Genomic DNA, 110,787 nt, shown 5'->3' on the forward strand with positions numbered 1-110,787 from the left:
CAGTACGGCGTACGAACCGATCTGCATCGCCGGGCGGAAGCGTGCCCGCATCGCGAGGATCCGCTCAATCCGGGCTATGCCGGCGGCCGGTTCCAGTTGTCGCTGGTCGGCCTCCCGCAGCAGGTCATAGACGGCGGCCGTCTGATCCAGCCGCAAACCCCCGCGCAACTGACGGGTGGGTTCCAGGGTGGCGGGCTGTCCCGGTTCCAAAGAGACCACGGTGTACGTCGGGAGCACGCTCACCCGCGCGTCGGGCGCCCCGTACACGGCGGCGACGCGCCGGAGCCAGCCCTCGATCCGGTTGACGGCCTCGCCGCAGGCGGTCAGGGCGCTGCCCAGGTAGAGCAGGAACTGCTGCAGCTCCCGCCGCTCGTGCTCGATGTCCGCCATGCAGGGCACGCTAGATCGCGGACCCCGGCCGGAAATCCTCCCGCGGGAGTGAGGTCACGGCGGGTGGGTAAGAGACGGGCGGGTACGGGCCGGGCGTGATTGCCACCGCGGCGCGCTCACCGGCGTACGTCAAGCGCAAGCGTGACCGAATCGCCTGCCCGGACCCACCGCCGCCGTTACTCTGGGCTTGCCTGGTTCGTCCCCTTGTGAGGTGCCCGTGTCGCAGCCAATTGAGGTGGACGTCGTCATCGTCGGCGGCGGTCTCGCCGGCCTTTCCGCTGCTCGACGGCTTGATCGAGCCGGCGTCGAGTGGCTGCTGGTCGAGGGGTCGGACCGCATCGGCGGGCGCGTCACCACCGACACCGTCGACGGATGGCACCTCGACCGGGGCTTTCAGATCCTGAACACGGCCTACCCGCGGGTGCCGGCCCTGGTCGACGTGGCCGCGCTGGACATGCGCTACTTCACGCCCGGTGTGCTGGTACGCCGCGGCGGGGAACTGCACCGGCTGGAAAACCCGGTTCGTGATCCGCTGGCCGCCGCGCAGGCGCTGACCTCCGGGGTGGGCACGCTCAGCGACCGCCTGAAGTTCGCCGCGCTGGCCACCCGCTGCGCGACGGCGCCGGCGGCCAAGCTGCTGGAAGCCCGCGAGACGACGACACAGGACTTCCTGCGTAAAGCGGGCATGTCGCACCGCATGATCGAGGAAGTGCTGCGGCCGTTCCTCTCCGGCGTCTTCGGCGACCGATCCCTGGACACGTCGAGCCACGTCTTCGCCATGATCCTGCGCTCGTTCGCGCGAGGCCGGATGGGCGTGCCGGCCGCGGGCATGGCGGCGTTCCCGGCGGCGATCGCGGGCCCACTGCCGTACCCCCAATTGCTGATCGGCGCCCGCACCCTGTCGATCGGCCCCGGCCTGGTCGTCACCGAAGGCGGCGAGATCCACTGCCGCGCCGTGATCGTGGCGACCGACCCGCCGTCGGCGGCCGCCCTGCTGCCGGGCCGGTTGCCGGTGCCGGACATGCACGGCCTGACAACGTTCTACTTCGGCGCCGACAGGGCCCCGCTGGACGAGCCGACACTGGTCCTGGACGGCGACCGCCGCGAGATCATCGCCAACACGGTGGTCGTCAGCAACGCGGCCCCCGAATACGCGCCCACCGGCAAAAGCCTGATCGCGGCCTCGGTGGTCGGCGTCTCGGCCCCGTCCAGCGCCTCCGAGGCGGTGATCAGGGTCGAGCTGGCCCGCCTCTACGGCACCCCGACCGACGACTGGGACCTGCTCGAGGTCGTCAGCATCCCCAACGCCCTGCCGTCGGCCCGGGTACCCCAGGCCAACCTGCGCAAGCCGGTCGACCTGGGCGACGGCCTGTTCGTGGCCGGCGACCACCGCGACAGCCCATCAATCCAGGGCGCCCTGGCCGGCGGCTGGCGCACGGCGGGCGCGGTCCTGTCCTGGCTGGGAGCGGGCGTAGGAGCCGCCCGATGATGCGGCGCTGCATAAGCTCGGGAGATCGCTGGCTGTGAACAGGGCCCACGGGTTAGGATCGCCGCCGGTAAGGGGCGGTAGCTCAGTGGGTTAGAGCAGGGGACTCATAATCCCTCGGTCGCGGGTTCGAGTCCCGCCCGCCCCACCGTACCTACTCCGGGGGCGACCCCCGGACCCCACGGTGTCGTGGTCACCCTTCGGGGGTCCGCCGCCGGGCGGTGCGTGGCTGAGCTCGGCCTGACGGCCACGCCGGAAAAGTCGTATCCCAACAGCGAAGGCCACGGACGGTGGCAGCAGCGCGCTGCTGATGGCGTCAACGACGTGGTCACGCCTCGCCGATTCCAGCGCCCACCACCCGTGGCACAGCACGCCGGAGGGCACCGAGCCGATCGCCTGCAATGCGGCGGTCAGATCGGTGCCGGCGGTGCGGGGGTCATCATGTTCGCGCCTTACCGGATCGCCGTGTGGTCTCAGATGGCCGACGGGGTGCCGTAGGCGTCACAACGGGCGGGCTTGCCGGCGGTGAGCAGGTCCACCTGGGCGACCGCTTTGCCCGACGGCGGAATCATGTCCGGGAAGGTGAAGCCGCCGCCGACTATCTTCTTCGCGGCGTCGTAGCAGACGACGGTGATGTGCGGATTCTTCAGCGGCTCGGCCTTCGGGTTGGTCACCTGCACCCGGGCGGTGTAGCCGTCACCGTACTCGGACTTGGCGATGGTCGCCTTGGCCGGGATCTCGGGAAACGGCTCGCTGTCGAACGCGCCGTTGTCCTCCACCAGCAGCGTCGCCTCGACCTTGGCCGCCTTCTTCCCGGAGACGTCGACCTGCGTCAGAACGGGTAGGACCTGGTCCGGGCGGGAGAAATACTCGACCTGCGACTCGCTCCCCAGGATCTCGCCGGCGGCGTCGGTGACGTTGAACTGCACAGTGACGGTCTGCCCGACCTTGGCGGAGGTGTTCTTCACCAAGGCGACGACGGACACGTATTCGTCGCGCTGGCCGAATCCGGTCTGCAGCAGCGACCCGGTCGGCTTGGCGGCGGCCTCCTGCGCCGGGGCGGCGGACTCGCCGGCCGACGAGGCCTGTTCGACCTTGTCGGGTTCACTGCTGCACGCAGCGAGCACCAGCATGCAGGAAGCGGCGACAGTGAGACTGCGGAAGTTGAGCATGGTGCGGTTCCTTCTGTTGCGGTGCGGCACCTCGGCGAAGGCCGCGGCGAGGTGCCGTGAGAGGCAGGCGAGCCCTCGGGCACTCCTGCGTGCGGGGACGGTAACAGCCGGTGCGCTGAGCCGGTATCGGCCGCCACGGAGATCGTGACACTGGTCGCCACCCGGCTGTCGTGTCAGTCGGTGGCTTTGGCGGCTGCCTCGATCTGGCCGGTTACCCCAGCCGGCGCCGCGACCACGGACAGATGGCAGCCCGGCGCGGCGCGCACTGCGTGGGCCGAGGCGGAACAACTGTTGGCAAGCTCGACTACCCGAGCGTCTCCAGCGTCCGGGAGTTGCTGCGCCGGCTCGACGGCTAGAGGGCGAAGCCCAGCGTGCGGAGGAGCTTGAGCACCAGGTGGTTCCTGGGGTCGACCAGGGCCAGTGGTGTCTGCTCCTTGTTGTTGTGGGCGTTGGGGTTCGCGCCGGCGTGCAGCAGCACCTGGGCGCATTGAGCGCCCCGGTCCAGGGCGTCGTCGATGTAGCGGACCAGGTTGAACATGGCGGTCTCGCCGTTGGAGTCAGTGGCGCCCACGTCGGCGCCGTTCTCCACCAGGGCGGCGGGCGTCGAACGACGTGCCGACGCCCCGTACGGCCCACATGAGCGCTGTGCGGTCGGCGTCGACGCGGGCGCCGGCCCGGACCAGCGGTGCGATGTTCGCGGAGGTGTCGAATCCCCGGTGGAACTGGGTGTCGACCGTCCACATCAGCGGGCGTTTCCGGTTGCGGTCTCCCAGGTTCGGGTCCGCTCCGTGGCCGAGCAGCAGGTCGATCGACTCTCCGCCCCGGCTGCTCGCGGCGAGGGTCAACGCGGTTTCACCCAGGGCGCCTTGCCGGTCGGCGGAGGCGCCCGCTCCCAGCAGCAGCTCCATGATGGGGATGGCGCTGCGCATCGAGGCCAACATCCGGGCGGTACGGCCGCCGGCGTCCCGCGCGTCGACGTCCGCGCCGGCCCCCAGCGCGGCCTTCACGGCGTCGAGGTCGGCGGCCTCGGCAGCGGTCAGCAGTTCGTTGTCGTGGGCGGACATGGGCGCCTCCTTCGCCGAGTCAGGGCTCTGGCCAGCGTGACGGATCGGCGGCCTCCGGTCGACGGACCTATCGCGCAGACGACAGGCGCATTCGGTCGCTGGGCTCGGACCGGCGGCGGTTCAGCGTGTGGTCCTGTGCGGGGCCGGCTCAGTTGAGCCGTCGAGCCAGCCGCGGAAGCCCAGATCGCAGAGGGCGTCGCGGTCGGCGTCGGAAAGGCCAGGGCCGCCCAGGTCGTATCGGCACTCGATGGCCGTGGACACCAGCCTCAGGTTTCCCCACTGCTTGACGCCCATCTCCGCCACACGGTTGTGTGCGGTCTCCGGGTCGGCGCTCACGTAGCTCCTGACCAGCATCAGCGCTAGGTGGGTGGCGCAGTCGCGGAACATCGGGGACAGACCGACAGTATCGGTCGTGATGGGTCCTGTTCCGCCGAGCGCGCCGGCCAGCCACGTCGAGTGCGGAGTGAACTCGGCCGGCGGCTCGCGCAGCGCGGCCCTCGCCGCGAGCGCCCGCGGGAGCAGCACCTCGTCGATGAACGGTTGGTCGTCGGCGGTGGCGTTGATTCCCCACCACACAACGATCTCGGCCAAGCTGGGTGCGCTCCGGCAGCCCCAGGGGAGCATCATCGGCTCGATCCGCCGTGGGCCGGCCTGGGACCTGAGGGTACGGACGAGCAAGGACTCGCCGGGGTCCGTATCGATCATCAGTCCGCTGGAAAGCGCCACCGATTCCACCCAGGGCTCGGTGGAAATCCGCAGGATCTCCGCGGCCGCCCTGGAGAACTGGTCGGAGAATCGTGCTCGAAAGCCGGTCTGGCGGACGCTCTGCCCGAACTCGAAGTCGAAAAGGTGGGCGAGGGTTTTCACCACGACGGGATACCGCGACGCCAGCGTCTTCGATCGTTTCCGGTTGCCCTCGAGCAGATTTTCGAGTTCGCCCGCTACCGCCTCGGAGGCCGCCCGGAGGTTCTCGGCCGACACCCGGGAACTTTCCAGCCAATAGACCTCGCGTCCTTTCGGCGGGCCGGAGCTGTGGCCGACGGCGTTGGGTGCGGCCAGGAGCGACTCCCGGTAGTACTTGATCGACGCCCTGGCCACCCGTTCCACTGTCTCGGGGCGCAGCGGGATGGACTCCAGGCTTCCCGCGCAGACGGTGAAGGCGATGTCGCGTTCCTGTGGTTCCAGTTCGTCCAAGTGGTCGACGATCGCGTCGATCAGCCGATTCTCGAGGCCGCGTTCCTTCTTCGAGGACAACTGAACGATCAGCTGGCACACGATGTTCCAGTAGGACGTTTTCGACTTGTCGACCATCAGCTCGATCAGCTGATCAGCGGTCAGAGTCTCCTTGTAGTGCTCCGCGGCGAAATACTCGAGGAAGGTTCGATGCGTGAAACCGTAGAGGCGATCGCCTCGCGGCGACTGCCCGATCTCCGTCAGAATCCAGGCACGATCGCGGCAGAATTCCAGAAACAGGCCGGCTGCGGTCCGCGCCTCTCGCTGGTTCCTGTACTGCCACCCGCTCAGGTACTCGGTGGCCACGCTGATCAGCGTCTCCTCCTGCACGCCGCCCTGCGCCCCGGCTCTGGAGAACACCCACGCGGCGATGTGCTGGACCATCCCGTCGACGTGCGCGTCGAACTCGAACACGGGCCGCAGCCGCCGCCGTCGATCCCAGGTGTCGAACAGGAGCCGCGAGCAGCTCACATAGATCTCGGGCCGGTTCCTGGGGATGAATCGCTGATGGCGGTAGAGATTGCAGATGAGAGCCAGTAGCAGGGGGTTCTCGCGCAGGTCCTCGATGTTGCTGCTTTCGGCGAGGAAGCTGGCCGTGAGCGTGCGGCGCTCGGACGACGTCAGGTCCTTGTGCAGATGAAGATCGAACCATTTGCGCGCGTACGAGCCGACCTGCTCGGCGGAGAAGGGGCCGATCGTGGCCACCTGAAACAGTTCCGAGCTCAGCGGTGCCTGCCGGTATCCGACGACACGGCTGGTGACCAGATTGCGGCATCGCGGATGCAGGCGGGCGAACGCGTCGACCGAGCGCGACACGGCCTCACGGTCCTGACGGTGAGTGATCTCGTCCAGGCCGTCCAGGATGAGGAGAACGCGCCCGCTGGAACAAAGAAAGCCGACCTCGGCGCGCGAGAGCGACACCTGGTACCTGTTGGCCAAAACCATCTTGGCCGCGCCGATGATGTCCACTCCGGTGGGCGAGAAGATCGGCTCGCGCAGTTCTCGCAGGACATTGGGGAAGGACAGGACTGGATTGTCCTTCGATCGTCTCTCTGTCGCACCAGGCAGGAGGTCGTTCGAGACGCGCTGTGCGATGTAGTGGGAGAGCGTCGTCTTCCCCGCCCCGGGGTTTCCCACGACTACTAGGCGCGCGGCGCTTTCGAGTAACTCCGCGATGTCCGTCGACGCGGGGAGGTCGGACTCTCTTCTGTCCAGGCCGTACGGTTTCGTCGGCTCCTGGGTAGGCCGGTCGAGGGTGATGCGAGGCACCACGTAGAGGTCGTCGATCGGTACTCGCGTCACTTCGAGGACACCGGGCGGGGTCAGGTGGCCGTGAACCTGGTCCACCGCCTCCCGGATCTGCGAGACCTTCCGCTCGATCGTCTGCAGATCCACGTGCTCTTCGTCGTTAAGCGTGTTCAGCGTCGCGAGCTGTTCGGCGATACGGGTCGTCTGTCGTTCCCGGATTCGCCGAAGGGCGGCCTCACGTTGATGTTGGGCCTCGTTGTTCTGATCCTTTTGTTTACCGGCCGGATCGGGTTTGATCGCCTCGACACACTCGATCGCCACTTCGTCGATCAAGCGGACGATCTTTGTCGAAGCCACCGTGGACGACGCGCGGGTGACGCCGTACGAGATCAATAGTTGACGGCATTCCTCGTTGAGGGTCGAGAGGATCGCCTGCCCCTCCCGGACGATGTGGAACGCCACCGCGTCGGTAGTCAGGTTACCGAGGTCTCTGCTGGTGAAGAAGCGAATGAGGGCGTCCCGGTCAGTGGCGGGCGCTTCGGAGTCGAGAAAGCGGGACAGGTCCACCCCTCGAAGCGCACGGTTCAGCGATTCGTCGAGCGCCTCGGCGCTCAAGGAAGGTGCCGGCTCCTGCGTGCGATCACGCCATTCCCGGTAAACCTCCAGGACGGAATCGGAGAAGACGTTCGCGAGATAACTGGAGATGATCCCGGCACTGATCGGGTCAAGCATCGAAATACATTATCAAGATTCACCAACCGATAGCCGGGCGGCGACCCAGCGGCGAGTGGGTCGAGCCACTGAGTGGCTCGGGATTCACTCGGATGGGGTCAGGTCCCGGGGCACGTGGTAGATGTTCTCGCCAGTACGGGGCCGGAGCCGGCCGGTACGGACCCGTTCGGCCAGGTCGGTGAGGCGGAGGCGGTCCGGTTCGACGATGAAGAAGACGGCGCCCGGGTACGGCTGGGCGATGGTGACCAGGGTGCCGCCCGGGCGTACCACCGTCGCCGATCTGGCGAGAATGTCGCCGCCGAGGACGTCGAAGACCACGTCCACCGGGCCCGCCTCCTCCAGGTCGGCGGTTTCCAGGAAGGTGTGGGCGCCCAGGCCGAGAGCGACCTCGCGGTGGGCCGGGCGGCCGGTGGCGATCACGTGGGCGCCCGCCTCGCGGGCCAGTTGGACGGCGAGCGAGCCGACGCTGCCGGCGGCGCCGTGGATGAGGACGGTCTGGCCGCATCGGAGGCGGCCGTGGTCGAACAGGCCCTGCCAGGCGGTCAGGCCCGAGATGGGCAGCGCCGCCGCCACCGTGTGGTCGATGTCGGCGGGAAGCGGAGCCAGGTTGCGGGCCTCGACCGCCACGTACTCGGCCAGGGTTCCGTTGCGGGCCCAGTCGGTCGGGCCGAACACGCGCTGGCCCACGGTCAGGCCGGTCGTTCCGGGGCCGAGCTCGGCCACCACGCCGGACACGTCGTGGCCGGGGATGCTCGGTGTCCGGTCGCGGCCGGCCCGGTCGGTCCAGGTCGCCGGCCAGTCGAGTTCGCCGGGGGTGAAGCCGGCGGCGTGGACGCGGACGATGACGTCGTTCTCGGCGGCGTGCGGGTACGGCATCTCGGTCAGGGCGAAGCCCGACTCGCGGTCCCGCACGGTGATTGCTCGCATGTCAGCTCTCCCAAGGTGAGTCGAGGACGCGCTCGACGGTCGTCGTGCGCCGGAAACCGGGGATGAAGTGTTCGAGGACGTCGGCGTTGACAGTGCCGTTGGCGGTCTCGGGGCGATCGCGGAGCCCTTCCACGTACGCCTGAAGAAACCCGTTCTTGAAGTCGCCGCGTGGGTGGGCGTCCAGAATGCCGTACACCTGGGAAGGGTCCAGGCCGTCGTATCCGAAACCGATCACATCGGTGAGGACGCCCAGCGCGGTCGCGGCAATCTCCGGCCCCATCCGGACGGGGATGCCGGGGGTGGTGTGCAGGGCGATCGCCGTCCACACCGTCTCGGCCGCCGGCGCCGGGAAGCCGCGCTCCAGCAGGAAGGCGCGGGCCTGGTCGGCGCCGTCCAGCTCGAAACGCTGGTCGCTGCCGGAGAGCAGGCCGGCGTCGTGGAACAGGGCCGACAGGTAGAGCAGCTCCGGGTCCGGATCGAGGCCGAGCCGGGCGGAGTGGATCAGGCCGAAGAGGAAGACCCGGCGCGAGTGGTGGTAGATGAGTGGGCTGGTCGTCTTCCCGATCAGTTCGGTCGCCTCGGCGACCGTCGCCGTCGGGGGGACTACCAGTCCCGCGATGACTTCTGGCATGACACCCATGCTGCTCGCCGGGCCCGGGGTGGCGCCGCCCTCGTCCGGCCGGGAACCACTTAAATGAAGACGTGCATCGGGTCGCGATCCTGGTCTACGACGGCGTGACGTTATTGGACGTCGCCGGTCCGGCCGAGGTGTTCAAGGAGGCGAACCGGTTCGGCGCCGACTACCGGATCACGCTGGTGTCGCCGGACGGCGCCGACGTGATGTCGAACCTGGGGTTCCGGGTGGCGGTCGACGGTGTACCGGGGTCAGCCGATACGTTCCTGGTGTCCGGTTCTGATTTGTATCCGCGGACTCCGGTACCGGCCGCCCTGGCCGAGGCGGCCCGCGGGCACGACGCGAAGAGGGTGGCCTCGATCTGCACCGGGGCGTTCATTCTGGCCGCGGCCGGGCTCCTCGACGGCAAACGCGCGACCACCCACTGGAAGGTGACGCACGAGCTCGCCGCCCGCTGCCCGGGCTGCCGGGTCGAGCCCGACGCGATCTACGTCCGCGACGGCGCCACCTACACGTCGGCCGGGGTGACCGCCGGCATCGACCTGGCTCTTGCCCTCCTCGAGGAGGACCATGGGCCCGCCGTGGCCCGTGGGGTGGCCCGCGCCCTGGTCGTCTACATGCAGCGGGCCGGCGGCCAGTCGCAGTTCTCGGCGCCGCTGCAAGGGCCGGCGCCGCGCTCGCCGGCCCTGCGCACGATCACCGATCGGGTCACCGCCGACCCGCGCGGCGACCATTCGCTCGACGCGCTGGCCAAACACCTCAACGTCAGTACCCGGCAGCTCACCCGGCTCTTCCGAGACGAGCTGTCGACGACACCGGCCCGGTACGTGGAGAACATCAGGTTCGACCTGGCCCGGGCGCTGCTCGACCAGGGCCTCACGGCGACACAGGCGGCGGCCCGGGCCGGCTTTCCCAGCTACGAAAGCCTGCGGCGGGTCTTCGCCCGGAAGATGTCCATCAGTCCGGCCGCCTACCAGCGCCGCTTCCGGACGACGGCGAAGTGAGCACGTTTGGAGAAGCCGCGGCGGGGCCGGTTTCTCTAACGTGGGGACATGATTACGAAGCTGAACGTCACCACCCTGTTCGTCCTCGACAAGGACGAGGCGCTGGAGTTCTACGTCGGCCTGCTCGGGCTCGAGAAGGGCAACGACGTCCAGCAGGGCGACTACCGCTGGCTGACCGTCCGCGTGCCGGGCGACGCCGGCACCGAGATCTCGCTGGAGCAGCCGGGCGCGCCGCTGCACGACGAGGCGACGGCCCGGCAACTCCGTGAGCTGATCGCCAAGGGCGCGCTCAACGGGCTGGTCCTCAACACCGACGACATTCACGGGTTGTACGAATCCCTGAAGGCCAGTGGCTTCACCGACTTCACCCAGGAGCCGGCCCAGCACTTCTACGGCACCGACATGGGCCTGCGCGATCCGTCCGGCAACGCCGTCCGCGTCCTTCAGCAGGGCTGAGCGCGCGCCACGGCCGCCATCAGCATCCGCCAGAAGGCGGGAACGTCAAGACCCACGGCGACGACGGCTTGGGGCGTACGGCCGCTGCGGTGATGAAGGTCGACCACTGTCGCCCCGCGGGTGTACGTCCCGGTCAGCTCGACGGCGACGGGCACGGCGACCGTGCGCAGGATCGCCGGGTCGGCGACGGCCGCGACGGCGATCGGGTCGTGCACCGGCGGATGGGCGAAGCCGAAGACGTCGCGGTAGGTGCTCGCGAAGAACGTCATCAGCTCCGCGCAGACCGTGCCGACCCGGGTGCCGAGGCCGCGGAACTCGGCGATGATCTCGTCGGTGGCCAGCGCCTGATGCGTGACGTTGAGGCCGATCATCGTGGCCGGGACGCCCGAGCGCAGCACGATGTCGGCCGCCTCGGGATCGGTGACGATGTTGAATTCGCCGTACGGGGTGGTGTTGCCCCGCCCGGTCGAACCACCCATGAAGACGATCCGGCGCAGGCCCGGCACGATCTCGGGGTGCTCGCGCAGCAGCAGCGCGACGTTGGTGAGCGGCCCGGTGGCGATCAGGGTGACCGGCTCGGCCGACCCGGCGATCAGCCGCCGGGTCAGTTCGACCGCGTGCACCGGCTCGGCCTCGGCGGTGGGCCCCTCCAGGTCGGGCCCGTCGAGTCCGGTAGCGCCGTGAATGTCGTCGGCCACGACCAGGTCGCCGGCCAGGGGCCGGTCGCAGCCGGCGGCGACCGGAACGCCGGACACGCCGGCCAGGGCGAGGATCCGCAGCGCGTTGCGGGTGGTCTTGTCGAGGGTCTGATTGCCGGCGACGGTGGTGACGCCGAGGAGCCGCAGCCGGGGGTCGCCGGCGGCCAGGAGCAGGGCCAGGGCGTCGTCGTGGCCGGGGTCGCAGTCGACGATCACCGGAGTTCTCACCCGGGTATTGTGCATCGATTTCGATGCGTGAACGCCCGGCCTGTTCGGCTACTCGTCGGCGGTTACCGGGGTGGCGGTGCAGCTCGCCTCGGCGCGGTCGACGATCAGGTCCTCCGGCGTGGGGTACTTGCGGTGCAGGGCGGCCAGGGCGTGGTCGTACGCGATCTGGTGGAACGGGGTCTCGCGCATCTTCACGACCGAGGAGCGGACGGCGGCCGCGAAGTCGTCCGGCCAGCGCACCGTGTGCAGCGCCTTGACGATGTTGGTGTCGCAGTCGACCAGGACGATCTGCACGAGCGGGTCGGCGTCGACGCCGGGCAGGCCGTCGCCCGGGTCGAACAGATGCGGGCTGTACGCCGTGAACGACCAGGTCAGCAGGGGACCCAGCCGGTAGAGCAGCAGGCCTGCCTGTTCGCCGTCGACCCACGCGAACTGGGTCGGCGGTGTCGAGACCGCCTGCACCTCCAACTCGTGCGGGTGGCTCAGGAAGAGCATCAGCTGGACGGGCTCGCCGGCGAACATGGACAGGGCTGCGCCTTCCGGCCAGCTGATGTCCGGGTCCAGTTGGCTGCCCACGTCGACGACCGCGTGCATGCCCCCAGCCTAGGCGGGAAGCCGGGCCCGCGGGTGCTGGTCGGCAGACGAGGCTGGTGTTACAGCTGAGCCATAGGGAGTGACCCGGATCACGGCATTGACATCCATCGAGTACCGTCGGTAAGCGCGAACGGAGGCGCGCATGACAGAGATCTACTCGCGACGGTCGTTTCTGGCCGGGGTGCTCACCGCCGGCATGGTGTCGGCCTCGGCCAGCTACCTGCTGACCCGCCGTGAGGAGGTCAAGCTGACGCTGGTCACCGGCGTCGACAGCACCGGCGGCCGGCGGCTGCTGGTGCAGATGTGGAACGACCTCAACCCGTACATCAAAATCGATCCGGTCGAGATCAACAGCTCGACCCGGGACCAGTACGAGAAATTCATCTCCAGCAACGCCGACATCTTCAACCTCGACGTCATCCACATCCCCAAGTTCGCTCGCGAACAGCGGATCGTGCCGATCACCCCGCGCAACGACATCTCGCTGCTGGCCCCGGTGCAGCGGCTCAGCGCGCGCGAGGACACCGGCGACTTCTGGGCCGTGCCGTTCAACACCGACGTCGGCGTGCTCTACCGGCGCGTCGCCGACAAGGCCGAGGCCGGGCCCGACCCGTCCCTGGCCCAGATCATGGCGGGCAGCTCGCGCGATTTCGTCGGCCAGCTCGACACGGTCGGCTCGCAGACCGACGAGGCCTTCGTGGTGAACGTGCTCGAGCAGGCGCTGGCGCAGGACGAGGCGATCCTCGACGAGACCGGACAGCTCTCCTTCAGCCTCGGGCAGTGGCGGTCGGCGCTCGGCCCGCTGGCCGCGGCGATCCGGGGCCGCCGGGTCGGCGTGGAAGCCGGCGAGGACGACACCAACCGCACCTTCCAGCGCAACGGTCTGCGCTACATGCGTAACTGGCCGGTCTACTTCCCGGCGATCGACCGGGCCGAGCGGACCAAGCCCAGCACCGGCGAGATCCGCCTCGGGCGCCTGCCGATCGGCATCATCGGCGGGCAGAGCCTGGCCGTCTCGGCCGACAGCGACCACCGCGACGAGGCCGTCGAGGCGATCCACTTCCTCACCGACGCGCACGCCCAGCTGCTGCTGGCCAAGTACGGCTTCGCGCCCACCGGCCTCGACGCGTACATCGACCCGGTCGTGACCGAGACGATGCCGCACCTGAAGGTCATCCGGAACGGGGTCGAGTCGTCCCGGCCGCGCCCGATGCACCACAACTACGCGGCGTTCGCCGAGACCTTCGCCGGGCACATCCATCGGTTCCTGTACGACGGTGAACAGCTCACCCAGCAGTTCATCACCGACATTCAGGGGACGCTGCGATGAGCGGCATCGAGGCGTGGCAGATCTGCATCGTGGTGACCGCGGCCATCGTCCTGATCGAGACGGGCGTCCACCTGGTGCGCGAGAAGGTGCCCGGTTTCAAGGTTCCGGGCTGGTGGCGTACGGCGTTGCTGGTGCTGCTGGTGGTGCTCACCGCTGTCGTCTTCGTGGCGGCGCTCGGCACGAGCCTGGCCGACCAACTGTCCAGTGTGGCCGCCGCGGTGGCCGCGATCTTCGCGCTCTGGCTGGCGTACCGCTCGTACGGCTCGAAATCGGATCCTTCGAACGGCGATACTTCGATAGCCGATAAAAAGCCCGAAGATCGCGATCATCCGACAGAATCGTAAGGTATGGGTGACTTACGGGTGGTGGTTTGCGGCGGATCGGCGGCCGCCGGTGTGCTCGGCCTGATCAAGACGGCGATGGAGCGCGGCTGGTCCGTCGACGTCACGGCGACACAGAACGCGCTCGAGTTCATCGACTCGGCCCAGGTCGCCCGGGTCAGCGGCAAACCCGTGCGCACCACGTACAAGTTCGCGCCGGACGGCACCCGGATCTCGCCGCCGGCCGACGCGCTGATCGTCGCTCCCGCGACCTTCAACACCATCAACAAACTGGCCCTGGGCATCGCCGACACGTACGCGCTGAGCTCGGTGGCCGACGTGATCGGCCGCGGCGTGCCGACAGTGGTGGTGCCCGCGGTCAACGAGGCGCTGGCCGCCCGCCGTCCCTTCCGCCGCTCCCTCGACGAACTGCGCGCCGAGGGCGTCCGCGTGCTGTTCGGCCCGGTCGACGGCTGGGTGCCCGGCAACACCGCCGACTTCCCCTGGATCAAGGCGCTCGACCTGGTCGAGGACGTCTTCGGCCTGAACACCGTCGACCGGCACGCCTCACCTGTCATATAAGCGCTAGGCCGCGGCCCCGGGCCGGGCCTAGCCTGAGACCGTGACGGACCTGCTCGAGCGCTCGAGCGAGCTCGCCGCGCTGGACCGCCTGCTTGCGGAGTCCGCCGCCGGTGGGCGCGTCGCCGTGGTCAGCGGCGAGGCCGGGGCCGGCAAATCCACCCTGGCCGCCGCGTTCGCCGAGGCGGCCGGCCCGCGCGCGCAGACCCTGTGGGGTGCGTGCGACCCGCTGCTCACCCCGCGCGCGCTCGGCCCCCTGCACGACATCGCCCGCCGCCTCGGCGGCACCCTGCGCGAGCGGATCGCCGCGGGCGCCCGGGCCGAGGTGTTCGACCTGCTGCTGGAAGCGCTCGACCGGCCGCCGCAGGCCGCCCGGCCCGTCGTCGTCCTGGAAGACCTGCACTGGGCCGACGAGGCGACACTCGACATGGTCGTGTTCCTCGGCCGGCGGCTCGCGCTGTGCCGGGCGCTGCTGCTCATCACATACCGGGAAGAGGAGATCGGCACCGACCACCGGTTGCGGGCCGTGCTGGCCGGGCTTCCGCCGGGCCTGGTCCGGCGGGTCACCCTGCCGCCGCTGACCCCGGCCGCGGTGGGGGAACTGGCCCGGCGGGCGGGACGGCCGGCCTCGGAGGTGTACGACGTGACGGGCGGCAACCCGTTGCTGGTGACCGAGGTGCTGGCCGCGCCCGCCCGGGACGTGCCGGCGACCGTACGGGACCTGGTCCTGTCCCGGGTCGCCGCCCTGTCGCCGGAGGCGCGCGAGGTGGCCCATCTGGTGTCGGTGGTGCCGTCGCAGTCCGGCGTCGTGGTCGACCGGCTCGACGCGGTGGAGGAATGCCTCGACCGCGGCGTCCTCACGGCCCGCGGCAACGGTGTCGCCTTCCGCCACGAACTCTTGCGGCGGGCGGTCGAGGAGTCGCTGTCCCCGGTACGCCGGTCCGCCCTGCACGCCGAGATCCTGGCCGGCCACGCGGGCAGCGCCGGCGTCGAACCGGCTCGCATGGTCCACCACGCCCACCACGCCGGCGACACGGCCGCGGTGCTGCACTGGGCCCCGATCGCGGCCCGCCGAGCGGCGTCACTCGGCGCCTACCGCCAGGCGGCCGCCCACTACCTGCAGGCCCTGCCCCTGCTGCCGTCGCCCGCACCGACTCTCGGGCCGGAGACGGCTCGGGAGCGGGCGGCGCTGCTGGAGGACTACTCCGTGGCGGCCTATCACGGTGGGCTCACGCCGGAGGCGCTTGAGGCGCGGCGGGAAGCGCTGGCGCTGCGGACCGCTCTCGGCGATGAGGTGCGGGTCGGGGAGAACCTGCGCTGGATCTCGCGGCTCAGCTGGTGGCTCGGGCGGCCCGGGGAGGCGCGCGACGCCGGGTTCCGGGCGGTCGAAGTTCTCGAGGCGCAGGCGGCCGGGCGGGAGCTGGCCGCGGCGTACAGCAATCTCTCGCAATTGTTCATGCTGCGCCACGAGGTGGAGCGGGCGATCGGCTGGGGCGTGCGCGCCACCGAACTGGCCCGCCGCCTCGGCGACCTGGACACCGAGGTGCACGCGCTGGTCAACATCGGCTCGGCGAAAACGCTGGCCGGCGACGTCGAGGGCATCGGCGAGCTGCGGCGCGCGCACGAGCTGGCGCTGGCGGCGGGCCTCGACGACCACGCCGGGCGGGCGCTGGTCAACCTGGCCAGCTTCGCCGTCGACGGCTACGAGCTGACGGTTGCCGGGGAGACGCTGGAGCGGATCATCCCGTTCCTGGTCGCCCGCGACCTGGACGGCTACGTGCGCCACCTGCTCGGTCACCGGGCCCGGCTGCACCTGGCCCGCGGTGACTGGGACGCCGCGTCCCGCGACGCCGAGCAGGCCCTGGACGGTCCGCCCCAGCCCGGCGGCGCGGTGGTGCCGGCCATGGTCGTGCAGGCGGTGCTGAAGGCGCGGCGCGGTTCGCCGGACGCGCTCGAGGCGGCCCAGGCGGCCGCCGATCACGGCTACCCGACGGGGGAGGCCCAGTTCCTGTGCCCGGCCGCGATCGCCCTGGCCGAGGCGCACTGGCTGGCCGGTGATGTCGAACGGGCGGCGATCGAGGCCAAGAAGGGGCTGGCCGTCGCCGAACGGTTCGGCCAGAAATGGTTCGTCGGCGAACTGGCCTTCTGGCTGTGGCGCTGCGGCGGGGAACGAACCCCCGGCGCGGCCACCCCCTTCCGCCTGCTCATCGACGGCGACTGGCGCGGCGCGGCGGCGTTCTGGCAGGAGCGCGATTGCCCGTACGCCCGAGCCGAGGCCCTGGCCCACGGTGACGAGGCCGCCGTGACCGAAGCCGTGCGGATCTTCGACCGGCTCGGCGCGACCGCCCGGTCCCGCGTGCTGCGCGCCGACCTGCGCGAGCGCGGCCGGCCCGTACCGCGCGGCCCCCGGCGCCCGTCCGGCACGGGCCTGACCGCTCGCCAGCACGAGGTCCTGGTCCTGCTGGCCGAGGGCCTGAGCAACGCCGACATCGCCGCCCGCCTGACCGTCTCCGCCAAAACCGTCGACCACCACGTCTCCGCGATCCTGGCCAAGCTCGGCGTCAGTTCCCGGGGCCGGGCCGCGGTGGTCGCCCGGGAACTCAACATAGGGAACTCTCCCCATGTGCCCGACCAGCGAAAACCCTAGCGTCGAAGGCATGACAGAACTCGTACTCGAAGGCCTCAAAGCCAAGCAGCAGAAGACCTGGGCCAGCGGCGACTACGGTGCCGTGGCGGCCCTCATCCATCCCATGGCGGAACAGCTCGTGCAGGCGGCCGACCTGTCGGCCGGGGCGCGCGTGCTCGACGTGGCCGCCGGAACCGGGAACGCGTCGATCGCCGCCGCGCGGTGCGGGGCCGACGTGCTGGCCACCGACTATGTCGGCGCCCTGCTCGACCGGGCCCGGGAACGGGCCGCGGCCGAGCATCTGCCGATCACCACCGAGGTGGCGGACGCGGAGAACCTGCCGTACCCGGACGGGCGTTTCGACGCCGTGTTCTCCGTGGTCGGCGCCATGTTCGCCCCCGACCAGGAGAAAGTGGCGGCCGAACTGACCCGGGTGTGCCGGCCGGGCGGGACGATCGCGATGGCGAACTGGACGCCGGACGGCTTCATCGGCGAGATGTTCCGCACCGTCGGCCGGCGGGTTCCGCCGCCACCCGGCATCCGCGGGCCGGTCGAGTGGGGCAGCGAGGCTCGGGTGCGCGAACTGTTCGGCGACCGGGCCGAGGTGACCGCCACCGTGGAGACGTTCGTGTTCCGGTTCGCCTCGCCGGAGGCTTTCACCGACTACTTCCGGCAGGTCTACGGACCCACGCTGAAGGCGTTCGAGGCGCTCGGCCCGGACGGCGGCAAGCCGCTGTACGACGATCTGGTCGCCCTGGTCGGCCGCTCGAACACCGCCACCGACGGCACCTGCAAGATCCCGTCGACGTACCTGCAGGTCGTGGCTCTACGTCGGTAGTTCGCCGAGCACTGTGGACGGCGCCGGGGGAAACTGCACCTCGGCCGTCCGCATGCCGGCCAGCGCGTTCAGGGCACCGGTCAGCGCCACGGCGCTGGCCGTCCCGAACTTCTCGAACTCGACCCGCATCAGCGGCGTGGCCAGCTTGGCCAGGCCGTGCATCTCCAGCTCCACCCGGTAGGTCACCTCGGCGCCGGCCGCCAACGGCCGTACAGTGACCGAATCGGTGCAGGTGGCGCCCTCGTTGCGCCCGTGGAAGAGCAGGTGGCCGGGCTCGGCCGCGACCAGTGTGTAGACCATCTCGGTGGTGAGCCCGAGGATCCGGCAGACCTGAAGCCAGGTCGCCCCCGGCCGGATCGGGCCGGCGTCCTGCCGGGTGGTGCGCTGCACGGCCGGATCCCAGGCAGCGGTGTGGCCGAAGTCGGTCAGATATCCGAGCACCGGACCGGCGGCGGCGGTCACGGCCAAGGTGCGCTCCACGACGATCATCGAACCCCCAGGGCGTCGGCGTGCGGCCTTCAGCGTAATGGCCGCTTCTGATCATCGCCCTGGGTTTGCCCCGCGCCTCAGTTGCGCGACGAACCTCTTCTGCCACGGCGTCTCGACCGCCCGCGGGTGATAGCCCTGCCGCACATAGGCGACAGCGTCGGCCGCGGGTACCCCGTCGAGCACGGCCATCCAGGCCAGAGCGGTTCCGGTGCGCCCGCGCCCACCACGGCAGGCGATCTCCACCCGGTCGCGGTCGCTGCGGTCAAGAGCTTCGGTCAAGACCGTTTCCGCGTACGCCCGGTCAGCCGGCAACCGAAAATCCGGCCACCGAATCCACCGGCTCTCCCACCCGAATTCGGGCGGCTCGTCCCCGAGCAGGTAGACCCCGAACGTCGGCGGATGCCCCGACGGCATGGCGTCCCGAAGCCCACGCCCCCGCACAAGCCGCCCACTGGGCAGCCGCAACACACCGGCCTCATCCGGCCGCCACAGTCGCTGAGTCACGCCCGAAGCGTAGACGGGCCACACAGCCTCACGAGCGCACGCCGCGGTACCGCGGTTGACGGTCGCGGGGCCGCGGTTACGAGCGCGGCGCCGCGTTTTGCGGATGCAGGGCCGCGTTACGGGCGTGGGCTGCGTTGCGGGCACTGGGCGAGCCGAGGTCGAGCAGGTCGGTCGTGGTGGGGGCGACCCCGGTGTATGTGCGCGGGGCCGCGGTTTACTGGCGCAGGGTCGCGGCGACGGCGGTGAGCCAGTGCCACACCGCCACCGCGCCCGGGTCGGGGTGGCCGAGGACGCGGTCGCCGAGGTAGCTGGAGCGGCCGAGCCGGGCGCGGACCTCGGGGTGGCGGCGGCGCCGACCTTGGCCGCCTCGACCGCGGACTCCAGGGCGGCCGGCCAGTCGTAGCCGGCCTCGAGCCTTTCGGCGAAGGCGTCGGCGGCGGGCTGGAGGGCGTCGACCAGGTGTTGGCCGGCTGGCGGTGGCGAGGGTCTCCATCACCCGCCGGGCCTGTTCCGGCCGGATCCATCCGGAGGGCGCGACGAGCTGCACCAGGTCGCCCGGACGAAGGACAGCTGATCGCAGCGACATCGGGACAGGGTATCCAGTCGTGTCTCCGGTGGCCGTCGGCTAAGGTGGCGGCCATGCAGACCTTCAGTGAGCGACGCCGGCGTTCCGACGACCGCCGCTGATCTCTGCATTTCTCCCGGCGGGTCGAGCCCGCCGGAGCGCCTTACTGGGGCCGGTCGACCCGTCATCGCCGTACGTCGATGGGTCTGATCATGAATCTGGAATCTCTCCTGGCCGGGCGGCTCGCCGCGGCCTTCGAAGCCGTGGCCGGGCGGCCGGTCGATCCGGTGGTGCGGGCGTCGCAGCATGCCGACTTCCAGTCCGGCGCCGCCCTGGGTCTGGCCAAGGACCTCGGGAAACCGCCACGGGACATCGCCACTGCCGTACTGAACGAAGTTGACCTGTCCGGTTTGGCGAAGGCGGAGCTGTCGGGGCCGGGCTTCCTCAACCTCACGGTCGACGACGAGGTGCTGACGGGCGAGCCGCCGCACATTCCGCGGGATCCGAACCCCGAGCGGATCGTGATCGACTACTCCGGGCCCAACGTGGCCAAGGAACTGCACGTCGGGCACCTGCGGTCGACGATCATCGGGGACGCGCTGGCCCGGATGCTCGAGGCGACCGGCCACGACGTCGTCCGGGTCAACCATCTCGGCGACTGGGGCACCCAGTTCGGCATGCTGATCGAATACCTGGCGGGAAACGATCATGGGCAGGCGTCGCTGGGCGACCTCACCGAGTTCTACCGGCGGGCGCGGGTCCGGTTCGACGGCGACGACGGCTTCCGGACCCGGGCCCGGCTGCGGGTCGTCGCCCTGCAGAGCGGCGACCCCACCTCCCGGGCTCTCTGGCAGCGTCTCGTCGCGCAGTCGACGACGTCCTTCATGGACTCCTACGGCCGGCTCGGCATCGGGCTGGCGCCGGGGGATTTCGTCGGGGAGAGCTTCTACCAGCCGATGCTCGCCGACGTCGTGGACGAGCTCACCGCCAAGGGCCTGCTGGTCGAGAGCGAGGGCGCCCTCTGTGCCTTCCCGCCCGGCGAGACCGGACGCGATGGCGAGCCACTTCCGCTGATCGTGCGCAAGAGCGACGGCGGGTTCGGCTACGCGGCCACCGATCTCGCCGCGCTCCGGTTCCGGGCGCAAGAGCTCAAGGCGACCCGATTGCTGTACGTCGTGGGCACCCCGCAAAAGCAGCATTTCCGGATGGTCTTCGCGGTCGCGCGGGCGGCCGGCTGGCTGACCGGCACCGAGACCGAACACATCGACTTCGGCTCGATCCTCGGCCCCGACGGCCGGATGCTCAAGACCCGCTCCGGCGACACGATCAAACTGAGCGACCTGCTCGACGAGGCGGCCACCCGCGCCACCAGCCCCGCCATCGGCGTCGGCGCCGTCAAATACGCCGACCTGGCCGGCGACCGGCGCAGCGACTACGTCTTCGACTGGGACCGCATGCTGGCCGCCACCGGCAACACCGGCCCCTACCTGCAGTACGCCGTCACCCGGATCCGGTCGCTTCTGGCCAAGGCCACCACCGCCCCCGGCCCCGTCCGGCTCACCGACCCGGCCGAGCGGCGGCTGGCCCTGACCCTGCTCGCCTTCGAGCCGGCCGTCACCGCCGCGGCCCGGAAACGGGAACCGCACCGGCTGGCCGCCTACCTGCACGACCTGGCCGTAGCCTTCACCACCTTCTACGAGAAGTGCCCCATCCTGAAGTCCGAAGCCGCCGTACGCGCAAGCCGCCTGACCCTCTCCGACCGGACCGGCCAGACCTTGACCCTGGGACTGGATCTCCTGGGCATCGAGGTGCCGGACGTCATGTGATCTGGCCCGGACAGTTGTGTCGAATAACGTCATCGGTCTATGAATCCTCGCGAGCGCGATCGATACTGACGGCGGCCGGCACAGGGGGGTACGTGGCATACAGCTGTACCGAGCGTCACCGCCGTGCGGCCGCTGTAGTAGTGGTCCTCGCGGCGGTTGTCGGTGTCTGCTGGCCGGATCACGGCTTCACCCGGGGGCGGGCGACCAAGCCACGTCAGAAGCAGTATCTGGCTTGTCCGCACTTCCCGTACTGTCGCAGCAGGCCGGTCGAACGCCCGAGGGGATCGCTGAGCCGCGCACCGCGATGCCGCGAACACGGGTTGGGCATGACGGTCCCTGTCATCTGGAAGCCGCGTTGAACGACTTCGGGCTCGGCAAAGAGAGCATCAACGGTCTCGGCCCAGGCGCCTACCTGGTGAACGTCCTGCCGAGCACCGTCCTGGTCGCCGGTGCTTTCGCGATTCTCTCATCGCGGATCTACCCGTGGAGCAGCCCGATTCGCGGGGTGCGCCCCGGCGTCGAGTCGGTTGTGGCTACTGTTCGCGAGTCGCCCGTCACCGCCCTGGTGATCTTCGCGTCGTCGGTCCTGTTCGTCACTGTCGTCCTGCGGCCGTTCCAGATCTCGGCGGTCCAATGGCTTGAGGGGTACTGGCGGGATCGTTCGATCCTGCGGATCGCTCATGAGTTCGCTGTCGAGCGACACCAGCGCCGCCGAGGGCTCAACCTCGTCCGGCTGCAGGCCATCCCCGAGGAGGAGCCGAGACTCCCGCGCTTCGACGTCGTAGCCGCGCAGCAGCGAGCACGTGTCAGACACCGACGCCGGCAGGAGGCCGCGATGGAGGTGATCTCGCAGCAATACCCGGACCAGGCCGAGGACGTGATGCCGACCCTGCTCGGCAACGTTCTGCGGCGTGCCGAGACCGGAGCAGGCGAACGTTACGGGCTCAGTACTGTGCACACCTTTCCGCGCTTGTACCCGTACCTCTCTCCACGCCTGGCCCAGGAGAACGAGACCCAGCTGAACGTGCTCGACGCGAGTGCCACCCTGGCGATCGTCATCGGCGCACTGGCCGCGCTCTCGTCACCGTTCCTGATCCGCTTCGACGCCTGGAGTGCTGTTCCCGTCGCCTTGCTGCTGGTGGCTGGTGTCAGCTACCGGGGCGCCCGGATCGCCGCACAACGTCATGGCGTCGTTCTGGCGGCGGCCTTCGACCTTCATCGTTTCGACATGCTCTCCGCCATGCATCGGCGGCTTCCGCGGGATGCGAGGGAGGAGCTTGCCGAGAACGCGGCGCTCACGAGCGTTCTCGAAGGCGAGCCTGCGATACGGCAGCGTCCGTGGAAGTACGCTCACCCGGCACCGAGTGAGGGACCGGGCACCGCGCGCTAACGGTCTCGCACGCGCACCGATCCACCGATACCCGCCACGTGTACCACCACGGCGATGCCCCGATCCGCGGTTCGCGCCCGCGCTTGCCATTCCGCCTCGATCTCGCTCAAGCGCTGAGCCTGCTCATGGCTGCGCGGGTCGTCGAAGTCCTCGGCGGTGTCCAAGAAGCCATCGAGTCGAATCTTCCGGCTGGCCGCGGTGCGGCCGGCCACCACTGGCCAATGGCTCGGGAATGCCAGATCGACGTGACCGGCGGCCGAGCTGACAACCACCTCGAGCGGCCCGGTCCGTGGCGTGCCGGCCGAACGCAGGTCGATCACCACTCGGCAGAGGAGAGCCGTGACATCCAACCGCTCCGGTGCCTCAGCATCGAGGTCGTAGATGAGGTGACGATTGAGTAGCAGGCCCGAGGTGCGGCGAGTGGGCGCCGGTGGACCAGACCCTGCCGGCCGTCGCAGCACTACCGAGGTGGCCGCGAGCGCGATCGCCAATCCGGCCACAGACCATCCGTCCTGGGAGATCCGCCAATCGCCGGTCAGCGCGATCAGGACAACCCCGACTGCCCCGAGCAGCAATGGCCCGGTCAGAGTGCCTTTGGGGGCCAGGTTGTAGAGCAGAACGACGGCCGCGCAACCGAGTACGGCATAACCGGCGTGGTCGAGCACTGCCCGGCCCGCTGTCGAAAAGCTGCCGGGCCCGACGAGCGCGAGCACGAGACCCGCCCAGATGCCCGCCACGCCGAGCAGGCCGCCGATTCTTCCGTTGGTCACCTTCTATATGGAATCACGTGTGACAAGCAGAGAGGCGCCGGTGGGCCGATCCACGTGAAGCGATGCCTGTGGTTAACGATCGATTAGTGTGCGTCTGTAAGGTCCGAGCATCGAAAGGCCCGACATGACCATCTCACGGCGTACCGTGCTGGCTGCCTCGGCGGCGACGGTGGCGGCACCGCTTGTTGTGTCCGACGCGGCGCAGGCGCATCCCAAGAACGGTCCCGAGACGTACCACCTCACCGTGCTGGGCACGTCGGACACTCACGGCAACGTCTACAACTGGGACTACTACAAGGACGCCGAGTACGACGACAGCGCGCACAACGACGTCGGTGTCGCCAAGCTCGCCGCCCTGGTGAACAAGCTGCGCAAGGAGGCCAAGGGCGCCACCCTCGTCCTCGACGCCGGCGACACCATTCAGGGCACGCCGCTGGCCACGTACTACGCCAAGCAGGAGCCGATCACCACTACCGGTGAGAAGCACCCGATGGCCCGGGCCATGAACGTGCTCCACTATGACGCCATCACGCTCGGCAACCACGAGTTCAACTACGGTCTTCCGCTGCTGAACCTGTGGATCCGCCAGCTCGGGTTCCCGGCCTTGGCCGCCAACGCGGTCAGCGCCAGGACCGGACGGCCGGCTTTCACGCCGTACATCATCAAGAAGGTCTCTCTGGGCCGGCACGCGCCGACCCTGCGGGTGGGCATCCTCGGGCTGACCAACCCGGGCGTGGCCATCTGGGACAAGGGCAACGTCGAGGGCAAGCTGAACTTCCTCGACATGGTCGGCACCGCCGCCAAGTGGGTGCCGGTCATGCGGGCCCGCGGCGCCGACATCGTGCTGATCTCGGCGCACGGCGGCGACAGCGGCCTGTCGAGCTACGGGCCGGAGCTGCCGAACGAGAACCCGGCCGCGCTGATCGCGCAGAACGTGCCCGGCATCGACGCCATCCTGTTCGGACACGCGCATCAGGAGATCGCGCAACGCTTCGTGACCAACACGAGGACCGGGCAGCAGGTGCTCATGTCGGAGCCGTCGAAGTGGGGTCAGCGCCTCACGAAGATGGACTTCGACCTGGTGCGCGAGAAGGGCCGCTGGCGGATCACGACCAAGGCGGCGGCCACGCTGAACACCAACACGGTCGAGGCCGACCCCCGGGTTCTGGCCGCGGTCAAGGCACAACACGCCAAGACCGTGGCGTACGTCAACCAGGTCGTGGCCACCTCGACCGAGGAGCTTTCGGCGGCGACGTCGCGCTACCAGGACACCCCGATCCTCGACTACATCAACAAGGTGCAGACCGACACGGTGACCGCCGCCCTGGCCGGCACCGAGTACGCGAGCCTGCCGGTGTTGTCGATCGCCGCGCCGTTCAGCCGCACCGCGGTGTTCCCGAAGGGCGAGGTCAAGATCAAGGACGTCGCCGGGCTCTACATCTACGACAACACGCTCGAGGCCGTCGTGCTGACCGGCGCCGAGGTGAAGGCGTACCTGGAGTATTCGGCGAAGTTCTTCGTCACGCTGGCCCCGGGCGCGCCGGTCGACCCGGCCGCGATCAGTGACCCGTCGATCCCGGACTACAACTACGACGTGTTCTCCGGCGTCGACTACGACATCGACATCAGCAAGCCGGTGGGCTCGCGGATCACCCGGCTCCAGATCGCCGGGGCCGACGTCGACCCGGCCGCGCGTTTCGTGGTGGCGGTGAACAACTACCGGCGTTCGGGCGGCGGCAACTTCCCCGGCATCGTGAAGACGCAGGTCTACAACGCGCAGCAGGAGATCCGCCAGTTGCTGATCGACTGGGCGCAGGCCAAGGGCTCGATCGACCCGGCCGACTTCTTCGTCAAGAACTGGCAGCTGGTGCGCGAGGGCGTCCCCGTTTTCTAAAGGAGCGCGACGGTCAGCGCGGCCGTCGTCAGGACGGTCGCGCCGAACACGATCCAGTAGGGGTAGCCCTCGTTGCGCCCGCGCCGGGCCTCCCGGGCCCGGCGCGCCGCCGAGACCATCCCGGGCAGGACGCCGACCAGGGTCCAGAAGATCACCGGCAGCCAGGAGGGCGGTGCGGGCCGGGCGGTCGGGTCCATTTCCTCCGGGTACGCGACGAGCAGCCGGCCCGGAGGGGCCCAGGGCTCACTGTGGGCCGGCTCCGGGCGGGACGGCGGAAGGGCCCAGGGCGGTGCCGTCGGGTAGGTCATGCGCGACCCATCGGCGGCGACCTTCGCTTCTTGAGGTTAGTTTTCGGGAGCAATTCTCACGGGAACCTGCATCTCGGTCACCCACTTGTCGAACTCGCCCGGCGGGCAGTCGAGGTACACCTCCCGGGCGAAGCCGGGCTCGATCGTGCGGTGGCCGTTGTCGTCGATCCAGTTGGCGATCTTCTGCCCGGTCCGGAACGCCTCGGACATCGGGCCGTGGTGCAGCGCCGTCGCCGCCCGTTCGATCGGTGGCAGCGTCACCACGTCGAAGCCCGCCTCCGGCCCCACCTCGGCCGCGCCGATCGGGAAGGCCGCGTGCACCCGGATGGTCTCCTCGCCGGGCTCGGTGGGCGCCGGTTCGTACCAGGCGAGCGGCGCGCCCGTCATGGCCACGCCGTGCCTTTCCATCAGCTCCATGAGGCGTGGGTAGAGCGGACTGAGATTTTCGGTGATCGACGTCGGGTGGTCGTAGCCCTCGGCCGTGGCGGACAGCTGCGCCACCCGCATCGCCGGGATCGTCTTGAGGACGACGTCTCCGGTGTCCATGTGTCCCTCGCTCTCGATCATGCGGAGGCGCGCGTCGACCTGGGCCAGGCGGGCGGTGTCCTGCCGCATGCGCGTGGCCAGTTCGGCCCGGCGCAGGCGCAGCATGCCGCGCAGCTCGGCCGTGTCCACCTTCTCGTCGATCAGCGTCTGCACTTCCTGCAGGCTGAAGCCCAGGTCTTTCAGGGCGGTCACCCGGTTGAGCAGGCGCAGCTGGGCCGCGGTGTAGAAGCGGTAGCCGCTGTGCGGGTCGACGTGGGCGGGACGGAGCAGGCCGATGGCGTCGTAGTGGCGCAGCATGCGCACCGACACCCGGCCCAGGGCGGCGAACTCTCCGATACTGAACATGGTCGGCTCAGCCTGAGGCCTGACACCGTGTGAGGGTCAAGGGTTGGTGCCGGCGCCGGTCCCGCCGGGGTCCTGCTCGGTCGGCGGGGTGGTCACCGGCGTCGTCGGCGGGGTGGTGGCCGGCGTCGTCGGCGGGGTGGTCGCCGGCGTCGTGGCCGGCGGCGTGGTGGTGGGCCGCGTGGTCGGCGGCGTCGTGGTCGGCTTGGTGGTCGGCGCCGTCGACGTCTCGGCCTGGGACGGGGTCGGGCTGGCCGAGCGCGATTGGCCGCTGCCGCCGCGGTTGGTCTGCCGGGACGTCTGCTCGGCGCTGGGCGTCGTCTCCGTCGGCTCGGCGGTCGGCTCGAGGGAGGTGACCGGGGCCGGCGCGTTGTTGGTCCCGTTGTCGTTCTTCTTGGCGTCGTCGTTGCCGCCGCCGCTGAGCGCGATGGCGAGGCCGAGGCCGCCCGCCAGGACCAGGAGCGCGACCACGGCGACCAGCAGCGCGGTCTGGCTGCGGGGCGGGCGCCGGGCCGCGGTGGTGGCGGCCGCGGGCATGGGCGTGGGCGGCAGGTCGCGCGGGAGCGGGACGGCCCGGGTGGGCGCGGCCGGGCTCAGCGGGGCGACCTTCATCGTGCCGGTGAGCCGTTTCCAGTCGAGTGGGCCGGCGGCCGCGAACGCCGCCTCGGCGAACTCGGCGGCCGTCTCGAACCGGTCGGCCGGCTGCTTGGCCATCGCCCGGGAGATCAGGTGGACGACATCGTCCGGCACGTCGGCCGGCAGCGGCTCGGGCTCGTCCTCGAGGTGGCGCAGCGCCACCTGGAGGGCGTTGTCACCGTCGAACGGCGGGTGGCCCGAGATGCAGTGGTAGGCGACCGCGCCGAGCGCGTAGATGTCGGTGGCGGGGGAGACGTTGCCCTTGGCGACCTGTTCGGGCGCCATGTAGAGCGCGGTGCCGACGATCGCGTTCACGGCCGTGACGCTCGTCACGGCGTTCGACCGGGCGACGCCGAAGTCGACCAGCACGACCGTGCCGTTCGGCTTGACGATCAGGTTGCCCGGCTTGACGTCGCGGTGCACCGTGCCGTTGAGGTGGGCCGCGTGCAGCGCCTCGGCCGCCTGGGCCACAATCGACATGACCTCGGTCACCGGCATCGGGCCCTGCTTGACCCGGGTCGAGAGCGGTTCGCCCTCCACGTACGCCATGACCAGGTAGGCGACCGAGTCCTCACCGCCGTCCTCGTCGGCGCCGGCGTAGTCGTAGACCTCCACGACGCCGGGGTGGCGGAAGGCCGCCATCATCCGGGCCTCGCCGTAGAACCGGGCAGCGAACTCGGGGTCGGACAGCATCGCGGAGCGCAGCACCTTGACAGCGATGGTGCGGCCCAGCACGACGTCGGTGCCGCGCCAGACGTCACCCATGCCGCCCGTGGCGATGCGCTCGTCCAACCGGTATCGGTTGCCCAGGAGGTGTCCCGCAGTGAGCACCAAGGGACCTTATCTAATCAGGTGGCGGAGCCACAGCGGTGAGAAACGTGAGAGCCGAGCAGCGCTCAACTTTAGCGAGCCCGGCCGATCCGCGTGGGGCCAGAGGGTCCTGACCGATTTGTCCGTATTTTACGGGTCGGGCGGACACGCCTGGTCGCCGGGCGGCAAAGGGCTCCGTCCGGCGACCAGGGATCAAGGGATTACTTCGTGTCGTACGTGGGAGTGACCACGACCGCCGTCTCGGCCAGCTCAAGCTCCTCGTTCTCGGCCTGGCGCTCCAGCGCGGCCCGGGCCGAGCTCGCCGCGGCCCAGCCGATCGCGGCGCCGAGCAGGCCCACGCCCACGATCAGGCCCCACGGCCGTCCCGGACGGCGCCCGGCGAGCGCCGCGTAAGCGGCGTTGGCCCTGGTCCAGGCCACATCGGCCTTGTCGCCGGCCTTGCCGGCGAGCTTGTAGCTCTGCTTGCTCGCCTTGCGGCTGGCCTTACGGGCCTTGCGGCTCGCCTTGCCCGCCAGGTCCGCGGTCTCCTTGGCGCTGTCGCCGGCGGCGGCCATGGCGGACGACAGGTAGTCCCAGGCCTGGGCGGCCGTACGCTCGGCCTTGCTCTTGCTGGTGAACATGTCTCCTCCTGCGTTCCGGCTACATCGTTAACCCTGCCCATGTGCGCCATTGGTGAAACGTGTCCCGTGTGGACGCCATCACGTTTTGGAAACGACTTGCCACGCCCCGGTAGTCTTGACCCGGTTCACACGAGGCACTCAGGTGTCTGACAGGTTTGGGGCCTAACCTTTCGGTCAGTCTCACCGAACCTTTCGAGGGTGGCGGTGCTCGCTCGGCCAGGAGCGGCGTCATCCCCGAGCGCGGGCGGCGACGGCGTCGACACGCCGTGCGGTGGTCTGTGCATTGGAGGAACGACGCCTGGAGATTCCGGGCGGGTGGAGGGAATTGGCGTGACGCTGTCGATAATGACGTCGACGCTTGCCGGCGATGTGGTGGAGGTCTCGCCCAGCGGCGAGATCGACGTCGAAAACGCGTACGAGATCCGCGAGGCCGTTGGCGAGCAGCTCGCCGCCGGGCCGCCCGGCCGCATCGAGCTCAACCTTCAGAACGTCACCTTCATCGACTCCGTGGGCATCAGCGCCCTCGTGGCCGCCTTCCAGCTCGCCGCCGTGAGTGACGTCAAGCTCGTGGTCACGCGCCCCAGTCGTTTCGCTCACCGTCAGCTCTGGGTGACCGGCCTTCTGGGCCTGTTCGGCAACCCGGAGCCGTACGCCGAGAGCACCGCGCAGCCGGCCACCGCCAGCAGCTGAGGCGTGTCCTAGGCCAGCGCCGACGCGTGGACCTGGATCGTCTCGAGGTTCATGCGCACGTCCACCGCCTCCATGGGCGGGCGGATCGGCGTGACCACGGCGAAGTGCTCGGCCAGCGCGGCCAGATCCGTGTCCGGTTCGAGTAGCTCATCGGCGGCCTGCACGGCCGTACGGACGAATCCCTCACCCGCCTCGGCGATGCTCACCTGAACCTGGCCGAACGAGGCCAGCGACGTCCGGCGCAGCCCGCGGATGCCGTCCAGATGGAGATCCGGCACGTTGAGGTTGAAGACGGTGCCGGTCGGCGTGTGCCGCAGCGTCGGCGCCAGCCGCACGGCCAGCTCGGCCGCGCTCTCCCAGTGCCGCTTCTCGTCCTCCTCGTGGTCGAGGGCGGCCAGGGCGGCCCCGCCGCTGCGCGCCGACGAGGCGCGCGGCGAGAGCACGTCGAGCGAGACCGCCATCCCGTGCAGCCCGGCGTACGAGCCGGTCAGCGTGGCCCCCACGGTCCCGGAGTGCACGACGGCCGAGCCGGCGTTGGCGCCCCGGTTGATGCCCGAGAAGACCATCTCGGGCGGTTCGCCGAACGCCTCCCGCAGGGCCAGGAGCACGATGTACGCGGGGGAGGCGGCCACCGCGTACGCCGGAATGTGTCTGGCGTGCGGCAGTTCCCGCTTGTGCAGAATGATCTTGCCGTGTTCCTCGACCGCCGTCATCGCGGCGCTGCTGCCGCTCGCCTCGGTGACCGGCGCCGCGACCACGACGTCGTGGCCCTCCCGCGCCAGCGCCCGGGCCAGATGTCGCAGGCCGGGCGCGTCGATGCCGTCGTCGTTGGTGACCAGGATTCTCGTCATCACGCCTTCTTGATCGGGGTGAGCTTGACCCGCTCGGTGAGCACCTGGACCGCGTCCAGGTGGCCGGTGCCGAGTCCGTGCCGGGTGACGTTGAGCGCTCCGGCGGCCGCCCCGGTGCGGACCGCGTCGTGCATGTCGCCGCCCTTGGCCAGGACGGCGGCGACGCCCGCGGTCATCGAGTCGCCGGCGCCGCGATGGTCGGCGATCGACAGCTTCGGGATGCCGACCCGGTAGATCTCCTCGTTGAACATGGCCAGCGCGCCGGCGTCGGCCCGCGACACCAGCACCGACTCGGCGCCGTCGTCGTGCAGCTTGAGCAGGGCGTCGGTCAGCTGCTTCTCGGAGTTGTCCTTGGCCAGCCCGTCCTTGATCAGCTCCTCGTGGCTGATCTTGACGACGTTCAGGCCGGCCTTCAGCACCGCCTTGAGGTGGTTGCCGCACAGGTCGGCGATCACCCGGCAGCCGTTGGCCCGCAGGTCCTTGGCGAGGCGGCCGTAGACGTCGGCCCGGATGACTGAGGGGTGCGCGGGGCCGCTGAGGATGGCGTTGCCGGCGCGCAGGCCCTCGGCCAGGGCCAGGTTGTAGAGCTCGTCGAGCTCGTGCCGGGTGAACGGGGCGCCGGGCTGCTCGGCGATCTCCTTGCGCTTGCCGTCGCGGCGGTCGTGGACGTACCAGCCGCTGCCACTCTCCCGCGGGATGGTGCGCAGCTGGACGCCCTTGAAGTCGAGCAGGGGCTTGAGCACCCGCCCGACCTCACCGCCCACGGCCGCGCACAAGGTCACCTCGGCGCCGAGCGAGGTGATCATCCGGGTTTGCCAGATGCCCTGACCGCCCGGGTGGACATGCAGTTCCGGTACGTCGTGTTGCTGTTCGATCGTCACCGTCAGTTGCGGTGCCGGCGCGAAGACCATGACCCGAGCGTCGCCCATAAACGACATTTAAGCCGCAAGTCTCGCTATGGGTGCCGATTCCGGCGATTCAGAGCTCCAGGGCCTCGTTGGTGAGGTCCACGATCTCGCCGGTCAGATCGGGCCGGGTGCGGAGCAGATCTTCCAGGCGTACCCGCCACTTGCCGGCCTCGACGTCGGCCGCGTACCGGTCGCCGCCGGTCTCGACCAGCGCGGTGAGCAGCCGCTGGCGGGTGTCGGCGAAGTGGCCGTAGGTCTCGCTGCCGAGCCGCCGCAGGATCCGGGCGGCGAACGTCTCGGACTGTGGGCTGCCGGCGGCCCGGACGAAGGCCCGGGCGCCGTCCCACGCCACCCGTGGCTGGTGGATGACCATGGTCATGCTGGTGTCCTCCCGTGTTCGCATGGTCACCAAGCGTAGTAACCAGCGAAGACCCCAAGCGACGGGTCGGCGGACGCGGTGACCGATGTGATCAGGGTGCACCCTGAGGTGTGATGATCGCCATACCTGGCGATCACCATCCGGCGGGGGAGCAGCGGCCTCCGGCGCCGACCGGTTCGACCTGAAGCGTCGCGTGCTCGATGTGGAAGTCGTCGTGCAGGGCGTCGCGAGCCGTGCTGAGCACGGTGCCGAGCTCGGCCGCCGGTTCCAGGCTCAGGTGGGCCGAGGCCACGTCCATGCCCGAGGTGAGCGTCCAGACATGCAGGTCGTGCACGTCGCAGACGCCCGGCACGGCGGCCAGGCGGGCCCGGACCCGGGTGATGTCCAGGTGTTGCGGCGCAGCCTGGACCAGGATCCGCACGGCCGAGCGGCCGAGCGCGAAGGTGCGCGGCAGGATCAGCAGCGCGACGATGACGGCGACGATCGGGTCCGCGTACGACCAGCCGGTCAGCCCGATGATCGCGGCGGCCAGGATGACGCCGACCGAGCCCAGCAGGTCGCCGATCACCTCGAGGTAGGCCCCGCGGACGTTGATGCTCTCCTGGGCGCCCTCGCGGAGCAGCGCGAACGCGATCAGGTTGATGATCAGGCCGCCGGCCGCGACGATCAGCATCGAGCCGGCCGGCACGTCCGGTGGATCGGTGAAGCGGCGCACGGCCTGCACCACGACGAAGCCGGCGACGGCGGTCAGCAGCACGGCGTTGGCCAGGGCGGCCAGCACCTCGAGCCGGTAGAGGCCGAAGGTGCGCTGGGAGTCGGTGGCGGCGCGGCCGGCCGCGGTGATCGCGGCCAGGGCCATGGCGATGCCGAGGACGTCGGTGAACATGTGCCCGGCGTCGGAGAGCAGCGCCAGCGAGCCGGTCGCCCAGGCGGCCAGCGCCTCGACGATCATGAACGCGGCCAGCAGGCCGGCAGCCCACCACAGGCGGGAGCGGTGCTTCGCTCCTGCCCTCAGCGCTTGACCACCGTGGTCGTGCCCGGCTCCCATGCATCAACCTTCCGTCGGCCCCGTAAGCCTCCGCCAATGTATGCGGACATTGCTATGTGTGCAAGTTGAACTCTTGCCAGACCGCTGGGGTATGAAGTCATGGACAAGTCAAAAGCTCCGCCTGGAAAGGACCTCATCTCCGTGTCCAGACGTACCCTCGCGATTGTCATGGCAACGGTGCTCGCCGTGGTCGGCGCCGCGTCGCCCGCTGCCGCTCATTCCCCCGCACGGGGGCCTTCCGTCCTCGCCCTGCCCGACGGGTTCCAGCCCGAGGGCATCGCCATCGGCCACCAGCCGTACGCCTACTTCGGTTCCCGCGCCGACGGCGACATCTACCGGGTCAACCTGCGGACCGGCGCCGGTGCGACCCTGAGCCAGGGCCCGGGCACGCCGTCCCTGGGCCTGAAGGTCGACGACCGCGGCCGGCTCTTCGTGGCCGGCGGCAGCGGCGGCGACGCCCGCGTGATCGACACGCGGAGCGGTGCGGTGCTGAAGTCGTACACACTCCAGACCGTCCCGTCCTTCATCAACGACGTCACGCTGACCGGCGGCGCCGCCTGGTACACCGACTCCACCAACCCCGTGCTGTTCAAGCTGCCGCTCGGCCGGCACGGCAAACTGCCGGCGAAGGCGGTGGCGGTCCCGCTGACCGGCGACATCGCCTACGCCACCGGGGTCAACGCCAACGGCATCGCGCCCACCCCCGACGGCAAGGCCCTGATCGTGGTGCAGAGCAACACCGGAAAGCTGTTCCGGGTCACGTACGACGGCAAGGCCACCCTGATCGACCTGGGCGCCGAGAACGTCACGAACGGCGACGGCCTCTGGCTGCGCGGCCGCACGCTGTACGTCGTGCAGAACCGGCTCAACGTGATCACCAAGATCGAGCTGAACCGGAAGGGCACCGCCGGCACCGTCGTCTCGCGGACCGGCAGCCCGAACTTCGACGTGCCGACCACGATCGCCGAGTACGGCAAGCGGTTCTACCTGCCCAACGCCCGGTTCACGACGCCGGCGACGCCGGAGACGACCTACACCGCGGTCGGGGTGCCTATCCCTTAGGCAGCCAGCCGGCCACGGTTCCGACAGTGGTCAGGCGCTGGGTGGCCCGGGACAGGGCGACGTACAGGGTGCGCATGCCGGCCGCGTCCCCGGTCAGGGACGACGGCTCGACGAGCACCACCGCGTCGTACTCCATGCCCTTGGCCTCCAGCGCCGTGACCACCTGGACCCGCTCCGGCAGGCCGGCCACCCAGCCGGCCATCTCGTCGCGGCGCGGCACCGGGGTGATCACGCCGATCGTCCCGTCGACGTCCGCCAGCTGCTTCTCGGTCACCTCACGCACCAGATCGGGCAGCGCCGGCGCGGCGGCGACCAGGTCGACCGGGTCCACACCGGTGCTGCGCACGGCCCGCGGCAGCGGCAGATCGGGCATGATCACGCGGATCACCTCGGCCGCCACCGCGAAGATCTCCGACGAGTTCCGGTAGTTCGTGGTCAGCGCGAAGCTGTTGCGCTTGCGGGAGCCGAGAGCGCGGTCGCGGGCCCGGTCGAGCTCGTCCGGGTCGCCGGCCCAGGCCGTCTGCGCCGGGTCACCGACGATCGTCCACGACGCGTACGAACCGCGGCGGCCGATCATCCGCCACTGCATCGGCGAGACGTCCTGCGACTCGTCGACGACCACGTGCGCGTACTCCCGGTAGTCCTCGTCGCGCTGCACCTGCTGGGCCCGCTGCGCGGCCTGCCGGTCGGCGTACGTGCTGACCTCCTGGATCCCGTCCCGTACGTGGAACGGATTCTTGGTCTTCTTGGCGGCCTGCCGGGGCCGGCCCAGGACCTCGTCCAGCTCGTCGAGCAGCGCCACGTCGGCGATCGTCGGCCCCTCGGTGGCCAGCGCGTCGAACGACCCCTGCAGGCGGGCGATCTCGTCACGGGACAGGACCCCATTGGCGTACGCCTTGAACCGCTGCGGAACCGCAAGCCAGCGCAGCACCCGCATCGGCGTGAAACGCGGCCACCACTGACGGAGGAAGTCGCGGAAGTCGCCCCGGTCGGCCAGCTCGGACTCGAACTCGCGCTTCTCCGGCAGGCCGCTCACCTTGTGCTGGCGGGCCTGCGCCCAGAGCGCGTCGAAAAGCCGGTCGAAGCCCACCCCGCGAACCTCGTTGCGCCGGGCCCCGCGCGGCAGCGCGGACCGCCGGATCTTGTCGAGCTCCTCCCGGCCCAGGCGCAGCAGGGTGCCCCGGTAGAGCAGGCGCAGCTCGGTGGGCCCGTCCGGAACGGCGTCGTGCGAGGCCCGCTCGAGCACCCGGCGCATCCGCAGCGAGCCCTTGACCGCGGCGATGTCGCTCGGGTCGACCCGGGTGGCGGCGTAGCCCGGCACGAGCGTGCCCAGCGAGCGCAGGGTGGCGGTGTCCTCGCCGAGCGACGGCAGAACGGTGGCGATGTACTCGACGAAGACGCCCGAGGGCCCGACGACGAGGATGCCACCCCCGGCGAACCGGTTACGGTCCGAGTAGAGCAGGTAGGCGGCGCGGTGCAGAGCCACGGCGGTCTTGCCGGTGCCCGGCCCGCCGGTCACGATCGTCACCCCGGAGCCGGGGGAGCGGATCGCGTCGTCCTGTTCCCGCTGAATCGTGGCGACGATGTCGCGCATGCCCCGCCCGGTCGCCTTGGACAGGCTGGCCAGCAGCGCTCCGTCACCGACAACCCGCATGTCGGCCGGCGCGGCATCGGGGTCGAGCAGGTCATCCTCGATGCCGGTGACCCGCTCACCACTCGACTGGATCATCCGGCGCCGCACGACCCCGAGCGGCTCGGCCGCGGTGGCCCGGTAGAAGGCGGCGGCGGCCGGCGCCCGCCAGTCGACCACCAGCGGTTGCGAGCTGTCGTCCCGAATACCCATGCGGCCGACGTAGTGGGTGGCCCCGGTCTTCAGATCGAGCCGCCCGAACACCAGCCCCTCGTACTCGGTGTCGAGAGCGTGCCGCCGCCGCGCGGCGTGGAAAACCATGGCATCCCGCTCAACCAGGGCGCCGAAGTTCCCGACACCGGCAAGCTGGTAGCCCTCCTTCTCGGCGCGCGAGGCATCCCGGCGCAGCTCAGCGAGCCGGGAGTACACCCGGTCCACGTGCCCCTGCTCGACCGCGATCTCCTGCTGCAGAACGGTGGCGTCGCTCAACTCCGTGGATCTCCCTATGTCCGCGCCCCCACGTGCAGGGGGCAATCGAACTTACTCCCCCCACACATCCCCCGTCTGCTCCGACCCCCGCTTCCCCGCCAACTCGCGTTTTCCGACCCCTACCGGTTCTCACCCCACCCCGCTTCGTCCTTGCCCTTTTCTGCCCGGGCTGCCCGGTTCGCCCCTTCCCGGGTTCACTGCCTTCCTCTCCTGGGTTGGGCCTTCCTAGGTTCGGCTTGCCTCGGCCTGGCTTCCGGACCCGGCGGCTGCTGAACCGTCACAGCTTCCGCCCGGCCTCGAGCGATGCGGGCGAATTGTCAGAACTTCTGGCCGCTCTTGTCCGGGCCATCGGGCTCGGACAGGCATCCGATTTTTCGGTTATTTACCGCCTTATCAAGCGCTACGTCGGCCCTGTCGGGCCTTGCTGCGGCTCGGTGAAGCGGTGCCCGAGCGACCTGGCTCTGAGAGTGCCGCGATCCCGATCAGGACCCAGGCCGAGGGCTCGAAGCCGGTGACCTTCACGCTGCGGTGCACAAGGTGCCCATGCGGCCTGGCTCGCGGTGTTCAAGGTGCCCATGCGGCCTGGCTCTGCGGTGCCTGCACGTCGCGGTACTCAAGGTGCCCATGCGGCCTGGCTCGCGGTGTTCAAGGTGCCCATGCGGCCTGGCTCTGAAATGCCTGCACGTCGCGGTACTCAAGGTGCCCATGCGGCCCGGCTTTGGCGGCCCGTGCGCATGGTATGGGGATAGCCGCGCGATCGGGTGTCGAGGTGGCTGAGCGGCCCTGGCTTTGTGGGGGTGGCTATGCGGCCTGGTTCACGGGCTGGGCGATTCGGCGTGGGCGGCGGGAGCGGGTGGCGCGGCGGACGATGGTGGTCAGGGCGGCCGAGACGTCGTCGGGGCGTTCCAGGGTGAGCATGTGGCCGGCGCCCGGCAGGACCGTCAGGGTGGTGCCGGGCAGGGCCGCGGCGATCGACTCGGCGCAGGCGGGTGGGGTCAGGCGGTCGCGTTCGCCGACCAGCACCGCGGAGGGGACGTCGCCGAGCGCGGCCAGCGTGTCGAGGCGCTGCTGGGCGCCGATCGAGGCTCGGAAACCACCTATCGAGCGCAGCGACGTACGGCCTACGCAGCGCATCGTCACCTGGAGGGCGCTGTCGTCGAGGTCGTCGCCGAACAGCAGCCAGCGTACGGCCGGGCGCAGGGCCGGCAGCAGGAGCCGGTGCGGCGCCCACGGGCCGGACCGGGCGAGCAGGCCGGCGCCCAGCACCTCGCCGGTGCGCATGACGGCCGCCAGGCTGGAGGGCAGCCCGTACCTGGTGTGCGTGTGCCCCTCGGCCGTGGTCGAGACGAAAAGAAGGCCGGCCACGCGGTCGGCGAATTCCTGGGGGTACGCGTGTGCGTACTCCATGATCGTCATCCCGCCCATCGAGTGCCCGGCGAGAATGACGGGGCCCGTGGGGGCGTACGTCTCAATGACCTCGGCGAGGTCCTCGCCGAGCCGGCCCAGAGTCGCGCCGCCGAGATCGGTCGCGCCGGATCGGCCGTGTCCCCGCGCGTCGTAGGTGATCACCCGCGGGCGCCGCCGGCCCAGCTGCTTGAGAGCGGTGACCTGCTGGCGCCAGGTACGCCGGTCGAGGCACCAGCCGTGCACGAGCACGACGGTGGCCGGGGCGTTCGCCTCACCGTGGATCTCGACGTGCATCTTCACGCCGTCGCTGAGGGTGAGCTCAGGCATCGGGGCACCTCCGGGGATCTACCGCACCCCGTATGTACCCACGGGTAATAATCATCACTCGTGATCGACCGAATTGCCAGGCTCCTGAGGGCCGCACTCGGGACTTTCGGCCCTTGCGCTCAACGTGAGTTGTCTCGCACTCGCTGTTCACCTCGCCCCGCGGGGTGAGAATCGTCGTATGACGACGGACCCGGCATCCGCCCCCAGCGCCCCGATCACTTCCGCTGCTGAAGCCCTGGCCGAGTTGCTGGCCGGCAACAAGCGCTTCGTTTCCGGCCGGCCGGAGCACGGCCATCAGGTGGCGGCCGCGGCCGCCGCGTCCGGTGGCCAGCAGCCACACGCCGTCGTGATCGGCTGCATCGACTCCCGGGTGCCGCTCGAGGCGATCTTCGACCAGACCTTCGGGTCGATCTGCGTGGTCCGCTCCGGCGCCCACGTGGTCGACCGCGCGGTCCTCGGCTCGGTGGGCTTCGCCGTGTCGGCCCTGGGCGTGCCCCTGGTCGTGGTCCTGGGCCACAAGCGCTGCGGCGCGGTGGCCGCCACGGTGGATTCGCTGCGAGCTGGAGCTCAACCGGCGGGCGACATCGGCTACCTGGTCGACGAGATCACCCCGGCCGTACGCGCCGTCGGCGTGGACGACCCGGACGCCCCCGAGAAGGCCATGCGCGCCCACGTGAGCCGCACCGTCCGCCGCATGCAGTCCATCGACGTGGTCGCTGACGCCATCGCCACCGGCCAGGCCGACGTGGTCGGCGCCGTCTACGACCTCGACACCGGCCTGGTCGAGATCCTGCCCTGACCCCGCCCCGCCAGGCCGTCTTCCTCGCCCCGCCAGGCCGTCTTCCCCGCCCAGCCGGGCCGTCTTCCCCGGCCCGGCTCTGTCGGCTCTCGCCGAGCCCGTCTTTCTCGACCCGACTCTGCCGTTTCGCCGGGATTGTCCCTCCTTTGCGCGGCTCCGACGGCCGCACGACCTTCCGCAGCGCGGATGCGACGGCTTGGCCGATCTTCGCGGCGCGCGATGCGACGGCTTGGCTGGGCCACCCTTCCGCGGCGCGGATGCGACGGCTTGGCCGGGCAACCTTCCGCGGCGCGGCTGACCTTCGCCGGGTGAGGCCTCCTGGCTCGGCCTTCTCCGCTGAGACGCACCCTCCTCGTAGGCGACGGACGGTAACCGCCTGGCCTGTTTTCCTCCGTTAGGCAACACGGGCGGTGTCTACGCGCCCGGCCTTCTGCGGAGGAGAGTCGCGTCCGGTTTGTCTTTTGGTGCGACAATCGTGCCCTGCTGATCCCTCTGGGCCGATCTTCGACAGACGCGAAAAGGCGCCTCTCGGCGAACATGCCGGGAGGCGCCTTTATCGGCGCTGAATTCGCGGTACGGCCGGAGCCGGCGCGCGAGGAACGCGGCTAGCGAGCCGGGCCCGGTGTGGACCCGGTCGCGAGCGTCAGGGAAGGGCTCAGCCCTCGAAGACGCCGGCCTCGGCCAGGCGCTTCTCGGTGGCGCCCCAGCCGTCCTGCGGATGGGCGGACTCGAGGGCCTCGAGCTCGGCGCGGATCTTGGCGCCGTGGCCCGCGGCGGCGAGGAGACGGATCTCCTCGACGAACGCCTCGGAGTCGGTCTTGAGGTGTGCGGTCTTGCCGTTGGTCAGGTTGCGCACGTACGCGAAGCGGCCGTTGGCGAGCGGGATGAGGTACTTGTACTCACCCAGCACGCTGAGGGCGCCGCCCGAACCCTGTCCGGCGCGGACTGATGCGCGGGCGGTCTTTGAGGTGTTGCTCGCCACGGCGGGACTCCTTGAGGAAAACAGAAAAAAGGCCGTACCAACTCTACACGATGTCGGCGGGACCGTGCCGTCCGAGCAGGTTGAGGCGTTGTAACGGGTGTGCCACTACGGCCGATCCGATGTCGATGTTGCCGATTCTCTGGCGCACCATCCGTACCAACCGGCATCATGGGACACGATCAACCGCGGTCGAGGTCGTAGGGGAAGACGCACCTCGGTCTCCGGGAGGTCACCGTGCCAACGTGTGGCGTCGTATACGTCCACTCGACTCCACTCGCCGTGTGCCAGCACGTCGAGTGGGCGATCGCGCGTGTGCTGACCGCGCCGGTCACCCTGCATTGGACCGCCCAACCGGTTGATCCCGGTATGCGGCGGGCCGAGTGCAGCTGGACCGGGCGGGCCGGCACAGGTGCCGAGCTGGCTGCTGCCCTCAGGCAGTGGCCCATGATCCGTTTTGAGGTTACCGAGGAACCGAGTCCCGGCGTCGACGGCGAGCGCTTCATGCACGTGCCGGGCCGCGGCCTCTTCCACGGGGTCATGGGCGCTTCCGGGGACATTCAGATCGGCGAGGACCGGCTGCGCGCGATCATGGCCTCCGCGCGAGCGCCGGAGGCTCTTTCGCATGCCCTGGAGAAGGCGCTGGGCACGGCCTGGGACGCCGAGCTGGAGCCCTACCGCTACGCCGGCGACGGCGCCCCCGTCACGCTCCTGACCCGCGTCGGCTGACCCGAGGCCCGCGGCAGGCCCGCCGGACCGGCCCGGCGGCGGGCGGATCCCGGCGGGCGGATCCCGGCGGGCGGATTCCGGCGGGCGGATTCCGGCGGGCGGATTCCGGCTGGCGGATCCCGGCGGGCGGACCCGCCGGCCGAACCCCGACGGGCGGACTCGCCGGGCCGGACCCCGGTGGGCAGACCCCGGTGGGCGGACCCCCGGCGGGCGGGGTTGGACGGGTGCTGCTTCGATGGCTGGCGTGATGAGGACAGCCCGCGCCGCTCTGGTCGTACCCCTGCTTCTCGCCGCGGCGGCGTGCAGTGACGACCCCGCGCCGGCCGCGGCGCCTCCGCTACCGAGCGTGTCCGCCCCGCCGTCACCCTCCGCAGCGACCGGTGATCCGGTGGCCGACGCCCTCGCCCGGATGTCCGACGCCGACCTGGCCGGCCAGGTGCTCATGCCGTACGCCTACGGCAGCGCCGCGACCAGCGTCGACAAGACCTCGGCGGCCGGCAACCAGGGCCTGGCCGGCGTGAACACCCCGGCCGAGATGATCGCCAAGTTCCATCTCGGCGGCCTCATTCTGGTCAGCTTCACCGCCCAGGACCCGACCGGCACCACCAACCCGACCACCAACGTCGAGAACCCGAAGCAGGTGCGCGCGCTCACCGACGGCCTTCAGGCGGCCGCCGCGCGGACCCCCGGCGGCGCCCCGCTGATGATCGGGATCGACCAGGAGTACGGCGTGGTCACCCGCGTCACCAACGGCGTGACCATGCTTCCCTCGGCCATGGCGGCCGGCGCCGCCGCCCAGCCGAAGCTCACCGAGAACGCCTGGCGCGCCGCCGGCGAGGAACTGGCCGCCATGGGCGTCACCGTCGACTTCGCGCCCGTGGCCGACACCCTCGGGCCGCCGGACAACACGGTGATCGGCTCACGGGCGTACGGCTCGGATGCCGAAGCCAACGCCGCTCAGGTCTCCGCCGCCGTTCGCGGTCTTCAGGGGGCCGGCGTCGTCGCCGGCCTGAAGCATTTCCCCGGCCACGGCCACACCAGCGGCGACAGCCACGACAGCCTGCCGGTGGTCACGCAGAGCCGCGCGGACTGGGAGACGCAGGACCTGCCCCCGTTCCGTTCGGGTGTCGAGTCCGGCGCCGGCGTCGTCATGTCCGGCCACCTGGACGTTCAGGGCCTGGACAAGGGCGTACCCGCGACCTTCTCTCACAAGGTCATGACCGAGGAGCTGCGGGGCCGGCTCAAGTTCACCGGCGTGGCCGTCACCGACGCCATGAACATGCCGCCCGCCATGAAGTGGCCGCCCGGCGAGGCCGCCGTCCGCGCTCTGAACGCCGGCAACGACATGCTGCTGATGCCGCCGGACATCGCGGCCGCCCGCGACGGGATCGTGGCCGGGCTGAAGGACGGTTCTCTCAAGCGTGAGCGACTGGTCGAGGCGGTCACCCGCATCCTCACCCTCAAGCTCCGCCGGCCCGCTCGGTCTCGTCCGGACGTCGCGACTGTCGGTTCCCCGGCCCACGCCGCCGCCGTGGCTCCCTTGGCCGCCGCCGCGGTCACCGTCCTTCGCGGCTCCTGCGCGGGGCCGCTGCTCACCGGCCCGGTCTCGGTCTCGGCGGACGGCGTTCGCGAGACGGCCAAGCAGACCCTCGTCAAGGAGCTGCAAGCGGCCGGCGTCAAGGTTCAGCCGAGTGGGGGGTCGGTCATTCGCTTGGTGGGGTACGGCGACAAGCCCGCCGACCTGGACGCGACGGCGGCCGTGACGATCGCGATGGACACCCCGCACCTGCTGGCCTCGTCCACGTCGAAGACGTTGATCGCCACGTACTCCTCCAGCCGCCTCTCTCTCGCGGCGGCCGCCCGGGTGATCGCCGGCCGGGCCAAGCCCACCGGCCGGTCCCCGGTGAGCGTCACCGGCCTTCCCGCCACGGCCTGCGCGGCCTGACTATTCGGCCGTCGCGTAGTGCGCGACGGCCAGCAGCAGCCCGAGCGACCCGGCGAAGGCCCCGCCGGCGGTCAGGATGGCCGCCGGCACGTTGTCGCCCGCCGCGTGGGACAGCACGCCCGCGGCCCCGCTGACGACGGTGGCGGCAACCACCATCACGAGAACCCGGACCCGGCGCGGCAGTTCGAGCCGTCTTCTGTCGGTCATGGTCGTCCGCCCAAGGGTGTCGAAGTGACTACCCAGAGCATCTATTCACGCTCGCTGAATTTTCCACAGTCTCCATATAGAGTGAAAGAATCTCCGGAAAAAGTCAGCCACGTGGCAACTCGATAGGCTGCAATCTGCCACGAGGCACCGTAACTTTCGCGGTCGGTCATCGTTGGCGAGACTGGTGCGCGCCCGATTGTCCAAATACACGGCATTTCGTCCACGTTCTGAATAAGGAATCTCGCCCGTGAATATGACCTTCCCGCAGAACGATGGGGCTCAGCCCGCATCCCGGGCTCCGTTGCGCGCTGTAGCCAACAAATGCAGCAGCGGCAGTTGCCCGACGGTGTATGCCAGCGAATCGGGCACCGTGGTGGTGCAGGGATTCTCGGTGTCCGCGGAGCAAGCGGGTATCGACGTTCCCGCCGGCGAGAGACTGGTGGAGATTCCCCGCGAGCTGCTGGTCGAGGCGGTTCGTAACCTGTCCTGAAACGGGCATGAGCGGGACCGGGGAGGGGGTGCCGAGATTTCCATCGTTCCGGGCGCCCCCGACCACGAGGACGAGCCGGTAGGCGTCACGCTGGGCCGCCTGCGCCGGTCCCAGCGGCTGACCGGCGCGCAGCTCGCGGCCATGGTCGCGATGAGCCAGCCCAAGATCTCACGGATCGAGCGTGGTCAGGGATTCGTGGACCCGGAGGACGTGGGCGTCATCGCTCGCGCCCTCGGTGCGGACGAGGACCTTGTCCACATCCTGATGAGCCACGCCGAGCGATCACAGGACCGGATGACCGACTGGCGGCCGGCGAAATTCGGCTTCGTCGGCCAGCAGAACACGATCATGGATTGGGAGCGGTCGGCCACCAGCTTCCGCGATTTCCGCATGACGCTGATGCCGGGCCTGTTGCAGACCAGTGGCTATGTGAAGCTCGTTCTGCAGGCGTTTCAGCGGCTGGGATCCATCGAAGTGTCAGGCCGTACCGAACAGTCGCTTCTGGCCACCGTGGCGGCGAGACTCAGGCGGCAGGAAGTCCTGGCCGACCGCTCGAAGTCCTTTCGGTTCATCGTGTGGGAGCCCGTGTTCAAGCCGGGTGGCTATCCCCCGGTGGAGATGCTGGCGCAGATCAGCCATCTTCGTGGAGTCGTGGAACAACGCGCGAACGTCAAGGTGGCGGTGATCCCGCAGGAGGCGCCGGTCGAGATCCCGCCCCAGCACGGCTTCAATCTGCTCGATGAAAGCCTGGTGATCGTCGACCTCTACAACACCGGCCTCATCTCGCGGAGCCGTAAGGACGTGGAGACGTACGGCCGGGTGTTCGAAGCGCTCGAGGAGCACGCCATCGCCGTCGAGCCCTTCCTGGACAGATACCAGGAGCTCTACATCGACATGTTGCGGGCCGGCCGCGAATAACGGGGGCCGGCCCGCACAGCGAGCCGGCCCCAGTTTCTCGATCGATCAGGCCCGGGTGAAGACCAGAGCCACGTTGTGGCCGCCGAAGCCGAACGAGTTGTTCATGGCCGCCGGGATGTCGAGGGGGCGGGCCTTGTGTGCCGCCACGTCGAGGTCGAGGCGGTCGTCCGGGTCGTCCAGGTTGATGGTGGGCGGGACGACGCTGTCGCGGATCGCCAGAATGACGGCGATCGACTCCAGGGCGCCGGCCGCGCCCAGCAGGTGGCCGGACATCGACTTGGTCGAGGTGAGCACCGGGTGGGTGCCGACCGCGGCCTTGATGCCGACGATCTCGCCCATGTCGCCGACCGGGGTCGACGTGGCGTGGGCGTTCACGTGGACGATGTCGGCGCCGGTCAGGCCGGCGTCGCGGATCGCCCTGGTCATCGCCCGGGCGCCGCCCTTGCACTCCGGGTCGGGCTGGACGATGTCGAAGCCGTCCGAGGTGATGCCGGCTCCCGCCAGCTTGGCGTAGATACGCGCGCCGCGCGCCTTCGCGTGCTCGGCACGCTCCAGCACCACCGCACCCGCGCCCTCGCCGAAGACGAAGCCGTCACGGCCCTTGTCCCACGGGCGGGACGCCTTCTCCGGCTCGTCGTTGCGGGTCGACATCGCCCGCATGTTGGCGAAGCCGGCGTACGGCAGCGGGTGGATGACCGCCTCGGTGCCACCGGCCAGGACCATGTCGGCCCGGCCGGAGCGGATGATGTCCAGGCCGAGCGCCATGGCCTCGGCACCCGTCGCGCAGGCGCTGGCCATCGCGTGCACGCCGGCCTGCGCGCCCAGTTCGATGCCGACCCAGGCGGCCGGGCCGTTGGGCATGAGCATCGGAACCGTGTGCGGGCTGACCTTGCGCTGCCCGGACGCTTCGAGGATGTCGTCCTGGTTGAGGAGGGTGAGCGCGCCGCCGATGCCACTGCCGAGGCTGACGGCGAGGCGCTCCTTGTCGATCTCCGCGCCCTCGAGGCCGGCGTCGGCCCAGGCCTGCTTCGCGGCGATCAGGGCGATCGCCTCGGAGCGGTCCAGCCGGCGCATCTTGACCCGGTCGATGACCTCGGACGGCTCGACCTTCAGCTGCGCGGCGATCTTGACAGTGAGCTGGTCGGCCCACTCCGCGGTGATGCGACTCACCCCGGAGCGGCCGGCGAGCATGGCGTCCCAGGTGGACGCGACGTCCCCGCCCAACGGGGTGGTCGCGCCGAGCCCGGTGACGACGACGTCGACATTGCTCATGTCAGTGGTTCGCCTCGATGTAGCTCACCGCGTCACCGACGGTCTTCAGGTTCTGGACCTCGTTGTCGGGGATCTTGACGCCGAACTTCTCCTCGGCGGCCACCACGACCTCGACCATGGACAGCGAGTCGACGTCCAGGTCGTCGGTGAAGGACTTACCCTCGGCGACGTCGTCCGGGTTCACCCCGGCGACCTCCTCGAGGATCTCGGCGAGGCCGGAGGTGATCTCTTCGCGTGAAGCCATTACAGGTGTTTCCTCTCAATGGTGGGGACTGCTCCGTACAGGACGGTCAACTGCTCAGGGGCAGCGGACGACCTGGCCGGCGTAGGTGAGGCCGCCGCCGAAGCCGAAGAGCAGGACGGGCGCGCCCGAGGGCACCTCCCGGCGCTCGACCAGCTTGGACAGGGCCAGCGGCACGCTCGCCGCCGAGGTGTTGCCGGAGTGGACCAGATCCTTGGCCACGACGACGTCGGGGCCGAGACCGAGCCGCTTGACGATACCGTCGATGATCCGGGTGTTCGCCTGGTGCGGCACGAACGCCGCCAGCTCGGACGGGGCCACGCCGGCCCGCTCGCAGACCTGCAGGGCGAACGGCGCCAGCTCGGTGGTGGCCCAGCGGAAGACGGTCTGGCCCTCCTGCTTGATGTACGGCTGCCAGCCCTCGATGAGCAGGGCGTCGCCCTTCTCGGGGGCCGAGCCCCACAGGACCGGGCCGATGGCCGGCTGCTCGCCGTCGGCCACGCCGGTGACGACCGCGGCGCCGGCGCCGTCGCCGAAGAGCACGGCGGTGGTGCGGTCGGTCCAGTCGGTGACGTCGGAGAGCTTCTCGGCGCCGATCACGATGGCGTTGCGGGCGGCGCCGGCGCGGATGGCGTGGTCGACCGTGCCGAGGGCGTAGCTGAAGCCGGAGCAGGCGGTGTTGAGGTCGTACGCCGCGGGGGCGTTGATGCCGAGGCGGGCCGCGACCCGGGTCGCCACGTTGGGGCAGCGGTCGACCGCCGAGCAGGTGGCGACCGTGACGAGGTCGATGTCGGCCGCGGTCAGGCCGGAGGCGGCCAGTGCCTTCTCGGCGGCGAAGGTGGCCATGTCGGCCACGGACTCGCCGTCGGCGATGCGCCGCTCGGCGATGCCGACCCGGCTCTTGATCCACTCGTCGTTGGTGTCGATCGTCGCGGCCAGGTCGTCATTCGTGACGATGCGCGAGGGCTGGTAGTGCCCCATCGCGACGATGCGGGAACCCGCGGTCATGATCATGCTCCTTAGAGGCGAGCTGAGTGCCGGGCGACCAGGTCGCGGGCGGCGGGCAGGTCGTCGGGGGTGTTGAGGGTGACGATCTCGGGGGCCCCGTTGCCCTTGAGCTCGCGCTTGACCAGGCCGGCCAGGGTGCCGGCGGGCGGCAGCTCGATCACGCCCGTGACGCCGAGCTCGGACAGGGCCCGCATGCACAGGTCCCAGCGCACGGGCGCGGTGACCTGGCGGACGAGTCGCTGAACCATCTCGGCGCCGTCGGTGACGGCGGTGCCGTCGAGGTTGGAGAGCAGGGTGCGCGCCGGCTGGGCGGCGCTGATGCCGCCGGCGACGGCGGCCAGGGTGGTCTCGGCCGGTTGCATGTACGGCGTGTGGAAGGCACCGGCGACCTCGAGCGCCCGGACCCGCGCCTTCTCGGGCGGGTCGGCGGCCAGCGCCGCGAGCCCGTCGAGCGAGCCGGCCGCGACGACCTGGCCGGCCGCGTTGCGGTTGGCCGGGTACAGGCCGTGCTTCTCGATGGCCGCGAGCACCTCGTCCGCGTCGCCGCCGAGGACCGCGCTCATGCCGGTCGGCTCGAGAGCGCAGGCGGCCGCCATCTCGCGGCCGCGCAACCCGGCCAGCGCGACGGCGGCCTCGGACGGCAGCACGCCGGCCAGGGCGGCCGCGCCGAGCTCGCCGACGCTGTGCCCGGCGACCAGGTCGACGCCGTCGAGCGGCAGCTCGGAGCCGGCCAGCAGCGCGGCGGCGACCAGCAGGGGCTGCGTACGGGCGGTGTCCTTGATCTCGTCGGCGCCGGCCGACGTGCCGAGGTGCACCAGGTCGACGCCGGCCAGCACCGACCACCAGCGCAGTTTGGTCTCGGCGCCGGGGAGGTCGAGCCACGGAGTCAGGAAGCCGGGCTTCTGTGAACCCTGGCCGGGGGAAAGTACGGCGAGCACGTCTTCGACTCTTCCGGATAGGTCGCCGTTGCGGGGTTGCTGACGGCGACGAAACCCTACGACGGCTGTTGTAGGAACTCTACAAGTCGGTGAGCTATGTCGCAGGGTCGAGGCGGCCGACGGCCAGCGCCAGCCGCAGGGCGAACGCGTCGCGTCCGTCCAGGGGCGACAGCCCGGTGACCTCGGCCACTCTTTTCAGGCGGTAGCGAATCGTGTTGGGGTGCACGAACAACTCGCGGGCCGCGCTCTCGAGTACCCCGCCCGCGGCGAAGAACGCGTCGAGCGTGTCGAGAAGTCCGCCGCCGGCCCGCGACAGCGCCCCGTACGCGTCGTGCCGCAGCTTGCGCCGCGCCTCCATGTCGCCGGCCAGGGTCCGCTCGGGCAGCAGGTCGTCGGCCGACACCGGGTTGGGCGCGCCCGGCCAGGCCGGCGCCGCACGGAAGCCGGCCAGGGCGGCCCGGGCCGACTCGGTGGCCTGGTCGAGCGAGGGCACCGCCGGGCCGACCACGATCGGGCCCTCGCCGAAGCTGGCCGCCAGCGACGTGGCGGTGGCCACCGGGTCGGCGGCGCCGCCCATGACCACGACCAGCCGGTCGCCGTGCACGCCGCCGATCACCTCGATGCGGCTGCGGCGGGCGGCTCGATAGACCGCGTGCAGGACGGCGGTGATGTCGCCGCCGGGGGAGCGGCCGACCACGACCGCGACCGGCGGGGCGTCGGCCCAGCCGAGGGCGGCGGCCCGGCTGGCCAGCACGTCGGAGGAGTCACCGCGCAGCAGCGCGTCGACGAGCAGGGCCTGGAGGCGGGCGTCCCAGGCGCCGCGGGACTCGGCGGCGCGGGCGTAGACCCGGGCCGCCGAGAAGGCGATCTCGCGGGAGAACTTGAGGATGGCCTGGAGCAGCGGCTCCTCCTCGCCGGGGGCGGCGAGCGCGGCGACCTCGGCCTCGGCCACGTCGATGGTCACCTTGATCAGCTGTACGGTCTGGGTCAGCGTGATCGAGCGGGCCAGCGCGCGCGGCGCGGCCGCGAAGACCTCGTCGGAGATCTCCTGGGTGCTGTCCTCGGTGGCGCCGCCGGAGCGCAGCCACTCGACCAGCGACCGGACGCCGGCCTGGGCGACCAGCATGACCCAGGAGCGCTGGTCGGCCGGGAGGGCGCGGAACCAGGGCAGGGTCTCGTCCATGCGGGCGACGGCCGAGGTGGCGAGGGCACCGGCGTGCCGTTCGATCCGGCGCAGGGTCTCGGCCGGTGGGGGTTTCGCCGAGCCCCGGGGTAGCGCGGTCTCTGACACGCCAACAGAGTGCCACGTTCGGGCCCCAGTCGAAAAAGTGGCAATTTGGGCTATTTGTCCGGTGTAGCGGTGCGCCTCTCCCGCGATTTCGGTCGGTGACCTGGCAAGGTGTCGTCCTAGCGTCGGCGGATTCGCGTCCGCTCCCGGTAAAGCGGGGGCGGTGGGTTGCCGATGAAAGACCGCGAGAGGGTGAGGAGGCGAGATGACGGAACGGGAGAACTGGCCGCTCGGCGAGGGTGAGCCCGCGCCGGAGGGCTCGCTGCCGATGGCGACCGCCGACGAGGCGGACGCGGAGATCGTGCCGGTGCCGAGCCGGGGCGGCTGCCGCACCGAACTGCACGGCTGGGCGGGCGCCCACCTGCACGGCGCGGTACGCCCTCGTCGCCGCGCCGCCGGCCGAGGCCGCCCCCCGGGCCGCTGGTGCTGAGCTCGCGGAGCACTCCTTCCACGTCACAAATCGGAATAAGGGCATGAATCCGCATTGAAGGTGAAGGTCTGCGGTCGCGAAGGACGAAGGCTCGCGAAGCGACGCCGCGCCATTCAGTGAAACTCGCAAATGGGGCAAGTCATCCGGGCCGGCGGGCAAGGTGGCGGGGCGGAAGCGGGAAAGCGCACCCCGACCGGGTGAGGCGTGCGGCGCGCCCCGGTTGACTTAGGCGAAATGCCGGACACGGTTGTTTGGTGGACGACAAGAGACGGCTGATTCTGAACCAGGCCCTCGCTCTCGTCGACGAGCGCGGCCTGGCCGCGATGTCCATGCGGGCGGTGGCCGAGCGGGTCGGGCTGACCTCGATGGCCCTCTACCCGTATGTGGGTGGCAAGGACGCGCTGCTCGACGGTCTGGTGGACCTGCTCACCATCGAGCTGGAGAACGAGGGCCGCGACGAGGGCGACGGCTGGCAACGGCGCCTGCGGGCGCTGAGCCGGTCCGTACGGGCGCTCGCCCAGAAACACCCGGGCGCCTTCCCGCTGCTGCTGAACCGGCCGGTGGCGGGCGCCTCGGCCTCCTGGCTGACCGCCGCGCTGCGCGGGATCCTGCACGACGCGGGGGTGCCCGAGAGATCCGTACCCCGGCTGGCTCGCATGATCCTCGCCTTTCTGCTGGGTTATGCCACCGGCGAGGTCACCGGTGGGCTGCCGCCGGCCGCGGCCCCGGACGAGTTCGACGAGGACCTGGACGATCTCGTACGCCTCGTGGAGGTCGCCGTTCAGGTCGCGTGATCGGCGTTCCGCGCCCCCACACCCCATTCCGCGCCTATAAAGGGCATATGTCCGGAAACGAGGGTGAGGAAGACCTGCGCACGTTCGTCGCGGCCCGCCTGCCGCACCTGCGCCGCTCGGCCTTCCTGATGTGCGGCGACTGGCAGCTCGCGGCCGAGCTGACCCGCGCCACCCTGGCGCGCCTGGTCGTAGACAGCCGGCGCGGCGCCGTGGCCGACGCCGACGTCTACGCGTACGCCGACCTCATGGAGTCCTGCCGCAAGCGCAACCGCCGCCGCGAGCACGTCTTCGTGGCCTCGGCCGGCGCCGAAGGTGTCGCCGCCGAGTCGATCCTGCTGCTCGACGCCCTGCACAAGCTCGCCCCGCGCTGCCGGGCGGTGCTGGTGCTGCGCTACTGGGACGGCTTCGACGTGGACGCCACCGGCGCCATGCTCGACCTGGACGACGAGCGGGTAGGCGCCTATGAGCGGGCCGGCCTGGCCGCCCTGGAGAGGCTGCTCACCGAGTCGGAGGCGGCGATGGCCGGATGAGCGCGCCGAGCGGGCCGCTGCGCGAGCTGCTGGAGCACGTCCTCGAGGGGGAGCCGTCGGTCGGCGACGAGGTCGACGCGGTCTTCCGCCGGGCCGACCGGCTGCGCCGGCGCCGCACGCAGCTGTTGCTGGGCTCGGGCCTGCTGGGCGCGGTGGCGATCGTGGCCGCCGGCTACCTACTCACCACCACCCTGCTGCCGGGCGCGCCGTCCGCCGTGGCTCCGGTCGTGTCGGTTCCGGCGACCGTCCGGCCGGCGCCCGCCGTCTCGGAGGCTTCCGACGGCGTACGGGAAATGGTCGAGCCGTTGATCGTCGGTCGTGGCCTCGGGATCAAGTCGGTCGAGAGGGGTGACGGCTGGCGGCGCTATCACGTGGTCGAGGGGGACGAGCCGCGCGGCGCGATCGACGTCGCCGTCTACCACGAACCGGACGGCTACTGCTTCCCGGTAAAGGCCGACAAGAAGGCCTGCGCCCGGGTCGACAAGGCCGGTGACCTGGAGTTCGTCCGGTACGACGACGTCAGCGACGAGGACTGGCAGGTGCGCCAGACGATCGCGCGCCGCCCGGCCGACGGCCGCACGATCGCCGTGATGGCCACCGGCAAACGCGACGTGGGCGCCGCCCGCGGCAAGCCCGGGCTCACCGGCGCGCAGGTCGAGCAGGTGGCGACCGACGACCGGGTGTTCGACGCGTTCGGCGCCGAGACGTGCCGGAAGGGCTGCCCGTCGTTCCGGACGCCGGTCGATTAGACCTTGCGGCGGATCAGGAAGGCGATGCCCGCCAGGCCGACCAGGATGGCCGCGAGGACGGCGCCGTTGAGCAGGAACAGGCGGCGCACCTCGCCCACGTACTCCTGCACGCCGGCCGGCTCCTTGGCCGCGTCGACCTCGAGACCCTGGCCGATGCCGCCGCCGATGCCGCCGGTGACCACGTCGGGCTTCGACTTGAGCGGCACGCCGGCCACCCGCAGCGCCTCGGGCATGGTGAGCCGGCCGTAGAACCAGCCCTCGGCCTTGGCGCCGGTCGGCTGCTTGGCGGTCCGGTGGGCCCGCGGGCCTCCGGCGGCCAGCGGGAACAGTTCGTACACCTGCAGGGCCTGCTTGTTGTTGAGCAGGGTGACCGTGTATTTGACGCCGAGCTTGTCGCCCGGGAGGGCGGTCGTCTGCGACGTGGCCGAGCCCATCCAGCTGACCTCGCTGAGCAGGCTCTCGAAGAGCCGCTTCTGGGTCTTCTGATCGACGACGATCTGGCCGTCCACGTCCTTGCCGGCGATCTGCACGATGTTCGGCTTGGCCGCCGGCTTGGGCGCGGCCTGCGCGGCCGCGGGCGCGAGCCCGACCGCGAGCGCCGCCGTCACAGCCAGCAACCTGGTGATCGTCTTACCAACCATCGTCCGGCCTCCCCGCCCCGTGGTGGACATGGCTTGTTGCCAAGCCTTCCCGGAACCGCGCCCGGGCGCATCTCCAGTCCGACGAATTTGAAGCCATCTGGGGATGACCGAGATACGACGACGACCGTTGATCAGCGGCGAAATAGTACCTAGTCCGCGCAACACGAAGGGGGCCCGGTCATCCGAACGGGCCCCCTTTGCCATCAAACTGTGATACAGCAAAATGTGTTACAAGCGGGCGCGTGCCGCGCGCAGCCGGGCGAGAGTCCGCTCGCGGCCCAGAACCTCGATCGACTCGAAGAGCGGCAGGCCGACCGACCGGCCGGTGACCGCCACCCGTACCGGCGCCTGGGTCTTGCCCAGCTTGAGCTCCCGGGCCAGCCCGACCTCCTCGAGGGCGGCCTTCAGCGGCTCGGCCGACCACTCCTCGAGCGCCTCGAAGGCGGCCGCGGTGGCGTCGAGGATGTCGGCCGCGCCCTCCTTCATCGCCTTGGCCCACGACGCCTCGTCGATGGCCGGCTCGGCCAGGAAGAAGAAGTCGACGTAGTCCACGATCTCGGACAGCACGGCGATGCGGGTCTGCGCCAGCGGGGCGACGGCGGTGAAGACCTCGGCGTCGAAGGCCGACGGCTCCCACGGCGGGGCCGGGATCGTGTCGGTGCCGCTCAGCCAGGGCGTGCAGCACTGGATGAACTCCTGCACGTCGAGCGCCCGGATGTAGTCGCCGTTGAAGGCCCGCAGCTTCTTGACGTCGAAGAAAGCGGGGGCGTGGTTGACCTCCTCGAGGCGGTACTCGTCCTCGATCACCTGCCACGGCACGATCTCGCGGTCGCCCGAGGGCGCCCAGCCGAGCAGCATCAGGTAGTTCTTCATGGCGGCGGCCAGGTAGCCCTCGTCGCGGTAGCTTTCCAGGGCCACCTTGTCGCGGCGCTTGGACAGTTTCTGCCGCTTCTCGTTGACGATGACCGGCACGTGGGCCCAGATCGGCGGGGTGTGCCCGAGCGCCTCCCACAGCAGCTGCTGCTTGGGCGTGTTGGGCAGGTGCTCCTCGGCCCGGATCACGTGGGTGATGTTCATGGTCATGTCGTCGACGACGTTGGCCAGCAGGAAGACCGCGGAGCCGTCGCTGCGCGCGATGACGAAGTCCTCCATCAGCTTGTTCTCGAAGGTGGGCTTGCCGCGCACCAGGTCCTCGACGACGGTCTCGCCCTCGTCGGGGGTGCGGAAGCGCAGCGCGCGGCCCTCGCCCGGCCCGAGCCCCCGGTCGCGGCAGAAGCCGTCGTAGCCGGTGTGCTGATTGCCGGTGCGGGCGATGACGTCCTCACGCTTGCAGTCGCAGTAGTACGCCTTGGCCTCGCCGTAGAGGCGGGTGGCGGCGGCGGTGTGGTCCTGCGCGTAGGAGGACTGGAAGTACGGGCCTTCGTACGTGCCGCGCTCGATGCCGATCCAGTCGAGCGCCGAGATGATGCCCTCGGTCCACTCGGGACGGTTGCGGGCGGCGTCGGTGTCCTCGATCCGCAGCACGAAGACACCGTCGTGCTGCTTGGCGTAGATCCAGTTCTGCAGCGCGGAGCGCGCGCCACCGACGTGGAACATGCCGGTCGGAGAGGGGGCGAAGCGTACTCGTACAGTCACGAGTCAAGGGTACCTATGGCACCGAGCGGATTTTCACCACCGCCACGGCACCCAGAATGGTGACGAGGGCGGTCAGCGCGAACAGCGCCGGGTAACCGCCCAGATGGGTCACGATCGGGGCCGAGATGGCCGGGCCGATGGCCTGCGGCGCGGCGCTGGCGATGTTGATGACGCCCAGGTCCTTGGCGCGGTCGGTGGCGGCCGGCAGCACCTGGGTGATCAGGGCGGTGTCGACGGCCAGGTAGACGCCGTAGCCGGCGCCGAACAGCAGGGCCGCGACCATCGAGACTCCCCAGGTCGGCCAGATGGCCAGCAGCGTGGCCGCGACGGCGATCAGCACGCCCGACCAGATCACGAAGATCTTGCGGCGGCCGAGTTTGTCGGAGAGGTGGCCGCCGACCATGGCCGTCGCGATCATGCCGACCGTGTAGAGCAGGATCATGATCAGCAGGCCGGTGTCCGGATCGTCGAGCTTCACCGCGTCGGTCAGGAAGTACAGCAGGTAGAGCGTGCCGAGCGCGTTGCCGAGCTGCACCAGGAAGCGGGTGCCGAAGGCCCACATGAAGTCGGGATTGCCCCGCAGGTCGAGCCGCCAGCTCGCCTTGACCCGATGGCCGTCGGGCAGCGGCTCGTCTTGTGTGAGCAGGGCGAACGGGGCGGCGAGCAGGACCAGCCCGAGCGCCAGCACGATGTAGCCGAGCCCGATGTCGGTGACGACCGCGGTGACCAGGATGGCGCCGAGCACCAGGCCGAGCGCCTGCGGCATGCCGATCCAGCCCGAGACCAGTCCGCGCTGGATCACCGGCACCCGGTCGGGTACCGAGGCGGTGAGTGAGGCCAGCATGACGTTGATGCCGACCTGCGCGGCGGCCCAGGCCAGGGTGACGGTGAGCAGGTTGGGTGCTTCGGCCAGCACCGACAGGGAGAGCACGGTGACGATGACGCCGCCGAGGGTCCAGACGTGCCGGCGGCCGTAGCGGCGGCCGAACAGCCGGAGCCGGGTGCGGTCGGAGAGAGCGCCGGCCAGCGGGGCGATGATCACCGCGACCAGGGCGCCGATGCCGGTGACCAGGCCGAGCCATAGCTCCTTGTTGTCCTGGGTGAGCTCGGCGACCTGTTCCGGCAGCAGCACCTGGATGGGGGTGTAGCAGGCCATCCAGAGGCCGAGGTTGGCCGCGAAGAGCAGGCCGATCCAGGATCGGCGGACCGGAACCGTAGGCTCGGCGAGGGCCGTGGCTTCGTGCGCGACGGCCATCCGGCCTCCTCGAAAGGTGAAAGTTCCTCGGAGGTTAGAGGATCACCGATCCCCTGGGAAGAGAGCCTACGGAAAGTGGTCAACCGGTTGCAATACGAGATTGGGGTGTTCTGATGGGCACGATCGTGGCGGTGGAGTACGTGACCCTCGACGGCGTCTTCGAGGAGCCGTCCTGGAGCGGGCCGTACTTCAACGACGAACTCGGTGGCTGGCAGGCCGCCAACCTGGGCGAGGCGGACGCGCTGTTGCTCGGCCGCAAGACGTACGAGGGCTTCAAGGCCGCCTGGCCCCAGATGGAGGAGGCGACCGGCGACTTCGGCGTCCGGATGAACTCGATGCCCAAGCACGTCGCCACCACCACGCTGACCGAGCCCGAGTGGAACGCGACGTTCCTGCGCGGCGACGTGGCCGAGGCGGTGCGGGCGCTCAAGGCCGGGCCGGTGAATCTTCTCATCAACGGCAGCGCCGACCTGGTCAACTACCTGACCCGGCACAACCTGATCGACGAGTACCGGATCATGATTTATCCGGTGGTGCAGGGCGAGGGCCGCAAACTCTGGGAGCCCGGTACGAAGATCGCCCTGTCGCTCACCGGCACCTGGCAGACCAAGACCGGCGTCGACGTGGTCACGTACGTGCCGGCCTGATCCTCACACCGTGAACCGGTCGACCAGGCCGGTCAGCTTCCGGGCCGTCGCGTCCAGCTCGTCGGCGGCCCGGTGGGAGACGGCCACCGAGGCCCGGGTGCCGTCGACGGCGCCGCTGACCACGCCGATGCCCTCGGCGATGTCCCGGCTTCCGGAGGCGACCTCGGAGATGTTGCGCGCCATCTCGGCGGTGGTCGCGGCCTGCTCCTCGACCGCCGCCGCGATCGCCGTCTGATAGTCGTTGACCTGGGCGATCCGGGCCGTGATGGCCTCGATCGCGTCGACCGCCCGGCTGGTGTCGCTCTCGATCGCCTGCACCCGCGAGGTCACGTCCTCGGTGGCCCGCGCGGTCTCCTGGGCCAGCTCCTTGACCTCGCCCGCGACCACCGCGAAACCCTTGCCGGTCTCGCCGGCCCGGGCCGCCTCGATCGTCGCGTTCAGCGCCAGCAGGTTGGTCTGCTCGGCGATGCTGGCGATCAGCCGCACCACGTCGGCGATCGCCGCGGTCGAGGTGCGCAGCTCGCCGATCACGCCGGCCGCGGCCGCGGTCAGCCCGACGCCGTCCCGGCCGGCCTGGGCCGCGTCCTGCGCGTTGTTCGAGATCTCGGAGATCGACGCGCCCATCTCCTCGGCGCCGGCCGCGACCGTCTGCACGACGTGCGAGACGCTCTCGGCGGCCACGTTCACGTGCCCGGCCCGGGCGGCCGCCTCGTCGGCCGAACCGGCCAGCTCGCCGCCGGTCGCGGCCACCTGCCGGGCCGTGCCGGCCACCTCGTGCGAGGCGGCGGTGACCTCGACCATCACCGTTCTCAGCTCGTCCACGGCGCTGTTCAGCTCGGCCGAGGCGACGGCGATCTCGTCCGTGCCGTCGACCGGAACGACCACGGTCAGGTCACGCTTGGCCAGCCGGGACAGCCCGCCGGTGAGGCCGGCCAGCCGGCCCGCGATGCGCCGGGCCAGGGTCGCCGCGACCAGGCCGCCGACCACCGCGAGCAGCACCGCCGCGATGACGAAGGCGACCAGCATGGTCTTGCGGCCGTCGCGGACCGCGGTGATCGGCCCGGCCGAATCGGCGTCGTAGCCGCCGATCGCGATGGCCCACGAGTACGGCTTGTAGAAGGCGACCGTCGTGGTGGTCGGCCCGGCCTCGGCCCCCGACGACCCCGGCAGCTTGTAGGACGTGGTCCAGGTCGCGCCGTTCTCCAGGGTCGGCGCCTTGCCCACGATCTCCGAGACGTACTTGACGCCGTTCGCGTCGGCCGAGTCGATGTCGACGCCGTCAGTGGCCCCGTCGATGCTGGACGCCACGACCCGGCCCGCGTCGGCCGCCGAGGTGCTGAAGACGGTCGCCCAGCCGTTCTGGCCGAACGAGCCGGCCGTGACGGCCGCGGTCAGGTTCTCCAGGGCCGCCGACTGCGGAACGCCGGCGAACAGCGAGCCGACCACCGCGCCGGAGGCGTCCTTGATCGGGTCGTAGGCCGTGATGTACCAGGTGTCGACCACCTTGGCCACGCCCCGGTACGACTTGCCGGCCTTGATCGCGGCGGCCACGGCGTTCGCCTTGCCGTCCGAGGTGGCCGGGATGTACGTGCCGATCGCCCGGTTGCCGGTCGCGGCCTTGACGGTCGTGCCGACCCGCAGCAGGTCGCCGGCGGTGTTCATGCGCTGGAAGACGGTGACCACGGCGCCCGAGACCGACGCCGCGTCGTCCACGAAGGGCGTGGTGACCTTGAGGTTCTTGTTCTGCCCGAGCCACGTGCCGCCGACCGTCATCCGGGGCAGGGTGACCGTCGTCTTGGCGCTCGTGACCTGGTTGGTGGCGGTCCACGTCGCGGTCCGGTCCGAGAAGGAGACGCCGCCGCGCAGGGCCAGCAGCTTGTTGGCGGCGTTCATCGAGACGTCGACGCTGTGCTGCACCTCGTCGCCCACCGACGACACCAGGGTGGTGACGTCGCTGGTGATCTGTTTCAGGTTCGCCTCGTTCTGGGCGACCACCTGAGTCTCGGTGCTCTCGGCGAAGTCGCCGCTCTTCCAGGCGCCCACCAGCACGAGGACACCGGCGGTGCCGATCACCCCGCCCAGGCCCAGAGCGAGGAGCTTGTGACTGATCTGCATGCCGCGTCCCACTCCGTACCTATCGGCATGCTTCGGAGACGACTGAGCCGGACCACCCCGTACGGGATGGTCCGGCTCAGATGGTGAAACTCAGCTGTCGCCGCCGGTCTCGCCGACCGGCGCCGCGTTGACGTCGTCGATCGCGTACTTCTTGGCCGCCTCGGCCGGAACGTGCGACGGCACCTTGCCCCGCAGCGCGAGCTGGCGCAGCGTGGCCACCGTGACCGACTCGCCGTCCACGTGGAAGTGGCGGCGCAGCGCGTGCCGCGTGTCGCTCATGCCGAAACCGTCGGTGCCCAGCGACGTGTAGTCGTTCGGCACCCAGCGCGAGATCAGGTCGGGCACCGCCCGCATGTAGTCGCTGACCGCGACGACCGGGCCCTCGGTGCCCTCCAGCTTCTGCTCGATGTACGGCTTGCGCGGCTGGTCACCGGGGTTGAGGAGGTTGTGCTCCTCGGCCTCGATGGCGTCGCGGCGCAGCTCGGTCCACGAGGTCACCGACCAGACGTCGGCCGACACGCCCCAGTCCTCGGCCAGCAGCTGCTGAGCCTTGAGAGCCCACGGCAGGCCGGTGCCGGAGGCGAGCAGCTGTGCCTTGGCGCCGGTCGCCCCTTCGGGCGCCGCCGCGTACCGGTAGATGCCCTTGAGCAGGCCTTCCCGGTCGAGGTCGGCCGGCTCGGCCGGCTGGACGGCCGGCTCGTTGTAGACGGTGAGGTAGTAGAAGACGTTCTCCTGCTTCTCGCCGTACATGCGGTGCAGGCCGTCCTCGACGATGTGCGCGATCTCGAACGCGAACGCCGGGTCGTAGGCCACGACGGCCGGGTTCGTCGCCGCGATCAGCAGCGAGTGACCGTCCTCGTGCTGCAGGCCCTCACCGTTGAGCGTGGTCCGCCCGGCGGTGGCGCCGAGCAGGAAACCGCGGGTCATCTGGTCGGCGGCTGCCCAGAACTCGTCCGCCGTCCGCTGGAAGCCGAACATCGAGTAGAAGATGTACAGCGGGATCATCGGCTCGTCGTGCGTCGCGTACGACGTACCGGCGGCGATGAAGCTCGCGGTCGACCCGGCCTCGTTGATCCCCTCGTGCAGGATCTGGCCGTTCGTCGCCTCCTTGTACGACAGGAAGAGCTCCCGGTCGACCGACGTGTAGGTCTGGCCGTGCGGGTTGTAGATCTTCTTGGTCGGGAAGAGCGAGTCCATGCCGAACGTGCGGGCCTCGTCCGGGATGATCGGCACCCACCGGGCGCCGAACTCCTTGTCCTTCATGAGGTCCTTGAGCAGGCGGACGAAGGCCATGGTGGTGGCGATCTTCTGCTTGCCGCTGCCCCGCTTGACGTCGCCGAACGCCTTCGAGTCGGGGATCTGGAGGATCTTTCCCTTCGTACGGCGACTCGGGATCGAACCGCCGAGCTCGCGCCGGCGCTCCAGCATGTACTGCATTTCGTCGGACTTCTCGCCGGGGTGGTAGTACGGCGGGAGGTACGGGTTCTCCTCGAGCTGCTTGTCGCTGATGTCGAGGTAGAGCCGGTCCCGGAAGCCCTTGAGGTCGTCCAGGGTCAGCTTCTTCATCTGGTGGGTCGCGTTGCGGGCCTCGAAGTGCGAGCCCAGCGTCCAGCCCTTGATCGTCTTGGCGAGGATCACGGTCGGCTGGCCGGTGTGCTCCATGGCCGCCTTGTACGCCGCGTACAGCTTGCGGTAGTCGTGCCCGCCGCGCTTGAGGTTCCAGATCTCGTCGTCCGACAGGTGCTCGACCAGCTTGCGGGTGCGCGGGTCACGGCCGAAGAAGTGCTCACGCACGTACGCGCCGGACTCGCCCTTGTAGGTCTGGTAGTCACCGTCGGGCGTCACGTTCATCAGGTTGACCAGCGCGCCGTCGCTGTCGGCGGCCAGCAGCGGGTCCCACTCGCGGCCCCAGACGACCTTGATGACGTTCCAGCCGGCGCCCCGGAAGAACGACTCCAGCTGCTGGATGATCTTGCCGTTGCCGCGGACCGGGCCGTCCAGGCGCTGCAGGTTGCAGTTGATGACGAAGGTGAGGTTGTCGAGCTCCTCGCGGGCGGCCAGGCCGATCGCGCCGAGCGACTCGACCTCGTCCATCTCGCCGTCGCCCAGGAACGCCCAGGTGTGCTGCTGGCTGGTGTCCTTGATGCCGCGGTTGTGCAGGTACCGGTTGTACCGCGCCTGGTAGATCGCGTTCAGCGGGCCGAGGCCCATGCTGACCGTCGGGAACTCCCAGAAGTTCGGCATCAGGCGCGGGTGCGGGTACGACGGCAGGCCGCCGCCCGGGTGCGACAGCTCCTGCCGGAAGCCGTCCAGGTCGTTCTCGGAGAGCCGGCCCTCCATGAAGGCCCGGGCGTACATGCCGGGGGAGGCGTGGCCCTGGAAGAAGATGTGGTCGCCGCCGCCCGGGTGGTCCTTGCCGCGGAAGAAGTGGTTCATGCCGACCTCGTAGAGGCTGGCGCTCGACGCGTACGTCGAGATGTGGCCGCCGACGCCGATCTCGGGGCGCTGCGCGCGGTGCACCAGCATCGCGGCGTTCCACCGGATGTAGGCGCGGATGCGCCGCTCGACGAACTCGTCACCGGGGAACCACGGCTCGCGCTCGGGCGTGATCGTGTTGACGTAGTCGGTGGAGGTCAGGGGCGGGATGCCCACCTGTCGCTCCCGCGCCCGCTCGAGCAGGCGCAACATAACGTAACGGGCTCTCTTGGCGCCCCGCTCGTCGATGACTCCGTCGAGGGACTCGACCCACTCGTTAGTTTCCTCGGGGTCGATGTCCGGAAGCTGGCTCGGCAGGCCGTCGCTGATCACCGGGCGCTTGCGCTCCGTGGCCACAGGCATTCCTCTTGGTCGGGTGTCGGACCGAACGGCCCATTGTGTGAGTCGCGCGGTAATAACTCCATCCTGCCCCTTCGCAGTGTGCGTCGTCACGCCTACCGTGCGGGTACGCGATGCGCGACACAGGTACTGGTCAGTAACATCCTCTTAACGTCAGGCGGGCAGGAAACTGAACCGTACCTGGCGCTCCGGATTGTCTCCGTTGGTGTCCACCAGGCAGACCGACTGCCAGGTTCCCAGCGCGATCCGGCCATTGATGACAGGCAATGACGCGTACGGCGGGATCCAGGCCGGGAGAACGTGGTCGCGCCCGTGCCCGCGCGACCCGTGCCGGTGCCGCCACTTGTCCTGAGCAGGCAGAAGATCGTCGATAGCGGTCAGCAGATCCTCATCGGAGCCGGCGCCGGTCTCGATGATCGCGATCCCGGCCGTGGCGTGCGGGACGAAGACGTTGAGGATGCCGTCCCCCTCGGACTCGACGAACTCGGCCGCCTCGGCCGTGATGTCCAGGACCGTGGGCCGGTGACCCGTCCTCACCGTGATCACTTCAGTGCGCATGGGTGGAGTCTGCCAGCCCTCGTATCAGGTCGTCCGCCGATGCATTAGCCCTATAAACCTGTTTCACCCTTATTTACCCCTGAAATAGCTACCTTGTGGGGAGTTCAAAGCTTGCCCGGGCGGTGCCGCCCGGGATCCAACGCGGGGGTGTAGGCAGTGCGAGAAGAGGTGCCGCGGCAAGGGCGGCGGAGAACAACCAGATGGGCGCTGGCCGGTGCGACCGTGCTGCTCGCCGCGGGGTCGGTGCTGGCCAATCCGGCGCCGGCCCTGGCCGCGCTCGGCGCGCCGGGCAACGTGACGGCCACCGCGGGACGCCGGGCGATCACCGTCGCCTGGAGCGCCCCGCAGACGCCGAACGGAACGATCAACCGCTACATCGCCTCCACCGCCAGCGGTGAGAGCTGTGAGGCGCCGGCTGGGACACTCACCTGCACGATCGGCTCGCTGCAGCGAACGTGTCGTACGTGGTGGGTGTGGTCGCCTGCCCGAACGCCACCAATCTGACCGACTGTTCGACCAAGGCGACAGCCGCCGCCGCGGTCATGCCCGGCCCACCGGCGGCTCCGGCCGCGCCGACGGTCACCTACAACGGCGACCCGCACAAGGTGACGCTGACGTGGACCGCTCCGACGCCGTCGGTGCCCATCACGTCGTACCGGGTGACGCCGTCGCTGTCGGACAACCTCACGGGCTCCTGCACGGGCCTGGTGTCGGGGACCACGTGCGACTACGCCGGCCTGGGCGATGGGCTGTCGTACACGTTCAAACTGACGGCCATCGGCCCGCTCGGCAGCTCGGCGGTGGGCGCGGCCTCCGCGCCGAAGATCGCCGCCGTGCCGAACCCGGTGGACACACCGACCGTCACGCGAGACTCCGACACGGCGGCCACGGTGTCGTGGACCAAGCCGGTCGGCGGCGCGGCCATCACCGGCTACACCGTGCGGATCCTGCCGAAGGGCGGCGCGGCGGTGACGGCCCCCTGCAAGCCCGGCGCGGCGGACACGCTGTGCCGGATCACGAGCCTGACCGCCACCCAGGAGTACACCTTCACGGTCGAGGCCGTGGGGGAGACCGGCGGCGGCACCTCCGGTCCCAGCTCGCCGTCCAACCCGATCATTCCCGGTGTGCCGGCCAAGCCCGGCGTCCCGGTCGTGGAACTGGGCGACGCACCCGGCAAGGTGACGGTGCGGTGGAGCCCGTCGACCGGCGGCGCCGCGGTCACCAGCTACACGGTGAAGGCGACCAGCGACGGCGCCGCGCTGACCCCGCAGACGGTCCTTGCGACGGTGACCCGGGCCGACTTCAGCGGGCTGCAGGACGGCAAGGCCTACACCTTCACGGTGACGGCCACCAACGCGACCGGATCGCAGACATCCGACCCGAGCGACCCGATCATGTCGCAGCTGCCGGGCCAGCCGGCCAACGTGAAGACCCAGCTGGGCACCACGGCCGGCAAGGTGGTGCTCACCTGGGACGCGCCGGTCGCCGGTGGACCGGTCAACTACTACACGGTGGCGTCGTCGGGCGGCACGGCCGGGACGCTGTCCACGGACTGCGGGTTCAACCTGGACAAGCCGTCCTGCGAGATCACCAACCTGGACCCGGCCTCGGCTTACACGTTCACCGTGACCGCGGTCGGTGACCTCGGCGTCAAGGCGTCGGAACCGACAGCCGCCGTCAAGCCGGCCAAGCCCGGCGCCGTCGCCACCGCGCAGACGGCCCTGACCGGCAACGCGGGCGAGGCGAAGGTGAGCTGGACGCCGCCGGCCACGGGCGGCGCGGTCGCGAGCTACACGGTGACCGCCACCGCACCCGGTGAGAACCCCGTCGTCAAGTGCGACAAGGTCAGCGCGGACCTCAGGGAGTGCCTGTTCACCGGTCTGAACGTCGCCAAGTCGTACACGTTCCAGGTCTCGGCCGACAACCCGGTCGGTGGCAGCGTCCTGACGGCCGCGCCGGTGGTGGGCGACGTCCCGTCCGCACCGCGGAATGTCAAGCCGAGTCTGAAGGCCGGAACTCCCGGAACGGTCAAGGTCGAGTGGACCGCGCCGGTCACCGACAAGGCCACGCAGTACGTGGTGACGGCCTACGACGCCGGTGTCGCGACCGCGCTGACCTGCGCCACGACCGAGCTGACCTGTGACGTGCCCGGTCTCTCGGCGTCGAAGCCGTACACGTTCGTCGTACGGGCCTCCAACCCGCTCGGCTATGCGGACGCGGCCGCCTCGGCCGCGCTGGTGGCCAACCAGCCGGGCGCGCCGACCGCGGTCGCGGTCAAGGTGACCGGTGATGGCACGGTCGACGTCACCTGGTCACCGCCGCTCGAGAACACCGGCGGCGCGGTCGACACCTACGACGTCTTGAGCATCGACCCCGACGAGATGCCCTCGGTCGTCTGTCCGAACGTCGCCACTGGCGGCCAGCTCAAGTGCTCGGCGAACATCGGTTCGTCGATCGCCTACAAGTTCAAGGTCGAGGCGGTCAACAAGGCCGGCCGGACGCCGTCCGCGACCACCCAGGCCGTGCTGGCCGCGGCACCCGGGACGCCGGCCATCACCGGCGTGGCGCTGGGCGCCAACGACCCGGGGACGGTCATCGTCTCCTGGTCCCAGGGCGCCGGCGGCGGGGTCGACCACTACATGGTGACCGCTACCCCGGCCGACAATGGCAGTGGCTCCACCAAGTGCACCTCCGTGGCGTCGACCGCCACCTCCTGCACTCTGGATGACCTGCGGGAAGGCACGTCCTACACGTTCGTCGTGAGCGCCGTGAACGACGTCAGCACTGTGCCGTCGAGTTCCAGCGCCTCCATCCGGCCGGACAAGCCCGGCATTCCGGTTGACGTCACGGCGGTGCAGGTCCCCAACCAGCCCGGTCACGTGAAGGTGACCTGGGCCGCCCCGGTCCCGGACACCGGCGGCGCTGTGGACCACTACGAGGTGACCGCCGTCGACACCGACGGCAACTCGGTGACCGGCTGCGCGAACGTGGCCAAGGACGCGGAATCGCTGGAATGCCCGATCGACAGCGGCCTCAACCTGGCCAAGCGCTACACCTTCCATGTCGCCGCCGTCAACGTCGCCGGCTCCACGGTGAAGGCCGCACCCACCAGCTTCGTGCCGGACAAGCCGGCCGCGCCGGCCTCGGTGAACGTGACGCTGCCCCTGCCGGGCACCGCGGTGGTGACCTGGCCCGCGTCGACCGGCGGGGCCGCGACGAAGTACGTGGTGTCGATCGTCTCGAACCAGGAGGGCGAAGAGCTGCCTGGGGCCTGCACCGTCGACCTCGTGGCGGAGCCGAATCATCCACTCGAATGCCATTTCCCTGACCTGAACCAGGAGAACCAGTACACGTTCACGATCACGGCGAGCAACACCGCCGGCACGTCGGCCAAGACGAGTGCGCCGTTCATCCCGAACCGGCCGAACCCGCCGGGTGAGCCGGATTCCCGAGTGGTCTCGGCCACCGAGGTCAGAATCACCTGGAGCGAGCCGGACCCGGGCGGCCCGGTGGCGTCGTACACCGTCAACGCCTATGCGATGGACGATCCGGAGACGGAGATCCACTCGAACGGCTGCACCAACGTCACGAAGCTGGAGTGCGTCTTCGGCGGACTGGATCCCACCAAGACCTACCAGCTCTACGTCGTGGCGAACGGTCCCGGCGGCGGAGTGTCCGAGAACAGCATCGCGGCCGGGCCCATCACCACGGCCCCGCCCGGCAAGCCGGGCACGCCGACCGTGGAGTGGGCCGGTCCGAACGCCGTCCGGGTGACGTGGATGCCGAACGACAAGGGTGGTCCGGTCGAGGGCTTCTGGGTGGACCCGACTCCCAACGTCCTCGGCCCCTCCAACTGCTCCGGCGTCGTCGGCGCGGTCGAGGACACCGACGAGATCGGACTGATGACCTGCTACGTCGACCATCTGATCAGCGGTACGACGTACACCTTCAAGATCACCGCGCGGGGCACCGCCGACCGTACGGTCTCCAGCGAGTCGTCGCTGCCGATCGTCGCCGGCCCGCCGGACACACCCGAGCGGCCGACGGTCGCCCCGGGCTCTTCGAACACCGAGGTTTCGGTGAGCTGGACGGCGCCGACCTCCGGCGTCGAGATCGCCGGCTACACCGTGATCGCCGTGCCGGGCCCGGCCGGCTGCACGACCGCCGACACCTCCTGCACGGTGAAGGGCCTCGACGCCAAGACGAAGTACCGGTTCCGGGTGCAGGCGAACGGCGCGAACGACAGCGGCGACTCGGCCTTCAGCCCCGCCTCCGAGGAGATCGCCCCGGCCGCGCCGGGCAAGCCGTCCGACGTCGCCGTGGCGGCGGGCGACCGGCAGATCGCGGTCTCCTGGACCGCTCCGGCGTCGATCACCGCAGTGACGAAGTACGAGGCCAAGGCCTCGCCGGGCGGTGCCTCGTGCCAGACCACGAGCAACGCGCAGAACGAGTGCGTGATCACCGGGTTGTCGAACCTGACGACCTACCGGGTGACGGTGACCGCGGTCGGCGCCGACGCCAGCTCGGCCGGCGTCATGTCGGGCCGGGTGCGGCCCACGTCCGGCGCGCCGGGTGCGCCCACCGGCGTCACGGCCACGGCCGGTAACAAGAGCGCCGTGGTCAACTGGGTCCTGCCCACGGCCACCGGTGACGGCATCGCCTACTTCACGGCCACCGCCACCAACACCACCACCGGCGTCTCGCGCAGCTGTGTGAGCACCGACGGCGCCGCCCGGACGTGCACGGTCACCGGCCTGGAGCCGGGCGGCGAATACCGGGTGGCCGTCGTCAGCGTGGGCCGGCTGTCCAGCGGTAACTCGGCGCCGGCGAGCGCCGCGGCGACCGTACGGGTGCCGGTGCCGCCGGCTCCGCCGTCGGGCGTCACGGTGACGCAGGGCGCGCGGAGCCTGATCGTGACCTGGAAGGCCGCCGCCGCCGGCAACGGCCTGTCCGGTTACACGGCCACCGCGACCGGCGGCACCGCGCCGCTGACCTGCACGGCGACCACGGCCACCGCTACCACCTGCACCATCGCCGCGGTCAACCCGGGCACCAGCTACGTGGTCAAGGTCGTGTCGAACAGCACCTCGGGTGTCTCGTCCGACCCGGTGTCCGCGGAGGGTGCGGTCACCGGCGTCTCGGCGGTGGCGCCGGCGGTGCTCACGGCCGCGCCGACCTCGGCCAACACGCTGGCGGGACAGCTGACGCTGGCCACCGCCGAGGGCGTCACCACCGTCTCCGGCACGGGCTTCAACCCGTACACCGGAATCACGGTGAACATCGGCGCCGGTACGGCGTGGACCAAGCTGGCCACGGCGGTGAGCGACGCGAACGGCAAGTTCAGTGTGCCGGTCACGCTCGGCACCTCCACGACGGCCCGGACGGTCGCCGCGGGCGGCATGACCCCTTCCTCCACCACCGCCCCGAAGTATCAGGTGGCCACGGTGAACGGAACCGGATCGGCGTAACACGCGATAGTCAGGCGGGCCGGAAGGGATAATCCCTTCCGGCCCGTCACGTGTAGAGGTCCAGCACCAGAAACGCGGCCGGGCAGAGCGCGGCCAGCAGGAGCACCCGCACGATCATCCGGCGAGTACAGCACCCGGCCGGTCCAATCCGTGGTGGAATTCGCTCCACTTCTACCTGCGGAGATCTCGCCCGGCACGGTTTCCGGCATGGCAGGGCTCGCGCGCCTGCGCGATGCTGGTCGTGTGACCACCCCGCAGAACCTCGACGAGCGTTTCCGCGACGCGGTGTCGGCCCTGGCGCCGCCCGGCGACCGTCGCGCGCCCGGCGACCCCGTCCGCGACGGCTCCACCCTCACCGGCGCCCGCGCGCTCGAACTGTTCGACGCCCAGCTCGCCAGCCGGCATCTCGACCTCGCGGCCCGCTGGCTGCGCAGCTTCAACGAGGGCTTCTACACGATCGGATCGTCCGGCCACGAGGGAAACGCGGCGGTCGCGGCCGCGCTGCTGCCGACCGACCCGGCCCTGCTGCACTACCGCTCCGCCGCGTTCTTCAGCGCCCGCGCCAAAAGCCTGGCCGACGCCGCGCGCGACGTGCTGCGCGGCGTGGTCGCCTCGGCCCGCGAGCCCATCGCCGGCGGGCGGCACAAGGTCTTCGGCAGCGCCGAGCTGAACATCATCCCGACCACCTCGACGGTCGCCTCGCACCTGCCGCGGGCCGTCGGCCTGGCGTTCTCGCTGGGCCGCTCCGCACGCGACGCCATCGCCGCCGCCTCCTTCGGCGACGCCTCGATCAACCACGCCGCGGCCACGGCCGCGCTCAACTCCGCGGGCTGGTTCGAACACACCGCCGTACCCCTGCCCCTGCTCCTGATCTGCGAGGACAACGGCCTGGGCATCAGCGTGCCGTCGCCGGACGGCTGGGTGGCCGCGATGCTCGGATCACGGCCGGGCCTGCGCTACACCGCGGCCGACGGCTGCGACCTGGCCGCCACGTACGACGCCGCCACCGACGCCGCCGGCTACGTGCGCCGCGAACGGCGGCCGGCGATCCTGCACCTGTCCACCGTGCGCCTGATGGGTCACGCCGGCGCCGACGCCGAGGTGGGCTACCGCTCCGCCGAGGACATCAGGCGCGACCTCGAGCGCGATCCGCTGGTCGTCACCGCCCGCATGCTGGTCGCCGGCGGCCTGCTGACGCCCGACGAGGCCATCACCCGCTACGACGAGGTCGGCTGGCAGGTCCGCAAGGTCGCCGAGGAGGTGCTCGGCGAACCGAAACTGACCACGGTGGCCGAGATCGTCGCCCCGCTCGCCCCACGCCGGCCGCTGCGGGCCGCCCACGCGATCACCGAGGCGGCGTCCCGGGCGCTCGGGCCGGGGGCCGCCGCCCGCTCCCGGGCCTTCGGCGGCAAGCTGCCGGAGAACGCCGGGCCGCTCACCCTCGCGCAGACCGTCAACGCCGCCCTCACCGACGCGCTGACGGCCGACCCGGGCGTGTTGGTGTTCGGGGAGGACGTCGGGCGTAAAGGCGGCGTCTACGGCGTCACGAAGCACCTACAGGAGCGGTTCGGGGCCGAGCGGGTCTTCGACACCCTGCTCGACGAGACGACGATCCTGGGCCTCGCGCTCGGCGCCGGCCTCGACGGGATGCTGCCCATCCCCGAGATCCAATACCTGGCCTACCTGCACAACGCCGAGGACCAACTGCGCGGCGAGGCGGCCACGATGTCGTTCTTCTCGTCCGGCGCCTACAAAAACCCCATGGTCGTACGGGTACCCGGGCTCGCCTATCAGCAGACGTTCGGCGGCCACTTCCACAACGACAACTCGGTCGCCGTCCTGCGTGACGTGCCCGGCCTCGTCCTGGCCGTGCCGGCCCGGCCCGGTGACGCGGCCCCGATGCTGCGCTCCTGCCTGGCCTCGGCCAGGGCGGACGGCAGCGTCTGCGTCTTCCTCGAGCCGATCGCGCTCTACCACACCCGCGACCTGTACGAGCAGGGCGACAACGAGTGGCTGGCCCCCTACGTGGGCCCGCACGCCTGGTCGTCCGAACACGTGCCAATCGGCCGCGCCCGCACCTACCCGGTCGGCGACGCGGCGGATCTGACCATCATCACGTACGGCAACGGGCTGCGCATGTCACTGCGGGTCGCGGCCCGGCTGGCCGAGCAGGGCTACGGATCCCGAGTGGTGGACCTGCGCTGGATTTCCCCACTGCCGGTGAACGACCTGGTGAGAGAGGCCGCCGCGACCGGCCGCGTGCTGATCGTGGACGAGACCCGCCGCTCCGGCGGCGTCGGCGAGGGAGTCCTCGCGGCCCTGGTGGACGGCGGTTTCGTAGGCTCGGCACGCCGGATCGCGTCGGCGGATTCGCTGATTCCGCTGGGTCCGGCCGCACAACAGGTGCTGGTGGGAGAGGATGCCATCACACAGGGTGCCCACACCCTGCTGGCACGGTAAATTGCCTCACACTCGGTGCGCCACTTGCGCCCGGGCGCGCAAGTGTGTGGACTACCCCCAAGTTCACGCACCGACTTTCTTGGCTAGGAGGACTTAGACAGTGAGCGCGACCGCTGGTCAGGCCGACGGCGTACGCAGCCTGGCGGACCGGTTCGGCTTCGAGCCGAACATGGTGGTCATGGAGATGGGCTACGACGACGATGTCGACGAGGACCTCCGTGACGCCCTGACCGAACGCGTCGGCGATTTGGTCGACGAGGACACCGACGAGGTCGTCGACGCGGTGCTGTTGTGGTACCGCGACGGCGACGGAGACCTCTTCGAACTTCTGACCGACGCCCTGGGCCCCCTCGCCGACAACGGCGTGGTGTGGCTGCTGACCCCCAAGGCCGGCCGTGACGGCCACGTCGAACCGAGCGACATCAGCGAGTCCGCCCCCACGGCAGGCTTGCAGCAGACGTCGACGGTCAACGCCGGCAAGGACTGGACCGGGGCCCGCCTGGTCTCACCCAGGGGTGCGAAGAAGAAGTAGCTCACTGGATTCCCCAGCCCGACCGGCGTCCTCGCGACGCCGGTCCAGCTAGGGTTGTGCCCATGCCACTTCCCGTCGGCGCCGAAGCGCCCGACTTCACCCTGAAGGACCAGAACAACCAGGAGGTACGCCTACGGGACTTCCGCGGTCGCAAAGCGGTCCTGCTGGTGTTCTACCCCTTCACCTTCACCGGCGGCTGCCGGCGCGAACTGGCCGCCGTACGGGACAACCTGCCCGCCTTCCAGAACGAGCAGGTCCAGGTCCTGGCCGTCAGCGTCGACTCGGTCTACAGCCACAAGGTCTGGGCCGGCCAGGAAGGCTTCGACTTCCCGCTCCTGGCCGACTTCTGGCCCCACGGCGAGGTGGCCCGCGCCTACGACGTCTTCAACGACGGCGGAGGCATGGCCAACCGCGGCACCTTCGTCATCGACCAGGACGGCATCATCCAGTTCGCCGAGATGATCGGCCCCGGCGAGTCCCGCGACGTGAAAGCCTGGCTGGCCGCACTCGATAGCTGAAACCGGCCCAGGTACGATGACGGCTCCGGTGAACACCGGGCGCGTAGCTCAGTGGGAGAGCACTCGCCTTACAAGCGAGGGGTCGTAGGTTCGAAACCTACCGCGCCCACGAGTCGGGCATCCCCCTGTCCGCGGAAAGCGCGGACCGGGCCGACCCGTCATATCTGCTCCGGGGCCGAGCCCCGGAGACCCCGCGTTCCGTCCGGCTGCGGCTGGGTGGGTGGGGGTTCTTCGGCCTTCGGCCTTCAGTTTTTGGGTACGGCGTTCGGCCTGCCCTGGGATCGGACGTGGGCTTCCGGCTTGGCCGTTTGTTGCCTTCGGCCGGATCGGCCCTTTGCCTTGGTTACGTTTTCCTCGCCTTCGCTTTGACTTTCCCTCGACCGGGCCGGGCGCAGCCCGTCGCTTCGCCTTCGGCTTGGTCGTTTCCTGGGCCCGGCCCGGCTTGGCCGTCGCTTCGCTTCGGCTGGCCGTTCCCTCGGCCGGGCTGGCGGGGCGCGTCGCTTCGCCTTCGGGCGGCCTTTGCTTCGGTGTCGGCGCGGCCCCATCCCCTCGCCTTCGGCTGGGGCTGCCGCTCTGCTTTTGGTAGAACATCTAGCCCTTTGTTCGGCGGGGGCTGTTTCTTTGCTTTCGGCGGGGTCCTGCCCTTCGTCTGGTCGGGCCGGCCCCTTGGGTGGGCGGGCACGGCCTCCGCTTTGGGTCGTCCTTCTCGCCTTTCATCCCTTCAGGGCGTCGGGGATGGCTCGGCTCTTTTTCTTCTTCGGGGCGGCACTTGCCTTGGCGTGGGCGGGGCCTCTTTCCATCGCCTTGGGGTGGGCTCTGCTGTCGCCCTTGGTGGGGTCGTCGCGTCGACTTGGGTTGTCGTCTTTCGACGGTTGGGTGGGGTGGGGTTCTGGGTTGCGGTGGGAGGTGGGCTGGGGGTTTCGGGATTGGGCCTGAAGGGGTGGCGGGGTGTGGTTGCGTGGGGGAAAGGGTCTTTGGTGGGGGATGGGGGATTTGTGCGCGCTCGGCATGAGCTTGGGGTTGAGGGGGACCGGCGGTACTCGGTGATTTTGCCGGTGCGGCGGTGGCTGCTGGTGGAGAAAGTGCTTGATGACTACGAGAGCGTGGAAGGGGACCTTCTGGTTGATAGGAGTGCTGCGCATGCGGTTCGGGCGGGGGTGTACGGGGCGGATCTGCGGCCGCTTCCTGATGATCGGGTGGTCAGTGTCGAGCTGTCGGGGGTCGAGTGTCAGCTTGTGGCGGACTCGCTGGCTCATCGGGCGGCGGCGGCCGACACCGAGAGCCATGAGCACGGCATCGGGGTGAGTGGGTCGGAGATCTGGGATCTGTTGCGTGTGCTGGATGCCCAGCTCAAACGGGGGTGACGGCTTGTCGGATCACGGACCGTAAGGGTCTTGCGGCTGCTCGGGGCTGGGAGTCTGGCGTTCGTACGGCATCAAGCCATCGTGCGCCGAAGCCTGGAGGCATCTCCTCGATCGACGGGCGGTCATATGTCAGATCTGTCTCCTGATCTTTTTCAGCGTTGGTATCACTCCGATGAGGAGGACACCGACGACGAGGCCGTCTACCGGCCCGCGGATTTTCCGTTCCCGCCGCGGCGGGCGCCCCGGGAAAGCCTCGAGTTCCGGCCCGGTGGCGGCTACATCGAGTACGGGCCGGGGCCGGCCGACCGGTCGGCGCCGAGCCGGGGGAGCTGGGAGGCGGAGCGGGCGGACGCGGTACGGGTGCGTGCCGGCGCGGGGTCGCGCCTGCTGCACATCACGGCGCACGACGGGCAGGTGCTGAAGATCCGCAAGTGACCGACAGGAGATGAGTTTCCGTGGACGCCGACGAGATCATCGAAGCTCCCGAACGACGCCGCTGCGCCACCGAGGACGTCCACCGACGGCTGCTGAACGAGAGCATCAGTTACCGGGTGGCCCGGACCGACATCGAGAACCTCGCCTTCGCCTACGCGAGCGGCGAGAAACGCGACGACCGCACCGAGGTCGTGAACATCCCGGTCGTGGTGCACGTCGTCTACAACACCGAGGAGCAGAACGTCTCCAAGGAGCAGATCGACAGCCAGATCGCCGTCCTCAACGAGGACTACCGGGCGCTGAACCCGGACGTCAAGGACGTACCGCCGATCTGGCAGGGCCTCGTCGCCGACCTGAAGATCGAGTTCCACCTGGCCACCGTGGACCCCCAGGGCAACCCGACGGACGGCGTGACCCGCCGGCAGACGACGCGCACCTCCTTCGGCGGCAACGACACGGTCAAGTTCGCGGCGACCGGTGGCACGGACGCCTGGCCGAGCGACCGCTACCTCAACATGTGGGTCTGCCAGCTCAGCGCCGGCCTGCTCGGGTACGCCCAGTTCCCGGGCGGCCCGGCCGAGACCGACGGCGTCGTGATCACCCACACCGGCTTCGGCAAGACCGGTACGGCCCGGGCGCCGTTCGAGATGGGCCGCACCGCCACCCACGAGATCGGCCACTGGCTCAACCTGTTCCACATCGGCGGCGACGACGGCACCGGCTGCGGCGGCACCGACCTGGTGGCCGACACACCCAACCAGTCCGACCAGAACGTCGGCCGGCCCAAGTTCCCGCGCATCACCTGCGGCAACGGCCCCAACGGGGACATGTTCATGAACTACATGGACTACGTCGACGACGCCGCCATGTTCATGTTCACCAAGGGGCAACTCGAGCGCATCGACGCCTGCCTGGCCGGCCCCCGCCAGAGCCTGAAGGCCACCCCGCCCACGACGTGACGACCCCGGCCGCCGCACGTCGACCGGCCGCCGCACTCGGCACGGCGGCCGGGCTCGACAGTGGCTGCCGCGAAGGGGAGGGCCGGGCGCAACGGCGCGCCCGGCCTTCACCCGTCACATGGCGGTCTCGCCCTCAGCCGGGCCGCCGAGCGGCGCGTCGGAAACGGCCGTGGCGGTGGGCACGGCAGGCGGCGCGCTCCGGGCGGTCGCCGGGGCGGCCGGGTTGACCAGGGCCGCCGCGGCGGCCGGGGTGACCGGGGCGGCCTGGACGGCCGGTGTGGCTGGGGTGACCGGGGCAGCCGGTGTGGCTGGGGCGGCTTGGGTGGCCGGTGTGGCTGGGGTGACCGGGGCAGCCGGTGTGGCTGGGGCGGCTTGGGTGGCCGGTGTGGCTGGGGCGGCTGGGGTGGGGGCCGGGGAGTGCCAGCGGGCGCCGGGGGAGAGCTCGCCCAGGTGTTCCAGGCGGGCGCGGATGCCGCCGTTGCTGCGGCCGAACTCGGACATCAGGTCGCGGGGGCGGGCGCCCTCGCGGTAGCGGGTCAGGAGGCGGTCGTCGTCGTCCGGGGTCCAGCGGGTGCCCTGGTTGGGGTGGCGGCGCTCGGGCGGTGGGGCGTCGCGGGCCGAGGGTGAGGGCCGGGTCATGGCCAGCAGGCCGGCCAGGGTGGAGGTGAGCACGTCGGTCAGGCCGGGCAGGTCGGACGAGGCTATGCCGGCGCTGAGCTCGCTCACCACGTTGCCGTCGGTGTCGCTGCTGACGATGCAGAGGTCGAGGCGATCGTGCTCGGCGGGGAACGAGGTGACCTGGTACTCGGTGTCGCCCAGGACGAGGCGGCGGTCGAGGGTGATCGGTGCGGTTCGGAACGCGGTGTCATTCATGGCCGCGAAGTTAGACCCACCCCCTGACAGTTTCGGGTGATCACTCCAGGCGGGACGCCAGGACCTGTACGCCGGGGCCGTCCAGCTCGCCCAGGACGGTCCGCCGGCCGGTCATCGCCATCATCAGGGCCTCGGCCGGACCGGCCACCAGGTGACCGGCGCCGAAGGTCCAGTCCAGGTCGGACGCCGCGAAGAGCAGGCCGGCGAGCCAGGACTTGCGGGTGAAGCCGACCGGGCGGCCGGTGGTCAGGAAGTCCAGGGCGATCCGCAGCGAGTCCAGCGGCAGGCGGTGCGGCAGGCCCAGGGGGCGCCGGATGTCCTGTCCGTGCACCAGCAGGTCGGTGAGCTGGCCGGGGTAGCCGACCAGGGGCGGTTTGAAGTCGTTCTCGGCGTTGCGGCGCAGGCCCTCGGCGATCTCCTCGACCGGCAGCCGGCCGAGCGACTGGGCCAGCAGCGCGTTGGCCCGGTGCAGCCGGAAACCGGAGCGCACCATCGCCGACACGGTCGCCCCGCGTGGCGCCTCCACCGCGGCCAGCAGGTGGGCCGCCACCTCGCGGACCGTCCAGTCGCCGCAGAGGCTGCGCACCGCCAGCTGGGACGGGGTCAGCGACTCGAGCAGGTCGGCCGTGCGGCGTCTTTCCTGCGCTATCGCCTGGCGGACCGGCATCATTCGTACAGCTTCGCGGCGTACGCGGGCCCGTAGTACTCCTCCAGCGCCGCCATCGACGCCTGCGGCTGCTCGATCGTCTTGGCGATCACGGGACGGGACGGCGCGTCCGACGGCGACCACGAGGCCGGCTCCCACAGACGGGAGCGCAGGAACGCCTTCGAGCAGTGGTAGAAGACCTCTTCGATCTCCACGAGCAGCGCCATCTCGGGACGATGCCGGTGCACCACCATGCGGTCGAAGAGGTCGTCATCGCGTACGAGGCAAGCCCGCCCGTTGATCCTCAAGGTGTCGCCCCGGCCGGGGATCATGTAGATGAGCCCGACGTGCGGGTTGTCGACGATGTTGTGGAATCCGTCGGCGCGCCGGTTGCCGGACCGCTCGGGGATGGCGATCGTCGTCGGATCGAGCACGAGGGTGAAGCCGGGCGGATCGCCCTTGGGGGACACGTCCAGGTTGCCGTCGGAGTCCGATGTGGCCACCAGGCAGAACGGTGACGCCGCGAGCCAGTCGCGGTCGAGGTCGTGCAGCGCACGCCGCACCTTGGCCGCCACCCGGGGGATCGGCGTTCCGATGATCTCGCGAAGCTCGTCGTGCGTCGTGATCCGCTGCATGCCGACCACTCTAGGAAGACGCCCCAAGCCATTTACGGTAGTGGGACGCGAACGGCTCCCGGTCGAGCACCAGGGCCTCGTGCAGGGCGGCCGCGCCGGCCCGCGCGCCCGCCACGATCTCCGGCGGGTAGCCCAGCTCGTGGCGGTGCTGCTCGAACTCGTCCTCGTCCTCCACCTCGACCCGCCGGCCCCGGCGGTAGCGAACCAGGTCGATGTCGAGGTCGATCACGGTGATCTCGGCGGGGCCGGTCCAGCGGGCCGGCGTGATGATGTCGCAGTAGAGCTCGCGCCTGTCCGGCGCGGCCAGGAACATCGCCATCCACCAGGCCTCGGCCGGGATCAGCCGGACCGCGTCGACCCTGGTCACGCCGGTCGGGCGGCGGCCGTAGTGGTAAGTGACGACGGTGCCGCGGGGGGTGGACAGCCACGTGCCGAACTCGTCCTCGCCGAGCAGCCGCCCGGTCACCTGCCGATGCGGTCGCCCGTCGAACTTGCGCAGCACCAGATCGACCGCATCCACCCGGCGAGGCTACATCGATCCCCATCGGGGGACATGCCCGGCCGTCCCGCTCCGGCACGCCGCGTGATTCGTTTCAAGGCCGTGAAGGTCGTCATCGACGGCAGGTTCGTGCTCGACGAGGCGGATCTGCAGACGCGCCTGGCCGGAGCGTTCGGCTACGGACCCTTCTACGGACGTGATCTGGCCGCCCTCCGGGACCGGCTGACCGCCGGCGATCCGCGCCCGCTCGAGCTCACCTGGATCCACGCCGACGCCATCCGGCTGGCGCTGGGCGGCGCCGCCTTCCGGGCGTACCTGACGGTCTTTCAGGCGATCGAGGTGGCCGACGAGCGCAAGCCCTGGGACGAGCGCTTCATCTTCCGCCTGTTCGAATAACCGACTCGCACCCGAGCGCTTTCTCATGCCGCCACCCTCGCCACCGATTGCTGAGGGTGCCGGCGGGGAGAACCCACCGGCGGGCGGGCCCCGACCGGTTTCCCCCTGGCGATCGGGCCCGCCCGGACAACTCGAGCAGAAGGAGCGTCGATGGACCGCGAGCTCTACGTCGGCATCGACGCCACCAAGATCGTCGTCAGCGCGCACCCTCTCAAGGTCCGCACGGGCCGGGTCGCCCGGCACCGCGCCGGATCGGTGACGGAGATGCTGCCGGTGGCGCCGAGCGGGGCCACCCGCGAGGAGCGCACCGCGTTCGCCTGCCGCCTGAGCCTCCCGCTGGCCTTCCTGACCGCGCTGGCCGCCGCGGCCGGCGCGCCGTGGTTGCTGCCCGCCGTCGCCTCGGCCGCGACCCTCGCCACCGTCTGGCGCCGCCAGGCCCGCGCCGCCGCCGAGACCGAATTCGAGCTGCCCCACGACCCGGGGGCCCGGGTGTTGCTGGCCGCCGAGGAGCGGGCCGTCTTCCAGCGGGCCGTCCGGGTGGCGCGCCGCGTCCGCCGGGCCTGGCCGGCCCTGCCGGGCATGGTCGACGAGACGGCCGACCACTCGCTGACCGCTGCCCTCGACGACCTGGCCACGCTTCTCGTACGCCGTCAGGAGCTGCGCCGCCTGCGGGCCGGGCTCGCCGCCGTACCCGATCGGGACGTCCCCGCGGGCAGCCCCGCCCTGTCCGCCCTGTCCGAGCAGCGCGACCAGGCCGAGCGGCTGTGGCGCGAGGCCGGCCGGCAGGTCAACCGGATCCTGCGCGGCCTCGACCGGACCGCCCTGGCCCAGGAGTCGCTGCTGCGCGAGCGGCACATCGGCGAGACCGCCCGGCACGCCGAGCTGGCGCTGGCCGGTCTCGCCCCGGCCGCCCCGGCGGACCACTCGGAGCTCGCCGACCGCACGGACGCCGTGATCACGGCGTATCGAGAGCTGGCAGCAGGTCGAAATTGATCATCGCGCCCGCGGTCAGCCCGGCCGCGGCCGCGGAGATCACCTGGGCCATCGGGTCGGCCACGTTGCCCGCTACCCAGACTCCGGGAACCGCGGTGCGCCCCGAGGGGTCGATCGCGGGAACGTAGGTGCCGATGCCCATGGGGTGCTCCACGGGCTCGAGCCCGAGCTCTTCCAGGAATCCACCTCGCGCCTCCATCCGGGTCGTCACGACCAGGTAGTCACGTGCCACGAAGCTACCGTCCTTGAGCCGGACGCCACCGTCCTCCACAGCGGCCACGTCGTCCACAGCCAGCGGGACGACGTCCTTGCTCCACTGCTGCCAGAGGCGTACCTTCTCCGCGTCGCCGAACACGCCGATGGCCTGACCACGGACTTCGTAGCCGTGGCAGTAAGGGCAGTGCAAGACCATCGAGCCCCAGCGCTCGGCCAGGCCCGGAATGTCGGGCAGCCGGTCGGCGAGCCCGGTGGTGATCAGCAGCCGCTTCGCCCGGAAGGTCGCGCCGTCGGCGAGGCGAACCTCGAAGCCCGGCCGGACCGAGGTCACCGACCCCTCGATCACCTCGCCGCCGTATTTGCGGACCTCGGCCCGGCCCGCCGCGTGGAACTCGGCCGGGGTCATCCCGTCGCGGGTCAGGAAGTTGTGGATGCCGTCGGCCGGCGCGTTCCGCGGCTCGCCCGAGTCGATCACCAGTACCGAGCGCAACGCCCGTCCCAGGGCCACCGCGCCGCTCAGGCCGGCCGGCCCGCCGCCGATAACAATCACGTCGTAAGTCATGGCCCGATGGTGGCCCCACCATGCCGAAATGCGGAAACATCTTTGCCATGACGGCAAACGACGACGTCCTCAAGGAGGTCGGCCCCCGGCTGCGGCAGCTGCGCCGGAAGGCCGGGATCACGCTGACCGCGCTCGCCGAGACCACCGGCATCTCGGTCAGCACCCTGTCGCGCCTCGAGTCGGGTCAGCGCAAGGCCACCCTCGAACTGCTGCTGCCGCTGGCCCGCGCCTACCGGGTGCCCCTCGACGAGATGGTCGGCGCGCCGCCCACCGGCGATCCCCGGGTCTACGCGCGGCCGATCAGCGCGTTCGGCCAGACGATCGTGCCGCTCTCCCGGCAGCCCGGCGGCCCGCAGGCGTTCAAGCACCTCATCCCGGCCGGCGCCCGGCAGGATCCGGACCCCAAGACCCACGAGGGGTACGAATGGCTCTACATCCTCAGCGGCCGGCTGCGGCTGATCCTCGGCGAGCACGACCTCGTCCTGCCGCCGGGTGAGGCGGCCGAGTTCGACACCCGGGTGCCGCACTGGTTCGGCAGCGCCGACGGCCAGGCCGTCGAGTTCCTGACGATCTTCGATCGGCAGGGCGCCCGGATCCACGTTCGTGCCAAATCGCGAAACCACCCCCACGAGTGACTTTCTCCGCCCTCGTCACGGGACTAGGGTGGTTAGCCATCGTGTTCATGTGCTGCGACGGGTGGTGGACAGTTGTCTGGGGACCGTGACGTGCCGCTCGGGGAGCGTGCCGAGCGCGTCCACCAGCAGGTTCTGCACGACCTCGGCGTCGGGCAGCCACCACTGTGCCTGCTCCGGCGGCACGGCCCACCGCACCGGCCCCTCGGTCATCCGGCTCGGCGCGGCCGGCACCCACGATCCGGTCCCGTGGCGGACGACGTCCAGCCGATGCTCCAGTTCGGCCCGCAGAGGCACCCCGGCCCGCACGAGGAACATCCACCGCCCGGCCGCCGTCACCGCGACCGGGCCGCGAGCGTCCGCCCGCTCCACTCCCAGCACCCCGGTGTGCAGCCGCGCCGTGCCCAGCACCCGCAGTCCGAGCGCCGCCGGCACTTCCAGCACGTCGAACAGCCGCCCGGTCGCCAGCAGCACGCTGTGCGGCCGATGCCGCCACCACGCCCGCACCTGGGCCGGGTCGGCGCTCGCGCTGTCCTCCCACGACTCCAGCGCGGGATGGCCGGCCATGATCGGGCATCCGGGGCGTCCACAGGTGAACCGGTGCCCGACGAGGCGGGCGCCGGGGGTGACCGCCCAGCCGTGCTCGGCGTACCGCAGAGCGGCCCGCCGCAGGCGTCCCCGATCGACGAGATCGAGCAACGCCGGTGGTACGAACGGCCGACTGACGGTCCACTGCATGGCTCGATAACCCCCGATCTGGGTGGGCCGGCGCCATATCAGCTCCGTCTGCCGTATCCAAGCGCGACACGCATCGTTGTTTCCGGCAGATCCACCCTTTGCAAGTTGCAACGAAAACTACGAGCATCGGTGAGCAGGCGATCACACACGCTGTGCGACATGAGCACACGTGGGGGGTCCACACTGCAGATGACACAAGGGCTCGCCGGCGGGGGTCGCCGGGTGAGCCGGGGGAGGCACCGTGGACGAGCTGCCGATCGGCCGCCGCGTCGCCTATTGGCGCGGCCGGCGCAAGATGTCCCAACAGGTCTTCGCTGACCGGTTGGGCAAGTCCAAGAGCTGGGTCGACAAGGTGGAACGAGGCGTCCGCCGGCTCGACAAGTTCTCCGTCGTCTACGAGATCGCCGACGTTCTGCAGGTGGACGTCCAGCTGCTGCTGGGCAAGGACGTGGAACGGCGCCCGGAGACCCAGAACTGCATCGACCAGGTCGAAGTGGAGGAGATCCGCGCCGCCCTGGAGCGTTACGACCAGATGAGCGCGTTCTTCCAGGCGGTGCCCCACTCGCCGCCGCTGGTCGAGATGCGCAAGGCGGTCAGCCACGCCTGGCTCACCTATCAGCACGCGAAGTACGGCGTCCTGGCCAGGATGCTGCCCAAGCTGCTGCGCGACGCCCAGGCGGCGGACAGCGCCTACGCCACCGGCACGGAGGCCAAGGACGCGGCCCACCTGCTCGGGCAGGTCTACCAGATCGCCTCGTCGGCGCTGCGCAAGGTGGGGGAGCACGAGCTCTCCTGGCTGGCGGCCGACCGGTCGATCGCGGTGTCCCAGCGGGCCGGCGACCAGCTCCTGGCCGGGCTGGCGTCGTACCGGGTGGGCAGCGCGCTGCTGGCGCTCGGCCGGGTCCGTCCCGCGCTCGAGGTCAACGTCAACATCGCGAACCGCCTGGCGCCGAGCTTCGACCGTCCGCAAGGGCAGGGCGAGAGGCTTTCGGTGTACGGGATGTTGCTGCTCAACGGCGCGATGGCGGCCGCGCGGATCGGCGACAGCGCGACCGTGCGCGACCTGCTCTGCGGCGCCGAGCAGGCGTCGCTCGAGCTGGGCGGCGACTTCAACCACTACTGGACGAGCTTCGGGCCGACCAACGTGCAGCTGCACCGCTGCGCCACGGCGGTCGAGCTGGGCGACGGCCGTACCGCGGTCGAGGCCCATGAAAAGCTGGACATCGTCGGCTTCAACGCCATGTTGCCGGAGCGCCGCGCGCACCACTTCCTGGACATCGCGCGCGGCTACACCCAGATCGGCAACATCGACAAGGCCAGCGAGATGCTCCTGGAGGGCGACCGGCTCGCCCCGTCGGAGATCCGCTGCCGTCCGCTCGCCCACGAGGTCCTTTCCGACGTGCTCCGCCGGACGCGGGGCACGCCACCGGCTCCGATCGCGGAGCTGGCCGAGCAGATGGGAGTCGGCGTATGAGGGCGGTCCGCAGGTGACGATCGGCAACCCCGCACCCGGCGTGCTGTACGTCCTGGTCTGTGGTTCTCCCATGGCGCGCGACGTCGGCATCTTGGTCACCCTGGCCCAGCAGGAAGGCTGGGAGGTCTGCGTGATCACCACGCCCGACGGCCGCAAGTTCGTCGACGTGGAAGCGCTCCAGGCACAGACCGGCCACCCCGTGCGCACCTACTACAAGAGTCCCGGCGACCCGGACGTGCTGCCTGAGGCGGACGCGATGATCGTCGCGCCCGCCACGGTCAACACCGTCAACAAGTGGGCCGTCGGCATCACCGACACGCTCGTTCTCGGCCTGCTCGTCGAGGGCTACGGCTATGGCGTGCCGACGGCCGTCGTTCCGTACACCAATAAGGTCATGGCCCTTCATCCCGCCCTGCACGAGAGCCTGGCGAAACTCCGTGACTGGGGCGTGCACGTGCTGTACGGCGAGGACGTGTGCCGGCTCGGCGGACCCGGCCAGACCGATCGTTACCGTGGGCAGTTCCCGTGGCGGCGGGCGCTCCAGGCGGTCAGCAATCCGGTGACGATGAGCAGCAGCCGGGCCGAGCCCGGCGCGGTGGGCTGAGCTACCGGCTCCCTCGGCCCCTCCGGCCCGATAGAGTTGTCGGCCGTGACCGACACTGCCGCCATACCCACCGTCCGGGACGTCATCGACGCGCTCGACCGGCGTTATCCCCGCGAGTGGGCGGAGTCCTGGGACCGGGTCGGCATGGTGCTGGGCGACTTCGCCCACCCGGTCCGGCGGGTCCTCTGCGTCGTCGACTGCGTGCCCGAGACGGTGGAAGAGGCGATCTCGGTGGGAGCCGATCTGATCGTCGCCCACCATCCGCTGCTGCTCAAGCCGGTGTCGACGCTCGCGCCGGACACGTACAAGGGCCGCATCATCCACCGGCTGATCCGGTCGGACGTGGCCCTCTACGTCGCGCACACGAACGCCGACGTGGCCAATCCTGGTGTTTCGGACGCGCTGGCTTCACTTCTCGGTTTGCGGGATCTCAGACCGTTGGTTCCTGGTGATGACGGACGCGGCCTGGGCCGGATCGGCGTGCTGGACCCCCCGATGGATTTGTCGGAACTAACGGGATTTGTCGCATCACGGCTTCCGGCGACGGCGGCGGGCGTGCGGTCGGCCGGAGATCCTTCATTGGTCGTACGGACCCTGGCCGTCTGCGGTGGCGCGGGTGACACCTTCCTGGCCGACGCCGCGCGGGCCGGCGTGGACGCGTACCTTTGCGCTGATCTTCGTCACCACCCGGCGAGCGAACACGTCGCCGGGGAAGGCCCGGCGCTGATCGACGTCGCCCACTGGGCGACGGAACGTCCCTGGCTCGACGACGTCGCGGCGTGGCTGCGCGGCGAGTTCGGCTTCGACGTCGTCGTGTCCGACCTGGACACCGACCCCTGGACCCTTTTCCGAAAGAAGGAGCCCCTGCCGTGAAGGCCTCCCCGGATGCCCAGCGCCGCCTGCTCGACCTGCAGGCCGTCGACACCGCCCTGGCCCAGCTCGCCCACCGGCGCAAGACGCTGCCCGAGCTCGCCGAGATCGACGCGGTGTCGCGGGAGCTCTCCGCGCTGGAGGACGAGCGGGTCCGCGCCCAGGTCGCCGTGGACGACCTCGAGCGCGACATCAGCCGCTTCGAGAAAGACATCGAGCAGGTACGCATCCGCAAGGAGCGCGACCAGAAGAGGCTCGACGCCGGCGGCGCCCTCAAGGAGATCGAGGGCCTTCAGCACGAACTGGCCACCCTCAACCGGCGCCAGTCCGAGCTCGAGGACGCCGAGCTCGAGCTGATGGAGCAGAAGGAGTCGGCCGAGTCCGCGCTGACGGCGGTCCGCGAACGTCTCGACGCCGCCCTGGCCCGCCGCTCCGAGGCCGAGGCCCGCCGCGACGAGACGCTGGCCGACATCACCAAGGAGCAGGAGTTCAAGCAGTCGTCGCGGGCCCCGCTCGCCGCCGACCTGCCGGCCGACCTGGTCACCCTCTACGACAAGATCCGCCTCGACTCGGGTCTCGGCGCGGCCCTGTTCCAGTCGGGCCGCTGCGGCGGCTGCCGCATCGAGCTGTACGGCGCCGACCTGGCCCGGGTCAAGGCGGCGGCGCCCGACGAGGTCGTCCGCTGCGAGGAGTGCCGCCGCATCATGGTCCGCACCAAGGAGTCCGGCCTGTGAGCCTGCGCGTCGCGATCGAGGCCGACGGCGGCTCCCGGGGCAACCCCGGCCCGGCCGGGTACGGCTCGGTGGTCCGCGCCCACCCGACGGGCGAGGTGCTGGTCGAGCGGTACGGCGCGCTGGGCGTGACCACGAACAACGTGGCCGAGTACACGGGCCTGATCGAGGGGCTGAAGGCGGCCCGCGAGCTGAACGCCACCGAGGTCGACGTCCGGATGGACTCGAAACTGGTGGTCGAGCAGATGTCCGGCCGCTGGCAGATCAAGAACGCGGGCCTGCGCCCCCTGGCCGCCGCCGCGGCGGCCCTGGTCACCGAGTTCGACCGGGTGACCTTCGAGTGGATCCCGCGCGAGCGCAACAAGGCGGCCGACGCCCTGGCCAACCGGGCCATGGACGAGGCCGCCGGCAAGCCGGTCCGCGAGGTCCTGGCCGAGGATCTGGTCGCCCCCACCGCGCCCGTCGTCGAGCCGGACATTTCCGATTCTTCTCCCTTTTCCGGCGCGCCGGGTCCTCGCTCGTGGGCGCCGCCGTCGCTGGACAACGCGACCCGGCTCATCCTGGTCCGCCACGGCGAGACGGCCCTGACCAAGCAGGGTCGCTACTCCGGCCGGGGCGACGTGCCCCTCTCCGACGAGGGCGAGGCCCAGGCCATGGCCGCCGGCGGCCGGGTGGCCGGCATCTCCCGCGACGTCACGGCCATCGTCAGCTCACCGCTGAGCCGCTGCGTGCGTACGGCCGAACTCATCGCGGCCGAGGTGGGCGGCGTCCCCGTGACGGTGGTCCCCGACCTGATCGAGTGCGACTTCGGCGACTGGGAGGGCCTGACCTTCGCCGAGGTCAACGAGCGCTGGCCGGCCGAGATGGCCGCGTGGCTGGAGAAGACGAGCGTGGCCCCACCCGGAGGCGAGTCCTTCCAGGCGGTGGCCAAGCGGGTACGGGGAGCCCTCCAGACCGTCCTCGACTCGTACCCCGGCGGCGTGGTCGTCCTGGTCTCCCACGTCACCCCGATCAAACTGATCCTGCGCGACGCCCTGGCCGCCTCGGACGCCTTCCTCCACCGCCTGTTCCTCGACGCCGCCGGCGTCTCCACCATGGACATCTGGCCCGACGGCAACATCGCGGTCCGCTCGGTCAACGAGACGGCCCACCTCCGCTGACGCCTCCCGGCGTGACGTGGCGGCGTCGCCCGGGACTGGCGCTCATGGTGCGGACGCTGCACCGATGAGCGCCTGGCCGATCGACAAGTTGACCGCGCTGCGGCTCGGAAGGCGGCTTGCCGCGGAGGTACCGGGGTCGGGGCCGGGGCGGCGGGCATTCGTCACCGTCATCCCCTGGCCGCTGAGGCGGACCTGGTCGCCCGGCGGGAGGGGTGGACGCGGGCTGACCGTGAGCGGCGATTTCGGGTGGCGCACTGGGACTACGCGGCCGACATGCTCGAGGGCTGGGACTACGACGTCGGCGCCCACCGCGTACGGGAAGAAGAAGTGGAAGGCGAAGCCGCGCTCTCGGCGCTGATCGATCGGTGGGGACTCAAGGCCGGCGTTTTTCGCTACGCGTGGGACACGGCTGATCCACGGTAGTTGTTCAGGAAGGGTTTCGTCCGGAACTGGGGCTAGCGTGCGGGCATGGCGGAATTTGAGGGGGACCTGCGCGGCTCCCGGTTCGAGCGGGCCGATCTGGCCGGCAGTCGCTTTCGGGACGTGAACTTCCATGACGTCGTGATGCGAGGTGTGTATCTCGGCCGGGTCGACATCGACGGGGAGATCGAGAGTCTGCGGATCAACGGGGTGGACGTTGTTCCGTACGTACAGGCCGAAATGGATCGTCGTGACCCCGAGCGGGTCAAGATGCGGCCGACGGAGCCGGCCGGATTTCGGGAGGCCTGGGATCTTGTCGAGGCGCGGTGGGCTGAGACGGTGGAGCGGGCGCGGCGGCTGCCCGAGGCGATGCTGCACGAGTCCGTGGACGGGGAATGGTCGTTCATCGAGACGTTGCGGCATCTGGCCTTCGCCGAGGAGTCGTGGGTGTCGCGGGCCATCCTGGGTGAGCCCTCGCCGTGGCATCCGCTTTCGCTGCCGTGGGACGGCATGGACGACACGCCCGGTGTTCCGCGTGATCGGGCGGCCCGGCCCGCCCTCGACGAGGCGCTCGCCCTCCGGCTCGACCGGATGGCCACCGTGCGGCGGGTCCTCGACGGCCTGACCGACGAGCTGCTGGCCGCCGACACCAAACCCGTCGACGGCCTAGGCTGGCCGCCGCCGGCGAAGACCTTTCCCGTACGGGATTGCCTGCTCACCGTGCTGAACGAGGAGTGGGAGCATCGCCGCTTCGCGGAACGCGACCTGGCTGTGCTGGAATCACGGGTATGAACGAATCTCGACCGGTTGCTCTGGTCACCGGCGTCGGCCGTACGGTCGGGATCGGCGCCGGCATCGCCCGGCAGCTCGCCTCCTCGGGGTGGGATGTCGCCTTCACGTACTGGCACGCGTACGACGACCGCATGCCCTGGGGTCCCGAAGCCGGCGCGACGAAAGCCATCGCCGACGGGCTGGCCGGCCGCAGCGCCGCCATCGAGGCCGACCTGACCGAGGTGGCGGCGCCGGCCGCGATCTACGACGAGGCCGAGCAGCGCCTCGGACCGGTGACGGCCCTGGTCATGTGCCACTGCGAGTCGGTCAACTCCGGCCTGCTCGACACCACCGTGGAAAGCTTCGACCGTCACTTCGCGGTCAACGCCCGCGCCACCTGGCTCCTCATCCGGGAACACGCGCGGCGCTTCCAAGGTGCGCCCGGCACGGGCCGGATCATCGCCCTGACCAGTGACGCCACTGCGGGCAATCTGCCGTACGGCGCGAGCAAGGGCGCCCTCGACCGGATCACCCTGGCCGCCGCGCGGGAGCTGTCCCACCTGCGCATCACCGCGAACGTCATCAATCCGGGCCCGATCGACACCGGTTGGATGTCCGGCGACCTCCAGGAGATGGTCGTCCGCGAGACCCCGATGGGCCGCCTGGGAACTCCGCAGGACACGGCCCACCTGGTCGACTTCCTGTGCTCGCCGCGGGGTGGTTGGATCAACGGCCAGCTGCTGATGAGCAACGGCGGGTTCGCCTGAGGGTTTCCTTCATTCACGTCCAGCGGCCGGACGCCCGCCGACGACCGGCCTAGGCTGAACAACCATGACGGATTCTGAGCTGTCGGAGTTACGCGCGCGGGCCGCCGGCGGAGACCGGGACGCGGTGGACCAGCTCGTCGAACTGGCCGGCGAACGAGGTGACATGGCGGAACTGCGCCGCCTCGCCGACGCGGGCAGCCGCGACGCCACCGACGAACTCGTCCAGCTGGCCAGCGAGCGAGGCGACACCGACGAGCTACGCCGCCTGGCCGACACCGGCAACAGCGACGCCGCCGAACTGCTGGCCGAACTCACCGACGAAGACTGACAGACTCAGCCGCGAGGCGGTCGTTGTGCTAGCTGACCACTTTCGCCAAGTCGACGGCATTCGGCGGGGTCTTGATCTCAGCGACTGCCGCGCCGTACTCGGTGAACGCGATGTCGGTGCCGCCGGATTTCGGCGAGGTGATCTTTAGCGGGTACGGCTCGCCGGTAGTGGCGATGTAGACGGTGTCGCCCCCGACGTCGGGGCTGGTCAGGCTGATCACCGGCTGGCCGTCGAGGGCGCCGGCGGGACCTTTGTTGAAGCCGTCGTAGTAGCGCAGGAGCTCCTCGACGTCGGCGACGGAGTACAGATCCTCGAAGTTCCGGTCCGCCGCGGACAACTTGATCCAGCGGCCGCTCGCACGCTGGGCGGTCAGCTCACCCTTCGTCGCGCCGAGCATCGCGATCCAGGACGCCGTGTCGAGGCGAAGGTAGCGCTGCCCACCGACCGTGATCAGCTCGACGGTCGTTTTACTGGTCTTGAGAACGCCCGTCTCGTCCGCGCCTGCGACTGTGATATCCAGGCTGACATTGCGGTAGTCGTCGACGAGGCGACCCTTGACGTGGACCGATGTCGTCTGCCGGATAGCGGCCAGCGCCTTGCCGACGATTTCGGCCGGCGGCAACGCGGCGACGCCGTTGCCGGCAGCGTCAGAGGCCGACGCGGACGATGTAACGGCCTCGTCGTCGTTCGCGGCCGCGCATCCGGCGAGCAGCACAATGGACAGTGCCGCGGCCCCCAAGGACCTGATTTTCATGGCGCCGCTTCCCCCGCTGGATCGGTTGGCGACGATCAAGCTACATGGACGGCGTCGCGCTGCAGTACCCGGCGCCGTAGGACTGCCACCGCGGCCGGGCAGAGCCGATCATGACGTGGAGGGTCGTCTCGGGTCACCGCCCTATGGTGCTCGGCGAGGCAAGATACGTGCCATGAGTGCCAGGCCTGAGTACGACCTTGAGGCGTACATCAAGCGATCCACCGAAGGGCCTTGCTTCGTGTGTGCGTTTCTTGGTGGCCATCCCGACTACCGGCATCACCTGGTCTATGAGAATCAGGAGACTGTTGCCTTTCCGACTCGGTATCCGACTCTGCTCGGTTACACCGTCGTGTGCCCTCGGCGGCACCTTGAGAGCTGGGTGGCCGACATGGAGGTGGATGAGTTTCTGCGCTTTCAAGGGACCGTGCACCGGGTCGCTCGTGCTTTGGAGGCGACCGTGCCGACCGAGCGGATGTACTCGATGAGCCTGGGTAGCCGGCAGGGGAACGCTCAGCGTTTCCGGCACCGGCTCGGTGACTATGACAAGGCGGAGCGGGAAGCCGTTTTCGTGCCGGCTGTGAAGGAGATCGAGCTGTCCGAGACGCAGGGGTGGGTGGGTCTTCGGCGTACGGCGCAGGAAGCGTGCGAGATTTCCGCGGGCCAGCAGTGAATTTTCGGCGCAACATCGTCGAGAACTGGGGGGCCGAGGGCGAGCAGTGGCTCGCCGACCTCCCGAAGCTGATCGATGACATGGCCGGCGAATGGGGCCTGGAAATCGATGAGCCGCAGGCCATGACCTTCCATTGGGTCGCCACGGTGAAGGGTGGCGGCGTCCTCAAGCTCGGCGTCCCGGATGGGCATCTCGGCGCCGAGGCCGAGGCCCTGCGGATCTTCGATGGGCGCGGCGCTGTGCGGCTTCGGGCCGAGGACGCGGCTCGCGGTGCGTTGCTGATCGAGCAAGCCTTTCCCGGTACGCCGGTGGCCGAGCTCGACGACGACGCGGCCGCCACCGCGGTTCTTGTCGACGCCGCGGAGCTGCTTCACCGCGTACCCCCCATCAATCGTTCTCTGCCTCATCTGCGCACCCTGCGTGGGGCTTTCGAGCGCTATGACCGGGACGGGCCGATTCCACGGCGGATGGTGGAGCGGGCGGCGGAGCTGTTCGACGACCTCTGTGCGGACGCGCCGCGCGAGACCGTGCTGCACGGGGACCTGCACCACGGCAATGTGCTGCGGGCCGAGCGGGCGCCGTGGCTGGCGATCGACCCGTCGCCGCTGATCGGGGACCCGGGCTTCGACTGCGGGGCGATGCTCTACAACCCCGATCCGGAGCGGCACGACCCGGCGCTGCTCGCGCTGGTGCCGGCCCGGATCGAGCAGCTGTCCCGGCTTGAGCCGGTGGACCGCGTCGTGGCCTGGGGATTTGTCATGGGCGTGCTGTCCGAGTTGTGGACGGTAGAGGCGTCCGGCCAGGCGCGGAGCCGGGCGATCGAGGTGGCCGCCCTACTGGAGCCGCGGCTGCGCTGACCGCACTCGCAGAACCTGTGCGCCCAGCGTCATGACGATCATCAGCGCCACGATGACGCCGAACGAGACGGTCAGCGACGACACGTGGGCGATGCCGCCGATGATGCCGGGGGCGATGAGACCGCTGCCGTACGCGATGCCGGCCACCCCGGCGATGCCTTTGCCCGGGCTGCTTTCGGTACGGGCGGCGGCCGCGAACACCAGCGGCACGACCACCGCGATGCCGATGCCGAGCAGGCCGAACCCGGCGATCACCAGCGCGACCGGCTCGGCCAGAACGATCGTCAGGGCGCCGGCCGTGGCGCACACCCCGGAGAAGCGGACGGTGGTCACCGGGCCGAACCGCCGGACGACCCGGTCGCCGCCGAAGCGGGCCACGGCCATGCAGACCGAGAAGATCGAGACGGTGGCCGCGGCGGTGGCGGCGGGATGGTGCAGCAGGTCGCGGACGTACACGGCGGCCCAGTCGAGGCTGGCCCCCTCGGCGAAGACCGCGCACAGGCCGATCAGGCCGATCGTCAACACCCGGCCGGTGGGCAACGCGAACGCCGGCGGTTCCTCCAGGCCGGCCGCGGGCCGGTGCGGGATGAGCCACCGCGACGCGGTCAGCACGACCGCGAACAGGGCGGCCACGGTGAGCAGGAAGTGCGTGGGCGCGGACAGGCCGGCCCGGGTCGCGAGCACGGCCACCGCCGAGCCGGCCAGCCCGCCGAGGCTCCACCAGCCGTGGAAGCCGGACATCACCGACCGGCCGTAGCGTTCCTCCACGAGCACGGCGTGCGCGTTCATGGCGACGTCGGCCACGCCGGCCGCCGCCCCGTAGACGATCAGGCCGAGGCCGAGCGCCCACAACGAGGTCGGCAGCGCCGGGAGCAGAAGAGCGGCACACCAGCAGAGCATCAGGACGCGTACGAGGGAACGCAGATCGAACCGATGCACGAGCCGGCCCGACAGCGGCATCGCGATCAGCGCACCGAGCCCGGGCATGAGCAGAGCCAGCCCGAGCCCACCCGGCCCCACCCCGACGTGGTCGGCCACCCACGGCACTCGCGCCGCGAACGTGCCGGTGACGGCCCCGTGCGCCGCGAAGATCGCCGACGTCGCGACCCGCGCCTTCCGCTCGATCATGAACCGACCCTAACGACGGCGGGGAAGGCTGCGTTTACGCCCCGAGAGGAATTGATGACTGTCACAGCGGAACGGCTCGCCAGGATGCTCGTTTCTGGATTGAATAAAGATCTGGGGAACGCAAAACGGTAGATAGGAGTCGCTGGTGCCGCTCAGGAGCCGTAAGCAGTGGTGGGGTGTGACGCTGGACGCGCCGGACGGGATGGAGTTGGGGCGCTTCTATTCGCGGCTGCTCGGCTGGAATTTCTATCCGGCGGACAACGGGCTGGGCGGGGCGGTGGCGCCCTCCGAGAACGCGGGTTACAACCTCGGATTCCAGACCGAGAAGCACTACGTACGGCCGGTGTGGCCGGCCGAGGCGGGGAAGCCGCAGATGTCGATGCACCTGGAGATCGAGGTCGACAATCTGGAGGAGGCCGTCGCGCACGCCATTTCGGTCGGCGCCGAACAGGCCTCCTATCAACCGCAGGAGACGGTACGGGTGATGCTCGATCCGGCCGGGCATCCGTTCTGCCTGTACACGGACGACTAGTTCACGAAACGGAAGGGGCGCGTGCCGGGAACCGGTGCGTGCCCCTTCCGATTCGGCGAAACAATCGCCGACGAATGGAACCGGTACTTCTCGTGCCACTCACCATCTCAAGTGGACGAGGGTGTCTCCACGGCCGTGAGGTCGCGGTCGACGCGCGGGTCGCCCTCGTCGGCGAAGTAGTCGTCCTGCCGCGTGCCGTCGACGCCGGCCGGCGTCTTGGCCGCCCGCAGGATCAGCGTGACGATGACCGCGATCAGCAGGTTGACCAGCACGGTCACGAAGCCGACGTAGATGGTGCGTTTGGTGTCGAAGCCGAATTCGGACAGCGGGAACGCCGACCCGCCGAAGTGGGCGCGCTTCGTGGCCGGGTTCGGGATCTGCCACAGCATCCACATCGACAGGCCCATGCCGGCCACCCAGCCCGCGATCAGCGCGCCCCGGTGCAGCCACCGGGTGAACAGGCCGAGCGCCACCGCCGGCGCCGTCTGCAGGATGATCACGCCGCCGATGAGTTGCAGGTCGATGGAGAACTGCGGGTCGAGGAAGACGATGCAGGCGACCGCGCCGACCTTCACGACCAGCGAGGTGATCTTGGAGACGCGGGCCTCGTCGGCGTGTGAGGCGTTTTTGCGCAGGTATTCCTTGTAGATGTTGCGGGTGAACAGGTTGGCCGCGGCGATCGACATGATGGCGGCCGGGACGAGAGCGCCGATGCCGATCGCGGCGAAGGCGACGCCGGCGAACCAGGCCGGGAACTGCATGTCGAACAGCAGCGGTACGACGGTGTTGCTGTCGACGGTGCCCTGGGTGGCGCCGGGCAGCGGCTTCACGTTGGACGCGATGGCCGCGTACCCGAGAAGCGCGAGCAGGCCGAGCAGGAAGCTGTAGGCCGGCAGGGCCGACATGTTCCGCTTGATCACGGTGCGGTTCTTGCTGGCGAGCACGCCGGTGATGCTGTGCGGGTAGAGGAACAGGGCCAGCGCCGAGCCGAGCGCGAGCGTCACGTACTGGATCTGGTTGTTGGCGTTCAGGGTGATGCCGTCGTTGGCGTTCGGGCTGGCCGTGAACTTGGCCTCGGCGGCGTCGAAGATGCTGCCCCAGCCGCCCAGCTTGGTCGGCAGGTAGATGACCGCCACCAGGATCACGATGTAGATCAGCGCGTCTTTGACGAAGGCGATCAGCGCGGGGGCGCGAAGACCCGATTGATAGGTGTACGCGGCCAGGATCGCGAACGCGATGATGATCGGCGCATGCCGGGCGAGCAGGCTGTCGCCGGTCACGCCCATCGTCTTGAGCACCGCTTCGATGCCGACGAGCTGCAGGGCGATGTACGGCATGGTGGCCACGATGCCGGTGATGGCCACGACGAGGGCCAGCGTGGGCGAGTCGAACCGGCTGCGCACGAAGTCGGCCGGGGTCACGAAGCCGTGCCGGTGCGACACCGACCAGAGCCTGATCAGGATCAGGAAGAACATCGGATAGATGATGATGGTGTACGGGACGGCGAAGAACCCGGCCGCGCCGGCGCCGAAGATCAGCGCGGGTACGGCGACGAAGGTGTACGCCGTGTAGAGGTCGCCGCCGACCAGGAACCAGGTGATCCAGCCGCCGAAGTTGCGCCCGCCCAGGCCCCATTCGTCCAGGTGCGCCATGTCCTTCGGCGCGCGCCAGCGGGCGGCCACGAAACCCATGCCGCTGACCAGCAGGAACAGCAGCGTGAAGACGACGATCTCGGTGATGTGGTCCCTCATGGCCGGCGTCCCCGCTTCGTCATCTGGTAGACGATCGTCGTGGTGCCGACGCCGAGCAGGATGAACAGGAACTGGATCCAGTAGAAGGCCGGGAAGCCGAACAGCCGCGGTTCGTCACGGTTGTAGATGAACGTCAGGACCGGCACGACGATCGGGAGGAGCAGCAGCCAGTTCCAGGGGCTGCGGTCCGTACGGCGTCTTGCGTCGGGCTCTCTGGTCTCAGGCTCCGCCATGGCCCGTACCTCCTCGTCAGCGCTGGTGCTGTACGTCACGCTAACGAGGAGGGGTCAAATCGGGCGATCATCGTGCGCCGAGCGGTCCACGAAATGCGCCGAACGGCGTACGTTTTCTACTTCAGTCCGGCGGCGACGGCCTTGGTGAGGGACGCCTTGTCGTCGTCGCCGTCGAGCGACCACATCATGGCGCCGCCCAGGCCCTTGGCCCTGATGTAGACGGCCTTCTGGATCATCTGGGCCGGGTCGTCGTAGGTCCAGAATGTGGTGCCGTCGAACAGCCAGGCGTGCCCGCCGCGCCAGTCGCGGTAGAGCTTGAAGCCGGGCAGGTTCTTCACCGTCTTGTAGTCCTCGCTGCCGGCGGCGAAGATGCCCGGGGCGGGGCCGGTGGCCTGGGCGAACAGGCCGTTCCCGGGTTGGGTGATGCCGGTCCAGCCCTGGCTGTAGTACGGCAGTCCCAGGACGAGTTCCTTCCTGGGTGCTCCGGCCTTGATCCACGCGTTGATCGCGACATCCACGGAGAAGTCCGGGTTGTCAGGAGCGTTGCGCGGGACGAAAAGGGCGGACTGCTGGTTGGCGCGAGTCTCCCAGGAGCCGTGGAAGTCGTACCCCTGGACCGTACCGAAATCCAGGTATTTGAAGATCTTGTCGCCCTCGAAGCCGGCCGCGATCTTGGCCGGCGCCGCCGGCAGGAAGGCGGTCAGGTCGTACCGGTGCTTCGTGGTCCGGCTGAGCCGGTCGAGCTGGGCCCGGAACTCGGCCGTGAGCAGCGTGAAGTTCCGCTTGTCCTCGGGCCGGACGACATTGCCGGCATTGCCCTCGGACCCGGGCCACTCCCAGTCCAGATCGACACCGTCGAAGATCCCGGCGGCGGTGCCCGCCGGCAGCCCCGGCAGGTTGCCCTTGATCCACAGATCGAGGCAGGAGCTGACGAGCTTCTTCCGCGACGCATCGGTCAGAACGGCGTCCGAGAAGTGCGCCGACCCGGTCCACCCGCCGAGCGAGATCAGCACCCGCAGCTTGGGGTTCTTCTTCTTGAGCTCGGCCAGCTGGTTGAGGTTGCCGGCGATCGGCTGCCCCGCCACATCGCCCACACCGTCCACACTGTGCGCGTCGTCGAAGCTGGTCTGCCAGTCGGCCCACGGGTCGGCGCTCGCACAGACCCCATCGGCCGTCACCGGCCCGAACGCGTAGTTGAGGTGCGTGAGCTTCCCGGCCGCGCCGGAGTTCTGCACCTTGCTGAGTGGGAAATCGCGGCCATAGATACCCCACTGCGTGAAGTACCCGACCTTGACGTATGACTTACCGGTCGCTTGAGCAGGTGTAGCCGCAACCGTCGCCCCCACCGCGGCCACGGCGGCCACAGCGACAAGACGGCGTTTCAAACCGCGCATGAGTCCTCCAGGAAAGAAAGTTTCCTAATCGAGGAAGTTAGAGGTCTCACTGCGCGGAAGCAATGGTTTCATCACCCTGGTCGCGCCGGCGCCGGGGCGATGGGTCCCGATCGCCCGGTTTGCCGGCGCCGACCAGGAGCGCACGGCCAGGGGCACCGTCACCAGATTTGCCACCGACGGCTTCAGAAGCCCCGAACTGTTCGTCTCGGAGCTTCGGGCCGCTTCCGCGCCGTACGGCGATAAGGGCGACGGACGAGTCGGCCTGTACGCCGGATTCTGTCCCAGCGGAAGCTGGTGGCGGCCATCCATCTCGGCCTGCCGTTGCCGGCAGGCTCTTGCGGCCTACCCGCAGGCTCGGGCGAGCAGCCCTCGAACGCCTGCGCCGGTCGGGGCCCTGCGGCTCCGGCCTTGCTTGGCCTTGCTCCGGGTGGGGTTTACCTAGCCACCCCGGTCGCCCGGGGTGCTGGTGAGCTCTTACCTCACCGTTTCACCCTTACCGGCCTGGTGGGGCCGGCGGTCTGTTCTCTGTGGCACTGTCCCGCGGGTCGCCCCGGGTTGCCGTTAACAACCACCCTGCTCTGCGGAGTCCGGACGTTCCTCGGCGGCACCCGAAAGCACCGACGCGACCGCCCAGCCGACTCGTCCGTCGCACCTTCATCCTACGGGCGGCCACCGCGGGGCGGGCTGCGCGGGGGCGGAGCTTCGATTCGCGGGGCGGGCTGCGCGGGGGCGGAGCTTCGATTCGCGGGCAGGTTTCGCGGAGGCGGCGGTTCGCTGCGTGGAGCGGTGCGTCGCTTGGCGGGGCGGGGCTCGTGGCGGGATGGGTTCCTGCGCGGGCCGGTGCGGCGGGGACGGAGGAGGGGCGGGCTCGGCGGCGGGAGGCTTCGCGAGGGCGGCTTGGTGAGCGGGGTGGTGGGTGTGGTGGATCAGGTGAGGGCCCGGTACAGCAGGAGCAGGCCTATTGCTGTGCCGAAGGTGACGATCAGGGCTCGGAGGACCCGGGCCGGGAGGCGGCGGGCCAGTCGGGCGCCCAGGTAGCCGCCGATGACGGTGGCGGGGGCCAAGGCCAGGACGGCGGCCCAGTTGACGGGGGCGAAGAAGGCGAAGACCAGCAGGGTGATCAGGCCGACGACCGCCGAGAGGACGTTCTTGAGGGCGTTGATGCGGTTCAGGGACTCGTCGAGGATCAGGGCCAGGGCCGCCACATACATCACGCCCAGGGCCGCACCGAAGTAGCCGCCGTAGACGGCGCCGATGAAAACCACGGCCTGCAAGGTGAGGGCGGCGCGGCGTGGGGAGAGGTGGCGGGGGTGGCCGACCAGGCCGCGCAGGCGCTGCTGGAAGGCGAGCGTGGCGGCGGCCGCCAGGACCAGGAAAGGCACGATCAGTTCGAACGCTCGGGCGGGGGTCAGCAGGAGCAGCGCGCAGCCGGCCGCCGAGCCGAGGACGGCGGCGGGCACCACGGCGCGCAGGCGGCGGGACTGGCCGGCCAGGTCGGCGCGGCTTCCGGCGACGCTCGACACGTAGCCGGGGAAGACCGAGATGGAGTTGGTGACGTTCGCGGCGACCGAGGGCAGGCCGGTGGCGATCAGCGTCGGGAACGTGATGAGCGAGCCGCCGCCGGCTATGGCGTTCACCGCGCCGGCGGCCAGGCCGGCGGCGACCAGCAGCAAAATGTGCGCGACATCCATGATGGGAGAAATCTACTCAGAAGCTGACTCCGCCGCGCTCGTCCCAGGTGAGGGCGGGCACCGGCACGCGCAGCGGCGGGCGGCGCAGGAACTGGCGGTAGCCGGTCGCCCGTACCTCGAAAGCGAAGTTGTGCCCCTCGATGTGCCAGACCGGGGCGGGATGCTGGTCGGGGGAGGGCAGCCGGTGGATGTCGGCGATGTCGAGGGGCTCGGCGAGCGGGCCGAAGCCGCCGGCGAGGCCCCACGGTTCGTCGAAAACGAGGGTCGCGGGTGCCACGAGAAAGCCCTCGGCGGGGCCGCCGCCCGTCACGTAGTCGAGGTCGAGAAGCAGCCTGACCTGTGGCTCCCCGGTCAGGCTGAACGCGTGGACCCGGCTGTCGTGCCAGCCCATCCGGGGGTAGTCCGCCTCGGTCCAGGTGGTCTGGTCGAGCTGCGCCGTAACAGTCATCGGCCCAGTATCGGGCCAGCGCCGACGAAATCCCCAAAACGGAAATGTCGGATTTGCGCGCGAAGGCGGGACGTGACGGGGTGCGGCGCGGCGGCGCGGGGTGTGGGGCGGGGTGTGGAGGTGCGCGGCGGGGCGCGGTGTGGCGTGACGGGGTGTGGGGCGCGGCGCGGGGTGTGGAGGTGCGCGGCGTGGCGGGGCGCGGTGTGGCGTGACGGGGTGTGGGGCGCGGCGGGGCGGGGTGTGGAGGTGCGTGGCGGGGCGGGGCACGGCGTGACGGGGCGGGGCGCGGCGGTGCGGGGCGCGGCGCGGCGCGGAGTGTGGATGGGTGAGGCGTGGCGAGGCGGGGTGTGGAGGGTGAGGCGGGGCGAGGCGGAGGCCGGGGCGCTACGAGGGGGTGCGGCGAGGTGGCTGCCAGGGCATTACGAGGTGGGATGGAGCGTAGGTGAGGGCCGGGGCGTTACGGGGTGGGTGAGCCGGATGAGGCGCGACCGGATGAGGTGGGGCGGAATGAGGCAGGGCGCGGCGGGGTGAGGTGGGCGCGATGAGGTGAGTTGAGGCGGGGGAAGGTGGCCGGCGGGCTAAGCCAGGTCGGCCGGGTTTGTGTTGGCGCCGCAGATGAGGACTACGACGCGTTCGTTGGGGGCGGGTACATAGGCGCCTGAGGTCAGGGCCGCGTAAGCCGCCGCGGTGCCGTGTTCGACGGCCAGGCGGTAGTCGTCCCACAAAGCTCGGCGGGCGTCGATGATGGCCTGGTTGCCGACCAGCACCGACGGGATGTCGAAGGTTCGGGCCAGGTCGAAGGCGATCTGGCCGGCCCGGCGGGCGCCCAGCGAGTCGGCTGCCACGCCTGAGACCGGGACGTCGACCGGGGTGCCGGCGGCCAGGGCGGCGTGCAGGGCCGAGGAGGTCTCCGGCTCCACCGCCACGACCTTGACCGTGGGGGACAGGGCCGCGATCATGCCGGCGATCAGGCCGCCGCCGCCGACGGCGACCAGGACCGTGTCGAAGCCGGACGGGATCTGGTCCAGGAGCTCCAGGGCGATCGTGCCGTTCCCGGCGACCATGTGAGGGTCGTCGTAGGCGTGGCAGAACAGGGCGCCCGTGGACGCCGCGTGTTCGACCGCCGCCGTGTACGCCTCCGCGTATTCGCTGCCGATCTGGGTGACCTGGGCGCCCAGTTTGCCGAGCTTCGCGACCTTCACCGGCGGGGCCGTGACCGGTACGAAGACCGTGGCCGCGATGCCGAGCTCGCGAGCCGCGTACGCCGCCGCCAGGCCCGCGTTGCCGCCGGACGCGGCCACGATGCCGGCCGGGGGCAGCGGGCCCGCGGCGAGGACCTGGTTGATCATGCCACGGGTTTTGAACGATCCGGCGTACTGCGTCTGCTCCAGCTTGAACCACAGCGAAGGGCCCACCTGGAGCACCGGTGTACTGCGCACCCGGGAGCCGATCCGGGTGGCCGCCGCCCGTACATCCTGAATGTCGATCACTGTTGAACCCTAAGCGATGCTCCAGCTCACCCGCCGGGTCGCGACGGGTGATCGTTCACCCACGAGACGCGCGAGGTCGAGTAATCGGTTGGAGAAGCCCCACTCGTTGTCGAACCAGCCGCGTACCTTCACGCCGCCGTCCGCCGTGGTCTGGGTGCCCGACGGGTCGAACAGGCACGACGCCGGATTGTTCTTCACGTCGATCGAGACGGTGGGATCCGGGTCGTACGCCAAAATGCCCCTCAGGGGTCCCGCCGCCGCCTCGGCCATGGCCCGGTTGATCTCCTCGACGCTGACCGCGCGCCCGGTCTGCCCGGACAGCTCGGCCAGCGATCCGATCGGCGTCGGCACCACGTAGTAGCTGTAGCGCATCTCGCCGATCTCCGGCAGCACCACCCGGACGAGGTCGCCGACCACGAAGTTGTGCGGGATGATGCTGTCGCCGGTGGCCCGGCCCAGGCGCGGATCGTCACGCGACGTGCCGATCACCGAGTCCTGCGGTTTCTGCCAGCCCTGGGTGGCCAGCACCACCGTCGAGTTCACTCCGCGTAACCCGAACCGGTCGAGCAGGACCTTGGCCATGATGGTCAGCGCGTTCACGCCGCAGGAGCCGGGGGAGACCACGTCGTGCTGGTCCGAGTCGTACGTGTCCTGGTTGGCCCCGAAGACCAGGAACGCGTCCGGGTCGTCGGCCGAGGCGCTGATCACGACCTTGCGGGCGCCGCCGTGGGTGATGTGCGTGCGGGCCGTGGTGCCGGCCCGGAAGCGCCCGGTGGCCTCGATGACGACATCGACGCCGGCGTCGGCCCACGGAATGCGCTCGGGTCGTTCGTGATGGAACGCGCGGATCGCATGGTCATTGACGACGAGATGATCGGCGCGGGCGGTGACGGTGCCCGGAAATGCGCCGCGAATGCTGTCCCGGCGCAGCCCGTAGGCCATTTTCTCGGTCGAGGCAAGGTCATTTACCGCCGCAATTGATATTCCCGGATCGGGTGATGCCGCGACTATCCGGGTGATGCTGCGGCCGATACGACCGAATCCATTGATGCCGATCGTGACAGTCATCGAAGGCTCCTCGGCCGCTCTGAATCTCGCTGTGCCGTGCCGGCGAGGGTCCGTGCGTACCCGATTTCCACTCGCCGTCACGCCCTCGACACTAAGAGTCGTGCAACTTGCACGTCAACGGAGGACGCGTCACACAGTGTTCTTGATCCACATAAGACCTGGTGGGGCAGGGTCATGGCGCTGCGAACCTCCTAATGGTCACTGGCGATGCCCAGTGCGCCATCCGGATGAACGGTGCGCATTCCGGCCATCGGCGCTCGATGGGCGTTGCTAATTCGTTCCGAGAATTTCAACCCGAACGAAGCTCCCACGGTATTCCGAAATCGATCAGTGAGTGGCCGCAATCACCCGCGTGAGTGCCGCGTGCAACGACTCGAGTTCCGAGATCGGCATACCCAAACGGGCGACGATCGCGGGTGGGATTTTCTCCGCCTCGGCGCGCAGTTCGCGGCCCCGCTCGGTCAGGTCGACGGCGAGGCTGCGCTCGTCGGTGGGGTCACGCTTGCGGGTGAGGTACCCGACCGCCTCGAGCCGCTTCAGCAGCGGCGAGAGCGTGCCCGGGTCGAGCTGCAGGAGACGGCTGATGTCCCGTACGGAGAGTGGCGCGTGCTGCCACAGGGCGAGCATCACCAGGTACTGCGGGTGGGTCAGGTTCATCGGCTCGAGCAGCGGCCGGTAGAGCCCGATCACGCTGCGCGACGCCACCGCCAGCGCGAAGCAGACCTGGCGTTCCAGTTCCAGAGGGTCGTCGGACACCGGTAAAGCGTAACGCTTGGGGCGGCAATCATTTGCGCCCCAAGCGTCACCGGGGAAAGGATCAGCGCCGCGCGAAGATCACCGCGAGGGCGGCCAGCAGGATGCCGCTGAACCACAGCATCGCGGTCGTCGAGGCGACGAACAGGGTCGCCACGCCCAGTCCCAGCACCGGGACGGTCAACCCGGCGTAGCCGACCAGGAACAGCCCGGCCAGGGCGGCACCGCGCTCGTCGGCCGGCGCCGCCGCGGCGATCCGGCCGACCGCCGACTTGAAGAGGATTCCGGCCCCGGCGCCGGCGATCGCCCCGCCGATCAGGAACAGCGGCAGCGAGGTGGCGAGCATCCCGGCGGCCAGCACGACCAGGCCCGCGGCCTGCGCGACCAGCCCGATCGTGAACCGCCGGGCGGCCGGCAGCAGGCCCGCCGCCGACTGGGCGGCCGCGCCCGCGCCGAACACCAGGAAGGCGGTGAACCCGGCCAGCAGCCGGCTCGGGTGGTGCAGCCCGGCCGCCACGAAGCCCGGCGCCAGCGAGGTGAACAGGCCGAAGACGGCGAACGCGGTGAACGCTCCAGCCGCCGCCACCAGCGACTTCCCGCTCATCCGGACCCGCTGCGGGCGGTACTTCGGCTTCACCGAGGGCGCGGTCACCGTCTCGGGCCCGGCGGCGACGGCGACGACGCTCAGGATCAGCAGGACCAGGAAGACGACGTACGGCGTACGCAGCGGCGCCGTGACGAACTGGGCCAGGAAGCCCGCGACGAGCGTGCCGGTCCCGAGGCCGCCGAGATTGGCCGCCGCCGAGACGACCTCGAAGCGGGTGCCGCTCGCCTGCGGCCGGTGCGCGGTGTGCAGTTCGAGCAGGTAGGCGGTGGCCGTGGCGGTCAGCAGGCCGACGCCGAGGCCGGTCAGCAACCGGGCCACGATCAGGCCGGTCAGCGACGGCCAGGCCAGGAAGAGCACTCCGGCCACGATCTCCAGGGCCAGGGCCGGCAGCAGGACGCGGCGGCGGCCGACCCAGTCGGAGACGTGCCCGGCCAGCAGCAGGGCCACGATCACGCCCACCGCGTACACGGCGAAGATGACCGTGACGGTGAACGAGGAGAAGCCGTCGGCGGCCTGATAGAGCGGGTAGAGCGGCGCCGGAATCGTCGAGAAGGCGAGCGCCACGAGGTAGACGACGGCGACCAGCCAGAAGGCGGCGCCGTGACGGGCCGACCCGGTGGGAGCACCGGTGGGGGCAGGCTTGGTCATCACGGTCATGAGGTGAGAGTGCGCCGTCCCGAGCATCAGCGCCAACGATGATCCATGCTGAGTAGCATCTGCGTTCGTGATGGAACTCCGCCACTTCGAGTACTTCGTGGCCGTCGCCGAGGAGCGCAACTTCACCCGGGCCGCCGCCCGGCTGCACGTCGTCCAGTCCGGCGTCTCCGCGGTGATCAAGGCGCTCGAGCACGAACTCGGCGTCAAGCTGCTGGAACGCACCTCGAAGCGGGTCGAGCTGACCGACGCCGGCCAGGCGCTCCTGCCGCGCGCGCGAGCCGCCCTGGAGGCGGCGCAGGCCGCCCGCGACGCGGTCGACGAGGTTCGCGGTGGCCTGCGCGGAACGGTCCGGGTGGGCACCCTCACGTCCATCCCGCTGATCGACATGCCCGGCCTGCTCGGCGAATATCACCGCCGGCACCCCGGCGTCACCCTGCGGCTCAGTGTCTCGCCGCGCGGTTCCCGCGGGCTCATGGACATGCTCGTCGACGGCGGCCTCGACCTCGCCTTCGTCTCCTGGCCGGGGCGGCCGCCCGCCGGCGTACGGCTGACCCAGATCGACGACCGTCCGCTCGACCTCGTCCTGCCCCTCGAGCACCGGCTGGCCACCGCCGGCGAGGTGGGCGTCCACGACCTCGACGGGCAGCCGTTCGTCGACTTCCCGGCCGGTTACGGCAACCGGATCGTGGTCGACCAGGTGTTCGCGGCGGCCGGGGTGCAGCGGCAGGTGGCCATCGAGGTGACCGACATCAGCAGCGCCGTCGACTTCGTCCGGGAAGGCCTCGGGGTGGCGATCGTTCCCCAGTTCGCCGTGGACGACAAAAGCGGCCTGATCATCAAGCGGATACCGGGCGTGGGCCTGGTCTGGCCGTTCGGCATCGCCATCCCGGGGCTCCGGCAGCCCAGCGCGGCAACGCGAGCGTTGCTCGCCCTGATCGACCGAAACGGTCCCACGAAGGCGGTTCGTCCGTAAACATGAGGAAATGGCGGAAGAACCCCAAGCCGAGTCGGTGCTGCAGTTCCGGCGGTTCGCGCTGGCCGTCTGCCTCATCGGCGTGCTGGTCCAGCTCGGCCTGACCGCGTACTACCTCGGCATGGGCCACAAGGCCCAGCCCCACCACGTGCCGGTCGGGCTGGTCGCGTCCGCGAACGAGCGGGCCCCGGTGGTCAGCCTGCTGACCGAGAACGGCTACTTCAAGGTCACCGACTACGCGACGGCGGACGACCTGGAGATCGCGATCAAACGCCGGGACGTGTACGGCGGCGTCGACATCACCGGCAACGAGCCGCACCTCTACGTGGCCAGCGCGGCCGGGGTGTCCGCCTCCACGCTGCTCAAGACCACCTTCACCACGGTCGTGCAGCAGCAGACCGCCGCCGCCCTGGCCGAACTGGCCACCAAGGGCAAGACCATGCCGGTCGCGCAGGCGCAGGAGCTCAACTCGCCGCCGCCGGTCACCGACGTGGTGCCGCTGCCCGACGACGACGTCAACGGCGCGTCGCTGGGCTACCTCACCCAGGCCCTGGCCCTCGGCGGCACGGTGGCGTCGGTGGGTCTCGGCCGCCTGATCCCGCGTACGAAAAGGTCATGGCGCCGTGGCATCGCCCACGTCAGCATCCTGGCCGTCTACGCCGTGGCGTCGGCCGCGGTGGTCCTGTGGTCGATGGGCTGGTTCGGGGTCGGTACGACCGCCGACCGCGGCGAGATGCTGGCCATCTTCTCGCTCATCTCGCTGGCCATCACCGCCTCCACCGCGGGCGCGGTCGCGCTGCTCGGCCCGCCCGGCGCGCTGATCGGCGCCATGTACTTCACGCTGGGCACGGTGATCTCCGGCGCCAGCATCCTGCCCGAGTTCCTGCCCGCGTTCGGCCGGGTCCTCGGCGAGAACCTGCCGACCGGCGCCGGCGTGCAGGCGGTCCGCGACAACCTCTACTTCCCGAACGCGGAGATCCGCTCCCACCTGATCGTTCTCGGTCTCTACGCGGGCATCGGTTCGGTGATCGTGCTGGTCACCAACATGCTGCCGAACCGGAAGAACCGTACCTCCGAGGTCGAACTCGAACTGGTCGAACGCCTCGAAGGCTCGGAGCGCCGGGAGTCGGTCAACATCTAATCCGGGCGCCGCCGTGTCCGATCAAAGGCGGCATGTCCGTACGCACCCGGGTCCGCGTCCCGCTCCGCTTCCCCGACGGCTTCGCCGCCACCGCCGAGGTGATCACCTTCACCGGCCTGGCCGACGGCAAGGAGCACCTGGCGCTCTTCTTCGAAGGGACCGCTCCGTCGGAGATCCCGCTGGTGCGGTTGCACTCCGAATGCCTCACCGGTGACGTCTTCGGCTCCGAGCGCTGCGACTGCGGCCCCCAGCTGCGCGAGGCCGCCGAACGGCTCAGCGCGGCCGGCGGCTACCTGCTCTACCTGCGCCAGGAGGGCCGCGGCATCGGCCTCTACGCCAAGCTCGACGCGTACGCGCTGCAGGACCAGGGCCTCGACACGTACGAGGCGAACCGCGCGCTCGGGCACGGCGACGACGAACGCGACTACACGGCGGCGGCCCAGATGCTGGCCGACCTCGGCGTTCCCACCATCGACCTGCTGACCAACAATCCCGACAAAGCCCGTCAACTTCGACTTCACGAGATTGCGGTACGGCGGGTGCTGCCCACCGGCGTACACGCGAACCCGGCCAATATGCGCTACCTGCAGGCGAAGGTCGATCACACGCGGCACACGATCCGACTTTGAGTTTTCGCCCTCAGGTTTCCGCGCGGGTGCCGAACAGGAGTGCGTGGGGATCGAGAGAGTGAACTCGCGCATCGCCGACATCCAGAGCCGGATGATCGCGCTCCAGACCCAGCAGGCCGGCAAGACCGCCCAGGCCCAGCCGACAACGGTCCAGGGCGGCGGCGCCGGCGACGACTTCGCGGCCAAACTGCAGGAGGCGATGGCCGGTACGACGAACACGGCCGCCCGCTCCTACAGCCTGAACAGCAAGGGCATCCCGACCGAACTGGCCGCCTACGGCAACGGCAAGATCCCGGCCAACGCCCTGGAGCAGGTCGGCAGCACGCGCCACAAGCTGTGGGCGCCGGCTGCGCAGGGCCTGAACCAGATGATCGCCGACGCCAAGCGCGAAGGCGTGACGATCGGCATCACCGACTCGTACCGCCCGTACGAGGAACAGGTCGACCTGGCCCGCCGCAAGGGCCTGTACTCACAGGGCGGCCTGGCCGCCAAGCCCGGCACCAGCGAACACGGCTGGGGAATGGCCACCGACCTGGACCTCGACGCGAAGGCCCAGGCCTGGATGCGCAAGAACGCCGACAAGTACGGCTTCGTGGAGAACGTCCCCCGCGAGCCCTGGCACTGGGCCTACAAGCCGAAGTCGGCCTGACGTCAGACGCGGGCGATCAGCTCACCGTGGAGCAGGGACATCCAGCCGTCCGGATCGGCGGCCCAGGCCCGCCACGCCGTTGAGACTCGGTTCAGGCCGGCCTCGTCGGCGGCGCCGGTCCGCAGAGCAGTGGACGCCATGTCCGATTTGAGGATGCGGTCGGCCCACATGTGACCCCACCAGTCGCGGTCCTCCTGGGTGGCGAAGCACCATGTGCTCGACGTGACCGTGACATCCGTCAGCCCGGCCGCCCGGGCCCAGGCCAGCAGGCGGCGGCCGGCGTCGGGCTCGCCGCCGTTGCCCCGGGCCACCCGCTGGTAGAGCGCCATCCACTCGTCCAGCTCCGGCAGTTCCGGATACCAGGCGAAGGCCTTGTAGTCGCTGTCACGTACGGCGATGACGCCGCCGGGCTTGGTCACCCGGCGCATCTCGCGCAGGGCGGCCACCGGGTCGGTGACGTGCTGCAGCACCTGGTGGGCGTGCACCACGTCGAACGAGGCGTCGGGAAAGTCGAGCGCGTGCACATCGCCGACGGCGAAGTCGACGTTGGCCAGGCCGCGCCGGGCGATCTCGGCGCGGGCCAGGTCGAGCGCCTCCTGCTTGACCTCCAGCGCGGTCACCCGGGCTGGAGTGACGAGGGCCGCGAAATCCGCCGTGATGGTGCCGGGGCCGCAACCGATGTCCAGGACGGTGACACCGGAGGAAAGACGCGGCAGCAGGTAGGCCGCCGAATTCTCTGCGGTGCGCCAGCGGTGTGAGCGCAAGACCGATTCGTGATGACCGTGTGTGTACGTCGCCATGCCACCGACGGTATGCCCGCTGTCCCTGGATGTGGGACAAAAATCTCGGCATGTGGAACTGGGACGGGTAAGTGATTTCTCCGTACGCACGTCAGGCCGTACTTTTGTCGCCATGAGGATCGGCATTGTGGGCGCGACGGGACAGGTGGGCGGCGTCATGCGGCGCATCCTGGCCGAGCGCGCCTTCCCCGTTGAGCAGCTTCGTCTTTTCGCGTCGGCGCGCAGCGCGGGCCGCACACTCCCGTGGGGCGACGGCGAGGTGACCGTCGAGGACGCGGCGACCGCCGACTACCGCGGTCTCGACATCGTCCTGTTCTCGGCGGGCAAGGGCTCCTCCAAGGAGTACGCGCCACGCGTCGCCGAGGCCGGAGCGGTGGTCGTCGACAACTCGTCGGCCTGGCGGATGGACCCCGACGTGCCGCTCGTCGTCTCCGAGGTCAACCCGGACGCGGTCCGCAACCGGCCCAAGGGCATCATCGCCAACCCGAACTGCACCACCATGGCCGCCATGCCGGTGCTGCGGCCGCTGCACGACGAGGCCGGGCTGGTCGCGCTGGTCGCCACCACCTACCAGGCCGTCGGCGGGGCCGGGCTGGCCGGCGTGGCCGAGCTCGACGAGCAGATCAAGAAGGTCGCCGACCGGGCCACCGAGCTGACCTTCGACGGGTCCGCCGTGGAGTTCCCGGCGCCGCGCTCGTTCGCCAAGCCGATCGCCTTCAACGTCCTGCCGCTGGCCGGCTCGATCGTCGACGACGGCCGTAACGAGACCGACGAGGAGCAGAAGCTCCGCAACGAAAGCCGCAAAATCCTCGATCTGCCGGGCCTGCTGGTCTCCGGCACCTGCGTACGCGTCCCGGTCTTCACCGGTCACTCGCTGCAGCTCAACGCCCGCTTCGAGCGGCCTCTGGATCCCGCACGGGCTCGTGAGCTGCTCGCCTCGGCCCCCGGCGTCGAGCTCTCCGAGGTGCCGACGCCGCTCGAGGCGGCCGGTCGCGACCCGTCGTACGTGGGCCGCATCCGCGCCGACGAGACGGTGGAGAACGGCCTGGCGCTGTTCGTCTCGAACGACAACCTGCGCAAGGGGGCGGCCCTCAACGCCGTCCAGGTCGCCGAGCTGGTCGCCGCTTCACTCTGATCAGCGCTTGCAGTCACCGCCCCGGCCGGGTTACGGCCGGGGCGGTTTTTGTTGCGTACGCCTCATCCTCCATTGTGGAAATCTAGGACTTTTTGCCCGAATCGGTGGCGGATGGTCGGTTTGAGGTGCAGAGTGATTGCATGAACGACAGTGGGCCCGGCGGAGGCGGCTACTTCTGGTGCCTTCGCGACAGTCGAGTCGAGACCGGCGAGGACCTCTGTCCCGCCCAGTACCGGCTCGGCCCCTACGCCACGGCTGACGAAGCGACGCGGGCTCTCGAGACGGTCGAGAAGCGCAATGCCGATTGGGATGCCGAGGATGCCCGCTGGACCGGGGAGGTCAGCTAACAGCCGGCTCCGACGTCCCTGAGTCCAAGCCGGATCTTCGCAGTCTCCAGGCGGAGACGAGCCCGCAGTCATTCGCAAGGAGGAACACCCTGATGGCCGCTGCCAAAAAGGCCCCGACCAATCTCGCCACAAGAGCGGGCAAAAACACCGTAACCACCAGATCGCCCCGCTCCACTGCGGCGTCGACGGCTCGGACCGCCGCGGCGGCGACCACCCGGACCACGGCGGCGGCGTCAACGGCCCGGACCGCGGCGTCAACGGCCCGGACCGCGGCGGCGACGGCCCGGACCGCTGCGGCGTCGACCGCCCGGACCGCTGGCGGGAAGGCGGCGTCCGCGGCGAAGCCCGGGTCGGCCCGGTCCGCGGCGGACAAATCGGCCGCGGTGAAGGCCGTGAAGTCGGTCGCGGGCGCGAAGAGTGCCGCCAAGACGGCTGGCTCGAAGGCCACTACTGCGAAGCCCACTACTGCGAAGCCCACTACTGCGAAGCCCACCACTGCGAAGCCCACCACTGCGAAGCCCACCACTGCGAAGCCCACCACTGCGAAGCCCACCACTGCGAAGGCTGTCACTGCGAAGGCCGGCGCCTCGAAGAGCGCCGCCGTGAAGACGATTGCCGCCGGTAGGACTGTGGCGCCGAAGCCGCGCAGCGCGGCGAAGAGTGCGGCCGCCAAGCCGGTGGCCGCGCGATCGCTTGCCGCTACGAGCGCCGGTCCGAAGGTGGCCACGGCCAAGGTGACGTCCGCCGGCAAGACCTCGAGGACGGCCGCGGCCAAGCCGGCCGCCCCGAAGCCGACGGCGCCGAAGCCGGGCGCGCCCAAGCCGGCCGCCGTGAGGGCCACGTCGAAGGGCGCCGGTACGAAGGCGACCGGTACGAAGGCGACGGATACCAAGGCGGCGGCTGCGAAGGCGACCGGTACGAAGGCGACCGGCACGAAGGCGACGGAAACCAAGGCGACGGCTGCAAAGGCGACGGGCGCGAAGGCGACAGCCACGAAGGCGGCAAGCGCGAAGAGCGCGGCCGTCAACAGCGCCAAGGCCGCCACGCCGAGGGCTGCGAAGGCAGGGGCGGTGAAGGGCGCGGCTCTGAACGGGGCCACGGCGGTGGCGCCTAAGCAGGCTGGGGCGAAGGGCACGGCGAAGACGGCCGGGAAGTCGGCGGCGGCCAAGACGGGTGCGGTCAAGCCGGTCGGCAGCAAGGCGCCGGCGCGGGTGTCCGGGCGGGCGGCGCTGACCGGGTCCGTGCGTGGTGCCGCGGCGGGTGAGGCCGTACGGCCGGCGCGCGCGGCCGGGGCCCGTGGCGGTAAGCGGCCGGTGACGCCGCGACGGACGGCGGCGGCCATGGCGTCCGGGCCGAACATGACGACCGCGTCGATCGACGACATGGGATCGGCGCCGGCGGCGGACATGGAAGACGACCTCGCGGCGGCGCCTGACATCGAGACGGCCACGGAGTCGGGGATCAGGCCCTCCAAGAGGGGTACGCCGAAGCGGGCGCGGACCACGGGCAAGGGCGCGGCTCCCGCCGGATCGGCCCGGCCGAGCGCCCGTAAGGCCGCCGGCGGCACGGCTCCGGCGAACAAGGCCGCGGCGAACACCGCCCCCGCGAACAAGGCGGCGAAGGCCGCCACCAAGGCGACAACGGGCGCGGCGAAGAAGGCGGCGATCGCCAAGGCCACCACCGCGGCCGCCGAGAAGGCAGCCGCAAAGGCCACCACGTCCGGCGCCGCCGCGACCAAGGCGACGGGCGCGAAGGCCACCGGAGCGAAGGCGACTGCCGCGAAGGCCACCGGAGCAAAGGCGACCGGCGCGAGGGCGAAGGCAGCGGGAGCGACAGCGGCGAAGGCGACCGGCGCGAGGGCCACCGCGGCGAAGGCGACGGCTACGAAGGCCACCGGCGCGGGGACGGGTGCGAGGGCGACGGCGGCGGGTGCGAGGGCCACGGCGACGGCGGCGGGTGCGAGGCCCACCGGAGCGAAGGCGACTGCCGCAAAGGCGACCGGGGCCAAGGCGGCTGCCGCTAAGACAACGGCGGCCAAGGCAACTGGCGCGGCCAAGGCGACCGGCGCGAGCAAGGCGACTGGCGCGGCCAGGGCAACCGGCGGGAGCAAGGCGATTGGCGCGACCAAGGCAACCGGCGCGGCCAAGGCAACCGGCGCGGCCAAGGCAACCGGCGCGGCCAAGGCAACCGGCGCGGCCAAGGCGACTGGCGCGGCCAAGGTGGCCGGTGGCCGGGTCAAGGCGACCGGGGCGAAGGCTACCGGGGCGGCGGCCAAGAAGGCGGCTACGGCTCAGACCGCGGCGGCCAACACGGCGGCGGCCAGGAGTGCGGCCAAGAAGGCGGCTGAGTCGTCGCGGAAGATGGCGGGGCGGTCGTCCGAGGTGGCCAAGACGGCCAGTGCCAACGCGGGTGCGGCCAGAAGTGCCGCGTCGAGGAGTGCCGGCACGGCTCGGAAGACGGCCGGGCGGGCGGCGGAGACGGCGCAGACGGCTACGGCCAACGCCGCGGCGGCCAAGAGCGCGGCCGCGCGGTCGGCGCGCAAGGTCGCGGGGCGGGCGAGCGCGATCGACGACACGGCCGTGGCGAACACGGCGGCGGCCCAGAGCGCGGCCTCGCGCCGGGCGGCGTCGGCACGAAAGGTCGCCGGGCGTTCCACCTCGGTGGAGGAGACCGCGGCCGCCAACACCGCGGCGGCGAAGAGCGCGCGGACCGGAACGGCCACGGCGCGCAAGGCCGCCGCCGGCGCGGGCGGCAAGGCCGGCACGGCGGCAACCCGAGGCAGCGGCGCGGCAACCCGAGGCAGCGGCGCGGCGGTGAGCCGGAGCGGTGGCGCGGCGGCCCGGAGCGGCGGTGCGGCTGGGGGAGCGGCGACGCGGGCCGGAGACAGGGCCGGTGGTGCTGCGGCCAACGCCCGCGCGACCAAGGCTGTCACGGCGGCCAAGGCGGCCGCGGCCAGTACGGCGACGGCTACCAAGGCGACGAAGGCGGCCAAGGCCACGACGGCGACCGCGGCCAAGGCCACGAAGGCTACGGCGGCCAAGACCGCGGCTACGGCCAAGAAGGCGGCGGCCAAGGCGCCCGCGAAGAAGGCGGTCGGTACGGCGGCCGTGGCTACGGCGAACAAGAGGGCGGCCGCGTCGGCCGTGGCCAAGGTGGCCGGTCTCAGCCCGGTGGTGGCCAAGGGCAGCAACGCGAAGCGGTCGGCGGCCAACGAGACGACCGCCGGGCGGACCCGGGCGGCCAAGGCGACAAACGCCCGTCAGGCCGGTCCTACCGCGAAGAACTCGTCCACCAACGCGTCCCGGGTGGCCAAGGCGACCACGGGTGCGGCGGCGCGGCGGGCCGCGGCCGGCAACACGCCGGCGGCCGACATGCTCGACGCCCGTCCGGCGACGCCCCGGAAGGCGGCCAAGCGGGCCCGCTGACCGCTGGTCGCCGCCCCGGAACAGGCGGACGGGCGGAAACCGAAGTGAAGAAGAGGAGGGCCGTGCCGGATGGCGCGGTCCTCCTCTCGTGGGTGGGCTGGTAGGAATGGAGCCGTGCCGATCAGACGCGTGTGGGCTCCGGAAATCGACTTCGCCGGGCTGCGGCGGGAGTTGAAGCTGCCGGGGGAGTTTCCGGCCGAGGCGCTGGCTGAGGCGGAAGCGGCGGCCGGGCGGTCCGTCGAGGCGGCGGTCGATCTCACCGATGTGGCTTTCGTGACGATTGATCCGGCTTCGTCGCGAGATCTCGATCAGGCGATGCATCTGAGCCGCCGCGACGGCGGTGGCTATCGGGTGCTCTACGCGATCGCCGATGTCGCCTCCTTCGTCGCGCCGGGTGGGGCGCTCGAGGCCGAGACCTGGGTACGCGGGCAGACGATCTACCTGCCGGACGGCCGGATCCCGCTGCACCCGCCCGTGCTGAGCGAGGGGGCCGTCAGCCTGTTCGCCGACGTGGAGCGGCTTGCCGTCGTCTGGACGATCGACCTCGACGCCGACGGTGCCACCACGGCCGTCGACGTTCGGCGGGCCCGGGTGCGCAGTCGGGCCAAGCTCGACTACGCGAGCGTGCAGCGCGAGGTGGACGCGGGCACCGCCGCCGAGCCCTACGCGCTGCTGCCCGAGCTGGGGGCGCTGCTGGCCAAGCGGGCCGGTGAGCGCGGCGCCGTCAACCTGCCCCTGCCCGAGCAGGAGCTGGAGCGCGACGGCGACGGCTGGCGGCTGGTGCTGCGGGCGCCGCTGCCGGTCGAGGAGCACAACGCGCAGATCTCGCTGCTGACCGGCATGGCCGCGGCCGATCTGATGCTGCGCGGTGGTCTCGGGCTGCTGCGGACCATGCCGCCGCCGAAGCCCGAGGCGGTCGTCAAGCTGCAGGCCGCGGCCAAGTCGCTCGGCGTGCTGTGGCCGGGTGGCGCGCCGGTGGGTGAGGTGGTGGCCACCGCCGATCCGGCCACCCCGCGGGGTGCCGCCTTCCTCGAGCAGGCGGCCGACCTGTTGCGCGGGGCCGCGTACACGGCCTTCGACGGTTCGGCGCCGGCTCTGACCGGGCACGGCGGGGTCGGTGCGCCGTACGCCCATGTCACCGCGCCGCTGCGGCGGCTGGCCGACCGCTACGCCACCGAGGTCTGCCTGGCTCTGGCCGCCGGTCAGCCGGTGCCGGACTGGGCGCGGGAGGCGCTGCCGAAGCTGCCGAAGGTGATGGCCGACTCCGACCGGGTGGCCGGCGCGGCCGACCGGGGTGCGATCGATCTGGCCGAGGCCGTGCTGCTGCAGGGCCGGGTGGGTGAGGTCTTCTCGGCCGGTGTGCTCGACGCCGACGGGACCATCGCGATCGACGACCCGGCCGTACGGGCGCGCTGCAAGGGCGGGCTGCCGGTCGGCACCCGCGCCCGGGTGCGCCTGACCCTGGCCGACCCCGCCGCCCGCAAGGTCCAGTTCGAGCCGGCCTGACCTCAGGCCTTCCGCAGGCCCTCGACCAGGAAGCCGATCATCTGGCGCGCGTCGTAGCCGTCGTCGCGGCCGGCGCCGATGCAGAGGTTGCCGACGCCGCGCAGCAGGCCCACCGGATTGACGCCGGGCACGATCTGGCCGGCCGCGGTGGCGGCGTCCAGGATCTCGGCGCAGACGGGCACGAGCCGTTCCAGGAAGTACGCGTGCAGGTCGCCCGCGTTCAGCGCCTCGGGCAGCCCGTGCTTGGTGACCAGGAAGTCGGCGAAGATCTCGATCCACCGGCCGAGCGCCGCGTGCGGTGACGCGCTGGTGGCCAGCAGCTCGGGCCCGGCCGCCGCGCACTCCTCGACCTGGTGCCGGAAGACCGCGACGATCAGGTCGTTCCGGGCCGGGAAGTGGCGGTAGATCGTCCCCACGCCCACCCCGGCCCTGGCGGCGATGTCGCGCACGGGTGCGTCCACGCCCGATTCCACGAACGCGGCCGCGGCCGCGTCGAGCAGTGCCTTCTCGTTCCGCCGGGCGTCGGCGCGCTTCGTCACAGTCACTCCCCTTGCTAACCGGAACATGGTTCCGCTACGTTTCTAGCGGAACATGGTTCCGCTTGTTCATGATGTCAGAAACGGAGCTCCTGTGAACACCATCGTCTCGGTCAAACCTGTCGTCGTTCCGGCCCCGGGCCGCGGTACCGATCTGGAGGTACGGGTGACCGCGCCGGCCACCGGCGACGACCTGCCGGTTGTGGTCTTCTCGCACGGTTTCGGCGAATCCCTCGACGGTTACGCCCCGCTGGCCGACCACTGGGCCGCCAACGGCTTCGTCGTCGTCCAGCCGACCCACCTCGACTCGCGCCGGCTGGCCCTGCCGCCGGCCGACCCCCGTACTCCGACGATCTGGAAGATCCGGATCGAGGACCTGACCCGGGTCCTGGACGCGCTCGACCTGATCGAGAGCGTCATACCCGGCACCATCGACCGCGACCGGATCGCCGTCGCCGGCCACTCGTGGGGCGCGCAGAGCGCCGGCA

112 protein-coding genes, 2 tRNA genes and 1 other RNA gene (2 of these 115 running past the window's edge) are annotated in these 110,787 nt (G+C 70.5%); 57 read left to right on the top strand and 58 right to left on the bottom strand.

Annotated elements, in window-relative coordinates; translation table 11 throughout:
• On the bottom strand, window positions 1–390 hold the 5' portion of the coding sequence (locus AB0C26_RS25215; protein ID WP_360252122.1) for a threonine/serine exporter family protein. Its footprint begins 882 nt before the window's first position; only the first 390 of its 1,272 coding nucleotides appear in the window; it begins with the start codon at window positions 388–390; its stop codon lies off the left edge, out of view.
• Between the two features lie 217 nt (window positions 391–607).
• Between AB0C26_RS25215 and AB0C26_RS25220 the strand changes: the two genes are divergently transcribed.
• Both AB0C26_RS25220 and AB0C26_RS25225 read left to right on the top strand, forming a co-directional pair.
• Window positions 608–1,879 (top strand): NAD(P)/FAD-dependent oxidoreductase, encoded by a 1,272-nt coding sequence (locus tag AB0C26_RS25220; RefSeq protein WP_360252125.1) that lies wholly within the window; start codon window positions 608–610, stop codon window positions 1,877–1,879.
• Window positions 1,880–1,950: 71 nt separating this feature from the next.
• Window positions 1,951–2,024 (top strand) — tRNA-Ile (locus tag AB0C26_RS25225).
• 325 nt (window positions 2,025–2,349) lie between these two features.
• On the opposite strand, the gene AB0C26_RS25230 is transcribed toward AB0C26_RS25225, so the two are convergent.
• From AB0C26_RS25230 to AB0C26_RS25255, 6 genes are all read right to left on the bottom strand, one after another.
• Entirely contained in the window at window positions 2,350–3,048 is a 699-nt protein-coding gene (locus AB0C26_RS25230; RefSeq protein ID WP_360252128.1) for a hypothetical protein, read from the bottom strand.
• Window positions 3,049–3,400: 352 nt separating this feature from the next.
• Entirely contained in the window at window positions 3,401–3,619 is a 219-nt protein-coding gene (locus AB0C26_RS25235; protein WP_360252131.1) for a hypothetical protein, read from the bottom strand.
• Entirely contained in the window at window positions 3,606–4,112 is a 507-nt protein-coding gene (locus tag AB0C26_RS25240) for an ankyrin repeat domain-containing protein (RefSeq protein WP_360252134.1), read from the bottom strand. The genes AB0C26_RS25235 and AB0C26_RS25240 overlap by 14 nt, the downstream gene beginning before the upstream one ends.
• 120 nt (window positions 4,113–4,232) lie before the next feature.
• Entirely contained in the window at window positions 4,233–7,325 is a 3,093-nt protein-coding gene (locus AB0C26_RS25245; protein ID WP_360252137.1) for an NACHT domain-containing protein, read from the bottom strand.
• 84 nt (window positions 7,326–7,409) lie between these two features.
• On the bottom strand, window positions 7,410–8,252 hold the full coding sequence (locus AB0C26_RS25250; RefSeq protein WP_360252140.1) for an NADP-dependent oxidoreductase: 843 nt from the start codon (window positions 8,250–8,252) through the stop codon (window positions 7,410–7,412).
• 1 nt (window position 8,253) lies between these two features.
• Window positions 8,254–8,883 (bottom strand): HD domain-containing protein, encoded by a 630-nt coding sequence (locus AB0C26_RS25255; protein WP_360252143.1) that lies wholly within the window; start codon window positions 8,881–8,883, stop codon window positions 8,254–8,256.
• A 71-nt stretch (window positions 8,884–8,954) separates the two neighbouring features.
• Between AB0C26_RS25255 and AB0C26_RS25260 the strand changes: the two genes are divergently transcribed.
• A complete protein-coding gene (locus AB0C26_RS25260; protein ID WP_360252146.1) occupies window positions 8,955–9,890 on the top strand; it encodes a GlxA family transcriptional regulator in 936 nt (311 codons plus the stop codon).
• Window positions 9,891–9,938: 48 nt separating this feature from the next.
• Complete coding sequence (locus AB0C26_RS25265) at window positions 9,939–10,346, top strand: VOC family protein (protein ID WP_360252149.1); 408 nt, start codon at window positions 9,939–9,941, stop codon at window positions 10,344–10,346.
• On the opposite strand, the gene AB0C26_RS25270 is transcribed toward AB0C26_RS25265, so the two are convergent.
• Window positions 10,334–11,272 (bottom strand): nucleoside hydrolase, encoded by a 939-nt coding sequence (locus AB0C26_RS25270; RefSeq protein ID WP_360252152.1) that lies wholly within the window; start codon window positions 11,270–11,272, stop codon window positions 10,334–10,336. The genes AB0C26_RS25265 and AB0C26_RS25270 overlap by 13 nt on opposite strands.
• A gap of 48 nt (window positions 11,273–11,320) precedes the next feature.
• Window positions 11,321–11,866 (bottom strand): hypothetical protein, encoded by a 546-nt coding sequence (locus AB0C26_RS25275; protein WP_360252155.1) that lies wholly within the window; start codon window positions 11,864–11,866, stop codon window positions 11,321–11,323.
• 142 nt (window positions 11,867–12,008) lie between these two features.
• Here AB0C26_RS25275 and AB0C26_RS25280 point away from each other — a divergent pair, with 142 nt between their 5' ends.
• From AB0C26_RS25280 to AB0C26_RS25300, 5 genes are read left to right on the top strand one after another with little or no spacing between them, the layout of a single operon-like run.
• A complete protein-coding gene (locus tag AB0C26_RS25280) occupies window positions 12,009–13,196 on the top strand; it encodes an ABC transporter-binding protein (RefSeq protein ID WP_360252158.1) in 1,188 nt (395 codons plus the stop codon).
• Window positions 13,193–13,540 carry a hypothetical protein gene (locus AB0C26_RS25285; RefSeq protein WP_360252161.1) on the top strand — a complete coding sequence of 116 codons (348 nt, stop codon included), beginning with the start codon at window positions 13,193–13,195 and terminating at the stop codon, window positions 13,538–13,540. The genes AB0C26_RS25280 and AB0C26_RS25285 overlap by 4 nt, the downstream gene beginning before the upstream one ends.
• A 3-nt stretch (window positions 13,541–13,543) precedes the next feature.
• Window positions 13,544–14,098 (top strand): flavoprotein, encoded by a 555-nt coding sequence (locus tag AB0C26_RS25290; protein ID WP_360252164.1) that lies wholly within the window; start codon window positions 13,544–13,546, stop codon window positions 14,096–14,098.
• Window positions 14,099–14,138: 40 nt separating this feature from the next.
• Window positions 14,139–16,742: an AAA family ATPase gene (locus tag AB0C26_RS25295; RefSeq protein ID WP_360252167.1), complete on the top strand. Its 2,604-nt coding sequence runs from the start codon at window positions 14,139–14,141 to the stop codon at window positions 16,740–16,742.
• A gap of 10 nt (window positions 16,743–16,752) precedes the next feature.
• Window positions 16,753–17,559, top strand: a complete 807-nt coding sequence (locus AB0C26_RS25300; protein WP_360252170.1) for a class I SAM-dependent methyltransferase — start codon at window positions 16,753–16,755, stop codon at window positions 17,557–17,559.
• Here the strand turns inward: AB0C26_RS25300 and AB0C26_RS25305 are convergent.
• The 3 genes from AB0C26_RS25305 to AB0C26_RS25315 all read right to left on the bottom strand — a co-directional run bounded on the left by AB0C26_RS25305 (window position 17,548) and on the right by AB0C26_RS25315 (window position 19,138).
• A complete protein-coding gene (locus tag AB0C26_RS25305) occupies window positions 17,548–18,039 on the bottom strand; it encodes an SRPBCC family protein (protein WP_360252173.1) in 492 nt (163 codons plus the stop codon). The two genes, AB0C26_RS25300 and AB0C26_RS25305, sit on opposite strands and share 12 nt — an antisense overlap.
• Window positions 18,040–18,099: 60 nt before the next feature.
• Window positions 18,100–18,552, bottom strand: a complete 453-nt coding sequence (locus AB0C26_RS25310) for a protein phosphatase (protein WP_360252176.1) — start codon at window positions 18,550–18,552, stop codon at window positions 18,100–18,102.
• Between the two features lie 214 nt (window positions 18,553–18,766).
• A complete protein-coding gene (locus tag AB0C26_RS25315; protein ID WP_360252179.1) occupies window positions 18,767–19,138 on the bottom strand; it encodes a DAK2 domain-containing protein in 372 nt (123 codons plus the stop codon).
• 191 nt (window positions 19,139–19,329) lie between these two features.
• On the opposite strand from AB0C26_RS25315, the gene argS reads away from it, so the two are divergent.
• Window positions 19,330–20,943 carry an arginine--tRNA ligase gene (gene argS / locus AB0C26_RS25320; RefSeq protein WP_360252182.1) on the top strand — a complete coding sequence of 538 codons (1,614 nt, stop codon included), beginning with the start codon at window positions 19,330–19,332 and terminating at the stop codon, window positions 20,941–20,943.
• Window positions 20,944–21,175: 232 nt separating this feature from the next.
• Window positions 21,176–22,333 carry a hypothetical protein gene (locus tag AB0C26_RS25325; protein ID WP_360252185.1) on the top strand — a complete coding sequence of 386 codons (1,158 nt, stop codon included), beginning with the start codon at window positions 21,176–21,178 and terminating at the stop codon, window positions 22,331–22,333.
• On the opposite strand, the gene AB0C26_RS25330 is transcribed toward AB0C26_RS25325, so the two are convergent.
• Window positions 22,330–23,103 carry a hypothetical protein gene (locus tag AB0C26_RS25330; RefSeq protein ID WP_360252188.1) on the bottom strand — a complete coding sequence of 258 codons (774 nt, stop codon included), beginning with the start codon at window positions 23,101–23,103 and terminating at the stop codon, window positions 22,330–22,332. The two genes, AB0C26_RS25325 and AB0C26_RS25330, sit on opposite strands and share 4 nt — an antisense overlap.
• Before the next feature lie 124 nt (window positions 23,104–23,227).
• On the opposite strand from AB0C26_RS25330, the gene AB0C26_RS25335 reads away from it, so the two are divergent.
• Complete coding sequence (locus tag AB0C26_RS25335; RefSeq protein WP_360252191.1) at window positions 23,228–24,997, top strand: 5'-nucleotidase C-terminal domain-containing protein; 1,770 nt, start codon at window positions 23,228–23,230, stop codon at window positions 24,995–24,997.
• Here AB0C26_RS25335 and AB0C26_RS25340 read toward each other — a convergent pair.
• The 4 genes from AB0C26_RS25340 to AB0C26_RS25355 all read right to left on the bottom strand — a co-directional run bounded on the left by AB0C26_RS25340 (window position 24,994) and on the right by AB0C26_RS25355 (window position 28,280).
• Entirely contained in the window at window positions 24,994–25,305 is a 312-nt protein-coding gene (locus AB0C26_RS25340; protein ID WP_360252194.1) for a hypothetical protein, read from the bottom strand. The genes AB0C26_RS25335 and AB0C26_RS25340 overlap by 4 nt on opposite strands.
• A gap of 36 nt (window positions 25,306–25,341) precedes the next feature.
• Window positions 25,342–26,196 carry a MerR family transcriptional regulator gene (locus AB0C26_RS25345; RefSeq protein WP_360252197.1) on the bottom strand — a complete coding sequence of 285 codons (855 nt, stop codon included), beginning with the start codon at window positions 26,194–26,196 and terminating at the stop codon, window positions 25,342–25,344.
• Between the two features lie 36 nt (window positions 26,197–26,232).
• Window positions 26,233–27,660, bottom strand: coding sequence for a serine/threonine-protein kinase (locus AB0C26_RS25350; RefSeq protein WP_360252200.1), 1,428 nt, complete (start codon window positions 27,658–27,660; stop codon window positions 26,233–26,235).
• 200 nt (window positions 27,661–27,860) lie between these two features.
• On the bottom strand, window positions 27,861–28,280 hold the full coding sequence (locus AB0C26_RS25355; RefSeq protein WP_360252203.1) for a hypothetical protein: 420 nt from the start codon (window positions 28,278–28,280) through the stop codon (window positions 27,861–27,863).
• 330 nt (window positions 28,281–28,610) lie between these two features.
• Here AB0C26_RS25355 and AB0C26_RS25360 point away from each other — a divergent pair, with 330 nt between their 5' ends.
• Complete coding sequence (locus AB0C26_RS25360) at window positions 28,611–28,970, top strand: STAS domain-containing protein (protein WP_360252206.1); 360 nt, start codon at window positions 28,611–28,613, stop codon at window positions 28,968–28,970.
• Between the two features lie 8 nt (window positions 28,971–28,978).
• On the opposite strand, the gene AB0C26_RS25365 is transcribed toward AB0C26_RS25360, so the two are convergent.
• The 4 genes from AB0C26_RS25365 to AB0C26_RS25380 form a co-directional block, all read right to left on the bottom strand.
• Window positions 28,979–29,821 (bottom strand): 5'/3'-nucleotidase SurE, encoded by an 843-nt coding sequence (locus AB0C26_RS25365; protein WP_360252209.1) that lies wholly within the window; start codon window positions 29,819–29,821, stop codon window positions 28,979–28,981.
• Window positions 29,821–30,750, bottom strand: coding sequence for a 1-phosphofructokinase family hexose kinase (locus AB0C26_RS25370; protein WP_245922961.1), 930 nt, complete (start codon window positions 30,748–30,750; stop codon window positions 29,821–29,823). Before AB0C26_RS25370 ends, AB0C26_RS25365 begins: the two co-directional genes overlap by 1 nt.
• Window positions 30,751–30,799: 49 nt before the next feature.
• The gene (locus AB0C26_RS25375; RefSeq protein WP_360252212.1) at window positions 30,800–31,132 is read right to left on the bottom strand and encodes a hypothetical protein; all 333 of its coding nucleotides are present in this window, start codon (window positions 31,130–31,132) and stop codon (window positions 30,800–30,802) included.
• A gap of 109 nt (window positions 31,133–31,241) precedes the next feature.
• The gene (locus AB0C26_RS25380) at window positions 31,242–32,156 is read right to left on the bottom strand and encodes a cation diffusion facilitator family transporter (protein WP_360252215.1); all 915 of its coding nucleotides are present in this window, start codon (window positions 32,154–32,156) and stop codon (window positions 31,242–31,244) included.
• A gap of 168 nt (window positions 32,157–32,324) precedes the next feature.
• Here AB0C26_RS25380 and AB0C26_RS25385 point away from each other — a divergent pair, with 168 nt between their 5' ends.
• A complete protein-coding gene (locus tag AB0C26_RS25385; protein ID WP_360252218.1) occupies window positions 32,325–33,218 on the top strand; it encodes a superoxide dismutase in 894 nt (297 codons plus the stop codon).
• Here AB0C26_RS25385 and AB0C26_RS25390 read toward each other — a convergent pair.
• A complete protein-coding gene (locus AB0C26_RS25390) occupies window positions 33,208–35,337 on the bottom strand; it encodes an AAA family ATPase (RefSeq protein ID WP_360252221.1) in 2,130 nt (709 codons plus the stop codon). The two genes, AB0C26_RS25385 and AB0C26_RS25390, sit on opposite strands and share 11 nt — an antisense overlap.
• 801 nt (window positions 35,338–36,138) lie before the next feature.
• Window positions 36,139–37,071 carry an alpha/beta hydrolase gene (locus AB0C26_RS25395; protein WP_360252224.1) on the bottom strand — a complete coding sequence of 311 codons (933 nt, stop codon included), beginning with the start codon at window positions 37,069–37,071 and terminating at the stop codon, window positions 36,139–36,141.
• A 178-nt stretch (window positions 37,072–37,249) separates the two neighbouring features.
• Between AB0C26_RS25395 and AB0C26_RS25400 the strand changes: the two genes are divergently transcribed.
• Window positions 37,250–37,870 carry a carbonic anhydrase gene (locus AB0C26_RS25400; protein ID WP_360252227.1) on the top strand — a complete coding sequence of 207 codons (621 nt, stop codon included), beginning with the start codon at window positions 37,250–37,252 and terminating at the stop codon, window positions 37,868–37,870.
• A gap of 655 nt (window positions 37,871–38,525) precedes the next feature.
• Here AB0C26_RS25400 and AB0C26_RS25405 read toward each other — a convergent pair.
• Complete coding sequence (locus AB0C26_RS25405; protein ID WP_360252230.1) at window positions 38,526–38,852, bottom strand: hypothetical protein; 327 nt, start codon at window positions 38,850–38,852, stop codon at window positions 38,526–38,528.
• 234 nt (window positions 38,853–39,086) lie between these two features.
• Here AB0C26_RS25405 and AB0C26_RS25410 point away from each other — a divergent pair, with 234 nt between their 5' ends.
• Complete coding sequence (locus tag AB0C26_RS25410) at window positions 39,087–39,578, top strand: DUF3145 domain-containing protein (RefSeq protein WP_360252233.1); 492 nt, start codon at window positions 39,087–39,089, stop codon at window positions 39,576–39,578.
• Between the two features lie 247 nt (window positions 39,579–39,825).
• Complete coding sequence (locus AB0C26_RS25415) at window positions 39,826–41,523, top strand: glycoside hydrolase family 3 N-terminal domain-containing protein (RefSeq protein WP_360253137.1); 1,698 nt, start codon at window positions 39,826–39,828, stop codon at window positions 41,521–41,523.
• Here AB0C26_RS25415 and AB0C26_RS25420 read toward each other — a convergent pair whose 3' ends face one another.
• A complete protein-coding gene (locus AB0C26_RS25420) occupies window positions 41,524–41,730 on the bottom strand; it encodes a hypothetical protein (protein WP_360252236.1) in 207 nt (68 codons plus the stop codon).
• A gap of 253 nt (window positions 41,731–41,983) precedes the next feature.
• Here AB0C26_RS25420 and AB0C26_RS25425 point away from each other — a divergent pair, with 253 nt between their 5' ends.
• Both AB0C26_RS25425 and AB0C26_RS25430 read left to right on the top strand, forming a co-directional pair.
• The gene (locus AB0C26_RS25425; RefSeq protein ID WP_360253138.1) at window positions 41,984–42,220 is read left to right on the top strand and encodes a hypothetical protein; all 237 of its coding nucleotides are present in this window, start codon (window positions 41,984–41,986) and stop codon (window positions 42,218–42,220) included.
• Between the two features lie 90 nt (window positions 42,221–42,310).
• Window positions 42,311–43,138, top strand: a complete 828-nt coding sequence (locus tag AB0C26_RS25430; protein ID WP_360253140.1) for a helix-turn-helix transcriptional regulator — start codon at window positions 42,311–42,313, stop codon at window positions 43,136–43,138.
• Window positions 43,139–43,183: 45 nt separating this feature from the next.
• On the opposite strand, the gene fabF is transcribed toward AB0C26_RS25430, so the two are convergent.
• From fabF to AB0C26_RS25455, 5 genes are all read right to left on the bottom strand, one after another.
• Entirely contained in the window at window positions 43,184–44,410 is a 1,227-nt protein-coding gene (fabF, locus tag AB0C26_RS25435) for a beta-ketoacyl-ACP synthase II (RefSeq protein ID WP_360252239.1), read from the bottom strand.
• A gap of 1 nt (window position 44,411) precedes the next feature.
• A complete protein-coding gene (locus AB0C26_RS25440) occupies window positions 44,412–44,654 on the bottom strand; it encodes an acyl carrier protein (protein WP_097320124.1) in 243 nt (80 codons plus the stop codon).
• Window positions 44,655–44,708: 54 nt separating this feature from the next.
• The gene (locus tag AB0C26_RS25445) at window positions 44,709–45,659 is read right to left on the bottom strand and encodes a beta-ketoacyl-ACP synthase III (protein WP_360252243.1); all 951 of its coding nucleotides are present in this window, start codon (window positions 45,657–45,659) and stop codon (window positions 44,709–44,711) included.
• A gap of 11 nt (window positions 45,660–45,670) precedes the next feature.
• Window positions 45,671–46,597, bottom strand: coding sequence for an ACP S-malonyltransferase (locus tag AB0C26_RS25450; RefSeq protein WP_360252246.1), 927 nt, complete (start codon window positions 46,595–46,597; stop codon window positions 45,671–45,673).
• A 94-nt stretch (window positions 46,598–46,691) separates the two neighbouring features.
• A complete protein-coding gene (locus tag AB0C26_RS25455; protein WP_360253142.1) occupies window positions 46,692–47,780 on the bottom strand; it encodes a helix-turn-helix domain-containing protein in 1,089 nt (362 codons plus the stop codon).
• A 310-nt stretch (window positions 47,781–48,090) separates the two neighbouring features.
• Here AB0C26_RS25455 and AB0C26_RS25460 point away from each other — a divergent pair, with 310 nt between their 5' ends.
• From AB0C26_RS25460 to AB0C26_RS25475, 4 genes are all read left to right on the top strand, one after another.
• Window positions 48,091–48,315, top strand: a complete 225-nt coding sequence (locus tag AB0C26_RS25460; protein ID WP_360252249.1) for a hypothetical protein — start codon at window positions 48,091–48,093, stop codon at window positions 48,313–48,315.
• Window positions 48,316–48,569: 254 nt separating this feature from the next.
• Window positions 48,570–49,109: a TetR/AcrR family transcriptional regulator gene (locus tag AB0C26_RS25465; protein ID WP_360252252.1), complete on the top strand. Its 540-nt coding sequence runs from the start codon at window positions 48,570–48,572 to the stop codon at window positions 49,107–49,109.
• 47 nt (window positions 49,110–49,156) lie between these two features.
• Window positions 49,157–49,639, top strand: a complete 483-nt coding sequence (locus tag AB0C26_RS25470; RefSeq protein ID WP_360252255.1) for a sigma factor-like helix-turn-helix DNA-binding protein — start codon at window positions 49,157–49,159, stop codon at window positions 49,637–49,639.
• Window positions 49,636–50,388, top strand: a complete 753-nt coding sequence (locus tag AB0C26_RS25475) for a hypothetical protein (RefSeq protein ID WP_360252258.1) — start codon at window positions 49,636–49,638, stop codon at window positions 50,386–50,388. Before AB0C26_RS25470 ends, AB0C26_RS25475 begins: the two co-directional genes overlap by 4 nt.
• Here AB0C26_RS25475 and AB0C26_RS25480 read toward each other — a convergent pair.
• The 3 genes from AB0C26_RS25480 to AB0C26_RS25490 form a co-directional block, all read right to left on the bottom strand.
• Window positions 50,385–51,029 carry a hypothetical protein gene (locus AB0C26_RS25480; RefSeq protein WP_360252261.1) on the bottom strand — a complete coding sequence of 215 codons (645 nt, stop codon included), beginning with the start codon at window positions 51,027–51,029 and terminating at the stop codon, window positions 50,385–50,387. The genes AB0C26_RS25475 and AB0C26_RS25480 overlap by 4 nt on opposite strands.
• Window positions 51,030–51,257: 228 nt before the next feature.
• A complete protein-coding gene (gene gltX, locus AB0C26_RS25485) occupies window positions 51,258–52,664 on the bottom strand; it encodes a glutamate--tRNA ligase (protein WP_360252264.1) in 1,407 nt (468 codons plus the stop codon).
• Window positions 52,665–52,677: 13 nt separating this feature from the next.
• Complete coding sequence (locus AB0C26_RS25490) at window positions 52,678–53,919, bottom strand: MFS transporter (protein ID WP_360252267.1); 1,242 nt, start codon at window positions 53,917–53,919, stop codon at window positions 52,678–52,680.
• A 113-nt stretch (window positions 53,920–54,032) separates the two neighbouring features.
• Between AB0C26_RS25490 and AB0C26_RS25495 the strand changes: the two genes are divergently transcribed.
• Complete coding sequence (locus tag AB0C26_RS25495) at window positions 54,033–54,566, top strand: dihydrofolate reductase family protein (RefSeq protein ID WP_360252270.1); 534 nt, start codon at window positions 54,033–54,035, stop codon at window positions 54,564–54,566.
• A gap of 3 nt (window positions 54,567–54,569) precedes the next feature.
• Here the strand turns inward: AB0C26_RS25495 and AB0C26_RS25500 are convergent, their stop codons facing one another.
• From AB0C26_RS25500 to AB0C26_RS25510, 3 genes are all read right to left on the bottom strand, one after another.
• Complete coding sequence (locus AB0C26_RS25500) at window positions 54,570–56,681, bottom strand: methyl-accepting chemotaxis protein (RefSeq protein WP_360252273.1); 2,112 nt, start codon at window positions 56,679–56,681, stop codon at window positions 54,570–54,572.
• A gap of 90 nt (window positions 56,682–56,771) precedes the next feature.
• Window positions 56,772–59,513, bottom strand: a complete 2,742-nt coding sequence (gene aceE, locus AB0C26_RS25505) for a pyruvate dehydrogenase (acetyl-transferring), homodimeric type (protein ID WP_360252276.1) — start codon at window positions 59,511–59,513, stop codon at window positions 56,772–56,774.
• Between the two features lie 156 nt (window positions 59,514–59,669).
• On the bottom strand, window positions 59,670–60,074 hold the full coding sequence (locus AB0C26_RS25510; RefSeq protein ID WP_360252279.1) for a YjbQ family protein: 405 nt from the start codon (window positions 60,072–60,074) through the stop codon (window positions 59,670–59,672).
• A 156-nt stretch (window positions 60,075–60,230) separates the two neighbouring features.
• On the opposite strand from AB0C26_RS25510, the gene AB0C26_RS25515 reads away from it, so the two are divergent.
• The 9 genes from AB0C26_RS25515 to AB0C26_RS25555 all read left to right on the top strand — a co-directional run bounded on the left by AB0C26_RS25515 (window position 60,231) and on the right by AB0C26_RS25555 (window position 71,810).
• Complete coding sequence (locus AB0C26_RS25515; RefSeq protein ID WP_360252282.1) at window positions 60,231–60,578, top strand: hypothetical protein; 348 nt, start codon at window positions 60,231–60,233, stop codon at window positions 60,576–60,578.
• Complete coding sequence (locus tag AB0C26_RS25520) at window positions 60,530–65,542, top strand: fibronectin type III domain-containing protein (protein ID WP_360252285.1); 5,013 nt, start codon at window positions 60,530–60,532, stop codon at window positions 65,540–65,542. Before AB0C26_RS25515 ends, AB0C26_RS25520 begins: the two co-directional genes overlap by 49 nt.
• A 207-nt stretch (window positions 65,543–65,749) precedes the next feature.
• Entirely contained in the window at window positions 65,750–68,002 is a 2,253-nt protein-coding gene (locus AB0C26_RS25525; protein WP_360252288.1) for a thiamine pyrophosphate-dependent enzyme, read from the top strand.
• A gap of 100 nt (window positions 68,003–68,102) precedes the next feature.
• Window positions 68,103–68,534, top strand: coding sequence for a DUF3052 domain-containing protein (locus tag AB0C26_RS25530; protein WP_360252291.1), 432 nt, complete (start codon window positions 68,103–68,105; stop codon window positions 68,532–68,534).
• A gap of 62 nt (window positions 68,535–68,596) precedes the next feature.
• Window positions 68,597–69,052 carry a peroxiredoxin gene (locus tag AB0C26_RS25535; protein ID WP_360252294.1) on the top strand — a complete coding sequence of 152 codons (456 nt, stop codon included), beginning with the start codon at window positions 68,597–68,599 and terminating at the stop codon, window positions 69,050–69,052.
• A gap of 37 nt (window positions 69,053–69,089) precedes the next feature.
• A tRNA-Val gene (locus AB0C26_RS25540) sits at window positions 69,090–69,161 on the top strand.
• 934 nt (window positions 69,162–70,095) lie between these two features.
• Window positions 70,096–70,416: a hypothetical protein gene (locus tag AB0C26_RS25545; RefSeq protein ID WP_360252297.1), complete on the top strand. Its 321-nt coding sequence runs from the start codon at window positions 70,096–70,098 to the stop codon at window positions 70,414–70,416.
• 126 nt (window positions 70,417–70,542) lie between these two features.
• A complete protein-coding gene (locus AB0C26_RS25550) occupies window positions 70,543–70,851 on the top strand; it encodes a hypothetical protein (RefSeq protein ID WP_360252300.1) in 309 nt (102 codons plus the stop codon).
• Window positions 70,852–70,871: 20 nt separating this feature from the next.
• The gene (locus AB0C26_RS25555) at window positions 70,872–71,810 is read left to right on the top strand and encodes a zinc metalloprotease (protein ID WP_360252302.1); all 939 of its coding nucleotides are present in this window, start codon (window positions 70,872–70,874) and stop codon (window positions 71,808–71,810) included.
• Window positions 71,811–71,924: 114 nt separating this feature from the next.
• Here AB0C26_RS25555 and AB0C26_RS25560 read toward each other — a convergent pair whose 3' ends face one another.
• The 4 genes from AB0C26_RS25560 to AB0C26_RS25575 are packed head-to-tail and all read right to left on the bottom strand — an operon-like array spanning window position 71,925 to window position 74,484.
• Window positions 71,925–72,683, bottom strand: a complete 759-nt coding sequence (locus tag AB0C26_RS25560; RefSeq protein WP_360252304.1) for a hypothetical protein — start codon at window positions 72,681–72,683, stop codon at window positions 71,925–71,927.
• A gap of 40 nt (window positions 72,684–72,723) precedes the next feature.
• Window positions 72,724–73,353 (bottom strand): maleylpyruvate isomerase family mycothiol-dependent enzyme, encoded by a 630-nt coding sequence (locus AB0C26_RS25565; protein WP_360252305.1) that lies wholly within the window; start codon window positions 73,351–73,353, stop codon window positions 72,724–72,726.
• Window positions 73,350–73,964, bottom strand: a complete 615-nt coding sequence (locus AB0C26_RS25570; protein ID WP_360252308.1) for a pyridoxamine 5'-phosphate oxidase family protein — start codon at window positions 73,962–73,964, stop codon at window positions 73,350–73,352. The genes AB0C26_RS25565 and AB0C26_RS25570 overlap by 4 nt, the downstream gene beginning before the upstream one ends.
• Before the next feature lie 10 nt (window positions 73,965–73,974).
• Window positions 73,975–74,484 carry a DUF402 domain-containing protein gene (locus AB0C26_RS25575; RefSeq protein WP_360252310.1) on the bottom strand — a complete coding sequence of 170 codons (510 nt, stop codon included), beginning with the start codon at window positions 74,482–74,484 and terminating at the stop codon, window positions 73,975–73,977.
• A gap of 63 nt (window positions 74,485–74,547) precedes the next feature.
• Here AB0C26_RS25575 and AB0C26_RS25580 point away from each other — a divergent pair, with 63 nt between their 5' ends.
• Window positions 74,548–74,859 carry a barstar family protein gene (locus AB0C26_RS25580; protein WP_360252312.1) on the top strand — a complete coding sequence of 104 codons (312 nt, stop codon included), beginning with the start codon at window positions 74,548–74,550 and terminating at the stop codon, window positions 74,857–74,859.
• Between the two features lie 150 nt (window positions 74,860–75,009).
• Window positions 75,010–75,852, top strand: coding sequence for a hypothetical protein (locus AB0C26_RS25585; protein WP_360252314.1), 843 nt, complete (start codon window positions 75,010–75,012; stop codon window positions 75,850–75,852).
• Here AB0C26_RS25585 and AB0C26_RS25590 read toward each other — a convergent pair.
• The gene (locus AB0C26_RS25590) at window positions 75,815–76,630 is read right to left on the bottom strand and encodes an NAD(P)/FAD-dependent oxidoreductase (protein WP_360252316.1); all 816 of its coding nucleotides are present in this window, start codon (window positions 76,628–76,630) and stop codon (window positions 75,815–75,817) included. The two genes, AB0C26_RS25585 and AB0C26_RS25590, sit on opposite strands and share 38 nt — an antisense overlap.
• A 47-nt stretch (window positions 76,631–76,677) precedes the next feature.
• Between AB0C26_RS25590 and AB0C26_RS25595 the strand changes: the two genes are divergently transcribed.
• Window positions 76,678–77,265 carry an XRE family transcriptional regulator gene (locus AB0C26_RS25595; RefSeq protein WP_360252318.1) on the top strand — a complete coding sequence of 196 codons (588 nt, stop codon included), beginning with the start codon at window positions 76,678–76,680 and terminating at the stop codon, window positions 77,263–77,265.
• A gap of 45 nt (window positions 77,266–77,310) precedes the next feature.
• On the opposite strand, the gene AB0C26_RS25600 is transcribed toward AB0C26_RS25595, so the two are convergent.
• Window positions 77,311–78,000 (bottom strand): bifunctional DNA primase/polymerase, encoded by a 690-nt coding sequence (locus AB0C26_RS25600; protein WP_360252319.1) that lies wholly within the window; start codon window positions 77,998–78,000, stop codon window positions 77,311–77,313.
• Window positions 78,001–78,241: 241 nt separating this feature from the next.
• On the opposite strand from AB0C26_RS25600, the gene AB0C26_RS25605 reads away from it, so the two are divergent.
• The 9 genes from AB0C26_RS25605 to AB0C26_RS25645 all read left to right on the top strand — a co-directional run bounded on the left by AB0C26_RS25605 (window position 78,242) and on the right by AB0C26_RS25645 (window position 85,125).
• A complete protein-coding gene (locus AB0C26_RS25605) occupies window positions 78,242–79,474 on the top strand; it encodes a helix-turn-helix domain-containing protein (RefSeq protein WP_360252321.1) in 1,233 nt (410 codons plus the stop codon).
• 13 nt (window positions 79,475–79,487) lie between these two features.
• The gene (locus AB0C26_RS25610) at window positions 79,488–80,078 is read left to right on the top strand and encodes a flavoprotein (RefSeq protein WP_360252324.1); all 591 of its coding nucleotides are present in this window, start codon (window positions 79,488–79,490) and stop codon (window positions 80,076–80,078) included.
• Between the two features lie 45 nt (window positions 80,079–80,123).
• Complete coding sequence (locus AB0C26_RS25615) at window positions 80,124–80,951, top strand: Nif3-like dinuclear metal center hexameric protein (protein ID WP_360252327.1); 828 nt, start codon at window positions 80,124–80,126, stop codon at window positions 80,949–80,951.
• Window positions 80,948–81,682 (top strand): C4-type zinc ribbon domain-containing protein, encoded by a 735-nt coding sequence (locus AB0C26_RS25620; RefSeq protein ID WP_360252329.1) that lies wholly within the window; start codon window positions 80,948–80,950, stop codon window positions 81,680–81,682. Before AB0C26_RS25615 ends, AB0C26_RS25620 begins: the two co-directional genes overlap by 4 nt.
• A complete protein-coding gene (locus AB0C26_RS25625) occupies window positions 81,679–82,839 on the top strand; it encodes a bifunctional RNase H/acid phosphatase (RefSeq protein WP_360252332.1) in 1,161 nt (386 codons plus the stop codon). The genes AB0C26_RS25620 and AB0C26_RS25625 overlap by 4 nt, the downstream gene beginning before the upstream one ends.
• A 246-nt stretch (window positions 82,840–83,085) precedes the next feature.
• Entirely contained in the window at window positions 83,086–83,262 is a 177-nt protein-coding gene (locus AB0C26_RS25630; protein ID WP_360252335.1) for a hypothetical protein, read from the top strand.
• Window positions 83,263–83,307: 45 nt separating this feature from the next.
• The gene (locus AB0C26_RS25635) at window positions 83,308–84,051 is read left to right on the top strand and encodes a DinB family protein (protein WP_360252338.1); all 744 of its coding nucleotides are present in this window, start codon (window positions 83,308–83,310) and stop codon (window positions 84,049–84,051) included.
• Complete coding sequence (locus AB0C26_RS25640; protein ID WP_360252341.1) at window positions 84,048–84,797, top strand: SDR family oxidoreductase; 750 nt, start codon at window positions 84,048–84,050, stop codon at window positions 84,795–84,797. Before AB0C26_RS25635 ends, AB0C26_RS25640 begins: the two co-directional genes overlap by 4 nt.
• 64 nt (window positions 84,798–84,861) lie before the next feature.
• Window positions 84,862–85,125, top strand: a complete 264-nt coding sequence (locus AB0C26_RS25645; RefSeq protein ID WP_360252344.1) for a hypothetical protein — start codon at window positions 84,862–84,864, stop codon at window positions 85,123–85,125.
• 28 nt (window positions 85,126–85,153) lie between these two features.
• Here AB0C26_RS25645 and AB0C26_RS25650 read toward each other — a convergent pair whose 3' ends face one another.
• A complete protein-coding gene (locus AB0C26_RS25650) occupies window positions 85,154–85,918 on the bottom strand; it encodes a hypothetical protein (protein ID WP_360252346.1) in 765 nt (254 codons plus the stop codon).
• Window positions 85,919–86,051: 133 nt separating this feature from the next.
• Here AB0C26_RS25650 and AB0C26_RS25655 point away from each other — a divergent pair, with 133 nt between their 5' ends.
• Window positions 86,052–86,549: an HIT domain-containing protein gene (locus AB0C26_RS25655; RefSeq protein WP_360252349.1), complete on the top strand. Its 498-nt coding sequence runs from the start codon at window positions 86,052–86,054 to the stop codon at window positions 86,547–86,549.
• Complete coding sequence (locus tag AB0C26_RS25660) at window positions 86,546–87,406, top strand: aminoglycoside phosphotransferase family protein (RefSeq protein ID WP_360252352.1); 861 nt, start codon at window positions 86,546–86,548, stop codon at window positions 87,404–87,406. The genes AB0C26_RS25655 and AB0C26_RS25660 overlap by 4 nt, the downstream gene beginning before the upstream one ends.
• Here the strand turns inward: AB0C26_RS25660 and AB0C26_RS25665 are convergent.
• A complete protein-coding gene (locus tag AB0C26_RS25665; RefSeq protein ID WP_360252355.1) occupies window positions 87,383–88,534 on the bottom strand; it encodes an MFS transporter in 1,152 nt (383 codons plus the stop codon). The two genes, AB0C26_RS25660 and AB0C26_RS25665, sit on opposite strands and share 24 nt — an antisense overlap.
• A 145-nt stretch (window positions 88,535–88,679) precedes the next feature.
• Here AB0C26_RS25665 and AB0C26_RS25670 point away from each other — a divergent pair, with 145 nt between their 5' ends.
• The gene (locus AB0C26_RS25670) at window positions 88,680–89,066 is read left to right on the top strand and encodes a VOC family protein (RefSeq protein ID WP_360252358.1); all 387 of its coding nucleotides are present in this window, start codon (window positions 88,680–88,682) and stop codon (window positions 89,064–89,066) included.
• A gap of 107 nt (window positions 89,067–89,173) precedes the next feature.
• On the opposite strand, the gene mctP is transcribed toward AB0C26_RS25670, so the two are convergent.
• The 10 genes from mctP to AB0C26_RS25720 all read right to left on the bottom strand — a co-directional run bounded on the left by mctP (window position 89,174) and on the right by AB0C26_RS25720 (window position 99,158).
• Entirely contained in the window at window positions 89,174–90,817 is a 1,644-nt protein-coding gene (gene mctP / locus AB0C26_RS25675; protein ID WP_360252361.1) for a monocarboxylate uptake permease MctP, read from the bottom strand.
• Window positions 90,814–91,050, bottom strand: coding sequence for a DUF3311 domain-containing protein (locus AB0C26_RS25680; RefSeq protein ID WP_360252364.1), 237 nt, complete (start codon window positions 91,048–91,050; stop codon window positions 90,814–90,816). The genes mctP and AB0C26_RS25680 overlap by 4 nt, the downstream gene beginning before the upstream one ends.
• Window positions 91,051–91,166: 116 nt before the next feature.
• On the bottom strand, window positions 91,167–92,444 hold the full coding sequence (locus AB0C26_RS25685) for a glycoside hydrolase family 18 protein (protein WP_360252367.1): 1,278 nt from the start codon (window positions 92,442–92,444) through the stop codon (window positions 91,167–91,169).
• Window positions 92,445–92,693: 249 nt separating this feature from the next.
• Window positions 92,694–93,086, bottom strand: an RNA gene (rnpB, locus tag AB0C26_RS25690) — RNase P RNA component class A.
• 284 nt (window positions 93,087–93,370) lie between these two features.
• A complete protein-coding gene (locus AB0C26_RS25695) occupies window positions 93,371–94,135 on the bottom strand; it encodes a sulfite exporter TauE/SafE family protein (RefSeq protein ID WP_360252369.1) in 765 nt (254 codons plus the stop codon).
• A gap of 16 nt (window positions 94,136–94,151) precedes the next feature.
• Window positions 94,152–94,583 carry a hypothetical protein gene (locus AB0C26_RS25700; RefSeq protein WP_360252372.1) on the bottom strand — a complete coding sequence of 144 codons (432 nt, stop codon included), beginning with the start codon at window positions 94,581–94,583 and terminating at the stop codon, window positions 94,152–94,154.
• A gap of 578 nt (window positions 94,584–95,161) precedes the next feature.
• Window positions 95,162–96,073, bottom strand: a complete 912-nt coding sequence (locus tag AB0C26_RS25705; RefSeq protein ID WP_360252375.1) for a threonine/serine dehydratase — start codon at window positions 96,071–96,073, stop codon at window positions 95,162–95,164.
• 9 nt (window positions 96,074–96,082) lie between these two features.
• Window positions 96,083–97,141, bottom strand: coding sequence for a type I glyceraldehyde-3-phosphate dehydrogenase (locus AB0C26_RS25710; protein WP_360252378.1), 1,059 nt, complete (start codon window positions 97,139–97,141; stop codon window positions 96,083–96,085).
• Between the two features lie 327 nt (window positions 97,142–97,468).
• Window positions 97,469–97,897 (bottom strand): MarR family transcriptional regulator, encoded by a 429-nt coding sequence (locus tag AB0C26_RS25715; RefSeq protein ID WP_360252381.1) that lies wholly within the window; start codon window positions 97,895–97,897, stop codon window positions 97,469–97,471.
• Between the two features lie 61 nt (window positions 97,898–97,958).
• Window positions 97,959–99,158 (bottom strand): MFS transporter, encoded by a 1,200-nt coding sequence (locus tag AB0C26_RS25720; RefSeq protein ID WP_360252384.1) that lies wholly within the window; start codon window positions 99,156–99,158, stop codon window positions 97,959–97,961.
• 70 nt (window positions 99,159–99,228) lie between these two features.
• On the opposite strand from AB0C26_RS25720, the gene AB0C26_RS25725 reads away from it, so the two are divergent.
• Genes AB0C26_RS25725 through AB0C26_RS25740 form a run of 4 tightly spaced genes read left to right on the top strand, consistent with a single transcriptional unit; the run spans window position 99,229 to window position 102,550 of the window.
• The gene (locus tag AB0C26_RS25725) at window positions 99,229–100,131 is read left to right on the top strand and encodes a LysR family transcriptional regulator (RefSeq protein ID WP_360253144.1); all 903 of its coding nucleotides are present in this window, start codon (window positions 99,229–99,231) and stop codon (window positions 100,129–100,131) included.
• A gap of 10 nt (window positions 100,132–100,141) precedes the next feature.
• Window positions 100,142–101,272 (top strand): ABC transporter permease, encoded by a 1,131-nt coding sequence (locus tag AB0C26_RS25730; protein ID WP_360252387.1) that lies wholly within the window; start codon window positions 100,142–100,144, stop codon window positions 101,270–101,272.
• A gap of 32 nt (window positions 101,273–101,304) precedes the next feature.
• Window positions 101,305–101,901 carry a GTP cyclohydrolase II gene (gene ribA, locus AB0C26_RS25735; protein WP_360252390.1) on the top strand — a complete coding sequence of 199 codons (597 nt, stop codon included), beginning with the start codon at window positions 101,305–101,307 and terminating at the stop codon, window positions 101,899–101,901.
• 58 nt (window positions 101,902–101,959) lie between these two features.
• Window positions 101,960–102,550: a M15 family metallopeptidase gene (locus tag AB0C26_RS25740; RefSeq protein WP_360252393.1), complete on the top strand. Its 591-nt coding sequence runs from the start codon at window positions 101,960–101,962 to the stop codon at window positions 102,548–102,550.
• Between the two features lie 2 nt (window positions 102,551–102,552).
• Here the strand turns inward: AB0C26_RS25740 and AB0C26_RS25745 are convergent, their stop codons facing one another.
• Entirely contained in the window at window positions 102,553–103,350 is a 798-nt protein-coding gene (locus AB0C26_RS25745) for a methyltransferase domain-containing protein (protein ID WP_360252396.1), read from the bottom strand.
• 112 nt (window positions 103,351–103,462) lie between these two features.
• Here AB0C26_RS25745 and AB0C26_RS25750 point away from each other — a divergent pair, with 112 nt between their 5' ends.
• Both AB0C26_RS25750 and AB0C26_RS25755 read left to right on the top strand, forming a co-directional pair.
• Complete coding sequence (locus AB0C26_RS25750; protein ID WP_360252399.1) at window positions 103,463–104,485, top strand: aspartate-semialdehyde dehydrogenase; 1,023 nt, start codon at window positions 103,463–103,465, stop codon at window positions 104,483–104,485.
• A 140-nt stretch (window positions 104,486–104,625) separates the two neighbouring features.
• The gene (locus AB0C26_RS25755; RefSeq protein ID WP_360252402.1) at window positions 104,626–104,832 is read left to right on the top strand and encodes a hypothetical protein; all 207 of its coding nucleotides are present in this window, start codon (window positions 104,626–104,628) and stop codon (window positions 104,830–104,832) included.
• On the opposite strand, the gene AB0C26_RS25760 is transcribed toward AB0C26_RS25755, so the two are convergent.
• Complete coding sequence (locus AB0C26_RS25760) at window positions 104,825–107,032, bottom strand: hypothetical protein (protein WP_360252404.1); 2,208 nt, start codon at window positions 107,030–107,032, stop codon at window positions 104,825–104,827. The genes AB0C26_RS25755 and AB0C26_RS25760 overlap by 8 nt on opposite strands.
• Before the next feature lie 90 nt (window positions 107,033–107,122).
• Window positions 107,123–107,596, bottom strand: a complete 474-nt coding sequence (locus AB0C26_RS25765) for a hypothetical protein (RefSeq protein ID WP_360252407.1) — start codon at window positions 107,594–107,596, stop codon at window positions 107,123–107,125.
• Between the two features lie 49 nt (window positions 107,597–107,645).
• Here AB0C26_RS25765 and AB0C26_RS25770 point away from each other — a divergent pair, with 49 nt between their 5' ends.
• Window positions 107,646–108,257, top strand: a complete 612-nt coding sequence (locus AB0C26_RS25770; protein WP_360252410.1) for a hypothetical protein — start codon at window positions 107,646–107,648, stop codon at window positions 108,255–108,257.
• A gap of 114 nt (window positions 108,258–108,371) precedes the next feature.
• Window positions 108,372–109,763, top strand: a complete 1,392-nt coding sequence (locus AB0C26_RS25775) for an RNB domain-containing ribonuclease (RefSeq protein WP_360252413.1) — start codon at window positions 108,372–108,374, stop codon at window positions 109,761–109,763.
• 2 nt (window positions 109,764–109,765) lie between these two features.
• Here the strand turns inward: AB0C26_RS25775 and AB0C26_RS25780 are convergent, their stop codons facing one another.
• On the bottom strand, window positions 109,766–110,302 hold the full coding sequence (locus AB0C26_RS25780; RefSeq protein ID WP_360252416.1) for a TetR/AcrR family transcriptional regulator: 537 nt from the start codon (window positions 110,300–110,302) through the stop codon (window positions 109,766–109,768).
• Between the two features lie 52 nt (window positions 110,303–110,354).
• On the opposite strand from AB0C26_RS25780, the gene AB0C26_RS25785 reads away from it, so the two are divergent.
• Window positions 110,355–110,787: the beginning of an alpha/beta fold hydrolase gene (locus AB0C26_RS25785; protein WP_360252419.1), read on the top strand. It continues 458 nt past the right edge of the window; only the first 433 of its 891 coding nucleotides appear in the window; the start codon lies at window positions 110,355–110,357; its stop codon lies beyond the right edge, outside the window.

Source organism: Actinoplanes sp. NPDC048796 (genome assembly GCF_040650035.1).
GTDB lineage: Bacteria > Actinomycetota > Actinomycetes > Mycobacteriales > Micromonosporaceae > Actinoplanes.

Excerpts from the sequence above, each read along its gene's own strand:
- AB0C26_RS25240 (WP_360252134.1), bottom strand. The coding sequence starts at position 4,112 with ATGTCCGCCCACGACAACGAACTGCTGACCGCTGCCGAGGCCGCCGAC.
- AB0C26_RS25510 (WP_360252279.1), bottom strand. The coding sequence starts at position 60,074 with ATGCGCACTGAAGTGATCACGGTGAGGACGGGTCACCGGCCCACGGTC.
- AB0C26_RS25230 (WP_360252128.1), bottom strand. The coding sequence starts at position 3,048 with ATGCTCAACTTCCGCAGTCTCACTGTCGCCGCTTCCTGCATGCTGGTG.
- AB0C26_RS25755 (WP_360252402.1), top strand. The coding sequence starts at position 104,626 with ATGAACGACAGTGGGCCCGGCGGAGGCGGCTACTTCTGGTGCCTTCGC.
- AB0C26_RS25400 (WP_360252227.1), top strand. The coding sequence starts at position 37,250 with ATGACGACGGACCCGGCATCCGCCCCCAGCGCCCCGATCACTTCCGCT.
- AB0C26_RS25600 (WP_360252319.1), bottom strand. The coding sequence starts at position 78,000 with ATGCAGTGGACCGTCAGTCGGCCGTTCGTACCACCGGCGTTGCTCGAT.
- AB0C26_RS25720 (WP_360252384.1), bottom strand. The coding sequence starts at position 99,158 with ATGACCGTGATGACCAAGCCTGCCCCCACCGGTGCTCCCACCGGGTCG.
- AB0C26_RS25415 (WP_360253137.1), top strand. The coding sequence starts at position 39,826 with ATGAGGACAGCCCGCGCCGCTCTGGTCGTACCCCTGCTTCTCGCCGCG.
- AB0C26_RS25420 (WP_360252236.1), bottom strand. The coding sequence starts at position 41,730 with ATGACCGACAGAAGACGGCTCGAACTGCCGCGCCGGGTCCGGGTTCTC.
- AB0C26_RS25460 (WP_360252249.1), top strand. The coding sequence starts at position 48,091 with ATGACGGAACGGGAGAACTGGCCGCTCGGCGAGGGTGAGCCCGCGCCG.
- AB0C26_RS25300 (WP_360252170.1), top strand. The coding sequence starts at position 16,753 with ATGACAGAACTCGTACTCGAAGGCCTCAAAGCCAAGCAGCAGAAGACC.
- AB0C26_RS25495 (WP_360252270.1), top strand. The coding sequence starts at position 54,033 with ATGGGCACGATCGTGGCGGTGGAGTACGTGACCCTCGACGGCGTCTTC.
- AB0C26_RS25680 (WP_360252364.1), bottom strand. The coding sequence starts at position 91,050 with ATGGCGGAGCCTGAGACCAGAGAGCCCGACGCAAGACGCCGTACGGAC.
- AB0C26_RS25750 (WP_360252399.1), top strand. The coding sequence starts at position 103,463 with ATGAGGATCGGCATTGTGGGCGCGACGGGACAGGTGGGCGGCGTCATG.
- AB0C26_RS25535 (WP_360252294.1), top strand. The coding sequence starts at position 68,597 with ATGCCACTTCCCGTCGGCGCCGAAGCGCCCGACTTCACCCTGAAGGAC.
- AB0C26_RS25500 (WP_360252273.1), bottom strand. The coding sequence starts at position 56,681 with ATGCAGATCAGTCACAAGCTCCTCGCTCTGGGCCTGGGCGGGGTGATC.
- AB0C26_RS25595 (WP_360252318.1), top strand. The coding sequence starts at position 76,678 with ATGACGGCAAACGACGACGTCCTCAAGGAGGTCGGCCCCCGGCTGCGG.
- AB0C26_RS25370 (WP_245922961.1), bottom strand. The coding sequence starts at position 30,750 with ATGGGCGACGCTCGGGTCATGGTCTTCGCGCCGGCACCGCAACTGACG.
- AB0C26_RS25455 (WP_360253142.1), bottom strand. The coding sequence starts at position 47,780 with ATGGACGAGACCCTGCCCTGGTTCCGCGCCCTCCCGGCCGACCAGCGC.
- AB0C26_RS25395 (WP_360252224.1), bottom strand. The coding sequence starts at position 37,071 with ATGCCTGAGCTCACCCTCAGCGACGGCGTGAAGATGCACGTCGAGATC.
- AB0C26_RS25700 (WP_360252372.1), bottom strand. The coding sequence starts at position 94,583 with ATGACTGTTACGGCGCAGCTCGACCAGACCACCTGGACCGAGGCGGAC.
- AB0C26_RS25585 (WP_360252314.1), top strand. The coding sequence starts at position 75,010 with ATGGACCGCGAGCTCTACGTCGGCATCGACGCCACCAAGATCGTCGTC.
- AB0C26_RS25275 (WP_360252155.1), bottom strand. The coding sequence starts at position 11,866 with ATGCACGCGGTCGTCGACGTGGGCAGCCAACTGGACCCGGACATCAGC.
- AB0C26_RS25695 (WP_360252369.1), bottom strand. The coding sequence starts at position 94,135 with ATGGATGTCGCGCACATTTTGCTGCTGGTCGCCGCCGGCCTGGCCGCC.
- AB0C26_RS25250 (WP_360252140.1), bottom strand. The coding sequence starts at position 8,252 with ATGCGAGCAATCACCGTGCGGGACCGCGAGTCGGGCTTCGCCCTGACC.
- AB0C26_RS25640 (WP_360252341.1), top strand. The coding sequence starts at position 84,048 with ATGAACGAATCTCGACCGGTTGCTCTGGTCACCGGCGTCGGCCGTACG.
- AB0C26_RS25375 (WP_360252212.1), bottom strand. The coding sequence starts at position 31,132 with ATGCGAACACGGGAGGACACCAGCATGACCATGGTCATCCACCAGCCA.
- AB0C26_RS25570 (WP_360252308.1), bottom strand. The coding sequence starts at position 73,964 with ATGCAGCGGATCACGACGCACGACGAGCTTCGCGAGATCATCGGAACG.
- AB0C26_RS25590 (WP_360252316.1), bottom strand. The coding sequence starts at position 76,630 with ATGACTTACGACGTGATTGTTATCGGCGGCGGGCCGGCCGGCCTGAGC.
- AB0C26_RS25290 (WP_360252164.1), top strand. The coding sequence starts at position 13,544 with ATGGGTGACTTACGGGTGGTGGTTTGCGGCGGATCGGCGGCCGCCGGT.
- AB0C26_RS25285 (WP_360252161.1), top strand. The coding sequence starts at position 13,193 with ATGAGCGGCATCGAGGCGTGGCAGATCTGCATCGTGGTGACCGCGGCC.
- mctP (WP_360252361.1), bottom strand. The coding sequence starts at position 90,817 with ATGAGGGACCACATCACCGAGATCGTCGTCTTCACGCTGCTGTTCCTG.
- AB0C26_RS25315 (WP_360252179.1), bottom strand. The coding sequence starts at position 19,138 with ATGTCGCTGCGATCAGCTGTCCTTCGTCCGGGCGACCTGGTGCAGCTC.
- AB0C26_RS25710 (WP_360252378.1), bottom strand. The coding sequence starts at position 97,141 with ATGACTGTCACGATCGGCATCAATGGATTCGGTCGTATCGGCCGCAGC.
- AB0C26_RS25385 (WP_360252218.1), top strand. The coding sequence starts at position 32,325 with ATGGCAACGGTGCTCGCCGTGGTCGGCGCCGCGTCGCCCGCTGCCGCT.
- AB0C26_RS25550 (WP_360252300.1), top strand. The coding sequence starts at position 70,543 with ATGTCAGATCTGTCTCCTGATCTTTTTCAGCGTTGGTATCACTCCGAT.
- AB0C26_RS25490 (WP_360252267.1), bottom strand. The coding sequence starts at position 53,919 with ATGGCCGTCGCGCACGAAGCCACGGCCCTCGCCGAGCCTACGGTTCCG.
- AB0C26_RS25355 (WP_360252203.1), bottom strand. The coding sequence starts at position 28,280 with ATGTTCACCAGCAAGAGCAAGGCCGAGCGTACGGCCGCCCAGGCCTGG.
- AB0C26_RS25560 (WP_360252304.1), bottom strand. The coding sequence starts at position 72,683 with ATGAATGACACCGCGTTCCGAACCGCACCGATCACCCTCGACCGCCGC.
- AB0C26_RS25655 (WP_360252349.1), top strand. The coding sequence starts at position 86,052 with ATGAGTGCCAGGCCTGAGTACGACCTTGAGGCGTACATCAAGCGATCC.
- argS (WP_360252182.1), top strand. The coding sequence starts at position 19,330 with ATGAATCTGGAATCTCTCCTGGCCGGGCGGCTCGCCGCGGCCTTCGAA.
- AB0C26_RS25365 (WP_360252209.1), bottom strand. The coding sequence starts at position 29,821 with ATGACGAGAATCCTGGTCACCAACGACGACGGCATCGACGCGCCCGGC.
- AB0C26_RS25440 (WP_097320124.1), bottom strand. The coding sequence starts at position 44,654 with ATGGCTTCACGCGAAGAGATCACCTCCGGCCTCGCCGAGATCCTCGAG.
- fabF (WP_360252239.1), bottom strand. The coding sequence starts at position 44,410 with ATGAGCAATGTCGACGTCGTCGTCACCGGGCTCGGCGCGACCACCCCG.
- AB0C26_RS25745 (WP_360252396.1), bottom strand. The coding sequence starts at position 103,350 with ATGGCGACGTACACACACGGTCATCACGAATCGGTCTTGCGCTCACAC.
- AB0C26_RS25380 (WP_360252215.1), bottom strand. The coding sequence starts at position 32,156 with ATGGGAGCCGGGCACGACCACGGTGGTCAAGCGCTGAGGGCAGGAGCG.
- AB0C26_RS25245 (WP_360252137.1), bottom strand. The coding sequence starts at position 7,325 with ATGCTTGACCCGATCAGTGCCGGGATCATCTCCAGTTATCTCGCGAAC.
- AB0C26_RS25635 (WP_360252338.1), top strand. The coding sequence starts at position 83,308 with ATGGCGGAATTTGAGGGGGACCTGCGCGGCTCCCGGTTCGAGCGGGCC.
- AB0C26_RS25730 (WP_360252387.1), top strand. The coding sequence starts at position 100,142 with ATGGCGGAAGAACCCCAAGCCGAGTCGGTGCTGCAGTTCCGGCGGTTC.
- AB0C26_RS25280 (WP_360252158.1), top strand. The coding sequence starts at position 12,009 with ATGACAGAGATCTACTCGCGACGGTCGTTTCTGGCCGGGGTGCTCACC.
- AB0C26_RS25265 (WP_360252149.1), top strand. The coding sequence starts at position 9,939 with ATGATTACGAAGCTGAACGTCACCACCCTGTTCGTCCTCGACAAGGAC.
- AB0C26_RS25470 (WP_360252255.1), top strand. The coding sequence starts at position 49,157 with ATGTCCGGAAACGAGGGTGAGGAAGACCTGCGCACGTTCGTCGCGGCC.
- AB0C26_RS25445 (WP_360252243.1), bottom strand. The coding sequence starts at position 45,659 with ATGACCGCGGGTTCCCGCATCGTCGCGATGGGGCACTACCAGCCCTCG.
- AB0C26_RS25335 (WP_360252191.1), top strand. The coding sequence starts at position 23,228 with ATGACCATCTCACGGCGTACCGTGCTGGCTGCCTCGGCGGCGACGGTG.
- AB0C26_RS25665 (WP_360252355.1), bottom strand. The coding sequence starts at position 88,534 with ATGATCGAGCGGAAGGCGCGGGTCGCGACGTCGGCGATCTTCGCGGCG.
- AB0C26_RS25480 (WP_360252261.1), bottom strand. The coding sequence starts at position 51,029 with ATGGTTGGTAAGACGATCACCAGGTTGCTGGCTGTGACGGCGGCGCTC.
- AB0C26_RS25525 (WP_360252288.1), top strand. The coding sequence starts at position 65,750 with ATGGCAGGGCTCGCGCGCCTGCGCGATGCTGGTCGTGTGACCACCCCG.
- AB0C26_RS25475 (WP_360252258.1), top strand. The coding sequence starts at position 49,636 with ATGAGCGCGCCGAGCGGGCCGCTGCGCGAGCTGCTGGAGCACGTCCTC.
- AB0C26_RS25685 (WP_360252367.1), bottom strand. The coding sequence starts at position 92,444 with ATGCGCGGTTTGAAACGCCGTCTTGTCGCTGTGGCCGCCGTGGCCGCG.
- AB0C26_RS25345 (WP_360252197.1), bottom strand. The coding sequence starts at position 26,196 with ATGTTCAGTATCGGAGAGTTCGCCGCCCTGGGCCGGGTGTCGGTGCGC.
- AB0C26_RS25565 (WP_360252305.1), bottom strand. The coding sequence starts at position 73,353 with ATGATGCCGGTCCGCCAGGCGATAGCGCAGGAAAGACGCCGCACGGCC.
- AB0C26_RS25255 (WP_360252143.1), bottom strand. The coding sequence starts at position 8,883 with ATGCCAGAAGTCATCGCGGGACTGGTAGTCCCCCCGACGGCGACGGTC.
- AB0C26_RS25645 (WP_360252344.1), top strand. The coding sequence starts at position 84,862 with ATGACGGATTCTGAGCTGTCGGAGTTACGCGCGCGGGCCGCCGGCGGA.
- AB0C26_RS25425 (WP_360253138.1), top strand. The coding sequence starts at position 41,984 with ATGACCTTCCCGCAGAACGATGGGGCTCAGCCCGCATCCCGGGCTCCG.
- AB0C26_RS25725 (WP_360253144.1), top strand. The coding sequence starts at position 99,229 with ATGGAACTCCGCCACTTCGAGTACTTCGTGGCCGTCGCCGAGGAGCGC.
- AB0C26_RS25340 (WP_360252194.1), bottom strand. The coding sequence starts at position 25,305 with ATGACCTACCCGACGGCACCGCCCTGGGCCCTTCCGCCGTCCCGCCCG.
- ribA (WP_360252390.1), top strand. The coding sequence starts at position 101,305 with ATGTCCGTACGCACCCGGGTCCGCGTCCCGCTCCGCTTCCCCGACGGC.